General features: G+C 64.9%; 98 protein-coding genes (2 of these 98 cut by a window edge). 33 read left to right on the top strand and 65 right to left on the bottom strand.

The annotated features are described in order from the left end of the window. On the top strand, positions 1 to 283 hold the end of the coding sequence (locus tag OIT41_RS08225) for a thiolase family protein (RefSeq protein ID WP_264637751.1). The gene continues 1010 nt to the left of window position 1, outside the view; 283 of the gene's 1293 nt are visible here — the last part of the coding sequence; the start codon falls outside the window, past its left edge; it ends in the stop codon at positions 281 to 283. Then, on the top strand, positions 280 to 2430 hold the full coding sequence (locus OIT41_RS08220) for a 3-hydroxyacyl-CoA dehydrogenase NAD-binding domain-containing protein (protein ID WP_264637750.1): 2151 nt from the start codon (positions 280 to 282) through the stop codon (positions 2428 to 2430). Before OIT41_RS08225 ends, OIT41_RS08220 begins: the two co-directional genes overlap by 4 nt. A gap of 23 nt (positions 2431 to 2453) precedes the next feature. Here OIT41_RS08220 and OIT41_RS08215 read toward each other — a convergent pair whose 3' ends face one another. The 9 genes from OIT41_RS08215 to OIT41_RS08175 all read right to left on the bottom strand — a co-directional run bounded on the left by OIT41_RS08215 (position 2454) and on the right by OIT41_RS08175 (position 15038). Next, positions 2454 to 3557 carry an FUSC family protein gene (locus OIT41_RS08215; protein ID WP_264637749.1) on the bottom strand — a complete coding sequence of 368 codons (1104 nt, stop codon included), beginning with the start codon at positions 3555 to 3557 and terminating at the stop codon, positions 2454 to 2456. Positions 3558 to 3597: 40 nt separating this feature from the next. Further along, complete coding sequence (locus tag OIT41_RS08210; protein ID WP_264637748.1) at positions 3598 to 4659, bottom strand: nucleoside hydrolase; 1062 nt, start codon at positions 4657 to 4659, stop codon at positions 3598 to 3600. Between the two features lie 10 nt (positions 4660 to 4669). Next, complete coding sequence (locus tag OIT41_RS08205; RefSeq protein WP_264637747.1) at positions 4670 to 5647, bottom strand: aldo/keto reductase; 978 nt, start codon at positions 5645 to 5647, stop codon at positions 4670 to 4672. Positions 5648 to 5687: 40 nt separating this feature from the next. Then, positions 5688 to 5903: a hypothetical protein gene (locus tag OIT41_RS08200; protein WP_028266791.1), complete on the bottom strand. Its 216-nt coding sequence runs from the start codon at positions 5901 to 5903 to the stop codon at positions 5688 to 5690. Between the two features lie 30 nt (positions 5904 to 5933). Beyond that, positions 5934 to 6494, bottom strand: coding sequence for a hypothetical protein (locus OIT41_RS08195; protein ID WP_078105496.1), 561 nt, complete (start codon positions 6492 to 6494; stop codon positions 5934 to 5936). A 93-nt stretch (positions 6495 to 6587) separates the two neighbouring features. Then, a complete protein-coding gene (dxs, locus tag OIT41_RS08190; protein ID WP_264637746.1) occupies positions 6588 to 8561 on the bottom strand; it encodes a 1-deoxy-D-xylulose-5-phosphate synthase in 1974 nt (657 codons plus the stop codon). A 153-nt stretch (positions 8562 to 8714) separates the two neighbouring features. Beyond that, entirely contained in the window at positions 8715 to 11528 is a 2814-nt protein-coding gene (locus OIT41_RS08185; protein ID WP_264637745.1) for an aconitate hydratase, read from the bottom strand. Between the two features lie 139 nt (positions 11529 to 11667). Further along, positions 11668 to 13065 carry a class I SAM-dependent RNA methyltransferase gene (locus tag OIT41_RS08180; protein WP_264637744.1) on the bottom strand — a complete coding sequence of 466 codons (1398 nt, stop codon included), beginning with the start codon at positions 13063 to 13065 and terminating at the stop codon, positions 11668 to 11670. Further along, positions 13065 to 15038, bottom strand: coding sequence for an APC family permease (locus OIT41_RS08175; RefSeq protein WP_078105500.1), 1974 nt, complete (start codon positions 15036 to 15038; stop codon positions 13065 to 13067). The genes OIT41_RS08180 and OIT41_RS08175 overlap by 1 nt, the downstream gene beginning before the upstream one ends. Positions 15039 to 15148: 110 nt before the next feature. Between OIT41_RS08175 and OIT41_RS08170 the strand changes: the two genes are divergently transcribed. Both OIT41_RS08170 and OIT41_RS08165 read left to right on the top strand, forming a co-directional pair. After that, positions 15149 to 15823: a potassium channel family protein gene (locus OIT41_RS08170; protein ID WP_241708303.1), complete on the top strand. Its 675-nt coding sequence runs from the start codon at positions 15149 to 15151 to the stop codon at positions 15821 to 15823. Beyond that, on the top strand, positions 15820 to 16551 hold the full coding sequence (locus OIT41_RS08165; protein ID WP_078105502.1) for a potassium channel family protein: 732 nt from the start codon (positions 15820 to 15822) through the stop codon (positions 16549 to 16551). The genes OIT41_RS08170 and OIT41_RS08165 overlap by 4 nt, the downstream gene beginning before the upstream one ends. Here the strand turns inward: OIT41_RS08165 and OIT41_RS08160 are convergent. The 4 genes from OIT41_RS08160 to dut form a co-directional block, all read right to left on the bottom strand. Continuing rightward, positions 16521 to 17327: a DUF3159 domain-containing protein gene (locus OIT41_RS08160; protein WP_241708304.1), complete on the bottom strand. Its 807-nt coding sequence runs from the start codon at positions 17325 to 17327 to the stop codon at positions 16521 to 16523. The two genes, OIT41_RS08165 and OIT41_RS08160, sit on opposite strands and share 31 nt — an antisense overlap. Next, the gene (locus OIT41_RS08155) at positions 17324 to 17677 is read right to left on the bottom strand and encodes a hypothetical protein (RefSeq protein ID WP_241708305.1); all 354 of its coding nucleotides are present in this window, start codon (positions 17675 to 17677) and stop codon (positions 17324 to 17326) included. Before OIT41_RS08155 ends, OIT41_RS08160 begins: the two co-directional genes overlap by 4 nt. Continuing rightward, positions 17670 to 18425, bottom strand: coding sequence for a DUF3710 domain-containing protein (locus OIT41_RS08150; protein ID WP_241708306.1), 756 nt, complete (start codon positions 18423 to 18425; stop codon positions 17670 to 17672). Before OIT41_RS08150 ends, OIT41_RS08155 begins: the two co-directional genes overlap by 8 nt. Before the next feature lie 109 nt (positions 18426 to 18534). Then, positions 18535 to 19047 carry a dUTP diphosphatase gene (dut, locus tag OIT41_RS08145; RefSeq protein WP_241708307.1) on the bottom strand — a complete coding sequence of 171 codons (513 nt, stop codon included), beginning with the start codon at positions 19045 to 19047 and terminating at the stop codon, positions 18535 to 18537. A gap of 108 nt (positions 19048 to 19155) precedes the next feature. On the opposite strand from dut, the gene OIT41_RS08140 reads away from it, so the two are divergent. Next, positions 19156 to 19656 carry a DUF3093 domain-containing protein gene (locus OIT41_RS08140; RefSeq protein WP_241708308.1) on the top strand — a complete coding sequence of 167 codons (501 nt, stop codon included), beginning with the start codon at positions 19156 to 19158 and terminating at the stop codon, positions 19654 to 19656. Here OIT41_RS08140 and OIT41_RS08135 read toward each other — a convergent pair. Beyond that, positions 19653 to 19952 (bottom strand): DUF4193 domain-containing protein, encoded by a 300-nt coding sequence (locus OIT41_RS08135; protein WP_078105507.1) that lies wholly within the window; start codon positions 19950 to 19952, stop codon positions 19653 to 19655. The two genes, OIT41_RS08140 and OIT41_RS08135, sit on opposite strands and share 4 nt — an antisense overlap. A 285-nt stretch (positions 19953 to 20237) precedes the next feature. On the opposite strand from OIT41_RS08135, the gene sepH reads away from it, so the two are divergent. After that, positions 20238 to 21620, top strand: a complete 1383-nt coding sequence (sepH, locus tag OIT41_RS08130; protein WP_241708309.1) for a septation protein SepH — start codon at positions 20238 to 20240, stop codon at positions 21618 to 21620. 23 nt (positions 21621 to 21643) lie between these two features. On the opposite strand, the gene OIT41_RS08125 is transcribed toward sepH, so the two are convergent. The 4 genes from OIT41_RS08125 to OIT41_RS08110 form a co-directional block, all read right to left on the bottom strand. Then, positions 21644 to 22360 (bottom strand): thymidine kinase, encoded by a 717-nt coding sequence (locus OIT41_RS08125; protein ID WP_241708310.1) that lies wholly within the window; start codon positions 22358 to 22360, stop codon positions 21644 to 21646. Further along, positions 22353 to 23582, bottom strand: a complete 1230-nt coding sequence (locus OIT41_RS08120; protein ID WP_241708311.1) for an alkaline phosphatase family protein — start codon at positions 23580 to 23582, stop codon at positions 22353 to 22355. Before OIT41_RS08120 ends, OIT41_RS08125 begins: the two co-directional genes overlap by 8 nt. Then, positions 23582 to 24310 (bottom strand): DUF5998 family protein, encoded by a 729-nt coding sequence (locus tag OIT41_RS08115; RefSeq protein WP_078105511.1) that lies wholly within the window; start codon positions 24308 to 24310, stop codon positions 23582 to 23584. The genes OIT41_RS08120 and OIT41_RS08115 overlap by 1 nt, the downstream gene beginning before the upstream one ends. Positions 24311 to 24376: 66 nt before the next feature. Further along, the gene (locus OIT41_RS08110) at positions 24377 to 27070 is read right to left on the bottom strand and encodes a GNAT family N-acetyltransferase (RefSeq protein ID WP_241708312.1); all 2694 of its coding nucleotides are present in this window, start codon (positions 27068 to 27070) and stop codon (positions 24377 to 24379) included. A gap of 54 nt (positions 27071 to 27124) precedes the next feature. On the opposite strand from OIT41_RS08110, the gene OIT41_RS08105 reads away from it, so the two are divergent. Beyond that, positions 27125 to 29662: a DNA topoisomerase (ATP-hydrolyzing) subunit A gene (locus tag OIT41_RS08105; protein ID WP_264637743.1), complete on the top strand. Its 2538-nt coding sequence runs from the start codon at positions 27125 to 27127 to the stop codon at positions 29660 to 29662. Between the two features lie 56 nt (positions 29663 to 29718). On the opposite strand, the gene OIT41_RS08100 is transcribed toward OIT41_RS08105, so the two are convergent. Further along, positions 29719 to 30099 (bottom strand): VOC family protein, encoded by a 381-nt coding sequence (locus OIT41_RS08100; RefSeq protein WP_241708314.1) that lies wholly within the window; start codon positions 30097 to 30099, stop codon positions 29719 to 29721. A 125-nt stretch (positions 30100 to 30224) separates the two neighbouring features. On the opposite strand from OIT41_RS08100, the gene OIT41_RS08095 reads away from it, so the two are divergent. Beyond that, complete coding sequence (locus OIT41_RS08095) at positions 30225 to 30743, top strand: DinB family protein (protein WP_241708315.1); 519 nt, start codon at positions 30225 to 30227, stop codon at positions 30741 to 30743. 8 nt (positions 30744 to 30751) lie between these two features. Continuing rightward, a complete protein-coding gene (locus OIT41_RS08090; protein WP_241708316.1) occupies positions 30752 to 31834 on the top strand; it encodes an NAD(P)H-dependent flavin oxidoreductase in 1083 nt (360 codons plus the stop codon). 482 nt (positions 31835 to 32316) lie between these two features. Here OIT41_RS08090 and cydD read toward each other — a convergent pair whose 3' ends face one another. The 3 genes from cydD to OIT41_RS08075 are packed head-to-tail and all read right to left on the bottom strand — an operon-like array spanning position 32317 to position 38480. Continuing rightward, positions 32317 to 35745, bottom strand: a complete 3429-nt coding sequence (cydD, locus tag OIT41_RS08085) for a thiol reductant ABC exporter subunit CydD (RefSeq protein WP_264637742.1) — start codon at positions 35743 to 35745, stop codon at positions 32317 to 32319. A 3-nt stretch (positions 35746 to 35748) separates the two neighbouring features. Further along, positions 35749 to 36846: a cytochrome d ubiquinol oxidase subunit II gene (cydB, locus tag OIT41_RS08080; RefSeq protein ID WP_264637741.1), complete on the bottom strand. Its 1098-nt coding sequence runs from the start codon at positions 36844 to 36846 to the stop codon at positions 35749 to 35751. Positions 36847 to 36866: 20 nt separating this feature from the next. Next, positions 36867 to 38480 carry a cytochrome ubiquinol oxidase subunit I gene (locus tag OIT41_RS08075; RefSeq protein ID WP_241708319.1) on the bottom strand — a complete coding sequence of 538 codons (1614 nt, stop codon included), beginning with the start codon at positions 38478 to 38480 and terminating at the stop codon, positions 36867 to 36869. 274 nt (positions 38481 to 38754) lie between these two features. Here OIT41_RS08075 and OIT41_RS08070 point away from each other — a divergent pair, with 274 nt between their 5' ends. After that, the gene (locus OIT41_RS08070) at positions 38755 to 39141 is read left to right on the top strand and encodes a BlaI/MecI/CopY family transcriptional regulator (protein WP_078105520.1); all 387 of its coding nucleotides are present in this window, start codon (positions 38755 to 38757) and stop codon (positions 39139 to 39141) included. Positions 39142 to 39147: 6 nt separating this feature from the next. Further along, positions 39148 to 40140 (top strand): M56 family metallopeptidase, encoded by a 993-nt coding sequence (locus tag OIT41_RS08065; protein WP_241708320.1) that lies wholly within the window; start codon positions 39148 to 39150, stop codon positions 40138 to 40140. Between the two features lie 32 nt (positions 40141 to 40172). On the opposite strand, the gene OIT41_RS08060 is transcribed toward OIT41_RS08065, so the two are convergent. Next, a complete protein-coding gene (locus OIT41_RS08060; protein WP_078105522.1) occupies positions 40173 to 42281 on the bottom strand; it encodes a DNA gyrase/topoisomerase IV subunit B in 2109 nt (702 codons plus the stop codon). Between the two features lie 222 nt (positions 42282 to 42503). Between OIT41_RS08060 and OIT41_RS08055 the strand changes: the two genes are divergently transcribed. Then, complete coding sequence (locus tag OIT41_RS08055) at positions 42504 to 42725, top strand: hypothetical protein (protein ID WP_078105523.1); 222 nt, start codon at positions 42504 to 42506, stop codon at positions 42723 to 42725. 105 nt (positions 42726 to 42830) lie between these two features. Here the strand turns inward: OIT41_RS08055 and OIT41_RS08050 are convergent, their stop codons facing one another. After that, a complete protein-coding gene (locus OIT41_RS08050; protein ID WP_241708321.1) occupies positions 42831 to 43481 on the bottom strand; it encodes an FMN-binding negative transcriptional regulator in 651 nt (216 codons plus the stop codon). A 47-nt stretch (positions 43482 to 43528) separates the two neighbouring features. Continuing rightward, positions 43529 to 44467 carry a DMT family transporter gene (locus tag OIT41_RS08045; RefSeq protein WP_264637740.1) on the bottom strand — a complete coding sequence of 313 codons (939 nt, stop codon included), beginning with the start codon at positions 44465 to 44467 and terminating at the stop codon, positions 43529 to 43531. On the opposite strand from OIT41_RS08045, the gene OIT41_RS08040 reads away from it, so the two are divergent. Further along, positions 44466 to 45878 carry a PLP-dependent aminotransferase family protein gene (locus OIT41_RS08040; RefSeq protein WP_264637739.1) on the top strand — a complete coding sequence of 471 codons (1413 nt, stop codon included), beginning with the start codon at positions 44466 to 44468 and terminating at the stop codon, positions 45876 to 45878. The two genes, OIT41_RS08045 and OIT41_RS08040, sit on opposite strands and share 2 nt — an antisense overlap. 78 nt (positions 45879 to 45956) lie before the next feature. Here OIT41_RS08040 and OIT41_RS08035 read toward each other — a convergent pair whose 3' ends face one another. From OIT41_RS08035 to OIT41_RS08020, 4 genes are all read right to left on the bottom strand, one after another. Further along, the gene (locus OIT41_RS08035) at positions 45957 to 47252 is read right to left on the bottom strand and encodes an RNA polymerase sigma factor (RefSeq protein ID WP_078105527.1); all 1296 of its coding nucleotides are present in this window, start codon (positions 47250 to 47252) and stop codon (positions 45957 to 45959) included. A gap of 312 nt (positions 47253 to 47564) precedes the next feature. Next, positions 47565 to 48782 (bottom strand): DUF4192 domain-containing protein, encoded by a 1218-nt coding sequence (locus OIT41_RS08030; protein WP_241708324.1) that lies wholly within the window; start codon positions 48780 to 48782, stop codon positions 47565 to 47567. A 98-nt stretch (positions 48783 to 48880) separates the two neighbouring features. Continuing rightward, complete coding sequence (locus tag OIT41_RS08025) at positions 48881 to 50239, bottom strand: MFS transporter (RefSeq protein WP_241708325.1); 1359 nt, start codon at positions 50237 to 50239, stop codon at positions 48881 to 48883. 35 nt (positions 50240 to 50274) lie between these two features. Further along, positions 50275 to 51213, bottom strand: coding sequence for a proteasome assembly chaperone family protein (locus tag OIT41_RS08020; protein WP_241708326.1), 939 nt, complete (start codon positions 51211 to 51213; stop codon positions 50275 to 50277). A 318-nt stretch (positions 51214 to 51531) separates the two neighbouring features. Between OIT41_RS08020 and OIT41_RS08015 the strand changes: the two genes are divergently transcribed. The 5 genes from OIT41_RS08015 (at position 51532) to OIT41_RS07995 (ending at position 57641) form a co-directional block, all read left to right on the top strand. Further along, positions 51532 to 53049: a leucyl aminopeptidase gene (locus OIT41_RS08015; protein WP_241708327.1), complete on the top strand. Its 1518-nt coding sequence runs from the start codon at positions 51532 to 51534 to the stop codon at positions 53047 to 53049. Positions 53050 to 53285: 236 nt separating this feature from the next. Beyond that, the gene (gene lpdA / locus OIT41_RS08010; protein ID WP_078105532.1) at positions 53286 to 54668 is read left to right on the top strand and encodes a dihydrolipoyl dehydrogenase; all 1383 of its coding nucleotides are present in this window, start codon (positions 53286 to 53288) and stop codon (positions 54666 to 54668) included. Between the two features lie 107 nt (positions 54669 to 54775). Further along, the gene (sucB, locus tag OIT41_RS08005; RefSeq protein ID WP_241708328.1) at positions 54776 to 56518 is read left to right on the top strand and encodes a 2-oxoglutarate dehydrogenase, E2 component, dihydrolipoamide succinyltransferase; all 1743 of its coding nucleotides are present in this window, start codon (positions 54776 to 54778) and stop codon (positions 56516 to 56518) included. A gap of 125 nt (positions 56519 to 56643) precedes the next feature. After that, complete coding sequence (locus OIT41_RS08000) at positions 56644 to 57015, top strand: hypothetical protein (RefSeq protein WP_078105539.1); 372 nt, start codon at positions 56644 to 56646, stop codon at positions 57013 to 57015. A 197-nt stretch (positions 57016 to 57212) separates the two neighbouring features. Beyond that, the gene (locus OIT41_RS07995) at positions 57213 to 57641 is read left to right on the top strand and encodes an OsmC family protein (RefSeq protein ID WP_078105540.1); all 429 of its coding nucleotides are present in this window, start codon (positions 57213 to 57215) and stop codon (positions 57639 to 57641) included. A gap of 76 nt (positions 57642 to 57717) precedes the next feature. Here OIT41_RS07995 and OIT41_RS07990 read toward each other — a convergent pair whose 3' ends face one another. Next, the gene (locus tag OIT41_RS07990; RefSeq protein WP_241708329.1) at positions 57718 to 61272 is read right to left on the bottom strand and encodes a S41 family peptidase; all 3555 of its coding nucleotides are present in this window, start codon (positions 61270 to 61272) and stop codon (positions 57718 to 57720) included. Between the two features lie 83 nt (positions 61273 to 61355). Here OIT41_RS07990 and OIT41_RS07985 point away from each other — a divergent pair, with 83 nt between their 5' ends. Continuing rightward, complete coding sequence (locus tag OIT41_RS07985) at positions 61356 to 62255, top strand: TIGR01777 family oxidoreductase (protein WP_241708330.1); 900 nt, start codon at positions 61356 to 61358, stop codon at positions 62253 to 62255. A 4-nt stretch (positions 62256 to 62259) separates the two neighbouring features. On the opposite strand, the gene OIT41_RS07980 is transcribed toward OIT41_RS07985, so the two are convergent. Then, on the bottom strand, positions 62260 to 63807 hold the full coding sequence (locus OIT41_RS07980) for a serine/threonine-protein kinase (protein WP_241708331.1): 1548 nt from the start codon (positions 63805 to 63807) through the stop codon (positions 62260 to 62262). Positions 63808 to 64031: 224 nt separating this feature from the next. Between OIT41_RS07980 and lipB the strand changes: the two genes are divergently transcribed. From lipB to OIT41_RS07965, 3 genes are all read left to right on the top strand, one after another. Continuing rightward, a complete protein-coding gene (lipB, locus tag OIT41_RS07975) occupies positions 64032 to 64700 on the top strand; it encodes a lipoyl(octanoyl) transferase LipB (protein WP_241708332.1) in 669 nt (222 codons plus the stop codon). Continuing rightward, complete coding sequence (gene lipA / locus OIT41_RS07970) at positions 64697 to 65716, top strand: lipoyl synthase (protein WP_264637738.1); 1020 nt, start codon at positions 64697 to 64699, stop codon at positions 65714 to 65716. Before lipB ends, lipA begins: the two co-directional genes overlap by 4 nt. Before the next feature lie 89 nt (positions 65717 to 65805). Further along, the gene (locus OIT41_RS07965) at positions 65806 to 66570 is read left to right on the top strand and encodes a DUF4191 domain-containing protein (protein ID WP_264637737.1); all 765 of its coding nucleotides are present in this window, start codon (positions 65806 to 65808) and stop codon (positions 66568 to 66570) included. Between the two features lie 82 nt (positions 66571 to 66652). Here OIT41_RS07965 and OIT41_RS07960 read toward each other — a convergent pair whose 3' ends face one another. After that, positions 66653 to 67090 (bottom strand): RDD family protein, encoded by a 438-nt coding sequence (locus OIT41_RS07960; protein ID WP_264637736.1) that lies wholly within the window; start codon positions 67088 to 67090, stop codon positions 66653 to 66655. 317 nt (positions 67091 to 67407) lie between these two features. Here OIT41_RS07960 and glnA point away from each other — a divergent pair, with 317 nt between their 5' ends. Further along, a complete protein-coding gene (gene glnA, locus OIT41_RS07955; protein WP_264637735.1) occupies positions 67408 to 68832 on the top strand; it encodes a type I glutamate--ammonia ligase in 1425 nt (474 codons plus the stop codon). A 256-nt stretch (positions 68833 to 69088) separates the two neighbouring features. Continuing rightward, on the top strand, positions 69089 to 69835 hold the full coding sequence (locus OIT41_RS07950; protein ID WP_241710369.1) for a potassium channel family protein: 747 nt from the start codon (positions 69089 to 69091) through the stop codon (positions 69833 to 69835). A gap of 98 nt (positions 69836 to 69933) precedes the next feature. On the opposite strand, the gene OIT41_RS07945 is transcribed toward OIT41_RS07950, so the two are convergent. Beyond that, positions 69934 to 70098, bottom strand: a complete 165-nt coding sequence (locus OIT41_RS07945) for a DUF2207 domain-containing protein (RefSeq protein ID WP_139359516.1) — start codon at positions 70096 to 70098, stop codon at positions 69934 to 69936. A gap of 304 nt (positions 70099 to 70402) precedes the next feature. On the opposite strand from OIT41_RS07945, the gene OIT41_RS07940 reads away from it, so the two are divergent. Next, positions 70403 to 70663: a hypothetical protein gene (locus OIT41_RS07940; RefSeq protein WP_264637734.1), complete on the top strand. Its 261-nt coding sequence runs from the start codon at positions 70403 to 70405 to the stop codon at positions 70661 to 70663. A gap of 7 nt (positions 70664 to 70670) precedes the next feature. Here OIT41_RS07940 and OIT41_RS07935 read toward each other — a convergent pair whose 3' ends face one another. Genes OIT41_RS07935 through OIT41_RS07925 form a run of 3 tightly spaced genes read right to left on the bottom strand, consistent with a single transcriptional unit; the run spans position 70671 to position 75606 of the window. Further along, complete coding sequence (locus OIT41_RS07935) at positions 70671 to 71192, bottom strand: GNAT family N-acetyltransferase (protein ID WP_264637733.1); 522 nt, start codon at positions 71190 to 71192, stop codon at positions 70671 to 70673. Between the two features lie 52 nt (positions 71193 to 71244). Continuing rightward, positions 71245 to 74256: a bifunctional [glutamine synthetase] adenylyltransferase/[glutamine synthetase]-adenylyl-L-tyrosine phosphorylase gene (locus OIT41_RS07930; RefSeq protein WP_264637943.1), complete on the bottom strand. Its 3012-nt coding sequence runs from the start codon at positions 74254 to 74256 to the stop codon at positions 71245 to 71247. Positions 74257 to 74265: 9 nt separating this feature from the next. Next, the gene (locus OIT41_RS07925) at positions 74266 to 75606 is read right to left on the bottom strand and encodes a glutamine synthetase family protein (protein WP_241710366.1); all 1341 of its coding nucleotides are present in this window, start codon (positions 75604 to 75606) and stop codon (positions 74266 to 74268) included. Positions 75607 to 75796: 190 nt separating this feature from the next. On the opposite strand from OIT41_RS07925, the gene panB reads away from it, so the two are divergent. Continuing rightward, entirely contained in the window at positions 75797 to 76708 is a 912-nt protein-coding gene (gene panB / locus OIT41_RS07920) for a 3-methyl-2-oxobutanoate hydroxymethyltransferase (RefSeq protein ID WP_264637732.1), read from the top strand. 24 nt (positions 76709 to 76732) lie between these two features. Here the strand turns inward: panB and OIT41_RS07915 are convergent, their stop codons facing one another. Then, positions 76733 to 76897 (bottom strand): SPOR domain-containing protein, encoded by a 165-nt coding sequence (locus OIT41_RS07915; RefSeq protein WP_139359517.1) that lies wholly within the window; start codon positions 76895 to 76897, stop codon positions 76733 to 76735. A gap of 114 nt (positions 76898 to 77011) precedes the next feature. Between OIT41_RS07915 and map the strand changes: the two genes are divergently transcribed. Next, positions 77012 to 77890 (top strand): type I methionyl aminopeptidase, encoded by an 879-nt coding sequence (gene map, locus OIT41_RS07910; protein WP_264637731.1) that lies wholly within the window; start codon positions 77012 to 77014, stop codon positions 77888 to 77890. Between the two features lie 72 nt (positions 77891 to 77962). After that, positions 77963 to 78766 carry a polyphosphate--glucose phosphotransferase gene (gene ppgK, locus OIT41_RS07905; protein WP_078105554.1) on the top strand — a complete coding sequence of 268 codons (804 nt, stop codon included), beginning with the start codon at positions 77963 to 77965 and terminating at the stop codon, positions 78764 to 78766. Positions 78767 to 78815: 49 nt separating this feature from the next. Here ppgK and nrdR read toward each other — a convergent pair whose 3' ends face one another. From nrdR to OIT41_RS07890, 3 genes are all read right to left on the bottom strand, one after another. Beyond that, the gene (gene nrdR / locus OIT41_RS07900) at positions 78816 to 79328 is read right to left on the bottom strand and encodes a transcriptional regulator NrdR (RefSeq protein ID WP_241710365.1); all 513 of its coding nucleotides are present in this window, start codon (positions 79326 to 79328) and stop codon (positions 78816 to 78818) included. A gap of 166 nt (positions 79329 to 79494) precedes the next feature. Continuing rightward, the gene (gene hisD / locus OIT41_RS07895) at positions 79495 to 80868 is read right to left on the bottom strand and encodes a histidinol dehydrogenase (protein WP_241710364.1); all 1374 of its coding nucleotides are present in this window, start codon (positions 80866 to 80868) and stop codon (positions 79495 to 79497) included. A 9-nt stretch (positions 80869 to 80877) separates the two neighbouring features. Next, positions 80878 to 81435: a hypothetical protein gene (locus OIT41_RS07890; RefSeq protein ID WP_264637730.1), complete on the bottom strand. Its 558-nt coding sequence runs from the start codon at positions 81433 to 81435 to the stop codon at positions 80878 to 80880. A 158-nt stretch (positions 81436 to 81593) separates the two neighbouring features. On the opposite strand from OIT41_RS07890, the gene OIT41_RS07885 reads away from it, so the two are divergent. Continuing rightward, on the top strand, positions 81594 to 82052 hold the full coding sequence (locus OIT41_RS07885) for a flavin reductase family protein (protein WP_113990687.1): 459 nt from the start codon (positions 81594 to 81596) through the stop codon (positions 82050 to 82052). Here the strand turns inward: OIT41_RS07885 and dnaE are convergent, their stop codons facing one another. The 23 genes from dnaE to dinB form a co-directional block, all read right to left on the bottom strand. Further along, the gene (gene dnaE, locus OIT41_RS07880; RefSeq protein WP_264637729.1) at positions 82053 to 85610 is read right to left on the bottom strand and encodes a DNA polymerase III subunit alpha; all 3558 of its coding nucleotides are present in this window, start codon (positions 85608 to 85610) and stop codon (positions 82053 to 82055) included. 61 nt (positions 85611 to 85671) lie between these two features. Next, a complete protein-coding gene (locus OIT41_RS07875) occupies positions 85672 to 86598 on the bottom strand; it encodes an RluA family pseudouridine synthase (RefSeq protein ID WP_264637728.1) in 927 nt (308 codons plus the stop codon). Then, entirely contained in the window at positions 86591 to 87193 is a 603-nt protein-coding gene (gene lspA / locus OIT41_RS07870) for a signal peptidase II (protein ID WP_241710361.1), read from the bottom strand. The genes OIT41_RS07875 and lspA overlap by 8 nt, the downstream gene beginning before the upstream one ends. A 93-nt stretch (positions 87194 to 87286) precedes the next feature. Beyond that, positions 87287 to 87964, bottom strand: coding sequence for a DivIVA domain-containing protein (locus OIT41_RS07865; protein WP_264637727.1), 678 nt, complete (start codon positions 87962 to 87964; stop codon positions 87287 to 87289). A 166-nt stretch (positions 87965 to 88130) separates the two neighbouring features. After that, positions 88131 to 88418: a YggT family protein gene (locus OIT41_RS07860; RefSeq protein WP_078105562.1), complete on the bottom strand. Its 288-nt coding sequence runs from the start codon at positions 88416 to 88418 to the stop codon at positions 88131 to 88133. Between the two features lie 103 nt (positions 88419 to 88521). Next, entirely contained in the window at positions 88522 to 89052 is a 531-nt protein-coding gene (locus tag OIT41_RS07855) for a cell division protein SepF (RefSeq protein ID WP_078105563.1), read from the bottom strand. Positions 89053 to 89140: 88 nt separating this feature from the next. Further along, positions 89141 to 89896: a YggS family pyridoxal phosphate-dependent enzyme gene (locus OIT41_RS07850; RefSeq protein ID WP_264637726.1), complete on the bottom strand. Its 756-nt coding sequence runs from the start codon at positions 89894 to 89896 to the stop codon at positions 89141 to 89143. Further along, positions 89889 to 90584 carry a polyphenol oxidase family protein gene (locus tag OIT41_RS07845; protein ID WP_264637725.1) on the bottom strand — a complete coding sequence of 232 codons (696 nt, stop codon included), beginning with the start codon at positions 90582 to 90584 and terminating at the stop codon, positions 89889 to 89891. The genes OIT41_RS07850 and OIT41_RS07845 overlap by 8 nt, the downstream gene beginning before the upstream one ends. Positions 90585 to 90622: 38 nt before the next feature. Continuing rightward, on the bottom strand, positions 90623 to 91852 hold the full coding sequence (ftsZ, locus tag OIT41_RS07840) for a cell division protein FtsZ (RefSeq protein WP_241710357.1): 1230 nt from the start codon (positions 91850 to 91852) through the stop codon (positions 90623 to 90625). Between the two features lie 216 nt (positions 91853 to 92068). Further along, entirely contained in the window at positions 92069 to 92905 is an 837-nt protein-coding gene (locus OIT41_RS07835) for a cell division protein FtsQ/DivIB (RefSeq protein WP_078105567.1), read from the bottom strand. Next, positions 92898 to 94271 (bottom strand): UDP-N-acetylmuramate--L-alanine ligase, encoded by a 1374-nt coding sequence (gene murC / locus OIT41_RS07830; protein ID WP_264637724.1) that lies wholly within the window; start codon positions 94269 to 94271, stop codon positions 92898 to 92900. The genes OIT41_RS07835 and murC overlap by 8 nt, the downstream gene beginning before the upstream one ends. Next, on the bottom strand, positions 94268 to 95389 hold the full coding sequence (gene murG, locus OIT41_RS07825) for an undecaprenyldiphospho-muramoylpentapeptide beta-N-acetylglucosaminyltransferase (RefSeq protein WP_264637723.1): 1122 nt from the start codon (positions 95387 to 95389) through the stop codon (positions 94268 to 94270). The genes murC and murG overlap by 4 nt, the downstream gene beginning before the upstream one ends. Before the next feature lie 6 nt (positions 95390 to 95395). Beyond that, complete coding sequence (ftsW, locus tag OIT41_RS07820) at positions 95396 to 96700, bottom strand: putative lipid II flippase FtsW (protein WP_241710353.1); 1305 nt, start codon at positions 96698 to 96700, stop codon at positions 95396 to 95398. Between the two features lie 2 nt (positions 96701 to 96702). Beyond that, positions 96703 to 98304: a UDP-N-acetylmuramoyl-L-alanine--D-glutamate ligase gene (murD, locus tag OIT41_RS07815; protein ID WP_264637722.1), complete on the bottom strand. Its 1602-nt coding sequence runs from the start codon at positions 98302 to 98304 to the stop codon at positions 96703 to 96705. Next, a complete protein-coding gene (mraY, locus tag OIT41_RS07810) occupies positions 98286 to 99395 on the bottom strand; it encodes a phospho-N-acetylmuramoyl-pentapeptide-transferase (RefSeq protein ID WP_078105572.1) in 1110 nt (369 codons plus the stop codon). Before mraY ends, murD begins: the two co-directional genes overlap by 19 nt. Next, complete coding sequence (locus OIT41_RS07805) at positions 99392 to 100882, bottom strand: UDP-N-acetylmuramoyl-tripeptide--D-alanyl-D-alanine ligase (RefSeq protein ID WP_264637721.1); 1491 nt, start codon at positions 100880 to 100882, stop codon at positions 99392 to 99394. Before OIT41_RS07805 ends, mraY begins: the two co-directional genes overlap by 4 nt. 6 nt (positions 100883 to 100888) lie before the next feature. Next, entirely contained in the window at positions 100889 to 102526 is a 1638-nt protein-coding gene (locus OIT41_RS07800) for a UDP-N-acetylmuramoyl-L-alanyl-D-glutamate--2,6-diaminopimelate ligase (protein ID WP_413542315.1), read from the bottom strand. A gap of 155 nt (positions 102527 to 102681) precedes the next feature. Further along, the gene (locus tag OIT41_RS07795; protein ID WP_264637720.1) at positions 102682 to 104478 is read right to left on the bottom strand and encodes a peptidoglycan D,D-transpeptidase FtsI family protein; all 1797 of its coding nucleotides are present in this window, start codon (positions 104476 to 104478) and stop codon (positions 102682 to 102684) included. Positions 104479 to 104532: 54 nt separating this feature from the next. Continuing rightward, a complete protein-coding gene (locus OIT41_RS07790) occupies positions 104533 to 105198 on the bottom strand; it encodes a hypothetical protein (protein ID WP_264637719.1) in 666 nt (221 codons plus the stop codon). Next, complete coding sequence (gene rsmH / locus OIT41_RS07785) at positions 105195 to 106193, bottom strand: 16S rRNA (cytosine(1402)-N(4))-methyltransferase RsmH (RefSeq protein ID WP_241710348.1); 999 nt, start codon at positions 106191 to 106193, stop codon at positions 105195 to 105197. The genes OIT41_RS07790 and rsmH overlap by 4 nt, the downstream gene beginning before the upstream one ends. A gap of 179 nt (positions 106194 to 106372) precedes the next feature. Beyond that, a complete protein-coding gene (gene mraZ / locus OIT41_RS07780; RefSeq protein ID WP_059389147.1) occupies positions 106373 to 106804 on the bottom strand; it encodes a division/cell wall cluster transcriptional repressor MraZ in 432 nt (143 codons plus the stop codon). A 377-nt stretch (positions 106805 to 107181) separates the two neighbouring features. Then, the gene (locus OIT41_RS07775) at positions 107182 to 107544 is read right to left on the bottom strand and encodes a DUF3040 domain-containing protein (RefSeq protein WP_241710347.1); all 363 of its coding nucleotides are present in this window, start codon (positions 107542 to 107544) and stop codon (positions 107182 to 107184) included. A 236-nt stretch (positions 107545 to 107780) separates the two neighbouring features. Further along, entirely contained in the window at positions 107781 to 108983 is a 1203-nt protein-coding gene (gene dinB / locus OIT41_RS07770) for a DNA polymerase IV (protein ID WP_264637941.1), read from the bottom strand. A 162-nt stretch (positions 108984 to 109145) separates the two neighbouring features. Here dinB and OIT41_RS07765 point away from each other — a divergent pair, with 162 nt between their 5' ends. Together OIT41_RS07765 and OIT41_RS07760 are read left to right on the top strand one after the other, a co-directional pair. After that, on the top strand, positions 109146 to 109679 hold the full coding sequence (locus tag OIT41_RS07765) for a hypothetical protein (protein ID WP_264637718.1): 534 nt from the start codon (positions 109146 to 109148) through the stop codon (positions 109677 to 109679). A gap of 74 nt (positions 109680 to 109753) precedes the next feature. After that, entirely contained in the window at positions 109754 to 110767 is a 1014-nt protein-coding gene (locus OIT41_RS07760; RefSeq protein ID WP_241710372.1) for a polyprenyl synthetase family protein, read from the top strand. A 105-nt stretch (positions 110768 to 110872) separates the two neighbouring features. Here OIT41_RS07760 and OIT41_RS07755 read toward each other — a convergent pair whose 3' ends face one another. Further along, positions 110873 to 111226, bottom strand: a complete 354-nt coding sequence (locus OIT41_RS07755; RefSeq protein ID WP_059389151.1) for an Rv2175c family DNA-binding protein — start codon at positions 111224 to 111226, stop codon at positions 110873 to 110875. Positions 111227 to 111450: 224 nt separating this feature from the next. On the opposite strand from OIT41_RS07755, the gene OIT41_RS07750 reads away from it, so the two are divergent. Together OIT41_RS07750 and pknB are read left to right on the top strand one after the other, a co-directional pair. After that, positions 111451 to 112821: a LysM peptidoglycan-binding domain-containing protein gene (locus OIT41_RS07750; RefSeq protein WP_264637717.1), complete on the top strand. Its 1371-nt coding sequence runs from the start codon at positions 111451 to 111453 to the stop codon at positions 112819 to 112821. A 73-nt stretch (positions 112822 to 112894) separates the two neighbouring features. Then, complete coding sequence (gene pknB, locus OIT41_RS07745; RefSeq protein ID WP_264637716.1) at positions 112895 to 114985, top strand: Stk1 family PASTA domain-containing Ser/Thr kinase; 2091 nt, start codon at positions 112895 to 112897, stop codon at positions 114983 to 114985. 71 nt (positions 114986 to 115056) lie between these two features. On the opposite strand, the gene OIT41_RS07740 is transcribed toward pknB, so the two are convergent. After that, positions 115057 to 115343, bottom strand: partial view of a class II 3-deoxy-7-phosphoheptulonate synthase gene (locus tag OIT41_RS07740; RefSeq protein ID WP_372489697.1) — the final stretch only. The gene runs 1141 nt beyond the window's last position; the window shows 287 of its 1428 coding nt (coding positions 1142-1428); the start codon falls outside the window, past its right edge — the gene reads right to left on this strand; it ends in the stop codon at positions 115057 to 115059.

The following is a 115343-nucleotide window of genomic DNA, read 5'->3' as shown; positions in this document are numbered from 1 at the left end:
CGGAATCGCCGACGACGACCCGCGCGTCAACCGCTATGGCGGGGCGATCGCCGTCGGGCATCCCCTCGCGTCCTCCGGCGTGCGGCTCATGAACCAACTTGCCCGCCAGTTCGAGGAAGACCCGTCCGTCCGGTACGGCATCACCACCATGTGCATCGGCCTGGGAATGGGCGCCACAGTAATCTGGGAGAACCCTCACCACCCGAGCTACAACAGCCACACCATCGACCACAGCGAGACCCGGAGCGCCGTCGACACCGAGAGCAAGGGAGCCGCAGCATGAGCGCCGCAGAATTCCAGAAACTGGCCGGACTGTTCCCGGATGAGACAGTGACCCACTCCTACGTCCAGGACATCGAACTCCCCGGCAACGCAGGAACGTTCGCCCTGATCACCCTGGACAACGGCCTGGACCACACCAAGCCCACCACCCTCGGACCCAACACCCTCGTCGAGCTCGGGACGGTCCTTGAAGGACTCAAGGACCGTGCTGCACGCGGCGAGATCGTCGGCGTCGGCGTCACGGGCAAGCCGTACTTCCTGGTGGCCGGAGCGGACCTCTCGGCGGTCAAGCAGCTCGAAGAGCGCGAACACGGCCTGTGGATGGCCCAGCTGGGCCACGACGTCTACGCGACGCTCGCCGATCTGGGTGTTCCCAGCTTCGCCTTCATCAACGGCCTCGCGCTCGGTGGCGGCCTCGAAATCGCCCTCCAGTCCACCTACCGCACGGTCTCGACGGGCGCGGGCGCCCTCGCTTTGCCCGAAGCGTTCATCGGGCTTGTCCCCGGTTGGGGCGGCGTTTACATCCTGCCGCGGCTCATCGGCCCGGAAAACGCCGTCAAGGTCATGATCGAGAACCCGCTGAGCAACAACCGCACCCTCACCGGCCCCCAGGCTTTCCAGCTGGGCATTGCCGACGCCATCTTCGAACCCGCGGATTTCGTGGAGCAGTCCATCGCCTGGGCCGCGAAAGTGATCGCGGGTGAAGCCGTCCCGGAGCGGAGCAACTCCGTGGACCCGGAGGATCCCGCCGTTGCCGAACGCTGGGCCGGCGCCGTGGCTGCGGGCCGGGCCTTCGTGGAGGCCAAGACCTCAAACGCATCACCGGCTCCAGCCAAGGTGCTGGACATCCTCGAAGCCAACCCGACCATGGGCAAGGCGGAATCCGCAGCCCTGGAATGCGAGACGCTCGCCGACTTGATGCAGACGGACGAGTTCCGTTCCACCGTCTACGCCTTCCTCGACCTCGTGCAGAAAAGGTCCAAGCGTCCCGCCGGCGCACCCGACCGCAAGCTCGCGCGTCCGGTGACGAAGATCGGCGTCGTCGGTGCCGGCCTGATGGCGAGCCAGCTCGCGTTGCTGTTCGCACGCCAGCTCAAAGTACCCGTGGTCCTGACGGACATCGACCAGGAACGCGTGGACAAGGGAGTTGCCTACGTCCATGCGGAAGTGGACAAGCTGCTCGGCAAGAAGCGGATCAGCTCCGACGCCGCCAACAGGACCAAGGCCCTGGTCACCGGCTCCGTCTCCAAAGAGTCTTTCGCCGATGCGGACTTTGTCATTGAAGCCGTCTTCGAAGAACTCAATGTCAAGAAGCAGGTCTTCGCGGAAGTGGAGGCCATTGTCTCCGCCGAATGCATCCTCGCGACCAACACCTCCTCGCTCTCAGTGACCGCGATGGCCGAAGATCTGCAGTACCCGGAGCGCCTGGTCGGTTTCCACTTCTTCAACCCCGTTGCGGTCATGCCGCTCCTGGAGATCGTGCGTGCTCCGAAGACCGACGACGCCGTGCTGGCCACCGCGTTCGACCTCGCCAAGGGCTTGAAGAAGACAGCGGTGCTGGTCAAGGACGCCGCCGCTTTCGTCGTCAACCGGATCCTGCTGCGGCTCATGGGCGAAGTCATTGCCGCATTCGACGAAGGCACGCCGGCGGAAGTGGCCGATTCGGCGCTGCGACCCATGGGCCTGCCAATGAGTCCGTTCACCCTCAGCGCGATGGTGGGCCTTCCGGTCGCCCAGCACGTCCAGGAATCGCTGCACGCTGCCTTCGGCGAACGTTTTGCGGTGTCCCAGAACCTGCAGAAGCTGGTTGACAATGGCGTGAAGTCGCTCTGGGTCCAGGGTCCTGACGGAAAGCCGGCCATCCCGGCGGAGACGTTGGCCCTCATGTCCTTCGGCAGCACCGCGTCCACGGCCGAGGAAGTCTTGCGTCGCACCCAGGACGCCCTGGCCGAGGAAATCGGACTCATGCTCTCCGAAGGCGTGGTGGCCGGTCCCGAAGACATTGACCTCTGTGTGATCCTCGGAGCTGGCTGGCCGATGTTCCTGGGCGGGATCACGCCGTATTTGGACCGGGTGGGCGCCTCCGAGCGTGTCAACGGCAAACGCTTCCTGGCACCCGGGATCGCTTCGAAGCCGGTAGCCGGGTAGCTCCCTGCTCCTCGTGACGTCGGCTATGCCGCCTGCCGCGTACCGCGCCAGGCGGCATAGCCGATGACCAGCGAAATGAGGCAGCCAATGGTCGTGTCGACCAGACGCTCGCCGAGGAGTGAAGGGGACAGCTGGTGCCCCAGGCCGCTGAGCACCGCGACAAGCGGGGTCATGACCAACGCATAGGCCGTGTAGTTGGCGGCCTTGAGGTATTGCCGGGCTGCCCCGACGACGCAGATGATGCCGACCGTTGCCCAGATCGGAAGGGCACCGAGGAGCAGTCCGCCCACGAGGACACCCAGCGCCGTACCCAGGCCTCGCTGGACAGTGCGCGCAAGACCGGCCCGGTGGTCGCGTTGCACCACGAGCACGACCGTCAGCAGGATCCACTGGGAGTGCGGGCCTCTCACGAGAATGGCCACCACCTGGGCGGCGATCATGCAACTCGCCAAACGCAGCGTGTATTGCCAACCGGACAGGGTTGCCATCCGGCGTCGCCATGCCCCGAGGTCCTTGTGCCAGGAACGCCGCGCTGGGGCCACCTCCGCGACGGTTTTACCCAGGAGGTGGTATTCGACGCCGAACACCAGCAGCGTCAACAAGCTTCCCCCGAGCGCTCCGGCAGCGAAGAACCACAGCAGGGTTTCGATCGGGACCGCACTTGAGGCGAGGGAGGCACCGATGATCATGAAGACGATGGCCTGGGTGCTCGCCTTGGCTGCGCTCGGCCGAAGACCGCCAAAGATGGTAGCGATGGCAGCGAGCGTGACAATGAGGATGCCGCCCCACGGCTGAAACACGGTGCTGAGCATGCCGGCCGCCGCCCCGCAGGCACCGGCCAGCGAGGTATTGAGCAGCTCCAGGGATCTGTATCTCAGGCCCCCCACGTGGCCGCTTCCGGAGACGAGCAACGCGCCGAGCGCAGCAACCATTCCCGCCCCGATGTCGCCAAGGACGAGCCCCAGGACGATCGGGACCCCGAGTGAGAGTCCCGCGGTCACGACGTGGACCACGTTGAGCTCTACCCGTTTCCAGCGGGTGGCGTCGACAATCACGTCGCGTCCTGCGCTGGAAGCGCGTTTGAGGTGGTGACGCCAGCGCGGTGGTGCCGCCAACGGATCCGTCATGCTCCACCTCGTTTCAGGGACGCTCCCATCCGGCCGTCTCTCACAGCCTCCGGGCGAGGGCGCCCAATGAGCTCACGAGTTCGGTGAAGGCTTCGCTCGGGTGGTTTTCCGAGACGATGCGCGCGTTGGGCGGCTCGCCCCACAGTCCGCGGAAGTCCGCCACAGTGGTTCCGAAGAGCCTGGGGGCTGCTGTCTCGACGTGCACTGTCGCCGCGCGGGTGCTGTACCTGGCGGTTCCGGCGGCGACTGATGCCGCGAAGTAGTCGTGGATGTGCGCCACGTAGCCTTGGCCGTAGTGGCGGTGGAATTCGAAGTAGAAGCGCAGCATATCGCTGACGTGCCGCACGAGTTCGTTGGACGCGGTGCTGCGCCGCCCTTCCGGCTGCTCCGGAAGGACAAGTTCCGGCTCCGTGCAGCCTGCCTCGGAAGCCAAGGCGGCTACGTGTTCGGGCGTCAGTTCGATCCGTTCCGTGGTCTCCAGGGCGCACACCACCGGCAGCCGCTCCTCGGGAATCCCGGAGTAGGCCTCGAACACCTCCGCGGCTGCGTGCGGATCAACGTGGGTGTTCCACTCGGCGGTGGGCGTCGTGTTGCCCTGGTAGTAGTAGCTGCCACCCATGATCACGACGCCGCGCAGCAGGTCGGGCAGCCGCGGCTCGGCCCGCAGGGCGAGGGCGAAGTTGGTGAGGGGCGCCGTCAGCAGGGCGGTCAGCTCCCCCGGCCGTGACCGGGCCGCTTCGACCCAGAGTTCGACGGCGTCGACGTCGTTTACTTTTCCGCGCGGTGCCGGCAACTCGGCGTAGCCGACGCCTTGGGGCCCGTGGGTTTCCGGCGTGGTGGTCAGCGGGATCCGCAGCGGCGCCCGGGCGCCAATGGCAACGGGCACGTCGGGGCGGCCGCACAGCTCGAGCAGGGACAAGTTGTTGAGTGCCACTTGCTCCGCCGCGACGTTGCCCGGGGTGCTGCTCACGGCAACGAGCTCCACCTGCGGCTGGCTGCACAGATAGGCCAGGGCGAGGGCGTCGTCGATTCCCGTGTCGCAGTCCACCAGCAAGCTCACGGGCTCGCGTCGGCCTCCAGCTGTCGCCTGCTCCCCGCTCATGGAACGCTCCTTAGAAGAGGGCAACCTTGGGGGTACGCGGGAAGATGTCATCCAGTTCGGCGCGTTCCTCAGCCGTGGGTACCCAGCGCACCGCCTTCGCGTTTTCGGCGATTTGCGCCGGGCGGGTGGCTCCTGCAATAACGCTGCTGACCGCGGGTTGGGCGGCCAGCCAGGAGAAGGCCAGCTGCAGTTCGTTCAGGTCCCGCTCCTTGGCGAACTGGCTGAACCTGCCCAGCTGGACCCAGTCGGCGTCGTCGACCATGTTGGTCCGCGTGTGGCTGAGGCGGGATCCTTCCGGGGCATTGCCCGGGGCGTACTTGCCCGTCAGGAGGCCGTTTGCCAAGGGGAAATAGGGCAGGACGCCGAGTCCGAAGGCCTGGGCGGCCGGCAGCACTTCGAGTTCCGCGCGGCGGTCCAGCAGGTTGTAGTGGTTCTGCGTCGAAATGAACCGCGCACCGCCCTGCATCCGGGCGACGTACTCGGCTTCCGCGATCTGCCAGCCCGCACGGTTGGAGTGGCCGATGTACCGGACCTTGCCGCTTGTCACGAGGTCGTCGAGGGCTGCGAGGGTCTCATCAACCGGGGTGAGGAGGTCCGGGGTGTGGTACTGGTAGAGATCAATCCAGTCGGTGCCGAGGCGGCGCAGCGACGCCTCCGCGGCCTGGACGATGTAGCGGCGCGATCCCCGCGCGCCGAAATCGTTGCCGTTGGCGCCATGCATGTCCATGCCGAATTTCGTGGCCACGATCGCGTCGTCCCGGCGACCCTTCAGGGCGCCGCCCAGCATGGTCTCGCTGAGGCCGGGCTCCCGGCCATAGACGTCTGCAACATCGAAAAGGGTCACACCGGCGTCCAAGGCGGCATGCACAACCGCGTTGGTACCCTCCTGCGATTCCGTGGCGGTATTGGCCCGGCCGAGATTGTTGCACCCCAAACCGACTACTGAGACGGTTAATCCGGAATTTCCAAGACGGCGATATTCAGTCATGGTTTCACCCTACAACGCCCGCGAGGGGCCGGTCCGCCGCTCAGGATCCGAAGGCGATTCCTGCCTCTTCCATCGCGTCGTGCAACTGGGCCATGACCTTGGGGCCCATGCCGTGCAGGGCCGCCACCCGCCCCTCACCGAACTCGGCGAGTTGTTCAAGGGTTTCCAGACCCTCGTGGGCGAGTGCCCTCCGCGCCGGAGCGGACAAGCCCTTGGGCAGCGGAGTGTGTCCGGGCCAGTTGCTCTTGGGCGCCATGTTTGTCCCTTCGAAGCGGTGAAGTAGTCCTTAGAGGGTAAAGCCCGCACCGGTTTTCGGCGAGTGTTTTACTTTGAATGCGGTGGGTTCGGCATGGGGTGCTGCCGCGATGCTCAGCTTCGTGAAGTCCAGGTCTTCTCCCCGGATGCACACCTTGATGGCGTTGACGGCTTTGTTGACGTCCGGGCACAGGCAGAAAATGTTCAGCTTCGAGTCGCTGATATCGGAACGGTCCACGGTACCCAGGCCTCGCCAGGCCAGTTCGCTCGTCAACGCGGCCTTGGCCTTGCGTTCGAGGTAGCGGTCGCGGTCGGTGCCGTCCTTCGTCTTCAGCGCAATCTGCGCGACCACCCAGAACTGCTCGGTCTCGGGAATCTCCGCATAGCCGTCTTCTTCGCATTGCGCGGCAAAAGCCGTCATGAGTCCTTCGACGGCGGATTCGTCCTCGACGTCCGTTTCGTCAGTGCTGCTCTGGTGTCCTACGACCCCGTGGTTGATGACGAACTGCTTGAATTCGTCGTCATACCAAGCCTCCCGGAAATGCAGGACCGCTTCGTCGTCGCGCTTATACGTGCGGATGATGCCGCTCATGCTTGTCCTTACTAGACCACTCCGGGCAGGTGCCGTGTGGACCTGCACCGCCGAAGAGGTGCTTGATTGTTGAATACCGCCCGGAACAGCCACTTACAGCGTGGGGAGGCTGCCCGTCGTGGGATGTTCTTGTCCCGGCAGGGGCCGCGCGAAAGGCACCTTTGTCCCCAGAACCTGCGCGACGACGTCGTGCGTTATCTGTTGAGCGGTGAGCCCCACCCGCTCGAGAACCTGGCTCCTGGTTCCATGGTCGAGGAACTCGACCGGAAGCCCCACTTCGTTGAGGGCCGTGTCCACGCCAGCGGCGCGCATCTCCTGCCGGATCCTGGATCCGACGCCGCCCGCGCGGACGCCGTCTTCGATGCAGATCACCAAACGGTGCCGCGCCGCGAGGGCAATGATGGACTTGCGCACGGGCAGGACCCACCGCGGATCCACCACGGTGGAACTGATGCCTTGGGATCCGAGCCGGGACGCGACGTCGAGGGCAAGTTCGGACATCGCGCCGACGCTGACAATCAGGACGTCGTTCTCCGTGGAACCTTCGGGGCGGCGCGCCAGCACGTCGACGCCGTCGGAAAGCCGTTCGATCGCCTCGATCTCGCTTCCCACACTGCCCTTGGAGAAACGCACCACGCTGGGTGCGTCGTCGATCGCTACCGCTTCGCGGAGTTCTTCGCGCAGGCGGCTGGCATCCCTGGGAGCCGCGAGATGCAGCCCTGGAACGATCTGGACCATCGCCATGTCCCACATGCCGTGGTGGCTGGCCCCGTCCGGGCCTGTCACGCCGGCGCGGTCCAACACGACCGTCACCCCCGCTTTGTGCAGGGCGACGTCCATGAGGAGCTGGTCGAAGGCACGGTTCAGGAAGGTCGCATAAACGGCGACGACGGGGTGCAGTCCGCCAAAGGCCATGCCTGCGGCCGACGTGAGGGCGTGCTGTTCGGCGATGCCGACGTCGATCACCCTTTCCGGGTGGCGTTCCGCGAACTTGTGCAGTCCGACGGGAATCAGCATGGCCCCGGTGATGCCGACGATGTCTGCGCGCTCGTCGGCGATGTCCGCGATTTCCTCGGCGAACACGGATGTCCACGAGCGTGCCCCGCCGGCTTCGGTGGGTTCGCCGGTTTCGGGATCGATGATCCCGACGGCGTGGAACTGGTCCGCCTCATTGGCGAGGGCAGGTGCGTAACCGTGCCCCTTTTCGGTCATCGCATGGACGATCACCGGGCCGCCGTAATTCCGGGCAGTCGTGAGCGCGTGTTCAAGGGCCCGCATGTTGTGGCCGTCGACCGGGCCGATGTACTTCATGCCGAGGTCTTCGAACATGCCTTGCGGGGCCCACCAGTCCTTGATGCCCTTCTTCATGGCATGCAGGCTCTTATAAGTGAACTGGCCGATCGGTCCGCCGCTCTGAAGTTTCTTCTTCCACCAGTCCAGCACCACTTCGTAGGTGGGGGCTGCCCGGAGGGAGTCGATCGTGGGGCGTAGTGAAGCGAGGTAGTCTGCCACGCCGCCGACGGTCGGCGCATAGGAGCGTCCGTTGTCGTTGACGACGATCACCACGCGGCGTCGCTTGTCCGCAGCAATGTTGTTGATCGCCTCCCACGCCATGCCGCCCGTCAGGGCGCCGTCACCGACGACGGCGACAACGCAGCGATCGCCCTCGCCGGTCAGCTGGCGGGCCCGGGAGATGCCGTCCGCCCAGGACAAGGACGAGGACGCGTGGGAGCTTTCCACGATGTCGTGCTCGGACTCGGCACGATCGGGGTATCCGGACATGCCGCCCTGCTGCCGGAGGGTGCTGAAATCCTGCCTGCCGGTCAGCAATTTGTGGACGTAGGACTGGTGGCCGGTGTCGAAAACGATACTGTCGCGCGGGGAATCGAAGACTTTGTGGATGGCCATGGTGAGTTCCACCACGCCGAGGTTCGGTCCGAGGTGACCACCTGTTTGGGCGACGTTGGTGATGAGGAAAGTCCTGATCTCGCCTGCAAGCTGCTCCAACTGCTGGCTGGTGAGCTTACTCAGGTCCTGCGGGTTCCGGATTGTCTCCAAAAGTCCCAACGGCCCCTCCTTAGGGTGATTGACGTGCTATACAACTCTAACGCCTTGGCCGGAGCCAAGGCCGCAGGAAAGGCTACAGCCCCGGCCGGTCGATGACCAGCCGGGGCTGTAGCTGTTGCCTTTCAGCGCTGGCGGGGCCCGCGCTGGATTCGGCTAGTGTGCCGAGATTTGGCGCAGGACGTACTGCAGGATTCCGCCGTTGCGGTAGTAGTCCGCTTCGCCCGGGGTGTCGATGCGCAGCACTGCGTCGAAGGACGTGGTGCTGCCGTCCTCGGCCGTTGCGGTGACCTTGAGCGTCCTCGGCGTCGTGCCGTTGTTCAGCTCGGTGACGCCCTCGACGGCGAACGTTTCCGTGCCGACCAGGCCGAGCGACGCAGCGGTCTCGCCGGCCGGGTACTGCAACGGGAGGACGCCCATGCCGATGAGGTTGGAGCGGTGGATACGCTCGTAGCTTTCGGCGATGACGGCCTTCACGCCCAGCAGCGCGGTTCCCTTGGCAGCCCAGTCGCGGGAAGAGCCGGAGCCGTATTCCTTGCCGGCCAGGACCACCAGCGGGGTGCCGGCTGTCTGGTAGTTCTGAGCAGCGTCGTAGACGTAGGCCTGCGGGCCGTCGGCCTGGGTGAAGTCGCGGGTGAAGCCGCCTTCGACGCCGTCGAGCAGCTGGTTCTTGATGCGGATGTTCGCGAAGGTACCGCGGATCATGACCTCGTGGTTGCCACGGCGTGAACCGTAGGAGTTGAAGTCCTTGCGCTCCACGCCGTTGGCCAGAAGGTACTGGCCTGCCGGGGTGTCCGACTTGAAGGAACCTGCCGGGGAGATGTGGTCCGTGGTGACGGAGTCGCCGAGCTTCAGCAGCACACGGGCTCCGGCGATGTCCGTTACCGGTTCCGGCTGCGCCTTCATGCCTTCGAAGTACGGGGGCTTCCGCACGTACGTGGACTTGGCGTCCCAGGCGAAGGTGTCGCCTGCCGGGGTGTCGAGTGCCTTCCAGCGGTCGTCGCCGTCAAAGACGCCTTCGTAGCCGCGGGCGAACATTTCCTTGTCGATCGAGGAATCGATCACCTTCTGGACCTCGACGGGGTTCGGCCAGATGTCCTTCAAGAAGACATCGTTTCCGTCCTGGTCCTGGCCCAGTGGATCGGCGTCGAAGTCGAAGTCCATGGTTCCGGCCAGGGCGTAGGCGATGACCAACGGCGGCGACGCCAAGTAGTTCATCTTGACGTCCGGGTTGATGCGGCCTTCGAAGTTGCGGTTGCCGGAGAGGACAGCGGTGACGGAAAGGTCGTTGGCCTGGATGGCCTCGGAGATCTCTGCGTCGAGCGGACCGGAGTTGCCGATGCAGGTCGCGCAGCCGTAGCCCACGATGTAGAAGCCGAGCTTCTCCAGGTAGGGAGTCAGGCCGGACTTCTCGTAGTAGTCGGTGACGACCTTGGAGCCGGGAGCGACGGACGTCTTGACCCACGGCTTGGACGCGAGGCCCTTGTCAACGGCGTTGCGGGCAAGCAGCGCGGCGGCCAGCATCACCGAGGGGTTGGACGTGTTGGTGCAGGACGTGATCGAAGCGATCGAAACTGCACCGTGGTCCAGTTCGAATTCGCGGCCGTCAGCTGTTGTGACGCTCACCTTGTTCGACGGACGACCATTGGACTTCGGACCGTGCGAGTGCGGAGCTACGTCGGCCAGGTGCGTCGCAGTGGCGGTGAACGACGGCGAATCGGAGGCCGGGAAGCTCTCGTCGATCGCTTCGTCCAGGCTTCCGTCGGCCAGGTCTTCCTTCACGTAGTTGCGCAGGTCCTCGCGGAACTGGGCCTTGGACTCGGTGAGGATGATGCGGTCCTGGGGACGCTTCGGACCCGAGATCGAGGGAACAACCGTGGACAGGTCGAGCTCGAGGTACTCGGAGAACTTGATCTCGTGTGACGGATCGTGCCAGAGGCCCTGTTCCTTCGCGTAGGCCTCGACCAGGGCAACGTTCTGCTCGGAGCGGCCGGTGAGGCGCAAGTACTCGAGCGTGACGTCGTCGATCGGGAACATCGCTGCCGTGGAACCGAATTCCGGGCTCATGTTGCCGATGGTGGCGCGGTTGGCCAGCGGCACGGCCGCGACGCCTTCGCCGTAGAACTCCACGAATTTGCCGACCACACCGTGGTTGCGCAGCTGCTCGGTGATGGTCAGGACGACGTCGGTGGCGGTGGCGCCGGCGGGGATGGAGCCCGTGAGCTTGAAGCCGACAACGCGCGGGATCAGCATGGAAACTGGCTGGCCGAGCATGGCGGCTTCGGCTTCGATGCCGCCTACGCCCCAGCCCAGCACGCCCAGGCCGTTGACCATGGTGGTGTGCGAGTCGGTGCCGACGCAGGTGTCGGGGTAGGCGCGGAGGACGCCGTCGACTTCGCGGGTCATGACGGTGCGTGCCAGGTATTCGATGTTGACCTGGTGGACGATGCCGGTTCCCGGGGGAACAACCTTGAAGTCGTCGAAAGCCGTCTGGCCCCAGCGCAGGAACTGGTAACGCTCGCCGTTGCGCTGGTATTCGATCTCCATGTTGCGCTCGAGGGCGCCGGAGTTGCCGAAGGCGTCGATCTGCACGGAGTGGTCGATGACCATCTCGGCCGGAGCCAGCGGGTTGACGCGCTTGGGGTCGCCGCCGAGGTCCTTGATGGCTTCACGCATCGTGGCAAGGTCAACGACACAGGGAACCCCGGTGAAGTCCTGCATGATGACTCGGGCCGGGGTGAACTGGATCTCGGTGTCTGGCTGGGCATTCGGATCCCAGCCGGCCAGGGCGCGGACGTGGTCGGCCGTGATATTGGCGCCATCTTCCGTCCGCAGGAGGTTTTCAAGCAATACTTTAAGGCTGAACGGAAGGCTGTCTGCGCCCTCAACGGAGTTCAACCGGAAAATTTCATAATCGGTGCCGGCTACATTCAGTACGCCTTTGGAACCGAAGCTGTCCACAGTGCTCATGGCAGGACTCCTCTCGCAACAGCTTTCATCTTTGTCGCGTGGTTGACCGCTAGCTAGTTAGGCAAACCTAAGCTAAGCAACTGCCGGCCGGTGGAGAAGTGAAGCGCGACGTAGGACTTCTCCACCATCGTAGTGGTGGCTATGCCGCGGGCACCAGCAATGCAACGGTCTCCAGATGATGTGTGTGCGGATACAGGTCAAAGGCACGGAGGGATTCGAGGCGCCATCCGCCGTTCCGGAAGTACCCCAGATCACGCGCGAAGGAGGCCGGATCACACGACACATAGGCGATGGCGCGCGGCCCGGACTCGATGAGCTGGCTGACCACAGCCTTGCCGGCACCGGCGCGGGGCGGGTCGATCACCAAGGCGTCGAAGCTCCGGGGGCGCTGCCGGAGGACACGTTCCACCCGGCCCTGGACGATTTCCACCTGGGTCTCTCCATGCAGATTCTTGCGGGCGTCCCGGCTGGTCCCGGGCGATCCCTCGACGGAGAGCACCGAACCGGTGATCCCCACGGCATCGGCCAAGGGTGCAGTAAACAAACCGGCTCCGGCGTAAAGATCGGCGACGGCCGATCCCGGAAGGAGGTACCCGCCGTCGTGCAGGAATCCCGTCACCGCTCCCACCAGGGTGGCGGGCGCATCCTTGTGGATCTGCCAGAACCCTTCTCCCGTGACGCGGTATTCATGACCGGCAGCGGATTCCTGGACCCACGTCCTGCCGCGCAACTGCAGGACGTCGCCGCCCACGGGGTCGAAGCTGGCCACGGACACGTCATGCGGGATCTGGCCCAGGATCCGGTTCAGGCGCCGGGCATCGGTGCCTTCTTCCGGGGCGAGCAGCACGAGCGGACGCGATCCGTTCGCAGGCGCAGCCACTTCCACCCGCGAGATCCCCCGCAGGTCGATGTCCCAAAGCCGCAACTCGTTGATGCCCGGCAGTGCCAGGGGCATCTCGTGGACCGGAATCACGACGTCGGAGCGGTGGGCATGCATCCCCAGCCGGCCGCCCGGGGTCACAGCGAAGCTGGCCCGGGTCCGCCAGCCGAGTCCGGTTCCGCCGTCGGTCCCGGTAACGCCGCCGGAGCCCGGGTCACCGGCGGCTGCGGGCTCCACGTCGACAGTGAGTTCGACGCCGGCGAGCCGCTTCAGCTGCTCGGCGAGGACTTCGGACTTGAGGAGGCGCTGCCGTTCCAGTGTTACGTGCCCGAGTTCCGCGCCGCCCACGGGCGGACCGCCTTTGCCCCATGCGGCAAGTGAGTCGGCGAGCGGCCAGAAATGGCGGATCCGGTCGTCCGACGCTTCCAGGACCTCGACGACGTCGGCACGCCAGAAACGGGACGACTCCCCCGCGTCGGTCAGCCGGACCCGGACCTTCTCGCCCGGGATGCCGTGCCGGACAAAGATGACGCGGCCTTCGTGCCGCGCGACGAAGTGGCCGCCGTGGGCGACCGGGCCGACGTCCACCACCAGCTCCGTGGCAGCTCCGTCCTGGGCCGTGGGCGAGCTGGATTCGGTGTTGCTGGGGTGGGTCATCAGGTATCCTGCAATGCCTTTGCTTCTTCGGAGGACTTCAATTGCCATGGGACGCTGGCCACCATGACGCCGGGTTCAAAGTGGAGCCGGGCCTTGATGCGCAAGGCGGTCTGGTTGTGGACGAGCTGTTCCCACCACTTGCCGACGACATACTCCGGGATGTAAACCACGATCAGGTCCCGCGGAGAATCGCGGCGCATGTTCTTGACGTAGTCCAGGATGGGGGTGACGGTCTCGCGGTACGGGCTCGCCAAAACGGTCAACGGGACCGGGATGTCCAGCTTGTCCCACGCCTCGACCGTGTGCGCGGTTTCCTCGTGGTCGATGTCGACGATGATGGCGTCCAGCCGGGACGGCCTCGATGCCCTCGCGTAGGCGAGGGCACGCAGCACCGGTTTGCGGACATGGGACACCAGGAGCACGGCATGGACCCTGGTGGGCAACGCGCGGGGCGACGAGTCCTCGTCAACGGCCAGCTCCTTGGCCACATTGTCGTAGTGGGCGCGGATGCTCCACATGATGAGGAACAGCACGAACATCGCCAGGAGCGCGATCCAGGCTCCCTGCTCGAACTTGGTGATCAGCACGATGGTCAGAACCAGAGCCGTCATGGCGAAGCCGAGCCCGTTGATGGTCCGGGACTTCACGATCCTGCGGCGGACGGCTTTGTCCTGCGCAAGCTTGAGTTCCCTGCCCCAGTGCCGCACCATGCCCAGCTGGCTCATCGTGAACGAAATGAAGACGCCGACGATGTACAGCTGGATCAGCTTGGTGACATCGGCGTTGAAGGAAATGATGAGGACCAAGGCTCCGGCTGCAAGCGCCAGGACGCCGTTGCTGAAAGCCAGGCGGTCTCCGCGGGTCCGAAGCTGGCGCGGAAGGTAGCCGTCCTGGGCGAGGATGGACCCCAGCACCGGGAACCCGTTGAATGCGGTGTTGGAGGCGAAGACGAGGATGACGCCGGTGGCGGCGACCACAATGTAGAACGGGAGGGACCCGGCACCGAAAATGGTCTGCGCTATCTGGCTGATGGCAGGGTTCTGGATGTAGTCGCCCGGCAGCGGTTGCCCATTCAGCAGGAATTCCTTGGCCGGATCCAGCACGATGTGGACCTTGGTGGCGTTGGCGAGGTAGATGATGCCTGCGAGCATCGCCGAGGCGATGACTCCGAGCAGCAACAGCGTGGCGGCCGCGTTCTTGCTCTTGGGCTTCTTGAAGTTCGGCACACCGTTGCTGATGGCCTCCACGCCGGTCAGCGCTGCGGCGCCGGAGGAGAAGGCCCTCAGGAGCAGGAACGCCCCCGCCAGGCCAACGAGCCCCTGGTCGAATCCCTCTTGCGGGACGATCGTGAAGGCCGCCGACGGGGCCTGGCCGAGTTGGCCTGTGGCCGCCTGGAAGATACCGACCGCCGTCATGCCCAGGATGGAGAACATGAAGATGTAGGTGGGAACCGCGAAGACACTGCCGGCTTCCTTGATGCCGCGCAGGTTCACGAGTGCCAGCACCACAACGCCGACAGTGGCGATGAGCGCCTGCTGCCCGTGCATCGAGGGGATCGCTGTGGTCAGGTACGCCGCTGCGGAGGACATCGACACAGCGACCGTGAGGACGTAGTCCACCAACAACGCGGCGGCGACGGTCAGTCCGGCGAACTTCCCCAGGTTGACGTTGGCGATTTCGTAGTCTCCGCCACCGGAGGGGTAGGCATGGACGTTCTGCCGGTAGGAGGCAACGACCGTGAGCAAGACCACCATGACTGCGAGGCCCACCAGCGGCGAAATGGCCACGGCGCTCACGCCCGCGAGGGCCAGCGTCAGCAGGATTTCGTCGGGGGCGTACGCCACGGAGGACAGGGCGTCCGAAGCGAAAATCGGCAGCGCGATGCGCTTGGGAAGCAGTGTGTGGGCCAGGCGGTCGTTCCGGAAAGGCCGCCCCACCAACACCCGCTTCGCGGCGTTGAGAATTGTCAGCACTCCGCAAAGCTACTCTGAATCGAACGCGATGTCATGACGGCGGACTGGCTTCCGCGACTTGCCCCGGTAGAGTCTTACCGAGCGGCATGCATAAGAGTGAAGGAGAAACCGTGGCTCACTTTGTGATCATGGGTTGCGGACGAGTTGGCGCAACGTTGGCGCACACTTTGGAAGACGCCGGCCATTCGGTGGCAATCATCGACCAGGACGATCGTGCCTTCCGCCGTTTGCGCAGCGGATTCACCGGCAGGAAAGTCACGGGGGTCGGCTTCGACCGGGACACCCTCAAGCAGGCGGGCTGCGAGGAGGCGTACGCTTTCGCCGCTGTCTCCAGCGGTGACAATTCCAACATCCTGGCCACCCGCGTAGCCCGCGAAACATTCCATGTTTCGCATGTTGTTGCGCGCATCTACGATCCAGGCCGCGCCGAAATCTATCAGCGCCTCGGCATCCCCACGGTTGCCGCCGTGCGCTGGAGCGCGGACCAGGTCCTGCGCCGGATCCTGCCCGAACAACATTTGGCCGGGGACTACCGCGAGCCATCGGGCCGGCTGGTTTTGTCCGAAGTGGACCTCAACGAAGGCTGGATCGGGCACCCATTGACTGCCATCGAAGCAGCGTCCGGAATCCGCATCGCCTTCCTTACCCGCTTTGGCGAGGGGGTCCTGCCCCAGTCCGGAACGGCGTACCAGGAGGGTGACACCGTGCACGCCATGTTGAATCTGGACCGCAGCGCCGAGGTAGCGCGCATCCTTTCCAGCGCACCCGCCAAGGAGTCTGAGTGAAAGTCGTTATTGTCGGCGCGGGCAGCGTCGGTTCGTCGATCGCGCGCGAATTGCTCGCCCACAAGCACGAGATCATGCTGATCGACCTCAAGCCGGAGGTCATCGGACGCAGCGGACTCCGCGGTGCCCGCTGGTTGGTGGGCGACGCGTGCGAACTGAGCACGCTGCAGGAAGCGAAGCTGGAAGGGGCCGACGTCGTCGTGTCCGCGACCGGCGACGACAAAGTCAACCTTGTCGTGTCCTTGCTGGCCAAGACCGAATTCGGTGTGGGCCGCACGGTGGGCCGGGTCAACAACCCCAAGAACGACTGGATGTTCAACGATTCCTGGGGCGTCGACGTCGCCGTCAACACCCCGCAGCTCATGACGGCGCTCGTTGAAGAGGCCGTGGAAATCGGCGACCTCGTCCGCTTGCTGACCTTGCAGACCGGAGTGTCCTCGCTCGTGGAATTCACGGTTCCCCACGACTCGCACATCATCGGCAGCACCGTGGGCGGCATCGAATGGCCCGAAGACGCCACCTTGGTGGCGATCCTCCGGGATCATGCCCCCATCACACCCAGCCGCGACGACGTGATCGACGGCGGCGACGAACTGTTCTTCGTCACGACCATTGCGGCCGAGGACGGCCTGAGGGCTTTGCTCTCCCCGTCCGCCGCGGACCACGGTTCAGCCGACGTCGAGGAAGAGTTCTCGGATCAGTCCGACGACGACGGTTTCGACGGCTGAGCATCGCGGTTCGGCTTCTGGCCCGGCACCGGCCGGGTCAGGAGCCAGGCAATCCACAGGCCCAGGATGTACAGCGGGGCACCCATGATCAGCCGCATCGTGGCGAGTGCGGCAAGGCCGGGATCACCCATGAAATACAGGGGCACCTGGACCACAAGCCGTAGCGCCAGCACGGCAATGACCACCCACGTACCGATGGAATAGGCCCGCAGGCGTTCCGGGTTCTTCCGCCATTCGAAGCCTTCGTTGCGGACGAAACCGAACAGCAGGCCGGCGATCGGCCACTTGACCAGGATCGACAGCACCATTCCCACGATGTAGGCGATATTCGTGTAGAAACCCAGGACGTAGAAATCCTCTGCCTTGCCGGTGGTGTTCGCGAGCCAGGCGGAGATCGCGACGCCGGCGATCCCGGCAAGCGCCTGGGTCAACGGGCGCCGTTGGACCAGCCGGACCACGGTGAAGACTGCTGCCGCCGCGAGGGAGGCAATCAGGGAGGCAGGAAGGTCTCGGGTGACCATGAAGGCGATCAGGAAGACGAGGCCGGGCACGATGCTCTCGGCGATTCCCTGCACGCCCCCGGCCGATTTGAGGATGTCCACGTGCCCGTGGCTGTTGCGTTGCAGCCCGGCTTTTTCGGCGTAGCCGGCGGCGATGTCCGCAATGCTCGGCCCCTGGGCACCCTGCCGGGACTCCCCTGCCGGGCCGGTCTTTTCGTGCGCTGGCTTTTCCTGTGCTGGCTTTTCCTGGGGATCGCGTCCGTTGGCGACGGTCATTGGTGCTCCTGCCGGGAGAGGATTTCATAGCGCGGATTGAACATCGTGGGCATCCCGTCCCGCGGAGTGACCATGCCTTCGAGCCGCAGGACAGTCCCGGGTTCGATGCCGGGCACCTTCCGGCGCCCGAGCCAGATGACGCGCAAGCGGGTCAACGGGCCCGTGTCGCCCCTGTGCGCAATCCGGTCGACCAGGATCGCCGAGAAGTGACTTTGCTCGTTGGCGGGCTGGTAGGTCACCGACTCGATGAAACCCGTGCAGTCGACCCGGCCCCGTGCGGGGATTTCAGTGAGGGGCACTGACGCCGGGGTGCCATGCGCGGCAGCGGCGCGGGCCGCTTTGTCAGCCAATCTGGGTGATCTCCGGGCCGCGTTCTGGCCGCTGAAGCTCCGGCGTTTCGTCAGTCACACCATGCTGCCCGGACCCGGAGGCCACGGCATCCTTGGGCAGCTTCAGCTGAAGCAGCTCGCGGGGCGGCATGGGGTTGTCTCCGCGAATGACCACAACCTTGCGGAAGAGGTTCTCGAGTCCTTCGGCCGCGTCCCTGTCCAGGGCCGCGTGCCCGCCGATGACGCCACGAAGGAACCAGCGGGGCCCGTCCACGCCCATGAAACGGGCCGCCCGGAAGCCGCGTCCGCCGTCGGCGGACTCGGTGGGAAGTTTGGCGACGAGTTCAGTGCCGAACGTACCGGCAATTTCCTCGACTTCGCCTCCCTGGCTGGCCACCGACTGGCCGATTTGTTCGCGGATCTCGTCCCACAGCCCCTCGGAACGGGGAGCGGCGAACGCCTGGAGCTGGAGGCTCGATCCATCGAGGTCCATGGTGACCGCGACGACCCGCTGGGTTGCCTCCTCCACCTCGAGGCGCAATTGAAGACCCTCGGAAGGTTCGATCAGCAGGGCGCCAAGATCCACGTAGCCATCCTGGCTATCAATTTCACTGGCATCCAATGGCCCCTTGGACAGACGGAAGTCGCCCTTGGCGGCCCCACTGGCTTCCGTGCCGGCCTCCTGCCGCGACGTCGCGGCATCGGCCTGCTCAGTACCGTTGTCTTTCGGCTGCTCAGCCTTGGACTTCTTTCCGCGCCCAAAAAGCATCGGGTTGTCTCCTTAGTAGTGGTCTACCCCCAGTAAACCGCAGACTGCCCGTCAACTCGCGGGCAGCATGGCAATCAGCTCCGAACGGCGCCGATTGTCGAGGTTGTTGCTAGCTCACGGCCGGCGCGAAGCCTCCGGTGGATCCAAAGCCGCCGGTGCCGCGCGAGGTGTCGGACAACTCCTCCACGGAAACGAACTGCGCATACTCGACGCGCTGGATCACCATTTGAGCAATTCTATCGCCGCGCTTGAGTTCGATTGCCTGGTTTTTGTCCGTATTCAAAAGCGTCACGGAAATTTCACCTCGGTAGCCGGCATCAACCGTCCCGGGAGCATTCACTACGGTGAGCCCGTGCTTGGTTGCCAGCCCTGACCTGGGGTGGATGAGGGCGACATAGCCGTTTGGAAGTGCGATGGAGACGCCTGTTGCTACGAGCTTCCGCTCTCCCGGAGCGAGCGACACGTCCGCGCGGGCGCGCAAGTCCGCGCCTGCGTCACCGGGGTGCGCGTAGGACGGCGCTTCCAAATCGGCGTCGAGCATTTTCAGTTCGACCTGAAGGGTCGGCGCACCGTATTCGGCGGAGGTGTCTGCTGGGTTGGCTACTGCTGTCTCGTGGCTCACAGTCACACATTCTATCGTCCGCGGGATACTGCCACGATTGCGGTCGGAGGGCAGCGCGCGGCAAAGGCGCGTTATTTCCCGGGGGCACAGTCCCGATAAGCTGGTGGCATGCCTGAATCGACTGCTTCCGTACCCGTGCCGCACCATTCCTCAAGCGAATCGGGCGTCCTGTATACGGAAAAGCTCCGGCCCTCCCCCTGGATTTGGATTGTCGTGGTGGGCTTCTCCGCCGCCGGCATCCTCATGTTCGCGCCGATCAGCATCACCGCGGGCATTATCGCCGCGCTGGTTCTCTTCGCCATCACCACCGTCTTGCTGGTGACGTCCACTCCCTCGATCGTGGTGGACCGGGACACCGTCCAAGTGGGACGGGCCAGCATCCAGCGCGAGTTTGTCGGCGCCGTCACCGCGTTCCGCAAGGACGAAGCCACCGCGGAGCGGGGCGTCCGGCTCCATGGACTGGCGTTCCTGTGCCTCCGCGGCTGGATTGATCCCGTGGTGCGCATTGAAATCACCGACCCCGCGGACCGCACTCCGTATTGGCTGACCTCCACCCGCCACCCCGACGAACTGGTGGCAGCATTGTCGAAGCAGGGCTCCCGAAGCTAGCTTTCGCATTCCTTGCAGTACAGGTGCCCGTCCTTCTCCCGCGCAATCTGGGAGCGGTGCTTGACCAGGAAGCAGTTGAAGCACGTAAATTCGTCCGCCTGCGGCGGGAGCACACGGACCAGCAGCTCTTCGCCGGACAAGTCCGCCCCGGGGAGCTCGTAGGCATCAGCCAGATCAGTCTCATCGATGTCAACAGCCGATGACGACTGCTTCTCCGTGCGGTGCGACTTGAGTTCCTCGATCGAGTCCTCGGTGTCTTCTTCCGTCTTCCGAGGGGCGTCGTAGTCCGTTGCCATGGTCCCTTCTTCGTTCTCCCTTGTGCTTCACGCAGGGCTTGCGGTCCGGTCGGCCGGAACCTGCTCCGGTCTAAGGATGTAACGCGGCAGGCTGCATTTTTGTGCCCGATACCGGGCAGATTGTCCTCCCGGCAGACCAGGATGTCCATACCCTCCTGGCGGCCGCCTGAACGGGAGAATGCCGGAAAATCGCGGAATATCGCGGCGCGCCCTTTGTCCTAGTAGGAAAAGGCCTTACCGGGTGGCAGAGTTTCGAATGTCAGATAGGCCATGGTGGAGGATTTTATGCGGGATCTACGGCTGGTTGGCGTCCACGACGACGGCGGACATCTTCTGTTGAGCGGTACCGGCGGCGAGATGTTCCAGCTTCCGATTGATGAGGCGTTGCGGGTTGCAGCGAGCCGGACACCTGCCCAGGTGGCCGCACGTGCCTCCATCACGCCCGTCGCCATGTCCCCGCGTGATATTCAGTCACGCATCCGCAGCGGTGCTACGGCCGCGGAGGTGGCGGAGCTGTCAGGGCTCCCGCTCGCCAATGTGCAGCGGTACGAAGGTCCTGTCCTTGCCGAGCGCGAATACATCGCCCAACAAGCCCGCAAAGTCGAAGTCGCCGCCCCTGCCCCCGGCCAGGAAACCTACCGCGCGGCGTTCGGCGACGAACCTGCAAGCCTCGGCGAAATGGTTGCCCACCGGCTCACTGCCCACGGGATCGACTCTTCGGCGGTGGAATGGGACTCCTGGCGCCGGACCGACGGCACGTGGACCGTCGTCGCGCGCTTCGAGACCAAGCCGGGCAGCCTGGAGAGCATCGGCGAAGAGCCGCCCGCGATGTGGACGTTCCATCCCGCCCGCAAATCCATCCAGAACGCCAACCGCTGGGCCCAGCAGCTCAGCGAACTGGAACCCCTCGATGGACCAGTACCGGCTCGACGGCTCGCGGCCGTTTCGGACCGGCCTTTCGACTTTGAGGCCGACGCCGGAACCGCCGCCCGTGTGGCCGCCGCGGCTGCCACCAAGGAAGCCGACGGGCTCCTGGACATGCTGCGCTCCCGTCGCGGACAGCGGCTGGGACTGGACGAAGACAGCGACGACGCGTTGGCGCTGCTGCTCAGCAGTGGCGTTCCCGCTGCGCATCCGCGGCCCGGCGACGTCGAAGACGGATCCGCTGACAGCGAATCAACTGACACGGAGTCAGACGACACGGACGAGCAGGCAAAAGCCGAACCCGCTCCCAGCCGCCGTGACGCTCGCGCATCCATGCTGTCCCGGCTGAGCCTGGCCCCGAAGCATGATGACGACGAAAACGACTCCCTCCATCTTCACGATGGGGTCAGCACGAATACCAGGGAAATCACGGTGGTTCCGGGTCCGCTGCGCCCTGTGACCCTGCTGCGCGGCAGGAACGACGACGACGACCGGGCCGGCAATGATGCCCGGACCGGCCGCGACGAATCCCAAACCCAGGAAGCGCCCGCACCGCGGGCGGGTCTGGACGAACTGCTCGGCGGAGCTCCCCGACGGGAACGCGAAGAGCCGAAGCCCACCCCCTCCGGCCAGAAGGATGAAGAGCCTTCAGATGCCGCAGTGGCCGAGCGCCAACCGTCACGGCCCAAGCGCTCCAGCATTCCGAGCTGGGATGACATCCTCTTCGGAACCCGCGGAGACTAGGAAGCTTTCACTTCGCGGCAGCTTCAGCTGGCGCCGCGCCAAAGGCAAGCGTCGACGTCGAACGGCAGCAACTGATCGCGGCTCGCCATGAGGTTGGCCCCGTGTGCCGTGACCCGGCGCATGTAGTGCCTGCGGCATAGGGTCTCGTATCCGACCACCGGGTGTGACGCTTCGGCTTGCGCCGGGGCAGCCTCGGCCCGGCCGGCCTCCATGGCAACGTCGCCCACCACGACCTGCTCGCCTTCGACCACCATGATGCCGTCCACGGTCCGCGCGTTGTGGGTTGCCCGGCGGCCGCACCAGCAAAGCGCCTCGACCTGCAGTACCTGGACCCTGTCGGCGAGCTCCACGAAACGCTGGGATCCGGGGAAAAGACGGGTGCGGAAGTCGGACGTGATTCCGAAAGCGAACACGTCTACCCCCATCTCATCGACGACGCGCGCGAGTTGTTCCACTTGCTCCGGTGAGTAGAACTGGGCTTCGTCGCAGATGAGGTAGTCCACCGTGAGGCCTGTGGTCCGGCGTCGGACAACCTCGTCCCAGAAATCCGTCGTATCGATGACTTCCACCGCGTCGGTCCGGAGTCCGAGCCGGCTGGAGATGACGGAACCGCCGGCACGGTCGTTGCAGCTGAAGCGGACCCCGCCCCGGCCGCGGGCACGGTGGTTGTAGTCCATCTGCAAGGCAAGGGTGGACTTGCCGCAGTCCATGGTTCCGGAGAAGAAAATGAGCTCAGCCACGGCGGCCCTTGGGACCTCCGGCTTGGAAGCATAGCAGCGGAACTTCGCGTTCCGCCTTGGTCAGCGAACCGTGCTGCCCCACCACTTCCAAGGCGGTTGGACGGACGCGGCGGACGTCGTAGAGCGCCAAGGCATCCTTGGCGGCGATCATGACATCCCCGATCCGGCGGGAAACTTCCGGCCGAAGGACCCCGAAGAGTCCTGCTTCAAGGGCCTGCCCACGGGTGAAGGCCCAGATCCGATCGCCGAAGCGGGCGCGCCAGGCATCCAACACGGCTTCCCGCTGGAGCTCCCCGGCGTCGGGTTCGAAGTACAGGTGAACCATGCGTGGCTCGCCTGCGGTGTGCCGGACCCCGGCAATCAGGGCTGGATCGGCCGAGTAGTCGATGCGCTGCGACTCCGGGACGTCCACCATCCCGTGATCGCCGGTGAGCAGGATGGTAGTCCCCGCGGGCAATGCGGCAGAGAGCCTCTTGACCGTTGCATCCAATTCCTCGAGCTGGTGCTCCCAGCGAGCGGAGTGGCAGCCGTAGCGGTGCCCGGCTTTGTCCAGTTCGTTGACGTAAAAGTACATGAGCGAACGGGTTCCAGCCGCCATTTCCTCCCCCGCCGCTGCCGTCCGGGCATGGGGCGAGCTGCCGCCCACGAACCTGCTTCCCCGGAGCGCCGCGCGGGTCATCGGTGACGCGCCGAATTGCGGCAGGCTCACGGTGACGACGTCGGCGTCGGCCGCCACGCGTTCGAAAATTGTGGGGAACGGCTGCCAGCGCAGGGGGTCGACACCGGCGTCCCAGTTGCCGAGCAGGTTGACTACCTTGTCCTGGTCGGGATCCAGGACGTCATAGCCCACCATGCCGTGTTCGCCCGGCGTACGGCCGGTTCCAAGGCTTGCCAAGGACGATGCCGTGGTGGAAGGAAAAGCCGCGTCAAGCCACGCAGGGACGGCTCCCTGTCCCGCGTTCGCTATTGACCTCAGGAACGGAGTGTGGGCGGCCTTCTGCTTCAGGAGGTTGCGCCCCAGTCCGTCTGCGAGGACCACGCACACGCGTTGCGACGAAGGCAATTGCAGCTTGTTTTCGAAGCCGGGCAGGCCCATGCTCGCTGCGGCGCTGGTGAAGACCTCGGCGATCGATTTGATGCCGTACAGCGGCGCAGCGGGAAGCTCGGTGACGGCGCTGGAAACGGAGACGGTGTCCTGGGCGATGGGTTCCGACGTCGCCATCAGCGCTGGTGCCCGCGGCTGAGCCTGTTGCCGAAGACGCCCGAGCGGAGCCGCGGAGCGGACATCATGCCGGGGTGGACCGAGGGCCCGGGAGCGCCTGTGTTCACAGCCCGCAGGGCCCGGGCAAAGACCTTCGCGTCCTGGACAGCCCTGGGTCCGTCGGCCTCGGAGCTGATCCGCAGCACGATGTCCTCCTGGGAGATGGTGCCCGTGTACCCATGGTCGGCTTCGCACTGGGGATCGCCGCAGCTGGCGGGGCCCACGTCCAGGCGTTGGCCACCTGACCAGGCAATGGACAGGGTGAGCTCCCTGACGGGGTCGCTCGGAGTGTAGTTCTGTGGCTGCGCATACATGTAGCTGAGGACCACAGAGCGGATTTGTGCCACGGGCACGGACTCCGTGGAAATCTGGGCGACGATCTGCTCTCCGGCTTCGTCGAGCTGCTGGTCGTCGACGTGGGTGATCACCAGCATGTCTTCGGTGAGGACCAGGACCGTGATGTGCCGCCGGACCTCGGCCCGGTCGAAATGCGTTTCCAAATGCACCAGGTGCGCGAGGCAGTCACGCCCGTCCAAGGCATCGGCTACAACATCGGCAACAAGGACAGGGTAGAAACCTGCCCGTTGAAGTGCCTGGTCCAGGCTCTGCCCCTGCGAGCTGTGGTTGTGTGCTGCATGGTGCCCGGTGGTAGCCGGACCGGACGGAGGCGTCGGGGACTTCGAGCTCATTCCCCCATTTTCACAGATCGGCTGGGGACTTCATAACTGTCCGGCCTCCGGCGGTCAACTGCCAGGTCAGCTGAGCATCGCACGGCGGGCACTGTCTGTGCGCTGTGCGGCGTTCCCGATCCACACCTCGGCGGCAAGGATTTTCGCGCCCTGCGTCCCGGCCAGGACGGGATTGAACTCCACGAGCGCGATTTCGGGGTGTTCATCCTTGAGCCGGACCAGCCGTGCTCCCAGGTCTTCGAGGGCGGCCACGTCCACTGCCGGCAGCCCTTGGTATCCGAACAGTTTCAGGGAAGCCCGGGGCGCCCTGATGAAGTCGTGCAAATCAGTAGTAGACAAGGGCGGCACCCGGTGCGCCCAATCGTCCAGGAGGTTCACGGCGTCACCCGCCAGACCGAAAGAGACCACGGGCCCGAGGAGCGGATCCTCGATGGCCCGGAACGTGCACGCCTGTCCCACGGGAACCATGGCCTGCACCTCTATGGCCGATGAACCGTAGGGTTCGAGTGCACGGCGCATCTGCGCGATATTGCGCCGAAGCGAGTCCGCATCCTCGATGTCCAGACGCACACCTCCCAGGTCCAGGCGGTGTCGAAGGGCGGGATCCGTGGTCTTGAGCACCACGGGCCAGCCAAGCCGTTCGGCGGCGGCTACCGCTTCGTCGTCGCTCTCGAACACGGCCGACGGCACCACGTTGATGCCGTAGCGGGACAGCAGCGCGGCCGCTTCGCCGTCGTCGAGCCGGATCAATTGCTCCCCCGGGACGGAGGACAAGAGCCGTGCGATGTGTTCGCGGGTACCCTCGCGGTCGCAACCCGTGGGCTCCACGAAGATGCCTTGGTCCCGGTCCAGCCATTTTGCGTACCGGACCACGGCCGCCAGGGCCGCCACTGCGCTGCCCGCACTGGAATAGCAAGGCAGTGCCGGGCCGGACTCTCCGCCGGGAGCGATCACTCGGTCCAATTGCACGGACGTGTCGAGGATCCCGGTGAATGCTGCCACGACGGGTTTGCCGGCCTCTGCCGCACATTCGGAGAGCACTCCCGCGATCGCGTCCATCGTGAGGCTGCGGGACGGGACCATCGCCGCCACCACGGCATGCACGGCATCGTCCGCAAGTGTCTTCCGGAGGCTGCGCCGCAGCCCTTCCCGCGCTGCGGACATCCCCGCGTCCAGGTCCACGTCGGTGACGATCCGGTCGACGACGAGTCCCTGCGGCGCCGCGTTGTCCGCCACGACCTTCCCGAAGGCCGCTGAATTGCTGTAGACGGCGAGCGCCGGGCCCTTGGGCAAGGGCTGGCTGGAAACGATCTGCGCCACGTCCATGAGCTGTTCGATGGTTTCGACGGCAATGACCCCGGCTTGCCGCATCATCGCGTCCAGGGCTGCCACGGGGGCGAGCGTCGTCCTGACCACGTGCCCCGGGGGAAGGCGAAGACCGGTGACGTCCGATTTGGCCACGATGACAGGCTTGCTGCGCGACAAGCGCCGGGCCAGCCGGGAGAACTTGCGGGGATTGCCGATCGACTCCAGGTAGAGTCCGACGGCGGAGGTATCGGGATCGTCTTCCCAGAACTGCATGACATCGTTGCCGGAGACATCGGCGCGGTTGCCGGTGGAGAGGAACGAGGAAAGACCCAGGCCGCGGCGACTTGCGGCGGCGTAGACGGAAACGCCGATGGCCGCTGACTGCGTGAACAGCCCCAGTCCCCCGCGCCCGGGCAGTTTCGGAGCCATGGACGCGTTCAGCGAAACCTCCGGGTTGGTGTTCACGATCCCCAACGATTCAGGGCCGATCACGCGCATCCCAGAGGACCTGGCCCGGCGCACGAGTTCCCGCTGCTTCCGCAGCCCCCGTTCGCCGTCGTCCGCGTACCCGGCTGTGGCGACCACAAGGCCTTTGACCCCGGCTGCACCGCACTCGTCCACTACTTTCGGAACTTCTTCGTACGGTACTGCGATGACTGCGAGCTGCACCGGCCCGGGGACCTCGGCGATCCGGGCGAAGGACTTCATGCCGGCAAGTTCGAACGCCTCCGGGTTGACGGCGTAGACCGCGCCTTTGAAGCCGCCTTCCACGATGTGCTCAAGCAACTGGTGGCCGATCGTCCCCCACTTGCGGCTGGCACCCACCACGGCGATCGACGACGGCGCCAGCAAGTCGCGCACGCTGCGGGCCTCGGCGCGGTGTTCCCGGGATTCCATGACGGCCAGGGATTTTTCGGTGGGGTCGATGTTGAAATCAACGCTCACCACGCCGTCGTCGAATTTGCGCACCAGCTCGTACCCGGCGTCCGCGAACACGCGGAGCATTTTGCGGTTCTCCGGCAGGACCTCGGCCATGAAGCGGCGGATGCCGTTCTCCCGGGCGGCCGCAGCCAAGTGTTCGAGCAGGATGGAGCCGATGCCCCGGCCCTGCTGGACATCGGAAATATTGAAGGCGACTTCGGCCTCGGTCGGGTCATCCAGCCGGTCGTAGCGGCCGACGCCGACGATCTCTCCACCGATGGTGATGACGAACGCCACCCGGTCTTTATGGTCCACTTCGGTGAAGCGGTGCAGTTCCTTGGTGGAGAGTCTCGGTTTGAACGAGAAGAACCGCATATAGATGGAGGTCTCGGACTGCGCCGCGTGGAAAGCCTGGAGCGCGTCGGCATCCCCAGGTGAAATTGGTCTCAAGTGGGCCGTTCCGCCGTCGCGAAGCACGACATCGGCCTCCCAATATTCCGGATATACGCCGGCGCCGGGCTGATCCACCATAGGCTTAGCCTAGCTAAGTCTTCCGCAGTACACGTTTAAGGATCCACCGACTCCATGGCACGCAGCCAAAGTCCCTCCCGCGCGAACGCGGCCTCGGCCGCCCTCGACGGGGACTTCACCGAGAACATCATCGATATCGACGTCACTTCCGAAATGGAAGGCTCCTTCCTGGAGTACGCGTATTCGGTGATCTATTCCCGCGCGCTCCCCGATGCGCGCGACGGCCTCAAGCCCGTTCAGCGACGCATCCTGTACATGATGAGCGACATGGGCCTGCGCCCGGACCGCGGGCATGTGAAGAGCGCCCGCGTGGTGGGCGAAGTCATGGGAAAGCTGCACCCCCACGGTGATGCAGCCATCTATGACGCCATGGTGCGCATGGCACAGGACTTCTCGCTGCGATTGCCCCTGATCGACGGCCACGGCAACTTCGGTTCGCTCGACGACGGCCCGGCAGCACCGCGTTACACGGAAGCACGGCTCGCCGCGGCAGCGATGACGATGACCGAGCACCTCGACGAAGACGTGGTGGACTTCGTCCCCAACTACGACAACCAGCTCACCCAGCCGGATGTCCTGCCCGCGGCCTTCCCCAATTTGCTGGTCAACGGCACTACTGGCATCGCCGTCGGCATGGCCACCAACATGGCTTCCCACAACCTCGTGGAAGTCATCGCGGCTGCCCGGCACCTCATTGCCACTCCGGACGCGACGCTGGAAGACGTCATGCGGTTCGTGCCCGGCCCGGACCTGCCCACCGGCGGCCGGATCGTGGGACTCGACGGAATCCGCGATGCCTATGCCACCGGACGTGGTTCGTTCAAGACCCGCGCCAAGGTGGAGATCGAGCAGCTGACCGCGCGCCGCACCGGCCTGGTGGTGACCGAGCTCCCCTACATGGTGGGTCCCGAGAAGGTCATCGAGAAGATCAAGGATGCCGTCAACGCCAAAAAGCTGACCGGCATCAGCGATGTCATGGACCTCACCGACCGCAAGCACGGGCTGCGGCTCGTGATCGAGATCAAGAACGGCTTCAACCCCAACGCCGTGCTGCAGCAGCTCTACCGGTTCACCCCGATGGAAGACTCCTTTGGCATCAACAACGTGACTTTGGTGGACGGGCAGCCTCAGACTTTGGGCCTGCTCCAGCTCCTGCAGGTCTATGTCGGCCACCGCCTGTCCGTGGTGCGTCGCCGCACTGCTTTCCGCCTGGGCAAGAAAAAGGACCGCCTCCACTTGGTGGAGGGCTTGTTGATCGCGATCGTCGACATCGACGAGGTCATCCAGATCATCCGTTCCTCCGACGAGGCATCGGCGGCCCGCGAACGGCTGATGTCGATCTACGACCTGTCAGAGATCCAGGCCAACTACATCCTGGAACTCCGCCTGCGCCAACTGACCAAGTACTCGCGGATCGAACTCGAGAAAGAACAGGAAGAACTGCGCCGGGAGATCGCCGAGCTCGAGGCGATCCTGGCGTCCGACGTGCTCCTTCGCGAGCTGGTGTCCGGAGAATTGGCCGAAGTGGCCGAGAAATACGGCACCCCGCGGCGCACGGTCCTCCTCGAATCAGAGGCCGTATCTCCCACCGTCGCAGCGGCGCTAGCAGCAGCCGTCCCGGCCGGCAAGGGCAAGGCCGCCGCGCTCCCGCTCGAAATCCCCGACGACCCTTGCTGGGCAATCCTCAGCGCCTCCGGCCAGATCGCGCGCACCTCCAACCAGGAGCCGCTGGCCGAATCCGGCCCGCGGAGCAAGCACGATGTCTACCGCTCGGTGGTCAAGACAACCGCGCGCGGCGAGATCGGCGCGGTCACCTCGCAGGGCCGGATGCTCCGGGTACAGGTCATGGACATGCCGGCACTCCCGCCCATGTCCGGCCTGCCCAATCTTGCCGGGGGCGTCGCAGCTAAGGACTTCATCACCCTGCTCAAGGGCGAATCGCTTGTGGCGTTCGTGCCGCTGGATGCCGTATTGGCCATCGGAACGGTCCAGGGCGTGGTGAAGCGCGTCCAGCCCGACTACCCGTTGAACCGCGAAGACTGGGAAATCATTGCCCTCAAGGACAAGGACGCTGTGGTGGGCGTGGAGCCTGCCCAGGACGACGACGTCGACCTCGTCTTCGTGACCCGGCTTGCGCAGCTCCTGCGGTTCAGCGCCTCCGCGGTCCGGCCGCAGGGCCGCACCGCGGGCGGCATGGCGGGAATCAAGCTTGGCGACGGCGACGACGTCATCCACTTCGGGACGGTGCGCGCCACCGACCCTGCCGCCGTCGTCGTAACGATTGCCGGCAGCAACGGTGCGCTGCCGGGAACCGCTCCGGGTACGGCGAAGATCACCCCGTTCGAGGAGTACCCGGCAAAGGGCCGGGCCACGGGAGGCGTGCGGGCCCACCGCTTCCTCAAGGGTGAAGACACTCTGCTGCTCGGATGGGCGGGTCACGGTCCGGCGAAGGCGTCATCAAGCGCCGGCGTTGCCCGGTCCCTCCCGCAAGAGCACGGCCGCCGCGACGGCTCCGGTGTTCCCCTCTCCCAGCCCGTGGATGCCATCGGTGCGAGCATGGCGTGGGAAGAAGGAAACGCCGGGGAGAATTGACCGGAAGCCGCCGTTGACTGCTACGTCCCGGCTGGCCACGTCCTGGCTCCGCTGGCCTACATCGTCGCGATACTGATGATGTTTCCTTCCGAGTCGAGGAACCAGGCTCCCCTTTCGCCGTCCGGCAAAGTGGCTACGCCGTTTTCGGTCTTCAGGCCAGGGAAATCGTATTCTTCGAAAACGACTCCGCGCGTCCTGAGATCGGCCATGTCCTGGTCCAGGTCCGTGCTCTGGAATCCCAGTTGGGTGTTCTTGGCGGTCCCGGCGTTGGGCGTCTCGTAGAGCAGGAAGGCTGTGCCGTTGGCGCACTTGTACATCAGGTTGTCTTTGGCCTCCGGATTATCCGGTTCAAGACCGAGCTTGTCACGGTAGAAGTCGCGGGCGCGGGCGATATCGCTGGCAGGGAGCACACCGGCGACGTTTAGATCCTTAAGCATGGCAATTTCACTTTCCAGGCTTCCCCAGCACCTAACTTTACTCTTGATCGGGCTGATCAGACCGGGGACGTACTTCCCTCCGGGCAGTGTGACCGGATCAGGAATCCGGGCCCTAGACTACTGCCATGCCGATCATTCCTGATGACAAGGACTGGACCTGGGTCCTGTCCACGCCGTGTCCCGAATGCGGCTTCGACGCCGCCACCGTCACCCCGTCCACCGTCCCGGGGACAGTCCTCAACATGCTGCCGCGGTGGCGGGCCGTTCTGCGCCGGGAAGACGCGTCCACCCGCCCGGACGAGCACACATGGTCGCCATTGGAGTATGCCTGCCACGTGCGGGACGTCTTCAGCCTGTTCGACCAGCGACTGAACCTGATGCTGCGGGAGGACGACGCCCACTTCGCCAATTGGGACCAGGACAAGGCCGCGATCGACGGCGACTACGCCAACGCGGACCCGGCGGAAGTGGCTGCGCAGCTGGCCACCGAGGGCACCCAAATTGCCAACTCCTTCGCCGCTGTCCACGAGGATGAGTGGCCCCGCACCGGGGTCCGCAGCAACGGCTCCACCTTCACCGTGCTGACATTCGCCCAGTACTTCCTGCACGACGTCGTCCATCACCTCCACGACGTGGACGGCTAGGCGCTGCGATGTCGTGGAAAGACACGCGGGCAACCCGCCTCTTCAACATTGGGTTGCCCATCGTCCTCGGTCCGTTCGGTGGCCTGTCCTCGGTGGAGCTCGCGGCCACGGTCAGCGAGGCTGGCGGGCTGGGTTCGTACGGCCTCTACGGCTACGACGCGGAACGGATTGTCGCCACGGCCCGCGAACTCCGGGAGGCCACCGGGAAACCGTTCGCGCTGAACCTTTGGCTCCCCGTCGAGGGTGAAGAGCCACCAACCGCGGACGCCCGGCAGTTCGCCGCCTACGTGGACATCCTCCGACCGTATTTCGAGCTGGTTGGCGTGGAACCACCCGCGCAACCGGATGCCTACCAGGCCGATCTGCGGGAGCAGATCCAGGCGGCCATCGATGCCCGGCCCGCCGTGCTGAGCTTCGTCTTCGGCGTTCCGTCCGCGGCTGTCATCGAGGAGGCCCACCGGAACGGCATCGTGGTGGCCGGTACTGCCACCACCGTCGACGAAGCGGTGGCGTTGGATACCGGCGGCGTTGACGCGATCGTCGCCACGGGCATGGAGGCCGGCGGGCACCGGGTTTCCTTCCTCCACGCCCCGGAGGACTCCCTCGTCGGGGCCATGGCCCTCGTGCCCCAGGTGGTGGACGCCGTCTCGGTTCCGGTCATCGCCGCAGGTGGTATCTCCGATGGCCGCGGAGTCGCTGCCGCCTTGGCCCTTGGCGCGGACGCGGTCCAGATCGGTTCGGCCTTCCTGGCCACGCGGCAATCAGCCATCAGTCCCGCGCACCTGGCCGCGATGCGCGGACCCGACGCCGCCCATACTGTCCTGACCCGCGCACTCAGCGGCCGCTTGGCACGCGGCATCCCCAACCGGATCACCGCGGAGCTCGCCGATCCTTCCGCCCATGCCCCGTTCCCGATCCAAAACTGGCTGACCGGCAAATTCCGGCCCGCTGCCGCGGCTCAGGGAGTCCCTGACCTGATGTCGCTGTGGGCGGGACAATCGACGCCGCTCATCAGGGAGGACGACGCACGGAAGTTGGTGGCGAACATCGTCGAGTCCGTGGACGCCACCTTCGGACGCCTCCTCGGCTAGTTTCCGTCTGCTAACTTCCCGTTGACGTCGCGAGCGGCGAGAAGCCGCGGTCATACTTGAACTCGATTCGCCGCTTATGCCGGGCTCCTGGACATGCCCCTCGCCAGCGCTAGCGGATGGACATATTCCCGTTATGTCCGGTCGCGGACACGAGGAACGCGCATGTCCCCCAGGGACCAGGTCCAGGCGGCGGACCGCCCGGGCTCACGGACATGCTCTGCGCCCGGGCCAGCGGATGGACATATTCCCGTTATGTCCGGTCGCGGGCACGAGGAACGGGCATGTCCCCCAGGGACCAGGTCCAGGCGGCGGACCGCCCGGGCTCCTGGACATGCCCCTCGCCAGCGCTAGCGGATGGACATATTCCCGTTATGTCCGGTCGCGGGCACGAGGAACGCGCATGTCCTCCCGACGCGAAGAGGACTTGGCCCCTAAACCCCCGACGAATAACCAGAAAGAACGAGAATCAACGAAAATGACCACTAGTTTCCGCGCACCAGCTCCGGGAGCGCCGACGGGAGTGCCGACGGGAGCGCCGACGGCGAGCCGAGATCCAGGCGGGCGTCTCCCCCGACGATGTCGGCCAGGTTGTGCGTCACCAGCACCACGGTGACATCCTTCAGTCCGGCGCGCAGCTCCGCCATCATGAGCCGCCCGGCCTCGGCGTCGAGATGGGCGGTTGGCTCGTCCAGGAGCAGGACTTTTGCGCCGGTGAGGAGCGTGCGGGCCATGGCGAGCCGCTGGCGTTCGCCGCCGCTCAGGGACGAACCGGAGGGGCCGATGCGGGTATCCAGGCCCTTCGGAAGTCCGGGTGCCAATCGTGAGAGCCCGACGGCGCCGAGCGCCTTGTGCATGTCCGCTTCGGAAGGCTTGTGGCCGGCCGGGCGGGCGAGCAGCAGGTTGCCGCGGATGGTGGAGTCGAAGAGGTGGGCCTCCTGGGGACACCAGGCGGCATTCCCGGTGACGCATGCCCTGCCGGAAGACACGGGCAGGAAGCCAAGCAGCACGGAGAGCAACGTGGATTTCCCGGAACCGGAGGGTCCCGTGACTGCGAGCCACTGCCCGGGGGCCGCTTCGGCGCTGAGCCCGCTGAACACGGGGGTTCCACCCGGCCATGACGCTTCGAGGCCATCCAGCAACAACCCCGCGGCACCGTCTGGCCGCTCAGGCAGCTTCAGCACGCCGCCGCCGGCATCCGAGGCGTCGAAGGCTCCGGACTGCGCGATCCGCCGCAGCACCGCGGCCAAAGCCGGCCCCTGCCGCACGGCGGACACAACTGCTCCGTAGGGCTCAGCGAGGGCCAGCTGAACCAGGACGACGACGGCCAGCACAGCCGGCGCGACAGTTCCGGTTTGCACCGAGGGGGCGCCGAGGATTCCGGCCGCCAGCGCTCCCAGGGTGCACGCCAGCACGGTCAGTCCCTGGCCGATGCCATCCGCCCACGCGGAACGCTGCGCCGCCGCAGTGGCCGCGCTGTCCCTCCGGGCCAAGGACGACAAAACCATTCCCGCCACGCCGTTGGCGCTGAGCTCGGCACGGGCGTCGAGGGCTGCGGCAACATCGCGAAGCACCAATGAGCGCAGTTGCTGCTCTGAGCGGGCCGCGTTGCGGTCGGCCGCCAGGGCAAGAAGAGGAGCTACGACAAGGCCGAGCACGGCGGTGGCGACCACCGCCGGCACAGCGGCGGGAACCAGCAGGGCCGAGGCGACCACCGCCGCCACCCCGACCGCAACCGCGGAGAGGGGCGGCAGGACGACGCGCGGCAGCACGTCCCGCAGCGTGTCGACGTCGTCCACCACCGCTCCGAGGACATTGCCGCCCAGCAGGAGCCGCCGCAAGGACAGGGCCCGCGCGCTGAGGCTCGCCCAGAGCGCGCCGCGGAGCCTTGTCATCGCCGCAAAAACCGTGTCATGGACGACGAGCCGCTCGGAGTAGCGCAGCACGGCCCGGCCTATGCCGAAGAACCGCACGCCGACGATTGCTCCCAGCAAGTACAGGATGGGCGGTTGCTCGCTGGCGCGGATAATGAGCCAGCCGGACAGCCCGGACAACGCCACGGCAAACAGGGCGGCGAGCGCCGCGAGCAGCACGGCACCGGCGAACTTGTAACGGACGGGCGCCAGGATGCTGGCCAGGGCCTTGAGCGTGGGGATGGCGGTGGGGGGTTCCATTCCCCCGTCCGGTGTGGTTCCGGGAGTCGCGTCCCCCTGGAGCGGAGCAGGCACGGACACAGCGGATTCCGGGGCCACGTGGCCGGCATGATCCTGCGCCGTCACGCCGTCGACGCTCACGACGTAATCCGCCAGTTTCCGGGTCGCGGCGTCGTGGGCCACGAGGATGACAGCCGCGGCCCCCCGCAGCCCCGCGATCGCCGCACGAATGGCGTCCGCGGACGCGACGTCGAGGTGGGCGGTGGGTTCGTCGAGCAGCAGGACCGTGGCACCGGCGTCGAGGCGCGCCAAGCCGCGGGCCACGGCCACCCGCCGCACTTCGCCAGGGCTCAACTCGGCAGGATGTTTGAACGCGAGGTGCTCCGCGGCGGCTTGCTCCAGGCAACGCATGGCCCTCGCGATGTCAGCGTCCGGCGTGGATCCAGTGACGGACGGCGCGAAGTCCGCGTCGCCGCCGTTCAGGTAAAGGACAACCTCGTCCAGGACAGTACCGGCGACCATGACGGGATGCTGCGGTACCCACGCCACCGAGCGCGCATCCAGTCCGGTGACGGAACCTTCGATGGTTGCCTCCGGACCGTCGCCGATCGTGCCGGCGAGAACGCCAAGGATGGTGCTTTTGCCTGAACCGCTGCGGCCATCCAGGGCGGTAATCCGCCCGGCCGGAGCCTCGAAGTCAATGGGCCCGACGGCGGCACCTGCCCTTCCCCTGTACGTCACCGTCAGCCCGGTGACCACGACGCCGGCGGAAGCTCCGGCGTCGTGCGCTTCAGCACCGGAATCATCATTCAGCGAACGGCCCGCCGGCGACTCCAGCACGGCGTTGGTTGCGGCCAAGGCCTCGCGCCCGTCGTCGCTGGCGTGGTGGGCCGTGCCCAGCTCGCGCAAGGGAAGATAGCAATCGGGGGCGAGGATGAGGGCCAGCAGGCCGGCTTCCAGACCCATGTCGCCCGCAACGAGCCGCACCCCGATGAAGACGGCCACGACAGCGACGGAGATGGTGGCTATCAGTTCCAGGGCGAGCGCGGAGAGGAACGCGGTCCGCAGGGTTCCCATGGTCCGCGAGCGGTATTCCTCGGAGAGGTCCTCGAGGGCCGCACGCTGTTCGCCCGCGCGGCCCAGTCCCACCAGCACGGGAAGGCCCTTGGCCAACTCCAGGATGTGCCCGGAGAGCCTCCGCAGCGTGGATTGGGCTTCGTGGACCCGGTCCTCGGTGTGGCGGCCGATCAGCACCATGAACAGCGGGACCAGCGGCACGGTCAGCACCACAACCACGGCACTGACCCAATCCGCGAAGAGTATCCGCGCGCCAAGGAGCAAGGGCAGCGCAGCGCAATTGACCAAGGCGGGCAGGAACTGGGTGTAGTAGTTGTCCAGCGCATCAAGTCCGCGGGTCGCGAGCACGGCGAGCCCGCCGTCGTTCACGTCTCCGACCCGTCCCGCAGCCCCGGGGCCGAGGGCGCGCCCCAGCAGCCGGAGCCTCAGCTCTTCCTTGACCCCGAGGGCCGCCCGGCGCGCCGCGACTCCTTGGGCCCAGACCGTCAGCGAGCGCAGGACAGCGCCGGCGGCTCCCCAGGCGAGTCCTTCGCGCCACCCCATGCCGCCGGCAGCAAGGCCGGACAACATCCCCGCGATGGCTTGCGCTATCAGGACCAGCGACAAAGCCTTGAGCGTGGACAGCAGACCAAGGACGTACAAGGCGGATCGGGTGGCCGCTCCGGCGGGCAGCTGCGGCTTCATCCGCTACTCGCCGGCGTCCTGCGGTGCGTGTTTGGCAGCCGGTCCGCCCGGAGCCGCATGGCCCACCAGCACCTTGGCCGCAATGGCCGGCAGGAAGCCATGCGCGGCGGGAATGTGGGCTGCGCTCACACGGCGCCGGAACACCCAGTAGGTCCAGGCCTGGTACGCGATGACCAGCGGCAAGCCGACGGCGGCCACGATGCTCATCAGCCCCAGCGTGTAGGCCGACGATGAGGCGTTGGAAATCGTGAGGTTGAAGGCGGGGTTCACGGTGGAAGGGATGACCACGGGGAACGCCGCGCCGAAGATGGAAGCGGTGGCGCACACCAGGAACGCACCCAGCGCTCCGAAGGCCTTGCCCTCAGCCCCCTTGCGGGCGAGGACCCAGGCCGCTGCACCCGCCAGGACTCCGAGGATGACCAGGATCCACGTCAACGGCTTGCCGCTGAGCAGCTGGAGGGCCACCATCCACGCAAGCAGCGGCAGCAATGCGAGCGGGGCGAGCCGCACAAACCAGCGGCGCGCACGGTGGCGCACGTCGCCGTCGGTCTTCAGGGCCAGGAACGCCAGCGCGTGCACCAAGGCGAACGCGACGACGGCGAAACCGCCCAGCAGGGCGTATCCGCTGAACCAGGCAAAGGGGCCGCCCTGACGGTCGCCGTTCGAGTCGATCGGCAGCCCGGTGGTGGTCAACGCCAGCGCGGCGCCGATGCCGAACGCCGCCGTGAACGAACCCAGGGCAATCGCCCAGTCCCAGATCGTCCGCCAACGCGCAGTGTCCACCTTGCCCCGGTACTCGAAAGCCACGGCCCGGAAGATCAGGGCCACCAGGACAATCAGCAGCGGCAGGTAGAGCGCCGAAAACAGCGAGGCGTACCACATCGGGAAGGCCGCGAAGGTGGCACCGGCCGCGGTCAGCAGCCACACTTCGTTCCCGTCCCACACCGGACCGACCGTGTTCAGCAGCACCCGGCGGTCGGTGTTGTTCCGGGCGAAGAGCTTCATGAGCATTCCGACGCCGAGGTCGAAGCCCTCAAGGAAGAGGTAACCCGTCCACAGCACGGCGATGGCCACGAACCAGACGGTAGGCAACAGTTCCATTCGAAAATTCCCTCTGCTTCCTAGTAGGCGAATGCCAAGACGTCGTCGCTGTCGCCGGGTTGGCCCGGGGCGCCCGGCGTCCCGCCGTCGTCGTCCTTCTTTTCCTTCTTTTCGCTCCCGCGAGCCTCAGCGAGCTCCGGCATCGCGGACACCACGCCTCCGCGGGCGTATTTGACCAGCAGCCGGACTTCCACCACGAGCAGGACCGCGTAGATGGAGGCCAACACCACCAGCGAGGTGATGAGCTCTCCGGCGGAGACGCCTGGCGAGACGGCCGCGGCCGTGAACATGAACACTTGGTCGACGCCGCTGGCGTCCGGATTGGGCGCGACGACGAACGGCTGCCGGCCCATTTCCGTGAAGATCCAGCCGGCGGCGTTGGCGCCGAAGGGAGCAAGGATGCCGAAGACCGCGAGGCGCATGATCCAGCGGGACTGCGGGACCAGGCCCTTGCGCGTGACCCACAGGGCCAGCAAAGCGGCAAGGGCGGCGATCCCGCCGAAGCCGATCATCATGCGGAAGCCCCAATAGGTCACTTCCATGACGGGCACGTACTGGATTTCCTGGCCTGCCCGGTCGCCGTACAGGGGATTGTTCGGCAGGTGGGTGCCGTACTTGGCCTTGTACTCGTCGAGGAGGCTGTTGACCCCCTTCACTTCTGTGTTGAAGTCCCCCTTGGCCAGGAAGGAGAGGATACCGGGGACCTCGATCACGGCCACGATGTCGTTGCAGTTCTTGGACCCGAGGTTGCCGATGCTCAGCACGGAGAACCCGGTGCCGTCGTGGCACGCGGCCTCTGCCGCGGCCATCTTCATCGGCTGTTGTTCGAACATCAGTTTGCCTTGCATATCGCCGGTGATGGCGGTACCGGCAAAGGAGATCATGGCGACGACGGCGCCGATCCGCAGGGAGGTGATCCACACCTTGTAGTCGGCCTTGTCGCGTCCGGGGATGTCGGCTTCGCCGGCGACGGCGCGGCCATCCGTTCCGACGGTGTCGATGCCGTCGTGGCGGCGGCGCCAGAGGTGGTACCAGGCGATGCCCAGGAGGAACGCACCGGCGACGGCCAGCGCGCCGAAGAGGGTGTGGGGTACGGCCACCATCGCGGTGTTGTTGGTGAATACCGCCCACGCGTCGGTCATGACGGGACGCCCGTTGACCATCGTGACGCCGACGGGGTGCTGCATCCAGGAGTTGGCCACAATGATGAAGTAGGCCGAGAAGACCGAGCCGATCACCGCGATCCAGAGGCACGCGAGGTGGACGCCGCGCTTGAGTTGCTTCCAGCCGAAGATCCAGAGTCCCAGGAAGGTCGATTCCACGAAGAACGCCAGAAGGGCTTCCAGGGCGAGGGGCGCACCGAACACGTCGCCGACGAACCGGCTGTATTCGCTCCAGGCCATGCCGAATTGGAATTCCTGCACGATGCCCGTGGCCACGCCCATGATGAAGTTGATGAGGAAGAGCTTGCCCCAGAACTTGGTCATCCGGAGGTATTCAACCTTGCCGGTGCGATACCAAAGGGTCTGGATGACAGCCACGACAAGGCCCAGTCCGATGGTCAACGGCACCATCATGAAGTGGTAGACCGTGGTGATTCCAAATTGCCAGCGTGCGATTTCCAAGGCGTCCATTGCTGTCCTTTTTATCCGGCTGCCCGCGAAGCGGCGTCCATTTCTACGTAGCGTAGAACTTGTTTCTTCTACACAGTGTAGAACAAGCCCGCTGCGATCTGCTCACCACTCTTCCAGCGGCGTCACAGTGCCGCAAGGACACGGCGCGCCGCATGTTCTACCTCACGTAGAATCGCCGCCTGAAAAGCGGTAGATTGAAGGTGGAATGTTGGAACATCGCACTTCCCCCGGCCCATGAGACGGGGAGGGAAGTGCGGAAAGTAGGGATGCATTGATGGCAAGTCTTGGCGAACTGGAACGGGCGGTCATGGACCTCCTTTGGGCGGGCCAGGAGGCTGCGACAGCCAACAAACTTCGTGATCTGCTGGCGCAGGATTCTGCCGCCACGGACGGCATTGCAGGACACCAGGGCAAGGACCTCGCAGTCACCACAGTGCTGACGGTCTTGTCCCGCCTTGAGAAGAAAGGCCTCGTCGAGCGCGAACGCGGCACCCGCCCGCACCGCTACCAGGCTGTTTCGAGCCGCGCGGACCACACGGCGGACCTCATGCACGAGGCACTCGGCTCCGCGCCGGACCGCGAAGCCGTGCTGGCCCGGTTCATCGGTTCCGTGAGCGAGAGTGAAGCCGCCACGCTGCGCAAGCTGCTCGGCAAAAACTAACCACCCATGTTCTGGACCTCATATTTTCTGGCGGTCCTTGCTTTGGTGTTGGCCTGGCCGGTTCCCGTCCTCTTGTCGCGCGCCGAATGGCCATCGCGCGCACCCTTCATGGCCATGGTCCTCTGGCAGGCCATCGCACTCGCCGGTGGCCTGTCCATGATCGGTGCCATGCTCGTCTACGGGCTTGAGCCCATCGGCGACAACCTCATCGCAGGCCTGCGCTCCCTGGCTGGCATGGTGCTCCACAACGAGCCCACCACGGCGCTGGGTTTCTGGCACTTGTTCGCCTTGTCCGCCGCGGCGCTGCTGAGCGCCCACCTCGTATTCACCCTGCTGCTCACCTACGTCAAGATCGAACGGCAGCGGCGGAGGCACCGCGAGCTCCTCGCCCTCCTGGCCTCACCGTCCGACGACGGCCCCGGCACCGTGGTCATCAACCACGACTCCCCCGTTGCCTACTGCCTGCCGGGCGGCGCACGGTCGGTGACCGTCCTGTCCGACGGCCTCATGGCCGCCCTCGAGCCGGCCGAGCTCCGGGCCGTCCTCATCCATGAAAACGCCCATCTCTCGCAACGCCACGACCTTCTTCTGTGGGCCTTCGCCGCGTGGCGCCAGGCACTCCCCTGGTTCCCGACTACCCGGCTCGCCCAGGTGGCGGTCAACTCCCTGATCGAAATGCTCGCCGATGACGTGGCCCTGCGCACCGAGAGCAAGGGAACGCTCATCAAGGCGATCGCGATCGTCGCCAGCGGCTCCGCCCGTCCCGTGGAGCACTTCGCGCCACCCGGAACAAGCGGGCAGGACGCCTCCCCCGAAAACAGCTCCTTGAGCGGCACCGGCGGCGCCGACTCACCGCGCACGACGGCGTCGCGCGTCAGCCGCCTGCTCTCGCCCAAACCGCCGCTTCCGGCAGCCCAGCGAGCGTTGGTGCTTGCCGCCTCGGCAATGCTGCTCGCCGTGCCGACCGGCCTGCTGATCGTGCCGGGCTTGCTGGGCTGAAGAGGTCTGCCGGCCTAGGTAGGCCCGCCGGATCAGGCGTCGATACGTTCCCGGTCCAGGTCCGCCGCGCCGGCGATGATGAAGTCCTTGCGCGGGGCGACGTCCGATCCCATCAGCAGGTCGAAAGTATCCTCCGCCATCTTGGCGTTCTCGATTCCCACTTTGCGGAGGGTGCGGTGGCGCGGATCCATGGTTGTCTCGGCGAGCTGCTCGGCGTCCATCTCGCCCAGGCCCTTGTAGCGCTGGATCGGCTCCTTGTAGCGTTTGCCTTCCTTGGCGAGCCTGGCCAGCAGGACGTGCAGTTCGGCCTCCGAGTACGTGTAGATCATCTCGTTGGCTTTCTGGCCGGCGTTGATGACTTCCACGCGGTGCAGCGGCGGGACGGCCGCGTATACGCGGCCCTCATCGATCATCGGACGCATGTACCGGAAGAACAGGGTGAGCAGCAGCGTACGGATATGCGCGCCGTCGACGTCCGCATCGGTCATGAGGATCACCTTGCCGTAACGCGCGGCGTCGATGTCGAAGCTCCGGCCCGAACCGGCACCCACCACCTGGATGAGGGCTGCGCACTCCGCGTTGGAGAGCATGTCCCCCACCGAGGCTTTCTGCACGTTCAGGATCTTGCCACGGATCGGCAGCAGCGCCTGGAAGTCCGAAGAGCGCGCCAGCTTGGCGGTGCCAAGGGCGGAGTCTCCTTCCACGATGAAGAGCTCGGAGCGTCCGACGTCGTCCGTGCGGCAATCCGCCAGCTTGGTGGGCATCGACGACGTTTCCAGCGCGTTCTTCCGGCGCTGCGTTTCCTTGTGGACACGGGCTGAGATGCGGGATTTCATCTCGCTGACGATCTTCTCGAGCAGCAGCGCGGACTGGGCTTTGTCGTTGCGGTTCGCCGAGGTCAGGCGCCCCGTGATCTCGTCCTCGACCACCTTGGCAACAATCGCCCTGACAGCCGAAGTGCCCAGGATTTCCTTGGTCTGACCCTCGAATTGCGGCTCCGCCAAGCGGACCGTCAGCACCGCGGTGAGGCCGGCCAGGACGTCGTCCTTCTCGATCTTGTCGTTGCCCGCTTTGAGCTTGCGCGCGTTCGTTTCGACGGCCTTGCGGAACGTCTTCAGAAGTGCCTGCTCGAAGCCTGCCTGGTGCGTGCCGCCCTTGGGCGTGGCGATGATGTTGACGAAGCTCCGCATGGTGGTTTCGTAGCCGATCCCCCAGCGCAGCGCGATGTCCACTTCACAGTCGCGTTCCACTTCGGCGATCTTGCTGTGCCCGTTTTCGTCGAGGACCGGAACGGTCTCCTTGAACTTGCCCGCACCATGGAGCCGCCAAATATCCGTGACGCCTGAATCCGCGGCGAGGAAGTCGACGAACTCGGAAATGCCGCCGTCGTGGTGGAACACCTCTTGGTGCGGTCCGTTCTCGCCGGGGGTGCCGGGGAGCCGGCGCTCGTCGCGGACAGTAAGCTTGAGTCCCGGAACCAGGAAGGACGTTTGGCGGGCGCGGGCTGCAAGATCCTCGTAAGCGAACTTCGCGTCCGGAGTGAAGATCTGCCGGTCCGCCCAGTAGCGGATGCGGGTGCCGGTGACACCCCGCTTGGCCTTGCCTACGACGTCGAGCACCGAGTTCTCGACGAACGGTTCGAAGACCGACGTCGGGCTCGGCTTCGAGCCGGTGTCCTTGAACCGGCCAGGCTCGCCCCGGCGGAACGACATCTGGTACGTCTTGCTTCCGCGGTCCACCTGCACGTCAAGACGGGCGGAGAGCGCGTTCACCACGGACGCGCCAACGCCGTGCAGGCCGCCGGATGCCGTGTAGGAGCCGCCGCCGAACTTTCCGCCCGCGTGCAGTTTGGTGAAGACCACTTCGACGCCGGTGAGCCCGGTCTTGGGCTCCAGGTCCACCGGGATGCCCCGGCCGTCATCGTGGATTTCCACCGAATTGTCCGCGTGCAGGATGATCTGGATGTCGTGCCCGAAGCCCGCCAGCGCTTCGTCCACCGAGTTGTCAATGATCTCCCACAAGCAGTGCATGAGGCCGCGTGAATCGGTGGAGCCGATGTACATGCCCGGACGCTTGCGGACCGCCTCCAGGCCTTCCAAAACTGAAAGGTGCCGGGCGTTGTATTCAGAACTCGGTGCCACGGGCGGGGCGCTCCTTCGGGGGTGTAACAGAGGCAAAAAACACTCCTCCTAGGCTAGCTGGCCCGGAGCCATGACGAGAGCTGCCACTCCCAATCGTGCTGGACGCCACTTCCCGGTGTTACGCACATGTGATACGCGGACAGCGAACGTGACCCATCCTTGCCATGGTTTTGCTTCGAATGCTGGTTATATGGATACACAGAACTACTAAGGAGGCCGAACATGACAACAGCAGTTGCAGACCGCACACTCAATGCACTCGACCGGTGCGACCGTTGCGGGGCCCAGGCATATGTCCGCGTTGTACTCGAGTCCTCCGGCGGTGAGCTGCTCTTCTGCGGCCACCACGCACGTGCAGTAGAGGCCACGCTGCGGCCGATGACTTCCGACTGGCATGACGAGACCGGTCGCCTTCAGGAGAAGGAACCCGTCCTCGCCGACTAGCCCCGATGGCTGGCCCTGAGAGGCCGCCCGGTTGACATAATTTCACAGAGACAACAGCCCCCTCCGAATGGAGGGGGCTGTTGCGTTAACCGAAGACTCCTCTGCCTAGGCGCGGCCCGCATCCCGGCGTTGTCTTTCCTGCCTCGCCCGGGTGACATCGGCCGCGATCTCCGTGAGCCCTTGCGCATCAAGCCCGGCCACGACCCCGTCGACGTCCGTGTCTGGCCGGTTCTGGCTCAGTTTGGCCTTCGCTTCGATGCGGGTAATGACCAGTTCGACGCCGACAATGGCGCGCAGCTGGCCGGAGATGTACCGCTCCGGCGCGTCGTCGACGGACCACGGCCGCTCGAAACCGGCTTCGTTAAGGTCGGTCAGCTGCCTGACATGGTTCGCGAGCCACGTCGCATCATCGTGGACGGCAAGCTTGCCGTAGACGTGCGCAGTGGAGTAGTTCCACGTCGGGACGACGCGTCCATGCTCCTCCTTGGAGGCGTACCAGGATGGCGAGATGTAGGCGTCCGCGCCCTGGATGATGACGAGTGATTCCCCGATCACCGCCTCGGACCATTGCGGATTGGTCCGGGCAAGGTGACCGTGGAGCGCTCCGTGTTCGCCGATCGAGGGATCGTAGATGAGCGGCAGGAAGGTCGCGAGCAGGCCCTGCGTCGTCATGGTGACAAGGTTCGCCGCGTTCGGCCGCGTCAGGAGCTCGTGGATGACGTCGGGACCGGCGTCGAAATGCGCGGGGATGTACATGGTTCTATTCTTCCTCTCTTGGGTCGGGCGATCTGTTCTGTTGGTCTTCAGCGATTCTGTTCCGGCCGCGGATTGAGCCGGACCCGGACGGCGACGCCGGCGCAGACGATGACGGCCAGCCCACCCGCAATCGTCGTCCAGCCCAGGGATTCGCCCAGCAGCAGCCCTGCCCAGCAAATGCTCAGCACCGGCTGGATGAGTTGTACTTGGCTGACTTTGGCCATGGGCCCGATGGCGAGGCCCCGATACCAGGCGAAGAAGCCGAAGAACATGCTGACGACTCCGAGATATGCAAAAGCGGCCCACTGGCCCGGTGAGGCTGACGGCGGCTGCTGGGCCATGGAGAGGGCAGCCAGGCCGGCCATCAACGGCAATGCCAGGACAAGCGCCCAGGATACGGTCTGCCATGCGCCGAGTTCGCGGGCGAGCAAGCCGCCTTCCGCGTAGCCGATGGCCGCAGCAACGACAGCTCCGAGGAGCAGCACATCCGCCCAGTTCAGCTGCCCGAGCCCGCCTGACTGTGCGAAAGCGAAAACAATGGCCGCAACAGCCCCTACGGCTGTCACCAGCCAGAAGACGGCGGGCGGATGCTCGCGTCCGCGTAGTACTGCGGCGCTTGCCGTTGCTGCCGGCAAGAGGGCGATGACGACGGCGCCGTGGCTGGCCGGCGCCGTCGTGAGTGCGAACGAGGTGAGCAAGGGGAATCCGACAACAATCCCGGCGGCAACCACGGCCAGGCGCGCCCATTGCCTGCCTCGAGGAAGCCGCTGCCTGGTGAGCAAGAGGGCGAACGCCGCGAGTATCGCCGCGACGACGGCACGGCCGGAGCCGATGAACAAGGGCGACAGGGCACCAACCGCCACCCGGGTGAAGGGAACAGTGAACGAGAACGCCGCTACTCCCAGGAGGCCCCACCAAAGGCCAGTTGCCGGACGGGACAGTACCACTGGGCGAATTATTGTAGTAGCGCTACTATTGCCTCTCATGAACAACGATAGCAGTTCAAGGATTGCGATGCGACTGCGGGAATGGATCGTCGGGGCCGCGCCGGGATCCCGGCTGCCGTCCACCCGGTCACTGGTTGCCGACTACCAGGCCAGCCCTGTGACGGTGCAGAAAGCCTTGCAAGCGCTCACGTCGCAGGGCTTGATCGAGAGCCGGCCGGGCGTCGGAACCTTCGTGCGGGCGGTCCGGACAGCACGCCCCTCGGATTACGGTTGGCAAACTGCGGCCCTGCGCGCACCGCAAGCGCCTCCGCGCTCAGCCTCCACCACGATGCGGGACACGTCGAACGCAACTATTGCCTTCCACTCCGGATACCCGGACCGGGAACTCCTGCCGGAGCGGCTCGTGCGGGCCGCCCTCGCCCGGGCGTCCCGCGGCGATGCTGCCTTGTCCCGACCACCCGCCGCGGGGCTTCCGGAGTTGCAGTCCTGGTTCGCGCACGAACTCGGCACCGCAACGCCGGCAGGACTCACCCCGCCGACAGTGAGCGACGTCATCGTGCTGCCGGGAAGCCAGGGCGGCCTCAGCTCCATCTTCACTGCCTTGGTCGGCCACGGGCAGCCGCTGCTCATGGAATCCCCGAGCTACTGGGGAGCTATCCTGGCCGCGACCCAGGCCGGAGTCCGCATCGTCCCGGTGCCCAGCGGAGCCGATGGGCCGGACCCCGAAGAATTGGCCAGAGCGTTCGAGGAGACCGGCGCACGGCTGTTCTATGCCCAACCAAACTATGCCAACCCCACCGGGGCACAATGGTCCACCCGGCGGGGCGAAGAGGTCCTGGACGTCGTCCGGCAGTACGGCGCGTTCCTCGTTGAGGACGACTGGGCGCACGATTTCGGCATCACGTCGACGCCGGCGCCCCTCGCCGCACGTGACGACTCCGGCCACGTGGTCTATCTGCGCTCCCTCACGAAGAGCGTTTCACCCGCCATCCGCGTTGCCGCCGTCATCGCGCGAGGCCCTGCCCGCGAACGCATCCTTGCAGACCGCGCCGCCGAGTCGATGTACGTCAGCGGATTGCTGCAGGCCGCGGCACTCGACGTCGTCACCCAACCGGCCTGGCAGACCCATCTGCGCAGCCTCCGCCATCAGCTCCAGTCACGCCGGGACCTGCTTGTCTCGAGCCTGCGCGAGCACGCCCCCCAGGCCCACCTCAGCATCGTCCCCAAGGGAGGACTGAATCTCTGGGCACGGCTTCCCGACGGCACGGGCCTCGAGGGCCTGACGCGTGACTGCGAGAGTGCCGGAGTCATGATCGCAGTCGGTAACGAGTGGTTTCCGGCCGAACCGGCGGGACCGTTCATACGCCTCAACTACGCCGGGCCCAACCCCTCGGCGTTCCCGGAAGGCGCCCGCATCCTCGGCCAAGCACTCGAACGGAACAGCCCCTGAATGCAAGAAGTGGACCCCGGGAATCCGGGAGCCCACTTCTTGACGGGCCGTGCCGCTTAGGCCAGGGCGTCCGTTGCTTTAGTCAAGGTAGTCGCGCAGAACCTGAGACCGCGAGGGGTGGCGCAGCTTGGACATCGTCTTCGATTCGATCTGACGGATGCGTTCGCGGGTGACTCCGTAGACCTTGCCGATTTCGTCTAAAGTCTTCGGCTGGCCGTCGGTAAGGCCGAATCGCATGGCGACGACCCCTGCTTCACGCTCGGACAAGGTATCGAGCACCGAGTGCAGCTGCTCCTGCAGGAGGGTGAAGCTCACCGCGTCCGCCGGGACGACGGCTTCGGAGTCCTCGATGAGGTCACCGAATTCGGAGTCGCCGTCTTCGCCGAGCGGGGTGTGCAACGAGATGGGCTCGCGGCCGTACTTCTGGACTTCAACAACCTTCTCGGGAGTCATGTCCAGCTCGAGGGCAAGTTCCTCAGGCGTAGGTTCGCGTCCAAGGTCCTGGAGCATCTGGCGCTGAACGCGTGCAAGCTTGTTGATGACTTCCACCATGTGCACCGGAATGCGGATAGTGCGTGCTTGGTCAGCCATGGCACGGGTGATGGCCTGGCGGATCCACCACGTGGCGTACGTGGAGAATTTGAAGCCCTTGGTGTAGTCGAACTTCTCCACTGCGCGGATCAGGCCCAGGTTGCCCTCCTGGATGAGGTCCAGGAACAGCATGCCGCGGCCGGTGTAGCGCTTGGCCAGGGAGACCACGAGGCGCAGGTTGGCTTCAAGGAGGTGGTTCTTGGCCCTCTTGCCGTCATGGATGATGAACTCGAGCTCACGCTTGAGCTTCGGGTCCATGGAGCCGTCGTCGGCATTGATCTTCTCTTCGGCGAAGAGGCCGGCTTCAATGCGGAGCGCAAGGTCGACTTCCTGCTCTGCGTTCAGCAGGGCAACCTTGCCGATCTGCTTCAAATAGTCCTTGACGGGGTCGGCCGTGGCACCGGCGGACATGACCTGCTGGACAGGCGCATCGTCGTCGTCGGCATCCGAGTAGACAAAGCCGGAACCGGTCGTCGCTGGCTTCTTGCCCTCTTCGCCTTCTTCGACTTCCTCCGTGAGCTCTGCTTCGTCGGGAACGACGGCGTCAAAATCCTCGGCTTCTTCGGAGTCCTCGTCGGCGCCGGCGGACTTGTTGGCTGCTTCGGCAGCGGCCTTGGCGCCGGGCTTGGGCCCGCGCTTCTTGGGTGCCGGCTTCTCTGCACCTGCAGTCGAAGCATTGGCAGCACGCGTTGCCGCGCGCTTCGCAGCTGTAGCCGCCTTCTTTTCTTCGGCGGACAGTTCGGCCAGGGCGGCGGGTTCCTTCTCGGCGGAAGACGGGGTCACAGAAAACCTTTCTAGCGGCGGTCTGTGGAATCACCATGGGGGCAACACCACTATGACCCTGTCAAGTCCGTGATCAACATCAAGTGCCATCGCCGACTGCAGAGTCTTTAGGTAGAACTCCCGACGGCGCCTTAATGTTCCCTAGAGTTCAGGGGACGTTTACGGCACTTGAAACACGGACCCAACCGGGTCTCGGCAACCATTGTCTCACGGTTTTGAGTTCCGGGGGTCGAAACCGGCAACCGTGCAGACAATTACGTCCCTGCGGGTTTGCCTCAATGGCGCGCTCCTGGAGTCCCCTGGGGTTTGGCGTCATGCCGCCGCTCCACCGAACTTCCGCCACGCCGACGACTTGCTTTTGGCCCAGCCGCACACCGTCCCTCGCTTCACCACCTCGGCGAGCAGTTCAGCGAGCCGATAGCCCCGGTGTTCGGCGTCTGCCTCCGAAAGGAGCTCGGCGGCGAAAGAGCCGCTCCCCCGGCACCACTGAATCCACCCCCGGATCGTGAGCGTTGCGGCCCGGGCCTCCCCACCACCGTGCCGGGAGAGCATCGCGAGAACCTGGTCCAGGCTCGCCACGCGGCTCCAATCGGGGGTCTCCGGGTAGAGGCCCAAGAGCACGTCTCCATAGCGCGAGGCATTGACATCCGTGGCCTCAGTGGACTTGGCGGCCACCGGTGCCGGGGAGCAGAGCCCTTGCGGAATGACGAGGCCATCCCCTTCATCGTCTTCATGCTCGAAGAAGTGAAAGGCCTCGGCACCGCCGCACGCGACGGACTTCCCCGCCGCCGCCAGCACCACCACCGCGTCGCGCCATGCAGGAACCCGCAGGCTCGCCCGGAGGAACGCCGCAGCCTCTCCGTCGAATTCCTCCGGACCGCCGGAATCCAGGACTCCCGTCCACACCTCCAGCATTTGTTCGAATGCCTTCCTGCTCCGCCAGCAGCGGAGCAGCTCCTCAAGCGTGGCGGCTTCCGCACGCATGAACTCCGGATCACGGACAGGCTGGTCCCCAGGGCCCAACAGCCCGGGCGATTCCCTGACGCTGCTCCCCCGGAACACCATTTCCGCATTGAGCCGGCTATCCAGGATCTGGTCCACGGGACGCCCGGGAAGAGGACAGCACTCCAGATCGGCGCAGAATGCGCTTCGCCAGAACTCGGAACCAATGAACCAGGCATCCCGCAACGCCAAGCCAGTGCGGGCCAGGACGGGTTCCAGGGCTTTCAGCAGCGGCAGGCCGTGCGGCCCGGCACCGCCGGCGTCCCAACCCTCGTCGCTGAAGATTGCCAACAGCGCGCCGTCGGCGTCATGGTCCGCTTCCAGGTACTCCCCGATCCTCCGTGAGTACTCGGCAAGCACCCGTTCGGATCCCTCAGTCGGAAGGTCGACGCGGAGGGTTGCGCCAAGTGTCTGCCCGCGCAGCGTGATGGCCACGAGGCTCTCCTTCGGCCAGAGCCCCAAGGCGTGCGGAATGAAGCCGAGGATGTCCTCCGGCCGGGAAATGGTCACACGGTTGTCTGCTGTCATGAATCCAGCATCGGTGGCAGGAGTGGGCGCCGGCAGACTTCAATTGCCCTATGTGGACAAAGGTGTCCACGGATGCCTGTGGAGGACCGCGGAACAGGCTATGGCGTCGAGCTCTTCTGCTTCGCGAGCCTTTCGCGGCGCAACTCCACGCGGCGGCGCCGCTGGTTCGCCAACGACACGAGGAGCGGCGGGACGTGTACGCCCTGGGCCGCCATCTGGCGGCGCACCTTGCGACGGGTCATGAGGATCAAGACCGTACCCACCAGGAGGAACAGGAACTGGACGCTCAAGGCGATGCGGAAGGACGCCAGGCCGTACAGCTCGCCGCCCGAGAAACCGCTGGTGTGGAGAACGTCGAGGATGACTCCCACCAAGTAGATCGTCAGGAGCGCGGCAACGAAGCCGCCCACGTTGACGATGCCCGTGGCGGTGCCGATCCTGTGGGAAGGATTGAAGGTCCGGGCAAAATCAAAGCCGATCATGGACCCGGGGCCACCGATGGCCAGGGCGACCACCAGCAAGGCGAGCAACCAGAGGGGCGCCCGGCCAGGCAGCAACAGGACCGCGGCCCAGGCAAGCGCGATCGCCGCCGTGATCAGGAGGACCATGGCCGAGCGCCGCATCGGGTGCCGGGCCACGAAGGTCCCGAACAACGGCCCCACCAGAATGCTCGTGACAACGAAGAGTCCCATCAAGGCGGACACGGTTGCTGCGTTCAGCCCCTGCGCCGACACCAGGAACGGGTAACCCCAGGACATGGCGAAGACGTTTCCGCTGAATTGGACAGTGAAGTGGCACCAGAGGCCCAAGCGTGTCCCCGGCTGCTTCCACGCACGGGCCAAGGTCACTCCTGTGGCACGAAGCCCTTGGCCGCTCTCCCGGGGCGGGTGGCCCGGCGGAACATCCCTGAGCAAGGCCAGCACGAGCACGACGGCGAGCGCGGACAGGGAGCTCAACGCCAGGAATGCCGTATTCCAGCCGGCCGAATGAAGGACCAGGGCGAACGGCACCACGCTGATGAGCTGGCCGAGCTGGCCCGACATTCCCGTCAGCTGGGTGACGAGCGGAACCCTTGCGGGCGCGAACCAGATCGGCACGAGGCGGATCACGGAGACGAAGGTCATCGCATCGCCGGCGCCGACGAGGACCCGGCCAAGCACGCCCGCCGGAACAGCGTCGGCATAAGCCAACTGGAGTTGGCCGAGGCCCATGAGCACGGCACCGCTGGCAATCATGGCGCGCGAGCCGAAGCGGTCAACCAGGAGTCCCACCGGTATCTGGAGGCCTGCGTAGACCAGCAGCTGAAGCACCGTGAAGAAGGAAATGGCGGCTGCGCTGGCATGGAACCGTTCGGTGGCCTCCAGTCCGGACACACCAAAGGATGTGCGCTGGGCGACTGCCACGAGGTAGGCAAGCACCCCGATCGTCCAAATGAGCCAGGCGCGGGGTGCGTTCACCCTTCCATTATGCCCGGGGCGGCATTAAAGCTGCTTTATGGGCGCGCATCTTTACGTGCGAGATACGCCTCAACCGCCGCTCCCAGGTCCTCGGCGTTGGGGAGTTCGTCGTTCTCGTCGGCGAGCAGGGAACGGCGGACCGTGCCCTCCGCCTTGTCGTCATAGCGGGACTCCAGCTTCGAAACCACCTGCTGGACGTCCTCGGATGCTTCCACTTGTTCGGCGATCTGCCTGCCCACTTCCCTGCCGGCTTCGCGAAGGCGGTCCGTCGGCAGCATGAGGGACGTGGCAGCTCCCAGGTACTCGAGTCCCGCAACCGCTGCAGGCGGGTACTCGGCATCCGCGAGGTAGTGCGGCACGTGGATGACGTACCCGGCCACTTTCCGCCCGGCCTCGCTCAGCCGCAATTCCAGGATGTGGCCAATGGCCGAAGGAACCTCGACAGTCGGCTTCCACGTGGAAATGCCTTCGATGAGTTCCGGGCGGTTCCCGTGCACCGTGACGCCGACCGGCCGGGTGTGTGGAACCGGCATGGGAATGGAATGGATCCAGGTCACCAGGTTGACGTCCAGCTTTTCCACGATCCCGACGACGGCGCGCGCGAAACGCTCCCACTGGAGGTCCGGTTCAAAACCGGCAAGCAGCAGGAACGGCTCGCCCAGCCCGTCGTTCAGCTTGTAAAGCGCCAGCTGGGGGGCCTTGTAGTCCTCCAGGTGGTCTTCGACGAAGCTGATGTGGGGGCGCCGCGTGCGGTAGTCGATGAGCTGGTCGGCGTCGAACACGGCTACCGTTTCGGCGTCGAGCGTATCCAGCAGTTCCCGGTTGATCTGCTGGACCACGTGGCCGGCATCCGCGAAACCCGTGAAGCCCATCAGCATGTTGAGGCCCCTCGTATCCGGGCTGTGGAAGAGCTCGATGTTGCTCGCGTAGAGCGACTCGGGGTCAAGGAGTGAGCCGGAAATCCGTTCAAACACGGCATGTTCCTTTCGCAGTTTCAAATTCTTGGAGGAGCAGGCGGCTGCACGCCGCAGCAGACGCTTCGGCGGCCGGCCACGCTCCATGTATTGGTACAACGCCCCGGAGCGGCCGCGCATTCCTGTCGGCCAATGTGCCGCAACTCTCATTTAATTGCTTTCCCGCGCGGCAGACAGACTACGATCGAGACGTGCCGCCGTGTGCGGACCCAAGCAACCACCGACGTTGTCACAAGCGGACAACCGACGGGTACCAGGGCCGGGCGCCTAACATGCAGCCCGGCCAAGCCATGCAGAGAGAGATGAGGACAAATCCTCGTGGTGAAGACTACAGACATCACCCTTGGCACTATTGCCAAGGACCTGAAGAAGTCGCCCAGCGACGCACTCGTGATAGCCGTCGGGCAGGGGGAAGACGGGCCGGTACTGCTCGGCAACCCGCTGGGGGCGAAGGCCGCGGAGACCCTCGCGGCTTCATTGGGCCTCCTCGGCATCACGGGAGCAGCCGATCAGGTACACCGTCTGCCGGGTCTTCCGGAGACCGGTTCGGGCGTCCTCGTCCTGGCAGGTGTCGGCAAGGTCGCCGACCACGCCCTTCTCGCCGAGGAAACCCTGCGCCGGGCTGCAGGATCCGCAGTCCGCCAACTGGCCGGCTTGTCATCCGTCACGCTTGCCCTCCCGACGGCGTCCCTCGCCGACGTCGCGGCAGTCGCCGAGGGCGCCGTGCTGGGTTCCTACTCCTACACGGAGCACCGTTCCAGCAAGGACGGCCTCAAGGATCCAGTCGGCAAGGTCCTGATCCACACGGCGTTCGACGGCAAGGACGTCCAGCCCGCGCTCGATCGGGCGTTGCTCGTCGGACGCGCGGTCAACAACACCCGCACCTTGGTGAACGAGCCTCCGAGCCACCTTTACCCGGAGTCCTTTGCCGAAGCTGCCAAGGAACTGTCCAAGGGACTGCCCGTCAAGGTCACCGTTTGGGACGAAAAGCGCCTCGAAAAGGACGGCTTCGGCGGAATCCTGGGCGTCGGAAAGGGTTCGACCCGCCAGCCCCGCCTCGTCAAGGTTGAGTATGCCCCGGCCAAGGCCACCAAGAAGATCGCGCTTGTCGGCAAGGGCATCACCTTTGACACGGGCGGGATTTCCATCAAGCCGGCCCTCGGCATGGGCGACATGAAGAGCGACATGGCGGGCGCCGCCGTCGTACTTAACACTGTCCTTGCGGTCGCGGGACTCGGGTTGCCCGTCAAGGTGACCGCGTGGCTCTGCATCGCGGAGAACATGCCCTCAGGTGCTGCACAGCGCCCGGCGGACGTCCTCACCGTGTACGGCGGCAAGACGGTCGAGGTCCTCAACACCGACGCCGAGGGACGCCTCGTCATGGCGGACGGAATCGTCGCGGCCAGCCTCGAACAGCCCGACGCCATCATCGACGTCGCGACCCTGACGGGCGCCCAGCTGATCGCCCTCGGCAACCGCACCGCCGGTGTCATGGGTTCCGACGCCGTCACGGCCGCCCTCAAGTCCGCGGCAGACCGCGCCGGAGAACTCGTCTGGCCGATGCCGCTGCCGGAAGAACTGCGGGCCAGCCTCGAGTCGCAGGTGGCTGACATCGCCAACATCGGCGAACGCCACGGCGGGATGATGACCGCGGCCGTGTTCCTGCGCGAGTTCGTCGGCAAGGACGCCGAGGGCAAGCAGATCCCATGGGCACACGTCGACATCGCCGGGCCGTCCTTCAACAACGGCAGCCCCTACGGCTACACGCCCAAGCAAGGCACCGGCTGCACCGTCAGGACGCTGCTCGCCTACGTCGAAGACGTGCTGGCGGCCTAGGCAGGTCCCCCAAGTGGGGCCGGTTGATGACCGGCCCCACGGCCCGACGTGAGTCTGGCCACAAGCGCCCCACAAAAGCCTCGGCAGGGTGGAGCATGGATAAGTGGTTCGCTAAGGTGAACCACGGTAGTCACAAATGCAAGAGAACTTCGGTGCTGGCATAATCGCGGCAGTACAAGTTCCAAGACCAGATGACGCGTAGTCGCGTGTCATCGCTCACGCGAGGGAGCGTCCTAGTGGCCGATCAGGCAACTGCGCAAGAATTCGACATCCTGGTACTCGGTGGCGGCAGCGGCGGCTACGCCACGGCTCTGCGTGCCGTTCAGCTTGGTTTCACCGTTGGCCTCGTCGAGAAGGGAAAGCTCGGCGGCACCTGCCTGCACAACGGGTGTATCCCCACCAAGGCCCTGCTGCACTCGGCGGAACTGGCCGACCACGCACGGGACTCCGCCAAGTACGGCGTCAACGTCACGTTGGACAGCATCGACATCACGGCCGTGAACGCCTACAAGGACGGAATCGTCGCCGGTAAGTTCAAGGGCCTGCAGGGACTCATCAAGTCCAAGGGCATCACGGTCATCGAAGGCGAAGGAAAGCTGCAGGGCACCGACACCGTCGTCGTAGACGGCACCGCCTACAAGGGCAAGAACATCGTCCTGGCCACGGGTTCCTACTCCCGTTCCTTGCCCGGCCTGGAAATCGGCGGCCGCGTCATCACCTCCGATGAAGCGCTGACCATGGACTACATCCCCAAGAGCGTCATCGTCCTCGGCGGCGGCGTCATCGGCGTCGAGTTCGCTTCCGTGTGGAAGTCCTTCGGCGTCGACGTCACGATCGTTGAAGGCCTCCCCTCCCTCGTTCCCAACGAAGACACCGCCATCGTCAAGAACCTTGAGCGCGCCTTCAAGAAGCGCGGCATCAAGTTCAGCACCGGCGTCTTCTTCCAGGGCGTCGAGCAGGACGACAATGGCGTGAAGGTCACGCTGGTGGACGGCCAGACCTTCGAAGCCGATCTCCTCCTGGTTGCCGTTGGCCGTGGCCCCGTCACCGCCAACCTCGGCTACGAAGAAGCAGGCGTCACCATCGACCGCGGCTTCGTCATCACCAACGAACGCCTGCACACCGGCGTTGGCAACGTCTATGCCGTCGGCGACATCGTCCCTGGCGTCCAGCTGGCGCACCGCGGGTACCAGCAAGGCATCTTCGTCGCCGAAGAGATCGCCGGCCTCAACCCGGTAGTCGTCGAAGACGTGAACATCCCGAAGGTCACCTACTGCGAGCCGGAAATCGCCACCGTTGGGTACACCGAAAAGGGTGCCAAAGAGAAGTTCGGCGAGGACCAGGTCCAGACCCAGGAATACAACCTGGCAGGCAACGGCAAGAGCTCCATCCTGGGCACGGGCGGCATCGTCAAGGTGGTCCGCCAGAAAGACGGCCCGGTGGTCGGTATCCACATGATCGGTTCCCGCATGGGCGAACAGATCGGCGAAGCACAGCTCATCGTCAACTGGGAAGCACACCCTGAGGACGTTGCCCAGTTCATCCACGCACACCCGACGCAGAACGAGGCCATGGGCGAAGTCCACCTCGCGCTGGCAGGAAAGCCGCTCCACGGCTAAGTCTTTACGCAAGACACCCGGTCCTGCGCCCGCACGAACTGCGGGCGCAGGACCCCAGCAGGCAACACTCATCCGCACTAAAGATCAATAAGGAGAACGGGGACGACATGTCTGAATCCGTTAACTTGCCCGCCCTTGGTGAAAGCGTCACCGAAGGCACCGTCACTCGCTGGCTCAAGCAGGTTGGTGACCGAGTGGAAGTCGACGAGCCCCTGCTCGAAGTTTCCACCGACAAAGTAGACACCGAAATCCCGTCTCCTATTGCCGGCATCATCGAAGAAATCCTCGTAGCTGAAGACGAGACCGCCGAAGTCGGCGCTCCCCTGGTTCGGATCGGCAGCGGCAGCAACGGCGCTGCAGCGCCTGCAGCCGCGCCTTCGGAAGAAGCACCGGCAGCCCCCGCACCTGAAGCAGCACCGGCCCCTGAAACAGCACCGGCTCCCGCAGCCGAGGAAGCCCCCGCTCCTGCAGCTGCCCCTGCAGCACCGTCCGGTGAAGCCTCGGGCCACGACGTGACCCTCCCCGCCTTGGGCGAAAGCGTCACCGAAGGCACCGTCACCCGCTGGCTCAAGGCCGTCGGCGACACCGTGGAAGTGGACGAACCGCTCCTCGAGGTCTCCACCGACAAGGTCGACACCGAGATCCCCTCCCCCGTGGCAGGCACCTTGCTCGAGATCCGCGTCAACGAGGACGACACGGCCGAGGTCGGCTCCGTTCTTGCAGTCATCGGCTCCGGCGCCCCCGCCGCGGCGGCACCGGCACCAGCAGCAGCACCGGCTCCCGCCGCAGCAGCACCCGTCGTTGAATCCGTACCGGCACCGGCAGCTCCCGCACCGGCAGCTCCCGCACCCGCAGCACCGGCGGCCGCTCCCGCAGCTCCGGCACCTGTTTCCGCTCCGGCAGCGTCTTCAAGCGAATCCGGCTACGTCACCCCCCTCGTCCGCAAGCTCGCCAATCAGAGCGGTGTCGACATCACCACCGTGACGGGCACCGGCGTCGGCGGCCGTATCCGGAAGCAGGACGTGCTCGCCGCGGCCGATGCCAAGAAGGCAGCAGCCGCCGCCCCCGCCCCGGCAGCCCAGGCAGCCCCCGCCAAGCCTGCTGCCGCCCCTGTCGCGGCATCCTCGCTCCGCGGGACCGTGGAGAAGGCTCCCCGCATCCGCCAGGTCATCGCCCGCCGCATGCGCGAGTCCCTCGAAACCTCAACGCAGCTGACGCAGGTGCACGAGGTCGACATGACAAAGATCGCCAAGCTCCGCCTCAAGGCCAAGGGCTCCTTCGAAGCCCAGAACGGCGTCAAGCTGACCTTCCTGCCGTTCATCGCCAAGGCCGTAGCCGAAGCACTGAAGCAGCACCCCAAGCTGAACGCGGCATACGACGAGGGCAAGCAGGAAATCACCTACCACAACGCGGAACACCTCGCGATTGCGGTGGACACCGACAAGGGCCTCCTGGTCCCGGTTATTTCCGACGCCGGCAACCTGAACCTTGCCGGCCTGGCCGGCAAGATCGCCGACGTCGCCGGCCGTACCCGCCAGGGGAAGATCGGTCCGGACGAGCTGTCCGGCGGTACCTTCAGCATCACCAACATCGGTTCCGTTGGCGCACTGTTCGACACGCCGATCATCAACCAGCCGCAGGTGGGCATCCTGGGCACCGGCGCCATCGTCAAGCGCCCGGTCGTGGTTGCCGACGAGAACGGCGATGACTCGATCGCCGTCCGCTCCATGATGTACCTGTCGCTGACGTACGATCACCGCCTGGTTGACGGTGCCGACGCGGGCCGCTTCCTGCAGACCCTCAAGGCCCGCCTTGAGGAAGGTTCCTTCGAAGCCGACCTGGGCCTCTGATAACAGCCATCACGACGACGGGAAGGTTCCGGCGGGAAACCGCCGGGACCTTCCCGTTTTTCACTCCCGGACATTGTTCCGTGGCTTTGCTACGGCTCGTAGAAGATTCTGGCTAAGCTGGAGCCATGACTATCCTCTTCAACGTCCTGCTGTTCTTGCACATCGTCGGCGCAGCCATGATCGTGGGCTACTGGATCGCCACCTTGAAGCAGCCGACCGTCCACCCGCGCCAGCGGGACGGCGCCTTCGTGCAGCTGATCACCGGTATTGCCATGATGGGTCTCCTGCCCGTGCTCCACAATCAAGATCCGGCCGAATTCGGCGATCCCAACTATTTCAAGCTCGGCATCAAGTTCGCCATCGGCCTCGCAGTTGCCGTGATGGCCGTCATTGGTGCCCGCAAGGTCAAGAAGGGCGAACCAGTCTCCACAGGTTTGGCCCACGGCGTCGGCGGCCTGGCATTGCTCAACATCGCCATCGCCACGATCTGGCAGTGATCCGTATAGCTGCTGACTCAAGCAAACTTCGCGGCCGCCCGGACCTTCCGTCCGGGCGGCCGTTGCCGCTTAAACCGGGCCAGTCACAATCCTCTGAGAGCGGACAAGCGGTGCGCCGCCGCCGTCGAATCCCTAGGATTGATCCCGGCGGCATCCGGCATCCGGATGCCAATTCGCAACGAGGCTGAGGAGTGGACATGGCTACAACACGCACCGCACACACCGTATGGAACGGCAACCTGATCGAAGGCGCAGGCAACACCACGCTGGACAGCTCCGGACTCGGGACCTTCAACGTCACCTGGAAGGCCCGCGCGGAGTCCGCAGAGGGCAAGACCAGCCCCGAAGAGCTCATTGCCGCCGCACACTCGGCATGCTTCTCGATGGCGTTCAGCAACGGCGTCGCAGGCGCAGGCTTCACGCCGGAAGAGGTCAACACCAAGGCCGACGTCACCTTCCAGCCCGGCGAAGGCATCACGGGCATCCACCTGACCGTGAGCGCACGCATCCCCGGCGTTTCCGAAGAAGAATTCCAGCGCCTCGCCGAAGACGCCAAGCTCAACTGCCCGGTCTCCCAGGCACTCCGGGCAACCCCGATCACGCTGGATGCCACGCTCGCGTCCTAGCGGCAACCCGTCCCAAGCAGCGAAGTCCCCGCCTTTCCTTCCGGAAGGGCGGGGACTTCGTCTTGCGGGCCTCAAGCTAGCCTTGTTGCGGCCTCGCGGGCAACGCAGCCGGGCGGAGCTTGCGGTAGCCTTCGCGCAGCGGTGGCCGGTCCGTGGGTAGTTCCTGGACCATTTCCTTGAGTGCGCCGATCCCGTACTCCAGCTGGGGATCGGTGCCAGCCGCATAAGCGTGGGGCGGGAACACCACCTCGATGTCAGGCTCAACACCGAAGTTCTCCACGCTCCAGCCGATGCCGCCCGAGAACCATGTCGCATAGCGCGGCTGGGTCACGCCGGTGCCGTCTGCCAGGGAGAAACGGTTGTCGATGCCCACGACGCCGCCCCAGGTCCGGGTGCCGATGACCGGTCCGATGCCCCGAAGTTTGGACACCTGCGTGATGATGTCGCCGTCGGAGCCGGCGAATTCGTCTGCGAGGATAATGACCGGTCCGCGCGGGGCGTGCTGGGGGTAGGTTCGCGGCTTTTCGCCGCGCGGCATGCTCCAGCCGGTGACCTTGCGGCCGATCAGTTCGGCCACGAGCTGCGAGGTATGGCCGCCGCGGTTGCGCCGCACGTCGACAATCAACCCGTCCAGCGCGGTCTCGGTGTCGAGATCGCGGTGGAGCTGCGCCCAACCATTGGCCATCATGTCCGGGACATGCAGATAGCCGAACTTTCCGTCCGAGGCCTCGCGCACCGTGCGCCGGTTGGCGTGCACCCATTCCTGGTACCGCAGGCGTTCCTCGTCCTTCACCGGAACAACGGCGATCCGCCGCTGCCGGCCTGCCGCCTCACCGTGCCCGCCTCCGTTGAGGAGGGTCAGTTCCACGGTCCGGCCCGCGGCGCCCACCAGTTGTTTGGCCGGAGTACGGTCCTCGGAGAGCCCGACGCCGTCGATCGCCAGGACAACGTCGCCTACCTTCGCGTCGGCGCCCGGCCGGGTCAGCGGCGAGTTGGCCAGGGGGTCGGAGGAGTCGCCCGCGAGGATGCGTGTGATCTCCCAACCATCTTCCGTGAGATTGAGGTCGGCACCGAGCCTGCCTTGTCCATTGCTCCCGGGTTCGCACACCGCTGCCGGACGCACGTAGGCATGTGACGTGCCGAGCTCGCCGTGCAGTTCCCACAACAGGTCCACCAGGTCGTCGTGCGAGCCCAGGCGTTCGACGACGGGACGGTACCGTGCATGCACCGTATCCCAGTCCTGGCCGGCCATGTCTTCGGTCCAGAAGAAGTCCCGCTGCAGCCGCCATGCTTCGTCGAATGCCTGTCCCCATACAGCCAACGGGTCCATGACCACCCGGATCCGGTTCAGCTCAACCTTGACAAGGTCTCCGGATTCTTCCTCGGCCTTGGCGTCGGACGGGACGGCGATGACCTGCTTGTCGTTGACGAAGACCAGTTTCCGGCCGTCTCCGGACAGCCGGTAGCGCTCGACCTCGGACGCAAGCGTGACTTGCTTCAGCTTCGTAAGGTCGTAACGGACCAAGGCCGGGGCGGGTGCCTTGTCCTGCACCTTGCCACGGCCGTCTCCCGTGACACCTGAAAGCGGGGTGTCTAGCCACAACAATGCTCCGCTGGAGGCCGAAAGCGCCGAGTAGTTGCCCTGCGGTACAGGTACGCCGATGACGCGCAGCGGCAGCCCCTCACGGTCCACGCGGACCGTGACAGTCCCGGCACCATTCCCGGTATCGTCTTTCGCGCCGTCCGCCGCGTCGTTCTTCCCGTCGCGGAGGGCGTCCGCTCCATCTTCGTCCAGCAGGTCCACTACCGGGCCGAAGGGAGACGGAGTGGCTGCAGCGAGTGCCACGAGGTACGGCTTGATGGGGCTGGGGAAGGACAAATCAAAGGCGTGGCCGTCGTAGACGGGATCAAAGCTGCGGTTCGACAGGAACGCCAGGAATTTGCCGTCGGGAGTGAAGGCGGGCGATTCGTCGCAGAAGCGGCCGTCGGTGACCTCCACGATGTCCTGCGCGTTGGCGGTGTTTGCCATGCGCAGCTTGCTCCGCGAACCGAAGGACGTCACAGGTTCGGACCATGCAATCCATTGGGAGTCCGGCGACCATGCGAGGCCGTCGATGCTTCCATCCCCCACGCTGACAAGCAGCGACAGGGCGCCGCTCGCGGTGTCGGCCAGGTAGACGTCCCCGAACGCAGTACCTACGGCAAGCCACCGGCCATCGGGACTGGCTTCGAGGGCGCTGGGACGGGCTGCCCTGGGGAAATCGATCCTCAGGAGATCGCTCTGTGCATCTTCGGCTCCGCTACGTGTGGCGCCAACGGGGGCACCCGCGGGGTCCGCCGACGCGGCGGCGGCGCCCGCGGAAACAGCCCCGGGCTCCGCGTGCAGTTCCGGCTCCCGGACTCCGGACGCCGCGGGCTGACCCGTGATCGCCGACGCCGAGACGGGGCGGGGCAATTGTCCGGCCCCGGCTTCTTCAGCCTCAGGGCTCGCCGGTACGGGGTCCTGGACTGGTGTTTCGACGGCTGGCTGCGAAAAACGCGGCGCGATCCTCTTGATGTACAGGGAGTCGACGCCGTCGTGGTCCGCTACATAGGCGATACGACCGTCGACGAGAGGCCGGGGAAGCCTTGCCCGCACGCCGGGAGTCGCTTCGACCACCCGGGACGGTCCGTCTTTGTGGCGCAGCCAGTGGATGGTTCCGTGGGATTCCACAGCGCTGGCCGAGCCGGCTGCGTTGGGGACGACGTCGCCCACGTGGGCGGCAACTTTGAGGGGTGCCGGCCGGCGTGTCTGGGATGCCGAACCCAAACTGATGTCCAGCCGTACCGCCTCGGCCTCGGCCTCAAGCGTCGGCAGGATCCACAACTCGCCCGCCGATTCGAAGATGACCCGCTTGCCGTCGCTCGCCGCGTGCCGGACGTAGAAGTCCTCGTGATCGGTGTGCCGGCGCAGGTCCGAGCCGTCCGGCTGTACTGAATAGAGGTTTCCGTAACCCTCGTGGTCCGAAAGGAAAGCGATGCGTCCGCCTACCCACAACGGGTCCGCGAGGTTCCCGTTGAGCTCGGGCACCAAGCGGGCGAACTCGCCGTTCCCGTCGGCGTCGATCCACAGTTTTCCGGCGGTGCCGCCACGGTACCGCTTCCACCATGCGGGTTCGCGGGAGAGCACGCTGGAAAGGACAACGGGCCGCTCGTCCCCCACTTCCGGGCCGAAAGCCACCGATTCGACGGGGCCGAACGGAAGCTCGACGGCGGGGCCGCCGTCGAGCGGCAAGGCGTAGGCATGCGTGTGCCGTCCCTCGGCCTGTTCGAAGGCCGAGGTGACCACGACGTCACCCGTGGAGGTGAATCCCTTGACGCGGGTGGTGCCGTGACCGAAGTAGCTCAACTGCCGGTACCCGCCGCCGTCGACATTCGCGGTCACCACCTCGGGAGCGGCCCCGACGATCGTCGTCCAGACGAGCCGCTTTCCGTCCGGGGTGAACCGGGGATTGCGTGCAGGGAGCTGCTGGGCCGAAATCCGCCACGCGCGGCCTCCGGCCACGGGCGCGATCCAAACGTCGTCTTCGGCCACGAAAGTGATCAAATCACCATGCAAATGCGGGAAACGGAAGTAGCTGGAGGAGGTCATTGTTCGATCATAGTCAAAGGAGAAGCGAGCCCTTTGAGGCCTGCCGTAGTGCCGAAGTGATGCTTGCCATGATGTGATGAGGCATGCGAATCGTGATATCGGGTGCTTCAGGATTCATCGGAACCGCCCTCTGCGCGCGTCTTCTCGGCAGCGGGCACGACGTCGTCCGGTTGGTCCGGCGTGCGCCTGCGGGAACAGGCGAGGCATATTGGGATCCGGCCACGGGGCAACTGGATGAGGCGGTGCTCGACGGCGCAGACGCAGTGGTCAACCTTTCCGGGGCGGGTATCGGGGAGCGCCGCTGGACCAAAGCACGCGTGCGCGAGATTATCGACTCACGCCTGCGGACAACAACAACACTCACGACGGCGATGGCACGGCTGGGAACTCCGCCCGGAACGTTTCTGAGCCAGTCCGCATCGGGATACTACGGCTCGTCCCGGCCCGGCCTGCTCCGGGAGGACACGGGGCCAGGCAAGGGCATGCTGGCCACCCTGTGCGTCGATTGGGAAGCCGCCGCCCGCACGGCACCTGCCGGCGTACGAGTGGTGACGCCGCGTACGGGCGTCGTCCTCAGCCCGGACGGCGGAGCGCTGGGGCCACTCCTTCCGTTGTTGAAGATCGGCTTGGGCGGACCTTTGGGAAACGGTCGGCAGTACTGGCCCTGGATTTCCCTGGTGGATGAGGTTTCCGCTTTCGAATACCTGCTCGATTCCTCCCTCGAAGGTCCCGTCAACGTGTGCGCCCCGGAAAGCGCCGACGTCAACGCCATCGTTGCGCAACTGGCGGCTGCCCTGCACCGGCCGGCGTTCCTCCGGGTGCCCGCCCCGGCCCTGCGCCTCGCCCTCGGCAGCCATCTGGCAGAGGAACTTGTGCTGGCCAACCAGCGCATGGAACCGGCGCGGCTGATGGACTCGGGCTTTGCCTGGCAGCATCCCGCGCTGGCGGACGCCGCCCGGTGGGTGGCAAGCGGCGGCAAGTGACCGCCTACGCCTGCCCGGCCAGGATCTCCGTGATCCTCCACGCGTCCCCGCCACGCAGGAGAACCACCCGGAGCTCTTGTGGTTTGCCGGGGGGACGCGAGAGGACAACATTCCCCGAAGCGTCCCGTTCTTCATAGGCGGAGGTTTCCACTGTGACGGCAACAGTTGCCCGGTCCAGGCTGGAAGGTCCCTCCACATTCACGCTAGTCAAGGTCGTGGAAAAGCCCGCGAGAACTACGCCTGCATCGATCAACCCGTCCCTGAGCTTTCCGTCCGAAGCCGCAGCCACCGAGCCCTGCACGTTGACGTGTTCCAGCAGCTCGAACTTCCCCGAACGTAGCGCCATGTCCCGGATCGCCGACAGTCCCCTGATGGCTTCCTCGGGATGTGGTGATCGGATCTGTTCCCGCGCCGCCGCAGGAAGTTCCGCCGCCGACGGGACTTTGTCGAGCACGGCCTCAGGAGTCGAAGCGGAAGCCGGCGGCCCGGCCCCCGGCCCCAGGTCGCCAGCCCGCCAGGCTGTGCCGGCCCACAGCACGGTCACTGCTCCGGCGCCCGCGGCTATCCCGAGGACGAGCACAATGGACGCCACCCGCCGTCGTACGGAAACCCGCACGACAGCCCGCCGTCGCGCCCGGCCTGCCGCCGGCGAACGGTGGCGGCTGAAAAGCGCCGCGATACGGGCGCGCCTTGAGCGGGGATCGGGAGTACGACGCCGGGTCGTCAGTTCAGGGACAACCGTCGCATGTACCGAGGCGGAAAGGTCCACGGCTTCCGGCGCGGCGCTCCTGTAGACGGCAACACCCAAATCGGCGGCGGAAGGCCGCTGCTGCCCGTCGGGATGGAGGCCGGCCTCGATGGCAACGGCCAGGGCGGTGGGGACCGCGGGCACCAGTAATGTCAGGGGCGGCCGGCGGGCCGCCGTGTCGGGAGCGGAACCGGTGAGGCAATACCAGCCAAGGGCGGCGAGGGCGTACGTATCGCGTTGCGGTTGGAGTTCCGCGCTCCCCCGGACAACCGGATCGGGGGCCACGAAGCCCGGAGTTCCCGAGTCCGGGACCCCTAGAGCGTCACCCACGACGCGGGAGATGCCCAAGTCCGAAAGCAGCGGCTTCCCTTGGGCGGTGAACAGCACGTTCCCGGGGGAAATATCGGAATGCGTCATGCCTTGGCCGTGCAGATAAGCCAAGGCCTGCGCGAGGGGCGTCAGGATAGTCACCGTCTCGCCCACGCCAAGACGCCCCCTGCTGGACACCAACTGACCGAGGGATCCCCCGGGGGCGTAATCCATGACCACGCCCACGCCGCCGGCGAAGGATCCTGCCAGCTCAACGACGCCGCGGACCTTGACGAGGTGATCGTGGTCCAGCCGGGACAGGAGCCGCACCTCGCGGAGCATGGATGAGGTCGCCGCGCCTGGAGCCGACGCCTCCGGTTTCCGGCCAAGGCATTTCACGGCGAAATTGCTCCCTGACCGCAGCTCCGTTGCCAGCCACACCGTGGCGCTGCCGCCAGACCCCAACTCGCGGACCGGAACAAAACCCGGGATCACGGGGCCGGAAGGTTCTGTCCCCGAGGAAGGCATATCCCTGCCGTGGTCCTGGCCACTCCCGCCGGGCGAAAAAGTCTCCATACCTCAACAAATACCGGAAATCGCGGATTGCCGCAGAAGTTATCCACAGGCCAGGGGCCGGAGCCTAGCGGGCAAGCCGAGTACGACTGAGAGCTTGGCCACAAAATCACGGCCTGCGCCCGGCGGGGTCTAAGCTAGTTCCCATGACTCTTGAGTTTTTACAGCTGGGTCTTGCCCCGGATTTCGTCGACTACATGCAGGGCTGGGATACCCAGCGCGAACTCCACAACAAGGTTGTTGCCGGCGAGAAACCCAGCACCGTCCTGCTCCTTGAGCATGCCGCGGTCTACACGGCAGGCAAGCTCACGGAGGACCACGAGCGCCCGTTTGACGGCACGCCCGTCGTTCCGGTGGACCGTGGCGGAAAATTGACCTGGCACGGGCCGGGCCAACTCATTGCCTACCCCATCCTCAAGCTGAAGAACCGCGCTGGAATCCGTGACTACGTCGAGCGCCTCGAAGCCGTCATGATCGCGATCATGGAGGACTACGGGATCAAGGCCACGCGGGTCAAAGGCCGGGCGGGAGTCTGGGTCCTCGCCGATGACAAGGGTCCGGACCGCAAGATCGCTGCGATCGGCATCCGTGTCCTGGACGGTGTCACCATGCATGGCGTGGCAATCAACTGCAGCAACGACCTCGCTCCCTACGCGCAGATCATCGCCTGCGGCATCACCGATGCCAGCGTCACCACCATGTCCCTCGAGACTGGCAGGACCATCAATCCGGCCGACATTGCTGAGCGCTTCATCGAAGAGTTCCGCAAGCACGAAGAAGCACTCGTATCCAGCCCCGAAGGAGCACTCCAGTGACCCTGGCACCTGAAGGCCGTAAGCTGCTGCGCGTTGAACAGCGCAACAAAGCCGTCCCGGTCGAACGCAAGCCCGAGTGGATCAAGGCCAAGGTCCAGATGGGCCCGGAATTCGTGGGCCTGAAGAACCTCGTGAAAAAAGAAGGCCTGCACACCGTCTGCGAGGAAGCCGGCTGCCCGAACATCTTCGAGTGCTGGGAAGACAAGGAAGCGACCTTCCTGATCGGCGGCTCCGAATGCACCCGCCGCTGCGACTTCTGCCAGATCGACACCGGCAAACCCTCCCCCGTGGACATGTTCGAACCCACCAAGGTCGCCCGCTCCGTCCAGGCCATGAACCTGCGCTACGCCACCGTCACCGGCGTCGCGCGCGATGACCTGGCAGACGAAGGCGTCTGGCTCTACGCCGAAACCGTCCGCAAGATCCACGAACTGAACCCCGGCACCGGCGTCGAACTGCTCATCCCCGACTTCTCCGGCAAACCCGAACACATCAGCGCGATCTGCGACTCGAACCCGGAAGTCTTCGCGCACAACGTCGAAACCGTGCCCCGGATCTTCAAGCGCATCCGCCCCGCGTTCCGCTACGACCGCTCCCTGGACGTCATCACCCAGGGCCGGGCCCACGGCATGGTCACCAAATCCAACCTGATCCTGGGCATGGGCGAAACCCGGGAAGAGATCTCCGAAGCCCTGGCCGACCTGCACGCCGCGGGCTGTGACCTGATCACCATCACCCAGTACCTGCGCCCCTCCGAACGGCACCTGCCCGTGGACCGCTGGGTCAAACCCCAGGAATTCGTCGACCTCGCCACCGAAGCCGAGGAAATCGGCTTCCTCGGCGTCATGTCCGGCCCCCTGGTCCGCTCCTCCTACCGCGCCGGACGCCTCTGGGCCACCGCGATGCGCAAAAAAGGCCGCGAAATCCCCGTGCACCTTGCCCACATCGCCGAAGGCATCCAGGACTCCGGCACCACCCGCCAGGAAGCCCGCACCCTCCTCGCACACCATGCATAGCACGTCGGCAAAAGCACGGTCAAAGGACCGGATCCCGGACAAATCCGGCGTCCGGTCCTTTGGCATAAATCACGTAGAATTAAGGCACTATGGCGAAATCCCCTGATTCCAGCAACTCGACAACATCGGCTGCCGACGCTCCCAAGCGCGGCTTGTTTTCCCGCAAGCCCAAGGAAGCCAAGGCCAAGAAGCCGAGCCAGCTGAAGCAGATCGGCGAGGTCTTCAAGATGACCCGCCGGAACGACCCCATCGTCGTGTGGCTCATGCTGCTGGCGTTCCTCGGCGTCGTTGCTGTCAGCCTCATCGTCGGGCTCCTCCTGAACAACTGGATCACTGGCTTGATCATCGGCGTCCCCTTGGGCCTGCTGGCAGCTGTCTTCATCCTCTCGCGCCGCGCGGAACGGGCTGCCTTCGCGCAGATCGAGAACCAGCCCGGAGCATCCGGTGCGGCGCTGGGGACCCTGCGCCGCGGCTGGATCACGGAAGACCAGCCGGTCGCCGTCAACCCGCGCACCCAGGACGCCGTCTTCCGCGCCATCGGCCGTCCCGGCGTCGTGCTGGTCAGCGAAGGACCTTCGCACCGCGTCAAGCCGCTGGTCGACGCCGAGCGCAAGAAGCTCTCCCGCATTCTGCCGAATGTCACCATTCACGTGATCGAAAGCGGCCGAGGCGAAGGCCAAGTACCGATCAGCCAGATCGCAAAGACGATGAACAGGTACAAGAACGAGCTCACCAAGGTTGAGGTCGGCGCTGTCAGCAAGCGGATCTCTTCGCTGGGCAACCGCCTGCCGATCCCCAAGGGAATCGACCCCTACAAGGCACGCCCTGACCGCAAGGCAGCACGCGGACGCTAACTACAACGCCAGCCGCCCGTTCCTGGAATCCCCAGGAACGGGCGGCTTTTTCGTCTGCTGTTATTCTTTGTCGCCGTAAAAGTTACATCCGAATGAGGATGGTATTCACGGCCCGGTCGTGGAGGCCGCGTTGGTCGGGGTCGAAAACGACCGCAGGAATCACCAGGCACAGGAGGACCGTCCTGACGAAGGCGGCCAAGGGCCCCGCCTGTGATCCTCCGAGCCGTACGACGTGGATCCCGGCCACCCGGTGCCCGATGCTGTAGCCCAGCGTGCCGATGAGAAGGATCTGCTCCACCGCAAACACTGCAAGCGTTGCCCATTGGTTGCCGCCGAAGGCAAAGTTGCTGATCGCCAGGGCAATGACCCAGTCAATGCAGATCGCCAGGATGCGGCGACCGGCCCGGGCCATGGAGCCGGGACCGGACTCGGGCAGGCCGAGCCGCGCTCCCGGGTACTTGGAAATTCCGGACGTGTCCGGCCCTGTGAGCCATGAACCAATATCTTTACGATCAACCACACGTCAAGCTTACGGCTTCACCACCCGATGCCCGGCGGCGGGGGCCGCGGGCAGTGGATCGTTCACGGTGCTCACAAGGAAACGGACACACGGACGAAAGACATAGACTGGCACTGCAGTAGACAAGTAGCGTTTACACGGCAGGCAGTTCTGTAACCTGCTCGAAACAATACTGACACTCCGGGGAAATCCCATTTCCCTATGGTTGGAGAAGTTGCTAGCCGCCGCTTCGGGGATACTTTTTTGTTTCCCTGCTTTCGGTTTGCGCTGGATCAGACGGCCCAAGGGCCTGTTACCTGTATGCGTTAGGAGCATAGATGTTCAAGACTGCGGACGAAGTCCTCAAGTTCATCAAAGACGAAGACGTAAAGTTCGTCGATATCCGCTTCACCGATCTTCCGGGCGTCCAGCAGCACTTCAATGTGCCGGCCAAGAGCGTCGACGCTGACTTCTTTGTCAACGGCCAGCTCTTTGACGGATCTTCCATCCGCGGTTTCCAGGGCATCGCCGAGTCCGATATGCAGCTCATCCCGGACGTCACGACGGCCTTCATCGACTCCTTCCGCATCGAGAAGACCCTCGCGTTGAACTTCTCCATCGTGAACCCGCGCACCGGCGACCCGTACCACCGCGACCCTCGAGGCGTTGCCGAAAAGGCCGAAGCGTACCTGGCCTCCACGGGCATTGCCGACACGGCATTCTTTGCCCCCGAAGCCGAGTTCTACGTCTTCGACAACGTCCAGTTCGAATCCTCCCCGCAGGGTTCCTTCTACAAGGTCGACTCGATTGAAGCCCCGTGGAACACGCGCCGCGAAGAAGAAGGCGGCAACCTCGGTTACAAGACCCCGTTCAAGGGCGGCTACTTCCCGGTTGCGCCGGTTGACCACCAGGCCGACCTCCGCGACGCCATGTGCATCGCCCTGGACGAAGCAGGCCTCGAAGTCGAGCGCTCCCACCACGAGGTCGGTGCCGCCGGCCAGGCAGAGATCAACTACAAGTTCACCACGCTGGTGCACGCAGCCGACGACCTGCAGAAGTTCAAGTACGTCATCAAGAACACCGCATGGGAGTACGGCAAGTCCGTAACCTTCATGCCGAAGCCGATTTTCGGTGACAACGGCTCGGGCATGCACTGCCACCAGTCGCTGTGGAGCAACGGCGATCCGCTGTTCTACGACGAGAAGGGCTACGCCGGCCTCTCCGACACCGCGCGCTGGTACATCGGCGGTCTGCTGAAGCACTCCTCTGCCGTGCTCGCGTTCACCAACCCGACGGTCAACTCCTACCGCCGCCTGGTCAAGGGCTTCGAAGCTCCGGTCAACATGGTCTACTCGCAGGGCAACCGCTCCGCCGGTATCCGCATCCCGATCACGGGTTCCAACCCGAAGGCCAAGCGCATCGAGTTCCGCGCTCCGGACGCCGCGTCCAACCCGTACCTGGCGTTCTCCGCCCAGCTCATGGCCGGCATCGACGGCATCCGCAACCGCATCGAGCCCCCGGCTCCGATCGACAAGGACCTGTACGAACTGCCTGCCGAGGAAGCCAAGGACATCCCCAAGGCTCCGGGCTCCCTTGAGGAAGCGCTTGAGGCCCTGCGCGAGGACAACGAGTTCCTGCAGGCCGGTGGCGTGTTCACCCAGGACCTGATCGACACCTGGATCGAGTACAAGTACGAGAACGAGATCCGCCCGCTGTCGCTGCGCCCGAACCCTTACGAGTTTGAGCTCTACTACGGCGTCTAGCCGGATCACGCGGCGAAATCGGGCATAGCCCGCAGACAGTCCGCAAGAATCCGCACACAGAAAAGCCGGCCTCAGGTTTCATCACCTGGGGCCGGCTTTTTCGTATGTCGGGGCTCGTTCGGACCACCTCGACGTTCCCGCCTGGAGCGCAGCCCACGTCTCCTTCCCCCACGTGCCTTGGGAGCAGCGTGACGACTCTGGAAGCCGTGCATGCCAGACGGCCTGTGGCGCATGAGTCTTGCTCTACGATGCATCCATGACTCAACAACTCTGGCGCCGCTACATGGAGTGGCCGCTCATTGTGGCAGCCCTGGTTTTCCTCGCGGCCTACTCCGTCCAAGTCATCGGCAACCTTCAAGAACGCGCATCCGGCGTGGTGGACACGATCGTCTGGCTTACGTGGGTGCTGTTCGTTGTGGACTATCTGGCAAACCTGGTCCTCGCGCCGCAGAGGGGACGGTGGTTCATCAGGAACCTTCATGAGCTCTTGATCCTCGCACTGCCTGTCCTGCGTCCTTTGCGCCTACTCCGGCTGGTGACCTTGTTGCGGGTGCTCCGAAAGACTGCCGGGACCGCGCTGAGGGGACGGATCGTCACCTTCGTGCTCGGAGCCGCCCTGCTCCTGACCTATTGCGGAGCGCTGGCTGTTCTCGATGTCGAAGAAAACGCTGACGGTGCAAATATCCGTAATTTCGGAGATGCCCTGTGGTGGGCGCTGGTCACAATTACCACTGTTGGGTATGGGGACCACTATCCGGTCACGTTCACGGGTCGATGCGTGGCGGCCGGCCTCATGGTCTGCGGCATCGCGGTCCTCGGAGTGGTCACAGCATCGGTCGCATCATGGCTGGTGGAGCAGGTTTCCCAAGGGGCGGCAAGTGCAACGGCAAAGGCGGAAGAACCCCTTCGACTCGAAGTCCGGCGGCTTTCCGAGCAGGTGGAACGGCTCGCCGCCCTCATCGAGACAGAAGGCGCGGCGCCGTCGGATCATCCGCGTCCATAGCTGCTTTGATCAAAAAGAAGAACGGCTGTGTCCGTTAAGACACAGCCGTCCTTACCGTAAAGACCCCGGATCGCCGGGGCCGGACCCCCAAATTTTTCCTACACCCGCCGGCGCCCGCTAATCAACCTGAAGAGGAAGACGATAATCGCCAAGACGATCAGTATCGGGGCGATCCACAGAAGGAATCCCAGGGCCTTTACGGTTCCGCCAATGATAAAGAAAACGATCGCGATGACCGCGACGATTCCGAGGATGACATTCATGATGTACCTTCCGTTTCAGTCGTAAACATTCTGATGATTGCCTTTATCGTTGTGCAAACCTCAGCAACCTTACTGTAAGCATGCTTATTATTCTAATCCGGCAAGAACCTTTGACCCGATTGACGGCATTGGTGAGCGAGCGTCCGGCCAAACACCCGCATAGGTGAGCGAGCGTCCGGTTCTGCCAATCCGACGGCACTGTCGCCGCTGAGGACACCGTGGTACGTTCGGCATGATCAGGATGCTCAAGAGAGTCCTCATCCCTTCCTGCTCCTGGCGAAACCACTCAAAGCGGAGGCATACGATGACAACCTTGGTGATCTTCCATGAGGTCGACGACGTTGAGCACTGGCTGGGCTCACCGAAAAGGCAAGAGATCTTCGGACCCATGGGCTTCACGGTCCGCACGTTCGTGGATCCGGCAAAAACCAACCGGGTCGGGCTGATCGTCGAAGTCCCGGACATGGAAACGTTCCAACGGATGATGGAGTCCGACGCTGCGGCCGAGGCGATGAAGTACGACGGCGTGCGCCCGGAAACAATCGTGACGCTCGTCGAGTCCTAGATACGGCCTAGTCGCCGAAACCCCGGTACATGGTCCATTGCGGGCCGGCGGAACCGCCCAAGTACCTGCCCGCTTCGACAAAACCCGCCCTTGCGTAGGCAGCCTTGGCGGCGGGATTGCGTTCGTTGACGGAAAGCACGACGCCGGCCTGCCCGCCGCCCAGCCTCGCGGTCAGCTTCTGCGCTTCCCGGGCAGCGGCCGCAGCCGACAGGGCGCCCAGCCCCCTGCCTTGGTGCGGCTGGTCGATCAGGAAGCCCCGCAAGAGCCAGGCCGAGTGGTCGTCGGGCCATCCAGCCAAGGTTGCGGCACACGCCTGCAAGGTGAAGACTCCTACGGCGGCACCGGCCGCTTCGATCACGTATGGCAGGCGGCTTTCGTCCTCCAGACCCATGATCATCATCGTGAACGGGTCCCCGACGAAGTCTTCCTGTCCCGCAGCCAGTTCCATGGTGGCAACGTCGCCCAGCGTGACGGCGCGGGCGTCGTCGTCGAGGTCCTTCAGGGGAATGAGCCACACGGTTTCCGGCATCCTTCGAGCTTAGCCGTCGCAGCGCACTCCACGGCGCGGCCCAGGCCGGCGCTCACTGGCCGTAGAAGTCCTTCTCAAAAACGGCCCGGGTCCGCCGACTCAGGCGCAGATAGTCTTCTTCGAACACCGCGGCTTGCCCTGGAGCGTAACCACACCATCTCGCGACGGCCTCCAGATCCCTGCGGGAGGCCGGGAGGAGATCGGAAGCGCGCCCGGTGCAGATCACATTCGCGGAGCGGATACGGCTCGCGAGGCGCCAGGCTTTGCGAAGCAACACGATGTCACCCTTGGCGATCAAGTCCAGCGACTCGATCGCGTCGAGGGCCTGAAGGGTGGATGTAGTCCGGAGTTGCGGCTGCTTCCCTGCCTGTTGGAGTTGCAGCAGCTGCACAAGCCATTCGACGTCGCTGAGTCCGCCCCTGCCGAGCTTGACGTGCCTGGCCGGGTCGGCGCCCCTCGGGAGCCTTTCCGACTCAACCCGTGCCTTCACGCGCCGGATCTCCCGCACATCCGTCTCAGGGAGCGATTCCGGGTAACGGATCGGGTTGATCAGCCGGACGAACTCGGCAGCCAATTCGTCGTTGCCTGCCATGGGTTGCGCCCGCAACAGCGCTTGTGCTTCCCAGATGAGGGACCAGCGACGGTAATACTCGGCGTATGACTCCAGGGACCGGACCATGGCCCCGTTCTTCCCCTCGGGGCGAAGATCGGCGTCGACGGCGAGGACCCGCTCGGCCAGGATGGCCGGTTTGAGGGGTTGGGTCAGCAAGGTGGAAATATGTCCCACAATGGCAAGGGCTTGTTGCTGGGCCTCAGCTTCAGTCGCACCGGGAAGTGCGCGATGGACGTACATGACGTCGGCGTCCGAGCCGTAGCCAATCTCCCGCCCGCCCTGCCTGCCCATGGCAACCACGAGCACCTGTGTCTTGAGGGGTCCGTCGGAACCCACGATGGCCTCGGCGACATGCAGCGCGCCCAAAACGGCGGCCCGGTCGGCATCGGCCAATGCCGCGCCCACTGCGTCTTGCTCCAGGAGGCCCGCACTGTCCGCGATGGCTATCCGGAGGATTTCCCGGCGCCTGATGAGCCGGATCAGCCGCATCGCGTTCGCGGGATCGGCATGGCGCGACATCTTGGACTGGATTTCCTGCCACTGGGCTTCGAAGCTGAGCGGCAGGAGTTCCTTGTCGGCGCCAAGCCAGGCAACGGATTCCGGGGACACCTCCAGCAGATCGGCGATCAACCGTGAGTTGGAGAGCACATGGCAAAGCCGCTCAGCTGCCGCTTGGGAATCCCGGAGCATCCCGAGGTACCAGTGGGTGGTTCCGAGGGCTTCGCTGACGCGCCGGAAGGCGAGCAATCCGGCGTCGGGGTCTACGCCTTCGGCGAGCCAGCCGAGCAGGATGGGAAGCAGTTGCCGCTGCAGGGCGGCACGGCGGCTGACCCCCGCAGTGAGGGCCTGGATATGGCGCATGGCGCCTTGCGGGTCGCGATAGCCGAGCGCCGCAAGCCTTCCTTGGGCGGCTTCCGGAGTGAGGCGGGCATCTTCGGTGCTCAACTTCGCGGCCGTGTTGAGGAGCGGCCGGTAGAAGATGCGGTCGTGCAGTTCTCGAACAGAGCGTTTTGTCTTCTGCCAGGTTTCGATCAGGGCGTCCGGATGTGGCCGCCCCGTGGAAAAGGGCCCCAGGACCGCCTTCGCAAGGAAACGCAGGGACTCTTGGCTCGTAGGCATGAGGTGGGTACGGCGCATCTGGAACAACTGGATGCGGTGCTCGAGAACGCGCAGGTAACGGTAGGCGGCGTCGAAGGCAGCGGCATCGACCCGTCCGATGTAGCCGCCCGCGGACAGCGCGGCTATCGCCGAGGTCGTATCCCGGCAGCGGAGCGTTTCGTCGGACTTTCCGTGGACGAGTTGCAGGAGCTGGACCGTGAACTCCACATCGCGCAGGCCGCCGGGACCCAGCTTGATCTGGCGCTGTTCTTCCGCGGGCGCAATGTTGTTCGTCACCCTCCGGCGCATCGCCCGCACCGATTCCACGAAGCCTTCCCGCCCGGCCGAAGCCCACACGAGCGGCTGGACGGCTTTCTCGTAACGCGAACCCAGATCCCGGTCCCCTGCGATGGTCCGGGCCTTGAGGAGGGCCTGGAACTCCCAGCTTTCGGCCCACTTCGCGTAATAACTCAAATGCGAGGGCAACGTCCGGACGAGGGGTCCCGATTTCCCCTCGGGCCGGAGGTTCGCGTCCACTTCCCACAAACCGGGTTCGGTCCCCGTGGACGAAATGGCGCGGGAGATCCCGGCGGCCAGGGCCGTCCCGATCGTCGCGGCCTCGGCGTCCTCCAGGTCCGGCGCCTCAATCACGTAGATGACGTCGACGTCGGAAATGTAGTTGAGCTCCCGGGCACCGCATTTGCCCATTCCGATGACGGCCAGCCCGACGCCGGCAATATCGGCGGGGTCGAAAGTCGCCGCGGCTTCTGCCCTGGCAACCGCCAAGGCCGCTTCTATCGCCGCACCGGCGAGGTCCGCTAGTTCGGCGCCGACGGCGGGCATGAAGTCCTGGGGACTGGCTGCGCAAAGGTCCTTGATGGCCAGTTCGGTGAGCCCGCGCCGGTAGGCCGTCCGGAGGGCGGCATAGGCGGAGGCTCCCGTCGTCGCGGCAACGGGCCTGGGCGAGTTGGGATCTGCCTTCACCGATCGGAGAAGCTTCCTCCGCAGCTCACCCGCATCGGCGGACAAAGGTTCCGGGCTGACGCGGACATCGAAGACGTCCAGGTGTTCCGGATGCCTGATCAGAAACTCCCCCAAGGCCTCGGATGCCCCCAGCAAGCGGTAAAGCGGCTCACTGCGATCCGGGTGCTCCCCCGCGAGCTGCCTGAGCGAGGGATGCTTCTCAATCAACCGGACGAGCGACTGGAGCGCGGTGTCAGGATTCGCGCTCAGGTGCAGACCGGCAAAGATCGTTTCCTGGTCGATGCCGTCGAGTTCACGCGCGGCAAGGAAACGTTCACCTTTCTCAAGATCGCTGAAGCCGGCCGAGATGAGCCGCCGGGCCAGGCTCACACTCACGGCTTAGAGAATGCCGAGATTGCGCTTGAGCTCGTAAGGCGTGACCTGGAGCCGGTAGTCCTGCCATTCCGCACGCTTGTTGCGCAGGAAGTGGTCAAAGACCTGTTCGCCGAGGATGTCAGCTACGAGTTCCGAATCCTCCATGGCGCGGATGGCATCGTGCAGGCTTGCCGGCAGCGGAGTGTGACCCATCGCCTTGCGCTCGGCCGAGGTCAGCGACCAGACGTCGTCTTCCGCGGCGGCCGGAAGGTCGTAGCCTCCTTCGATACCCTTGAGTCCTGCCCCGAGCAACACGGCGTAGGCGAGGTAAGGGTTGGTGGCGGAGTCAATCCCGCGGTATTCGATCCGTGCGGACTGGCCCTTGCCCGGCTTGTACAGCGGGACGCGAACCAGGGCAGAACGGTTGTTGTGGCCCCAGCTCAGGTAGCTGGGCGCTTCGCCGCCGCCCCATAGACGCTTGTACGAATTGACGAACTGGTTGGTGACGGCGGTGAATTCCGGAGCGTGGCGCAGGATGCCGGCGATGAACTGGCGTGCCGTCTTGGACAACTGGAATTCGGCGCCGGCTTCGTAGAAAGCGTTCGTGTCACCCTCGAACAGCGAGAAGTGCGTGTGCATGCCCGAGCCAGGGTGGTCGGTGAACGGCTTCGGCATGAACGTGGCGTAGGTGCCCTGCTGCAGGGCCACTTCCTTGATGACCGTGCGGAAAGTCATGATGTTGTCCGCCGTCTGGAGGGCGTCCGCGTACCGGAGATCGATCTCGTTCTGGCCGGGTCCACCTTCGTGGTGGCTGAACTCCACGGAGATTCCTACGGATTCAAGCATGGTGACGGCCGTGCGGCGGAAGTCCTGTGCAACGCCGCCCGGCACGTGGTCGAAGTAGCCGCCCTCGTCAACGGGAACAGGGACGCCGTTGGCGTCGAGGTCCTGGGACTTGAGGAGGTAGAACTCGATCTCAGGATGCGTGTAGCAGGTGAAGCCCATGTCCGCTGCCTTGGCGAGGGTCCGCTTGAGCACGTTCCGGGGGTCGGCGGCCGACGGCTCGCCGTCGGGGGTCAGGATGTCGCAGAACATCCTCGAGGTCTGCTCGGTTTCACCGCGCCACGGCAGGATCTGGAAGGTGGAGGGGTCGGGCTGCGCCAGCATGTCGGACTCGAAAACCCTCGCGAGGCCCTCGATCGCCGAGCCATCGAAACCCAGGCCTTCTTCGAAGGCGCCTTCCACTTCTGCCGGCGCAAGAGCCACCGATTTCAGGGAACCGACGACGTCGGTAAACCACAAGCGTACGAAGCGCACATCACGCTCTTCGATAGTTCGCAGAACGAACTCTTGCTGGCGGTCCATGGGGCCTCATTTCCGGGTCAACGTCCATGCCGCGGATTCGGAATTCGAAGCCGACGACAACTCAGCATTCACTCTACTAAGCATTGGCCCGGATTGGCTGCACCCCTGGTTCGCGTAACACAGCGTTTACAAATGTGAGGCTCCCCATGCGCCGGTGGCTAGGACGGCCGGTACCGCATACGCTCTATTCATGGCCCCAAGCAACAGTTCCGATTCCAGCATGCCCGCCGAAATTCCTGCTCCTTACGGAACGGGACCTGCCGCTGCAGGTTCCGGGGCTTCAGCGGATGCTTCGACGCCGAAGCCCGCCGCAAGGATCCGCACCCATCACCTTCAACAGGCCAAGGCCAAGGGTGAGCGCTTTGCGATGTTGACTGCCTACGAGCAGTACACGGCAGAGATTTTCGACCAGGCCGGCATCGAGGTCCTGCTGATCGGCGATTCGGCTTCCAACAACGTCTTCGGGAACGAAACCAGCCTCCCCGTGACTGTCGACGAACTCCTCCCCTTGTGCCGCGCGGTGGCCCGATCCGCCAAGCGTGCCTTGGTCGTGGCCGATCTGCCCTTTGGCAGCTACGAAGTGTCCCCCGAGCAGGCAGTGGCAACAGGCGTCCGCTTCCTGAAGGAAGGCTTGGCGCACGCTGTCAAGATCGAAGGCGGCGCGTTCTACGCCGGAACGGTGCGGGCCATGGTCCAGGCCGGCATTCCCGTCATGGCACACATCGGCTTCACTCCGCAGAGCGAACACTCACTGGGCGGCTACCGCGTCCAGGGGCGGGGCGAAGACGCCTCGCGCCTGGTCGAAGACGCCGTTGCCCTTGCAAATGCCGGAGCATTCTGTGTGCTCATGGAGATGGTCCCCGCGGACACGGCTGCCGCCGTCGACGCCGCGATCGAGGTTCCCACCATCGGCATCGGCGCAGGCAACGCGACCACGGGACAGGTTCTGGTGTGGCAGGACATGGCCGGGCTGCGCGGCGGCAAGATGGCCAAGTTCGTCAAGCAATATGCGGACCTGCGCACCACGCTGAGCGACGCTGCGAAGTCCTACGCCGACGACGTCAGGTCCGGCCAGTTTCCCGGCCCGGAGCACTCTTTCTAGGACCGGAACCGGCCCTCGTCGCCGCTAGTCCTCGTCGTCTTTGTCCCAGGCTTCGTTGCGGGCCTTGACCTTTTCGAGCGCGTGCTCCGCTTCTTCCCGGGTCTTGTAGGGACCGATCAGCTGGGACCAGTCGGACATCGCGTCCTCTTCGATTTGGTGCGTCTGAACGTTGTACCAGAACTCCGCCACGGTTTCTCCTTTGCGATTCCCGCCGTAACCCCGGCGGGCCGATTGCCCGTCGAACGGGCCGATATTTAGCTACTTAGTTACTTGCGTCTCGTGCGTCCCTTATATGATCAATCTATGCCTTCTCCCGCTCTGACCGCACCCATCGGCACGCTCACCCGTGGAACCGTCAGCCCGCAGCTGCCCGTACCGGCGTCCATCCCGCGCCCGGAGTATGTCGGCAAGCCAGGACCCGCGAAGTTCACCGGGTCGGAGGTCAAATCGGCGGAAACCATCGAGAAGATCCGCATCGCCAGCAAAATCGCGGCGCAGGCGATCGTCGAGGTCGGCAAGCACATCGAGCCCGGCATCACAACGGACCAGTTGGACCGGATCGGCCACGAGTTCATTCTGGACCACCACGCCTACCCGTCGACTCTTGGCTACCGCGGCTTCCCCAAGTCCCTGTGCTCCTCGCTCAACGAGGTCATCTGCCACGGCATTCCGGACAGCACCGTCGTGCAAGACGGCGACATCCTGAACATCGACATCACGGCCTACATCAACGGAGTCCACGGCGACACGAACTACACCTTCCTGGTGGGCGACGTCGACGACGAGTCCCGGCTGCTGGTTGAACGCACCCAGGAGTCGCTCAACCGGGCCATCAAGGCCGTAGCCCCCGGCCGCGAAATCAACGTGATCGGCCGGGCCATCCAGTCATACGCGAAACGCTTCGGCTACGGCGTGGTCCGTGACTTCACGGGCCATGGCGTCGGCGAGGCCTTCCACACGGGCCTGATCATCCCCCACTACGACGCCGCACCGGGCTACAACACCGTGATCGAAGCCGGCATGGTGTTCACCATTGAGCCCATGCTCACCCTCGGAACGATCGAGTGGGACATGTGGCCCGATGATTGGACGGTAGTCACCCGCGACCACAAGCGGACCGCGCAATTCGAACACACCCTGTTGGTCACCGAGACCGGCGCCGAAATCCTGACTCTTCCTTAAGCTCTCCGGAAGGTCACCTGCAGCCGTTCGTGCTGCGACCTGCCCACCCCTCCTGCCATGAACGGAAACGCATTGACCAAGAAGGATGAGAAGATCCACAAGAACGGCCCGCTGATCGGCATCGACGTCGGAGGCACCGGCATCAAGGGCGGCATCGTCGACCTCAAGAAGGGCAAGCTGCTCGGGGACCGCCTCCGTATTCCGACGCCGCAGCCCGCCACACCCGAAGCTGTCGCCGAAGTGATCGCACAGATCGTCGAGGAGTTGTCGGCACGCGAGGATGCTCCGGCCCAGGGTTCACCCGTGGGAGTCACCTTCCCCGGAATCATCCAGCACGGCGTGGTCCGCTCCGCCGCGAATGTGGACAAGTCCTGGCTCGACACGGACATTGATTCACTGCTCACCAAGCGTCTGGACCGTCCCGTCGAGGTCATCAACGACGCGGATGCAGCCGGACTCGCAGAAGCCCGCTACGGCGCAGGCGAAGGGGTCGACGGCACGGTCCTGGTGATCACGCTCGGTACGGGCATCGGCTCAGCCTTCATCTTCAACGGGCACCTGGTTCCCAATGCCGAGCTCGGCCACCTCGAGGTGGACGGCCACGACGCCGAAACGAAGGCATCCGCCGTCGCGCGCGAACGGGACGGCTTGAGCTGGGAAGAATACAGCGTGCTCCTGCAGCGCTATCTCTCCCACGTCGAGTTCCTGTTCTCCCCGGAACTCTTCATCATCGGCGGCGGCATTTCGAAGCGCTCGGACGAATACTTCCCCCACTTGGATCTGCGGACCCGCATCGTGACGGCGGAACTGAAGAACGACGCCGGGATCGTGGGGGCCGCGCTCGACGTCGCCCTCCACCACAAGCTGGCCAAGTAGGGTGGTGCCGGTGGTGGCTGCGGCTTCCCCTCCGCTGCCACCACCGGAGCTAAATGGGGCTCTTCTCGGAGCTCTTGCCCTTGGCGCTCTTCGCTGCATTCTCCGCCGCGACGCTTTCGGCCTCGTGCCGGAGCAGCGCAATGGCTGATTCGAAGTCCTCAAGCGATTCGAAGGCCTGATAGACGCTGGCAAAACGAAGGTAGGCGACTTCGTCCAGTTTCTGGAGTGGCCCAAGGATCGCCAAGCCGACCTCGTGGGCGTCGATTTCCGCCGCACCGGAAGATCGGATGTTCTCCTCGACTTCCTGGGCGAGCATCGCAAGGTCGTCCTCAGTCACGGGACGGCCCTGGCAGGCCTTGCGAACGCCGTTGATGATCTTGATCCGGCTGAAGGGCTCTCCCACGCCTGAGCGTTTGATGACGGAAAGGCTGGTGGTTTCCACGGTGGTGAAACGGCGTCCGCACTCGGGGCACTGGCGCCGGCGGCGGATGGCTGAGCCGTCGTCGGCCATCCGGCTGTCCACGACGCGGGAGTCGGGGTTTCGGCAGAACGGACAATACACGCTGGGCCTCCCCGCTTCGGTTCCGGCACGCTGTCCGCCGGGCGTGTGCCGGAAACGCAAAAGGTGCCGGAAGTTTGACTTCCGGCACCAGTTTACGGCTACATGAGTCCTAATGACAACACTGTAATTACTATATGTAGTGGTTGTGACCCATACATGTAGTGGTTCAGGCCCCCGCGAAACGAATCTTGACCGCGTCGCCGTGGCCAGGAAGGTCCTCGGCATCCGCGAGGCTCACGATGTGCCTGCTGACCTGTTCCAAGGCAGCCTTGTCGTAGTTGATCACTTGGACGGCACGCAGGAACGTTGTCACGTTCAGGCCGGAAGAGAAGGCTGCGGTGCCGCTCGTGGGCAAGACGTGGTTGGAGCCGGCACAGTAGTCTCCGAGGCTGACGGGGCTGTAGTCCCCCACGAAAATCGCCCCGGCGTTGCGGATCCGCGCGGCGACCGCGGCTGCGTCCGCCGTCATGATTTCCAAGTGCTCGGCCGCGTACGCATCGCAGACGGCGATGCCCTGCCCGAGGTCGTCTACCAGCACCACGCCCGACTGCGGGCCCGACAACGCCGTGGCAACCCGCTCGCCGTGCTTCGTGGTTCCGGCCTGCAGCGCCAGTTCCCGCTGCACCGCCGAGGCGAGTTCCTCCGAGTCGGTGATCAGGACCGACGCCGCCTTCGGGTCGTGCTCGGCCTGGCTGATGAGGTCGGCGGCGACGAGCGCGGGCCGGGCCGAAGCGTCGGCCAAGATGGCGATCTCGGTGGTGCCGGCCTCGGAGTCGATCCCCACGACGCCTTTCACAAGCCGCTTGGCGGTGGCCACGAAGATGTTTCCGGGGCCGGTCACGACGTCCACGGGCTCGATGGGCTGGTCCTCGCCGGTCCCGGGGATGCCGTACGCGAAGGATACGATCGCCTGGGCACCCCCGATGGCGTAGACCTCGTCGATTCCCAGCAGGGCGGCCGCGGCCAAGATGGTGGGGTGGGGCAAGCCGCCAAAGTCCTTCTGGGGCGGGGAAGCCAACGCGATCGAGGCGACGCCGGCAGCCAGCGCCGGAACAACGTTCATGATCACCGAGGACGGGTAGACGGCCAGTCCGCCCGGAACGTACAGTCCCACTCGCCCCACCGGTACCCAGTTCTGGCTCACGACGGCGCCGTCCCCCAGTTCCACATCGACGTTCGCCGGCCGCTGGCCGTCCGCAAAGCGCCGGGCACGCCTGATGGATTCCTCCAGGGCCGCCCGGACGGACGGGTCGAGGTTTTCAAGGGCTTCGGCAAGGGCCGTGGCAGGTACTCGGGGGTGGGATTGTTCCACGCCGTCGAACGCCAACGCGAACTCACCCAGGGCTTCGAAGCCGCGGGAGCGGACCGCCGCAATGATGTCCACGACCTTTTGCTCGGCGTCCGCCATGGTCTGATGCTTCGCCCGGGGCACCACGGCCCGCAGTTCCGCCAAGGTCAGGGACCGTCCGCGCAAGTCAATGCGGCGGAAGTCCAGGGACTGGGAAGCGGTGTCGGCAGGGTTCTCCGGAGAAATGGTCACCAGATCATTTTACGGGGCGAGCGGCGGTGCCTCGGGCTGCTTTCCCATCAAGCCGAAAAGAGTAAGGAGGAATGTCACGAGGGCGGTTGCTCCCGGCCACAGCAAGAGTGCCGACGCCGCCCGCAATGAGAAGCCTTCACCGCCGCTTGAGGCTGGACCCCACCACTGCGCGGCCAACAGGCCCACCTGCCAGGCCGCGAGTGCCCCCACCGCGCCACCCAGGACCGCCAGGAAGGTGCGAATGCCGTGCCCCGGTTCCCGGACCTTGCTGTCGAGCAGGACTGCCGTGAAGCAGCCGGAAAGCAACAGCAGCCCGGCCAGGACCAGGTCCCTCGGAAGCCTGCCGGCCGAGGCTGTCGGATCGGCGAGGGCGGGATTTCCGGAGATCACGTTCAGGCCACCCGGAGCCAACAGCCACCACACCAGGCCAAGCCCAAGGCCGGAGGCGGCAGGCACGGCGAGCCAAAGCCACAATTTGCGGTCCCGACTGCCGGTGTCCGTGCCGGTGTCCGGATCCGTGTCCCGCGCGGGACCGGAGTCGAGAAGGTTCGATGTTGGCTTGGTCATGACACAAACATTAACAAACGTTTCTGGATGCTCAACAAGCAAGCGCCCAGGCGGGCAGCGGAATACGCTGAATCCACCAGCGTTATTACCAATAGCTCACTCAGGAGATCGGCAAAGTGGCTTCGGACAATTCGGCTTTTGAAGGAACATTCAAACAAATGTTCCGCCGGCATGCCGCCGGGGTGGCCATCATCACTGCCGACCTCAACGGCAAGCCTTTCGGCTTCACCGCGACGTCCGTGGCTTCGCTGTCCGCCGAGCCGCCACGCTTCACCTTCAACATGTCCCGCAGTTCCAGCTCCTGGCCGGCCGTGGCGAATTCGACGTATATCGGACTGCACATGCTCGGCCTCGAGAACCAGGCCCTCGCAGACCGCTTCGCCCGCACCCAGGAACGGTTTGAAGGCGACCACTGGGAACCAGGCCCCTTCGATGTCCCCATCCTGAAGAACGTGGCCGGCTGGTTGATCGGCAAGATCCAGATGCGCCTGTCCTTCGAAAACAACGCGATCGTCGTGGTGGAGGTTGTCGACGGGCTTGTCGGCGAGGATGACACCCCGCTGCTGTACCACTCGGGCTCCTACGGCCAGCCGGTCCCGCTCGACTATGAGATCTAGTTAGCTGTCCAGGCAGGTCGGGCCGAGCAGTACCTTGAGGTCGCCGAAAAGCGACGGTGTGGGGTTCACGCGCAAGTGCACCGGCAGGCCCATGACCTCGACCTTGGAGTCGCCCTGCAGGTGGAGCCTGACTTCGGAGTTTCCCCGGTGCGTTGTCAGGACATCGCGAAGATCGGTGACGACGGCCTCGGTTGCCTTGTAGGTGGGCATCGTGATGACCAACGGGCCGTTGGTACCCTCGCTGAGGTCCGGAACCGAAAGCTCCATGCAGTTCAAGGTGACCGCACCGTCGTCGCGCCGCTGCAAGCGCCCCTTGACCACGACGATCAGGTCCTCCGCGAGGACCGAAGCGATGGGGCCGTAGACCTGGCCGAAGAACATGACCTCGATGGAGGCACCAAGGTCTTCGATCTCGGCCCGCGCATAGGCGTTGCCGCTTGCTTTGGCGATCCTGCGGCTGAGCGAGGTGATCATGCCCGCGATGGTGACGATGGCGCCGTCGTGCGGTCCGTCTTCTCCCAGGATCGAGGTGATCGACTGCTCGGCATGCTGGCTCAGCACGCCCTCAAGCCCTTGCAGGGGGTGGTCCGAGACATAGAGCCCAAGCATGTCCCGCTCGAAAGCGAGCTTGTCCTTCTTCTCCCATTCCGGCAGGTCCGGGATCTCGGTACTCAAGGAGGCTTGCGGCTCCTGGTCCTCGAATCCGGCGAAGAGATCGAACTGGCCGATCGCCTCATTGCGCTTGAGCGTGATGACGGAATCGATCGCTTCTTCGTGGACCATGGCCAATGCACGGCGGTGGTGGCCAAGCGAGTCGAAGGCGCCGGCCTTGATGAGGGACTCGATGGTGCGCTTGTTGCAGACGACCGCCGGAACCTTCATGAGGAAGTCCTTGAAGGAGGTGTAACTGCCTTCGCTCCCCCGGGCGGCCACCATGGCTTCCACCACGTTGACGCCGACGTTGCGGATGGCCCCCATCCCGAAGCGGATGTCGGTTCCCACAGGGGTGAAGTTGAGGCTTGACTCGTTGACGTCCGGCGGCAGGACCGTAATGCCCATGCGCCGGCATTCATTGAGGTAGATGGCCGATTTATCCTTGTCGTCGCCCACGGACGTGAGCAGGGCCGCCATGTATTCGGGAGCGTAGTGGGCCTTCAGGTACGCGGTCCAGTAGGAGATGACCCCGTATGCGGCGGAGTGGGCCTTATTGAAGGCGTAGTCGGAGAACGGGAGCAGGATGTCCCACAAGGTCTTGACGGCATCCATGGAGTAGCCGTTGTCCTGCATGCCCTGGGAGAAGCCAGCGAACTGCTTGTCCAGTTCGGATTTCTTCTTCTTGCCCATGGCGCGCCGGAGGATATCGGCCTGGCCCAGCGAGTAGCCGGCAAGCTTCTGGGCTACGGCCATGACCTGCTCCTGGTACACGATCAGGCCATACGTTCCGCCGAGGATTTCGGATAGGGGTTCCTCGAGTTCCGGATGGATCGGGATGACCTCCTGGATCTTGTTCTTGCGGAGCGCGTAGTCAGTGTGCGCGTTGGCGCCCATGGGGCCGGGCCGGTACAGCGCCAATACGGCGGAGATGTCTTCGAAGTTGTCAGGCTTCATGAGCTTGAGCAGGGACCGCATGGGCCCGCCGTCGAGCTGGAAGACGCCCAACGTGTCGCCGCGCGCCAGCAACTCGTACGACGCCGGATCGTCCAACGCCAGGTGCTCGAGATCCAGGTCGATGCCGCGGTTCATCTTGATGTTTTCCAGTGCGTCGGAAATGATCGTCAGGTTCCTCAGGCCGAGGAAGTCCATCTTGATCAGGCCAAGGCCTTCGGACGTCGGGTAGTCGAACTGGGTGATGACCTGGCCGTCCTGGATGCGGCGCATGACAGGAATGACGTCGATGATGGGGTCCGAGGACATGATGACGCCTGCAGCGTGCACACCCCACTGCCGCTTCAGCCCCTCGATGCCCAGCGCGGTCTCGAAGACCTTGGCGGCCTCCGGGTCCGTGCTGATGAGCTGGCGGAAGTCTCCCGCCTCCCCATAGCGCTTGGCCTCCGGGTTCTGGATGTCCGCCAGCGGGATGTCCTTGGCCATCACCGCCGGCGGCAGGGCCTTGGTGAGCTGCTCACCCATGCTGAACGGGTAGCCGAGCACGCGGGAGGAGTCCTTGAGCGCCTGCTTGGTCTTGATGGTGCCGTAGGTGACGATCATGGCCACGCGCTCGTCGCCGTACTTCCGGGTGACGTAGTCGATGACCTCGGAGCGGCGCCGATCATCGAAGTCGACGTCGAAGTCGGGCATGGACACGCGGTCCGGGTTGAGGAAGCGCTCGAAGATCAGGCCGTGTGCCAGGGGGTCAAGGTCGGTGATGCGCATGGCATACGCCACCATGGAGCCCGCACCCGAGCCACGGCCCGGACCCACCCGGATCCCGTTGTTCTTGGCCCAGTTGATGAAGTCGGCCACCACGAGGAAGTAACCGGGGAAGCCCATGGACGTGATGACGTCAAGCTCATAGTCGGCTTGCTTGCGCACCTTGTCCGGGACGCCATCCGGGTAGCGGTAATCGAGTCCCGTGGCCACTTCCTTGACGAGCCAGGAGGTCTCGTCCTCGCCGGGAGGACAAGGGAACCGCGGCATGTAGTTCGCGCCTGTGTTGAAGGACACTTCGCAGCGCTCTGCGATCAGCAGGGTGTTGTCGCAGGCTTCAGGATGGTCACGGAAGAGCTCGCGCATCTCCTGCGGCGACTTCAGGTAGTAGCCGCTGCCGGAGAAAGCGAATCGCGAGCCGCCGTTGTCATAGGTGGGCTCAAGCAGCGTGGAGCCCGACTGGATCGCCAACAAAGCCTCGTGGGCCTTCGCGTCATGCTCATGCGTGTAGTGGAGGTCATTGGTGGCAACGAGCGGAAGCTTCAGTTCCTTCGCCAGACGCAGCAGGTCGCCAGTGACCCGCCGCTCGATGTCCAGGCCGTGGTCCATCAGTTCGCAGAAGTAGTTTTCCGCACCGAAGATGTCCCGGAATTCGGAAGCCGCGGCCAGCGCCTCCCGGTATTGCCCCAGCCGAAGGCGGGTCTGGACTTCACCGGAAGGGCAGCCGGTGGTGGCGATCAGGCCTTCGGAATAGGTGTTGAGCAACTCCCGGTCGAGGCGTGGCCATTTACCGAACACGGAGTCGAGGGAAGCAATCGAGGATGCCCGGAACAGATTGCGCATGCCGACGTTGTTGTAGCTCAACAACGTCATATGGGTGTAGGAACCACCACCGGAGACGTCATCCTTGCGCTGGCTCTCCTCGCCCCAACGGACGCGCTCCTTGTCGCCGCGCGCCGTGCCGGGGGTGACATAGGCTTCGACGCCGATGATCGGCTTGATGCCTTTGTCCGTGGCCTTCTTCCAGAAATCGAAGGCCCCGAACAGGTAACCGTGGTCCGTGGTCGCCAGCGCAGGCATCCCCAGCCGCTCGGTCTCATCGAACAGCTCGGTGAGACGGGCCGCACCATCCAGCATGGAATATTCGGTGTGGGTGTGCAGATGGACGAACGAGTCATTGCTGGAAGTCACCACGACAGTCTACCGGCAGGGATCCCGCAGGTGGAGTGGCGCGCTGGAAGCGTGGATCGCGCTACGCGTTGCCGCTTTCAAGGAGTTCCAGGGCGTACCGCAGGTCCGCCGGATACTCGCTGGTGACTTCCACCCATTCGCCCGTCCGGGGGTGGTTGAAGCCAAGCCGCCGTGCGTGCAGCCACTGCCGGGTAAGTCCCAGGTTGGCGGCCAATCGCGGGTCCGCTCCATAGGTCAGGTCGCCCGCGCAGGGGTGCCTGAGGGCCGAAAAGTGGACCCGGATCTGGTGGGTCCTGCCCGTCTCGAGGTGAATCTCCACGAGGGTGGCCTTGCCATAGGCCTCGAGAACTTCGTAGTGCGTCACCGAGGGACGGCCGTCCTCGATCACCGCAAATCGCCAGTCATGCCCAGGGTGGCGCCCGATGGGCGCGTCGATGGTGCCCGCGAGCGGGTCCGGCAGCCCCTGGACCACTGCGTGGTACACCTTGTCCACGGTGCGCTCCTTGAAGGCCCGCTTGAGTACCGTGTACGCGTGTTCACTCTTTGCCACGATCATGACGCCGGAGGTTCCGACGTCGAGACGGTGGACGATGCCGGCACGCTCAGGCGCGCCGGACGTCGAAATCCGGTATCCCGCACCCGCGAGACCGCCAACCACGGTGGGGCCCACCCAACCCGGCGACGGGTGCGCAGCCACGCCAACAGGCTTGTCGATGACGACAAAGTCGTCATCGTCCAACAGGATATTCAGGCCTTCCACGACTTCCTCCACGACTTCCAAGGGATCCCGGCGTTCGGGAACGGTGACTTCCAACACGGAACCGGCAACGAGCTTCGCCGATTTTCCCACCGTGCCGGCGGAGCCGGTCACGCTGCCCTCGGCGATCAGCAAAGCAGCCGCGGACCGGGAAATATCCATGAGTTTCGCCAAGCCCGCGTCGGCCCTGGCCCCGCCCAATTCTTCCGGCACCACGAAGTGCTCAGACATCGCCCGGAGCCTCTTCTTCCGTCGGGCCGGACTTTGCCGGCGCGGAATCGGCGGAGTGATGACGGGAACCGTCGAGTCCGATCCCCCGTATGGTCAGCAGGCAGATGATCACGACGCCGGAAACCACTGCCGAGTCGGCGATGTTGAAGATGGCAAAGTTGGGCAACTGGATGAAGTCCACCACGTGGCCCATGGCAAACGAGGGTTCGCGGAACAGTCGATCTGTCAGGTTGCCGAGTGCGCCGCCCAGCAGCAGGCCAAGTGCCAGGGACCACCAGGCCGAGCCCAACCGGCGCACTTGGAACAGGATCACCACTGAAACGGCCGCCATCACGATGGTGAACACCCATGTGACGTTTTCACCGATGGAGAACGCGGCACCGGAGTTTCGGATGTAGTACCAATGCAGGAGCGGAGGAAGGACGGGGATCCGCTCGCCTTCGACCATGGTGCTGGTGACCCAGAGTTTGGTCAGTTGGTCGAAGGCGTAGGCGAACACGGCGAAGCCTGCAAAGACCCAAAGCAGTGCAGGACGCCACGTGTGGGCTTTGATGCGGACCGGCTCCGTGGTGCCGTCAGTTTGTTCGTCGCTCATAGTACTTTCATTCGGTAACTGTGGCTGCTGGCGCCTTAACAGGAGAAAGCCGGTGGCCGAGGAATCCCCAGCCACCGGCTTTCAGAATACTTGCTAGACCTCTGCGGCGGCTTCGCCGACCTCGGGGGCCGCAACTGAGCCGCGGGCATCCAGGTCACGCAGCTGGCCTTCGATGTAGGCCTTCAGGCGGGAGCGGTAGTCGCGCTCGAAGCCGCGGAGCTGCTCCACCTTGCGTTCGAGGACGCTGCGCTGCTGCTCAAGGGCACCGAGGATCTTGCGGGACTTGTCCTGGGCGTCGTTGACAAGGCTGGAGGCTTCGATCTGCGCCTCGGCGATGATCTTTTCCTTCTGCTGCTCGCCATCGGCCACGTGCTTGTCGTGCATCTGCTGCGCCATGGCCAGCAGGCCGGCTGCGGACTCAGCCGAAGGAGAACCGGCCGAAGGTGCGGCAGGAGCAGCGGCAACGGCCGGCTCCTTCTTCTTCTCGGCTTCGGCAGCCTTGGCTTCGGCTTCCGCCTTGGCCTGGGCGTCCTTGTCGGCCTTCACCGGCGCGGGCACCTTCTCGACCACGGGTGCCGATGCTGCGCTGGCCGGGACCGCGTTTCCGCCTTCGCCGAGCTTCTTGCGCAGCTCGTCGTTCTCCTGGTTCAAGCGCCTCAGCTCGACGACGATTTCGTCGAGGAAGTCGTCGACCTCGTCCTGGTCGTAGCCTTCGCGGAACTTGGTCGGCTGAAAGCGCTTGTTGACAACGTCTTCTGGCGTCAAAGCCATCTGGTCACCTCGTTGGTCTAGTTAGTCAGTAGGCCTTCCGGCCGTTCAAAACTACGGTACCTAAATATCATCTGATTCCCCCAATTCAACACCATCGTGTTGGGTCGGAGGATTTGCAGTCCACACGCCAAGGAAACAGATCGACGGCACATGGACTGCGGAAGAGCTACGCCAGCGAGTAGACGAATCCCATCGCGATGCTGACGACAATAAACACGATCAAAAATGCCAGGTCAAGGGATACCCCACCAAGCTGCAGCGGCGGGATCAGCCGGCGGATCCGCTTCAGGGGCGGATCAGTCACCGAATAGACCACATGCGCGGCCACCAGCGCGGCGCCACGGGGGCGCCACTGGCGCGCAAACATCTGCACCAGATCAAAAACGAGCCTGATGATGAGGGTGACCAGGAACAGCAGCAATGCAATGTACAAAAGGCCGAAAACTATGCCCACGGGTTAGCTCAGATCTCCTAGTTCGCCACTTTTCTCGGTCAGTCCCTCTATTGCAACACAGATGCCAGGCAGATCGCTCTGCCTGGCATCCGTGATGACTGTGCTAGCTCTGGTTGAAGAACGTTGCTTGGGCTTCGCTGACCTTCTTGTCGTCGCCAAGAACTTCGACGTACGACGGCGACAACAGGAAAACCTTGCTGGTAACGCGCTCGATGCTGCCATGGAGTCCGAAGACCAGCCCGGCGGAGAAGTCAACGAGGCGCTTGGCATCTCCCTCACCCATGTCGGTGACATTCATGATCACGGGGATGCCGTCCCGGAAACTTTCGCCGATGATCTTGGCGTCGTTATAGGAGCGGGGGTGGACGGTGGTGATCTGCCTCAGTCCGGAGGCGTCTTCGCGGCTCGATGCCGCACGCTTGATAGGTGTCACGGGTGCGCGGTATTCCTCTTCGGCGACAGGGGGGACTTCACGAACTACTTCACGTACAGGTGCAGGGGCGCGGCGCTCTTCACGATTGTGGTCGACAGACCGGTCTTCGTCCGTGTGCTGCACGTGCTGCTCAGACTCGTAGTGTTCATCGCCATCGGCGAGCCCAAGATAAACCATTGTCTTGCGCAGTGCGCCAGCCATGCTGGACTCCTATCGTGTCTGCAGTAGGCGGGCCGCCCATGACTTGACATAGCTGAAATCCCGGCCCGTCGCTTCCAATACTTTGACGCTACCCCACCCGCGGACGCGAACCGAGAATATCCGAGCCAATTCGCAGGTGTGTCGCGCCAAATTGCACGGCAGCTTCGAGGTCCTGGCTCATCCCGGCCGATATCCCCGCAGCGTCCGGATGCAGCTTCCGCAGATCCGTTGAAATGGCTGCGAGCTTCTCGAACGCCGCCTCCGGGGGCGCTCCGAGCGGCGCGACGGCCATCACGCCGGCCAGGCGCAGACCGGAAGCGGTGGCGATGGACCCGGCGAGGCGTTCGACGTCGGATGGGGCGGCGCCGCCGCGGTGGGCGCCGCCGTCGTGCTCAAGATTGACCTGGATGTAGCAATCAAGGTCCGGCCTGCCCGTCTCGGACTGTTGCCGCGCGACAGCCTTGGCCAAGGCCAAGGCCTCGGCGAGTTGAGGGCGGTCGATTGACTGCACGGAAAACGCGTATTTCGCCACGGACTTGGCCTTGTTGCTTTGCAGTTGACCGATGAAGTGCCAACGCACCGGGAGTCCGGCCAGCTCGGCGAACTTCGCGGATGCTTCCTGGTCCCTGTTTTCACCGACGTCCGTGACGCCAAGTGCCGCCAGCCGGGCTACATCCGCCGCGGGATGGAACTTGCTGACGACTATCAGTTGCGGCTCTTCGCTTCGCCCGGCGGCGGTGGTTGCCGCGGATATCCGCCGGCGGACCACGGCGAGCCGTTCGCGCAGTTCAGCGGTCCGCGAGTCGTCCGGCCTGCTTTCAGCCGTTGGAAAAACCTCACTCATGGGTCCACACCAAACCTGCGAAGCGGCCAGTCTGCTGACTGCGCCGGTAGGAGTAAAGCTTCGCGGTCTCCAGCGTGCACTCTCCCGAGTACTCGACCGTGACGCCGAGGGCTTTCAGCTGGGCACGCACACCGGCAGGCAGGTCCAGCGCGGGAGTGCCCCACGAGGTTGTCGACCAGGTTTCCGGGACGGCGGCAGCTACCTCGGACCGCAGCTCCTCGGGAACTTCGTAGCATTCGCCGCAGATGGAAGGTCCAACCCAGGCGCTGATGGTCGCGGCACCGCGGTGTCGCATATCCACCACGGTGGCGGAAACGATATCCGCAGCAACGCCGGGCCGCCCGGCGTGGACCACCGCAAGGACGGGGTCGGCTTCGTTACGCACTTCGCCCAACAGGACGATGGGGACGCAGTCGGCCACCATCACCGCGAGGGGCTGCCCCCTGGACACCATGGCGTCGGCCGTCGGTCCGTCCCCGTGCGCGGAAATGAATTCGACGGCTTTCCCGTGGACCTGGTTCATGAATTGGAAACGGCGTTCGCCGAGCCCCGCTGCTGCTTCCAGCCGGGCCCGGCGCGCCATGACATCGTCAGGGTTGTCCGCCACGTGCAGTGCAAGGTTGCCCGCATCGTCATCGGAGAAGGCGACCGATATCCCCGGTCGCACTTCTTTTCGCCACCAAAACACTACTGGCTGACTCTCCTGGGTGGGTTTGAACGGACTGGCTACTTCAGGAAGTCCGGAACATCGAGGTCGTCGGTGCGGCTTCCCGAAAGGTCCGGTTCGACGACGGCCGGGAGGTCGACGTCGAAGCCCGAGTCGGCGGGCAAGGCCGACGGGCGCTGCTGTCCCCAGTTGCTCAAGCCCGAAGCCCCGACGCCGGCGGACACGTGCTGCGGCGCCGAATAGGCCGGGGCAGCCGACGGTGCGGGACGGTCCGGCGCCGCAGGGGCCTGGTGCTGGCCGGGCTGCTGGGCAGCGGACTGGTTCATTGACGGGGACGTCGCCTTGAGGTCGTCAAAACCGGCGGCGATGACCGTGACGCGTGCTTCGTCGCCCAGGGCGTCGTCGATGACGGCACCGAAGATGATGTTGGCCTCGGGGTGGGCCACTTCCTGCACGAGCCGCGCGGCCTCGTTGATTTCGAACAGACCCAAGTCGGAGCCGCCCTGGATGGAGAGCAGGACGCCGTGCGCACCGTCGATCGACGCTTCCAGGAGCGGCGAAGCGATGGCGAGCTCTGCCGCCTTGACCGCGCGGTCCTCGCCGCGGGCCGAGCCGATGCCCATCAGCGCGGAGCCCGCACCCTGCATGACCGACTTCACGTCGGCGAAGTCAAGGTTGATCAGGCCGGGAGTTGTGATGAGGTCGGTGATGCCCTGGACACCGGACAGGAGTACTTGGTCAGCGGAACGGAAAGCGTCCAGGACGGAGACGTTACGGTCGCTGATGGAGAGCAGACGGTCGTTCGGGATGACGATGAGGGTATCGACTTCGTCGCGCAGGGCGTCGATTCCGGCCTCGGCCGAACCGGCGCGTCGGCGGCCTTCGAAGGTGAAGGGCCGGGTGACGACGCCGATGGTCAGGGCACCGAGCGAGCGGGCGATCCGGGCCACGACGGGGGCGCCGCCGGTTCCGGTTCCGCCGCCTTCGCCTGCGGTGACGAACACCATGTCCGCTCCGCGGATGACCTCTTCGATCTCGTCGGCGTGGTCCTCGGCGGCCTGGCGACCGACGTCGGGGTTGGCGCCGGCTCCCAGGCCTCGCGTGAGCTCGCGTCCGACGTCAAGCTTGACGTCCGCGTCGCTCATGAGGAGAGCCTGGGCATCGGTGTTGATGGCGATGAACTCGACGCCGCGGAGGCCGACTTCGATCATTCGGTTAACTGCATTCACGCCACCGCCGCCGATGCCGACGACCTTGATGACGGCCAAGTAATTCTGCGGTGCTGCCACGTTTCGTGCCCCTTGCTTGTGTCCTATAGCGAAACAGATCGAGTCCAACTTGAATTCTTGGACCTTAACCCTCTAGTTGAAGGTTATAGTTATGTCAAGTAACTCTTATGTGACGGTATGGGCTATGAATCCGACATTCAATGACCGCCTCCGCGTGTCGTGTGAAAGTCCGAAAAATAGCCCTGTGCGTCAGGCGAGATTACTTCGTGAAATGGCCTATTTGGTAAACGGATGCCTCGGCGTGCTGACATCGTAAACGTTCACTGGAACTTTTGGATTAACGGGAGCCTTGAGCAACGCCTCGAGGACGCGCGCCTTCAGCTCCTTCTCGTCCGCATTCCCCCAGACAACAGTCTTGCCGTCCGTCAGCTTGAGCTCGACGGCGTCCGGCGAGGTGGCCGACGCGCTGGCCATCTTCGCCAGAACATCCGCCGGCAGCGTCGCAAGTACAGCCGTGATCGCCCTGAAGAGACTCTGGTTGGCTCCCTGCCCGTCGATGAGGGGCAAGGCAACCGATGCGGGATCCGCGGTTGATCCAAGCTGGACGCCATCGACGTCAACCAGTGAATAGTTGTCACCGCTCTTGACCAGCGCCACGGGCACCCGCTCCACGACGTGGACCAAAAGTTCCGACGGCGGGCGGGCCTCGGTGCTGACGGAACGCACCTGGACGAGGGGTTTGAGCAGCGCGGCGATGTCGGCGTCGTTGATTTGCGGTAGGGGTTTCCCCTTCACCGGCTCAAGGGCCTTCTGGACGCTCCCTGCCTGGAGCAGCTTGGTGCCGTCGACAGTCACTGTGCGCACGGCGAACACCGGCGAATAGACCGCCGCAACGATGATTCCGGCGACCAGCGCGACGACGATGGCCAGCACCGTGAGCACCGTCCGCCGCCGCTTGCGTCCCTTGGGCTCCGGAAAGGCGAGCACATTGCTGTCCTTGACGCCCGCGGCTTCCGAAGGGCCTCCGGCGGGATCGTCGAGGCTGCGTTCGGCACTGACGACGCCGGGCTTGCCTGCCTGCGGCTTGAAAGTGGGTTTCCGGGTGTCAGCCACCCAACAACTCCACGATCCGGGGCCCGTAGGCCGTCACGTCGCCGGCTCCGACGGTCAGGACGATGTCGCCCTCGCCGGCCGCGGCGAGAACCGCGTCCAGTGCTTCCTGTCCGCCGGCCACGAGCCTGCCACTCTTCAGGCGGCCCGTGATCAAGGTACTCGTGACTCCGGGTATGGGATCCTCGCGGGCAGGATAGATGTCCAGCACGAGGGCCGTGTCCGCCTCGCCAAGCGCTTCCGCAAACTGCTCCGCGAATTCGCGGGTGCGCGAAAACAGGTGCGGCTGGAAAAGCACATGCACCTTGTTGCCGCCTGCCACCGAGCGCGCCGCCGCCAAGGCCGCCCGGACCTCCGTGGGGTGGTGGGCGTAGTCGTCGTAGACACGCACGCCCCTCCCCTGCCCCTTGAACTCGAATCGCCGCGAGGCTCCGGTGAAACGGCCGAGGGCGGCCGAGGCAGCTTCGGGCGCGACGCCGAGCTCGACGGCGACGGCGAACGCGGCCGCCGCGTTCAAGGCGTTGTGCCGCCCTGGCACTTGGAGGTCAAGCGCGTACTCCTGTCCGTCGACAGAAACCCGGACATCGCCGGGTCCCCGGTCGTCGAGGCGGATATCGGCGTCCTCCGAGGTCCCGTAGCTCAGCACCCGGGTATTGCCCGCTTCGCGGGTCCGTTCCGCAAGGGCCCGGGCGCCGTCGTCGTCCGCGCAGGCAAAAAGGACCCCGTTGGCGGGCAACAGCGCAGCGAAACTGTCGAAGGAGGCATGGACCGCCTCCGGCGTGCCGTAGTAGTCCAGGTGGTCGGCTTCGACGTTGGTGACGACGGCTATGAGGGGCCGGTAGTTCAGGAAGGAGCCGTCCGATTCGTCGGCTTCGGCAACGAAGATGTCCGAGGTGCCGTGCGCCGCGTTCACCCCGAGGGCGGGTACGTTGGCGCCGATGGCGAACGAGGGATCGAGGCCCGCTTCCTTGAGCAAGACAGCCACCATTGACGTCGTGGTGGACTTGCCATGCGTGCCGGCCACGGTCACCACCCGGTCCGTGCCCATGGTCGCGGCGAGGGCTTCCGAACGGTGCAGCACCGGCAGGCCGGCGGCCCGGGCCGCCTCCAGTTCCGGGTTGTCGGCTTTGATGGCCGAACCGGCGACGACGGTCTGTGCGTCCCCAAGGTTTTCCGCGGCGTAGCCAACTGCGATCCGTGCCCCGGCGGACCGGAGGTCATGCATGACGGGCAGGTCCTTCGCGTCCGAACCGCTCACGGGTACGCCCCGGGCCACCATGATGCGTGCGACGGCTGACATGCCCACGCCGCCGATGCCGATGAAGTGGACCCGGCCAAGGGAGCCAATGTCTGCGAGGGGCTGGGTCATTCGCTTACCGCTTCCAAGACGAGACCAGCCATCCGCTGATCAGCATTTCTGATGCCAAGTCCTTTTGCCTTGCTGGCCATGTCCTCGAGGCGGGCCTGATCCGTGAGCAAAGGAATCACCTCGGCTTTGAGCCATTCCGCGGTCAGTGCCCGGTCGTCGACCAGAAGCGCCGCCCCGGCCTTGACCAAGGCGGAGGCGTTCAGTGCCTGCTCGCCGTTTCCGATGGGCAGCGGAACGAATACCGCGGGGAGCCCGACGGCGGCCACCTCACTGACCGTTGCCGCGCCGGACCGGGCAAGGAGGACGTCGGCTGCCGCGTAGACATTCTCCATGCCGTCCACGTATTCCACCTGGTGGTAGCCGTCGGCCGCCAGGGGGGCGCCGTCGTCGTTGGTCACCGCCTTGCCCCGGCCGGTGATGTGCAGCGTCTGGATGCCGGCTTCCGCCAAAGCGGCGACCGCGCCGGCGATGGTGCGGTTGATGCTCTGGGCACCGGAAGAACCGCCCGTCACGATGAGTGCGGGCTGTCCGGCGTCCAGGCCCAGGGACTGTCTGGCCTCCGCACGCCAGGCCTCACGGTCCAGACCGGCGATGGCCTTGCGCATGGGCATCCCCACGTGGCGGGCATGCCGCAGCCGGGTCTCGGGGAAGGCCACCCCGACATGCTTCGTGAACATGGCTCCCACCCGGTTGGCGAGCCCGGCGCGCGTGTTGGCCTCGTGGATGACGATGGGGATCCTGCGACGCCAGGCCGCGAGGTACATGGGAGTGCAGACATAGCCGCCGACGCCGAGGAGGACGTCGGCGTGTGCGTCGTCCAGGATTCGGCCGGCTTGCTTGACCGCCGCCGCCAGCCTGCCGGGCAGTTTGAGCAGATCCGCGGAAGGCTTCCGGGGAAAGGGAACCCGATCGATCGTTGCCAACTCGTAGCCGGCGGCCGGAACGAGCCGCGTTTCCATGCCGTGGGGCGTGCCGACGGCAAGGATCCTGGCGTCCGGCCGCAGCGACGTGATCGCGTCGGCAATGGCGAGCAACGGGCTGATGTGTCCGGCGGTCCCGCCGCCGGCGAGGACCACGGAGAGGGGTTTGGGCTGGGAATCCTTGGTTTGGGAATTCATGGAGTGCTATGTACGCTTTCGTGCAGTTTTCGCAAGTCGCCAGCGCGGCTTGGAACGGCTGGCAGGAGCCATTTGGGCGCGGGCCAAAGACAACACTACGCCCACGCCGCATAGGGACATCACCAATGCTGAACCGCCATAGGAAATGAAAGGCAGGGGAACGCCGATCACCGGCAGCAGGCCGGCCACCATGGCCATGTTGATCGCGGCCTGACCAAGCATCCACGCCATGATTGAGCCGCCGAGCACGCGGGCGAACAAGTCTTCCTGGTGGCTGACAACCCGGTAGATGGCAACGGCAAGCAGCGCGAAAAGCACCAGGACCACGATGGTCCCCACGAGGCCAAGCTCCTCCCCGATGACAGCGAAGATGAAGTCGTTGTGGGCTTCGGGAATCCACTGGTATTTTTGCCGGCTCTGGCCAAGGCCAACTCCGAACCAGCTGCCTGAGGCAAGGGCGCTGAGCCCTTGTTCGCTCTGGAAGCCGATGTCACTCGCCCCGGCGCAGCTCTGCCCCATCCACGAGGTGATCCGGCACATCCGGTTTCCACTGGTCACCGCAAGTACCAGTGCTACCGCGGCGGCAACACCCCCCGCCCCGGCGAAGAGCTTCAGGTTGACGCCGCCGAAAAACAGGCCGGCCGCCATGATCAACATGACCACCAACGACGTTCCAAGGTCGTGCCCCAGGACAATCAAGGTAATGATCACGCCGGAGACCGGAACGATCGGGATCAGTGCATGCGTCCACTTGTCGAGGAGCTTGGCCTTGACGGAAAGGACCGTGGCCATCCAGAGCACCAGCGCGAACTTGGCGAATTCCGATGGCTGGAAGGTGAAGCCTCCGATCTCGATCCAGTTCTGGTTGCCCAGCACGCGCTTGCCGATAATGAGGACCAGCACCAACAAGGCGCCGGCAAGAATGATCGAGGGCCACGCGAATCTCTTCAGCCACAGGACGTTGACCCGTGAAAGCACCAGCATCGCAACGATGCCGATGGCGGCGAACATGCCTTGCTTGGTGGCGATCGAGTAGGGAGACTCGCCGGCCGCAATCGCTTCGACACTGGACGCCGAAAGGACCATGATGATCCCGATTGCCGTGAGCGCGAGCGATGCGCCGAGAATCAGGTAGTACGTGGACCCGTTCCTGGATTTGCCGCTTCCCTCAAGCGTTGACCAGAAACCAGCTATCCCGGAACGAATGCGGAATAGCAGGGAGGCTCGGGCAACGCCGGCCGCGCCTCGAGCGGGGTCTGGGTTCCCGGCCCGGGTCCGCCCGGGACCGCTGCGCGTGGGCGTGCTGACCATTGTTACTCCTCGGTGGTCTGTGCCTGGCCTTCCACAAGCTCGCGCACTGCCCGGATGAAAGCATCGCCACGGTGAGCGTAGGAAGAGAACTGGTCCATGGAGGCAGCCGCCGGGGCCATCAGCACAGTATCGCCGGACTCGGCGATACCTGCTGCCGACTCGACAGCATGGGCCATCACGGTGTCGCCGAAGATCGGAGACGGTTCCGCGGCGGCACCAGCTGAATCGGCGGACTGCACCATTTCAGTGTCGCCCTTGGGCTGCCCGATTACGGGCACATCCGGCGCGTGTCGCTTGAGGGACGCTTCCAGGTCAGTGGTGTCCGAGCCGATCAGCACCACCGCCTTGAGCCTGGGCGCGTTGCTTTTGACCAGCTCGTCGTAGTTGACGCCCTTGGACAAACCGCCCGCAATCCAGACGACCTTGGTGAACGCCGACAGGGCCGCTGACGCGGCGTGCGGATTGGTCGCCTTGGAGTCGTTGACCCAGAGCACGCCGTTCTGCTTGGCCACGGGCTGGATGCGGTGGTCTCCCGGAAGATAGTTCCTGAGCCCCTGGCGCACTGCGGACGGTTCGACGCCGTAGGCCCGCACCAGCGCGGCCGCGGCCAGCGCGTTGGCAACCATGTGGCGCGGCGCAGCGGGACCCAGATCAGCCATGGACGCAAGTTCCTCTGCCGAACTCTTGCGTTCTTCGATGAACGCGCGGTCCACGAGCAAGCCCTCGACGACGCCGAGCATGCTGACGGCCGGCGTCAAGGTGGTGAAACCGATTGCCCGGCAACCTTCGACCACGTCCGCGTTTTCCACCATGCGTTCGGTCTCGATCTGTTCAGCGTTGTAGATGCACGCCTTCTGGGTATTCTCGAAGATCCTTGCCTTGTCGGCAAGGTAGGAGTCGTAGGAACCATGCCAGTCGACGTGGTCCTCGGCGACGTTGAGGCAGACGCTGGCCACAGGGGAAAGGGATTCGATCCAATGCAACTGGAAGCTGGAAAGTTCAACCGCGAAAGCGTCATACTCCACGGGGTCGCGGAGCGCGTCCAGGATGGGAGTGCCCACATTCCCCACGGCGATTGCTTTGAGCCCGGCTGCCTGCAGCATGGCTTCGGTCATGCCCACCGTCGTGGTCTTGCCGTTGGTGCCCGTGATCGTGAGCCAGTCCGCCGTCTTGCGGCCCTTGCGTTCGCGGACCCGCCACGCGAGTTCGACGTCGCCCCACACCGGCACGTGGGCCCGCTTGGCCGCTGCCAGGAGGGACTGGTCCGGCCGCCAGCCGGGAGACGTCACGACGAGTTCGGCCTTTTCGCCGTCCACGCGGGGCAGCGTTGTGACGGCGTCCTGGCCAAGGAGGACGTCGGCTGCGCCGACGATCTTCAAGGTGTCAGCCTGGGCGAGGGCTTTTGCGCTGGTGGCCGCGTCAACCACCACCACCCGTGCGCCGAGTTCGATCAAGGTATCGGCGGCCGCGAAACCGGAGACGCCAATGCCTGTCACGACGACGCGCAGGCCCTTCCAGTCGGAATCCCAACTGACGAGGTTCCGGAGCCGATCATTCGCCGATGGCTTGGTTTGAGGACTTGCGCTCACAGCAGCACCACCCATTCAGCATAGAAAATCCCCAGGCCCGCGGCCACGAACAGGCCGCAAAGAATCCAGAATCGGACAACCACCGTGATTTCGGCCCAGCCCTTGAGTTCGAAGTGATGCTGGAGGGGGGCCATCTTGAAGACCCGCTTGCCCTTGGTGACCTTGAAGTAGCCCACCTGGATGATGACCGACAGCGTGATGAGGACGAAGAGTCCGCCGATGATGCCCAGGAGGAGTTCGGTGCGGGAGAGGATCGCAAAGCCGGCGACTGCGCCGCCGATGGCCAGGGAACCGGTGTCTCCCATGAAGATCTTCGCCGGAGACGTGTTCCACCACAGGAAGCCCACCAAGGCGGCACTGCAAATGGCCGCCAAGAGCGCCAGGTCGAGCGGGTCGCGGACCGAATAGCAGCCGCTGCCTGCCTCGCGGGGTGAACCGCAGGCCTGGTTGTTCTGCCAGATCCCCATGAGCGTGTAGGCCCCGAAGACCATGATGGAGGCACCGGCCGCAAGGCCGTCCAGCCCGTCCGTGAGGTTGACGCCGTTGGTTGCGGCAGTGACGATCAGGTTCGACCAGATGACGAACAGGATGGCCCCAAGGACCGTCCCCCCAAAGGCCAGGTTCAGCCAGGGAATGTCCCGCACGAGGGAAATGTGCGTGGAGGCCGGCGTGATTCCCTGCGAGTCGGGGAAGTTCAGGACCAGCACTGCGAAGACAATGCCGACGAAGGCCTGGAGGATCAACTTGGCTTTGGCATTGAGTCCGAGGCTGCGTTGCTTGGAGATCTTGATGAAATCGTCGAGGAAGCCCACGAATCCCATCCCGACCATGAGGAACAGCAAGAGCAGGCCCGAAGCCGACGGGCCCGCTGATCGTGGATTCATCATCCACATGATCAGGTGGGTCAACCCATAGCTGATGAGCACCGCGGCCACGACGACGGTACCGCCCATGGTGGGAGTACCGCGCTTGGTGTGGTGGGACGTGGGTCCGTCGTCGCGGATGAACTGGCCGTAGCCCTTCGTGACGAGGAACCGGATGAAGAGTGGCGTACCGACCAAAGCCACCAGGAGGGCGACGCCCGCGCCGATCAACAGTGCAATCACAGCAGCTCGTTCCCTTCATTTGCGGCAGTTGCAGCCGCGGTGTTCGCACTCGTTCCGGCCTGTGGGGGTAATGCTATCCGATCCCCCAAATACCGTAGGCCGACCCCGTTCGAGGACTTGAAAAGCACCAGGTCACCGGGTGCGAGCTCGGCCTGCAGCAGTTCGTAGGCCTCGTCGGCCGTTTCGGTGAAACTGCATTCCTCGCCCCAGGAGCCCTCCTGGATCGCGGAAATGTACAGCGCCCGGGCTTCGCGGCCAACCACGACGAGCCTGGAAATGTTCAAGCGGACCACTTGCGTGCCCACTGCCGTGTGTTCGCGGATGGAGTCTTCGCCAAGCTCCAGCATCGCGCCCAACACCGCCCAGGTACGGCGTCCCTGGCCGAGGTCGGCGAGGGTGCGCAAGGCTGCACGCATGGATTCCGGATTCGCGTTGTAGGCGTCGTTGATGATGGTGACGCCGTCTGCCCGCTCAGTGCGTTCCATTCGCCATCGGCTGGCCGGCGACTGCTCGCTCAGCGAGTCGGCAATCGCGGCGGCAGGGAGGCCCGCCGCGAACGCTGCGGCCGCGGCAGCCAGCAAGTTGGTGATGTGGTGCGCACCGATGAGCTTGCTGTGGACGCGGTGCGGCATCCCGCCGTCGGGCAGGTGGAGTTCGAATTCGGGGTGGCCGTCGCCGTCGATATCGGCGTTCCTCGCTTCGACCGCGGAACCGGATACGCCCGTGGCCGTGGTACCCAGCACTGTGGCCCGGGTGCGGGAGGCCATCGCCGCGACCCGCGCGTCGTCGAGGTTGATGACGGCGGTTCCATCGAGACCCAGCGCTTCGACGAGTTCGCCCTTGGCCTTGGCGATGTTCTCCACGCCACCGAACTCGCCGGCGTGCGCGCTGCCTACGCACAGAACGACGCCGATGTCCGGTTTGACCATCTCGGCAAGGTACTTGATGTGGCCCACGCCGGTGGCGCCCATTTCGATCACGAGGTAGCGGGTGCCGGCATCGGCTCCGAACACGGTGAGCGGCACGCCGACCTCACCGTTGTACGAACCTTGCGGTGCCACCGTGGCTCCGGCCCGGGAAAGAACGCCCGCGAGCAGGTCCTTGGTAGTGGTCTTGCCCGCCGAGCCCGTGATGCCGATGACAGTGAACGGCTCCCCCTGTGCGGCACGTGCGGCGCGGATGCGGCGCACCGACTCTGCGGCCAGGGCACCCATCGCGATCACGGCGTCATCAACGACGACGGCGGGGTAGGGCCGTCCGTCGTCGTCGGAAACGTCGCGCTCGGTCAGCGCCAGAACGGCACCGCGCTCAAACGCGGCGCCCACGTAGGCATGGCCGTCGGCGTTCTCTCCGGGCTTGGCCACGTACAACGATCCGGCAGCCGCCTCACGGGAATCGGTAACGACGGACACCGGGACAATGCCCGGGTCCGCTGCCAATCGGCCATTGGTAATATCGGCGATCTCCGCCGCAGTAAGTGCAATCATCTCGGTCTAGGACTCTATCCGCTCGTCCGTGGAAACCTTGAATCCCCTGGCTGTCAAGGCAGCCCGGAGCTCCACCCGGTCATCGAGGGCAAGGTTGACACCCTTCACTTCCTGCCAGACTTCATGGCCCCGCCCTGCTATCAGGATGGTGTCTGCTTCAGTGGCCAGGTCCACGGCTTGGCGGATGGCAGCGTCCCGGGGGAACGCCTCGATGATTTCGCACGCAAGGTCCTCTGATGCGCGGGCGGCACGCGCCCCGGCGAGGACTTCCGCACGGATCGTCGCGGCGTCTTCGTCATGGGGATCGTCGTCGCTGACAATCACGACGTCGGCGAGCCGGGCGGCGATGGCGCCCATGGTCGGCCGTTTGCCCTGGTCACGCTGTCCTGTGGCCCCGAAAACGACAATCACGCGGGATCCGGGTGACTGCGAACGCACGGCCTTCAGCGCCCTCGCGAGGGCGTCCGGGTTGTGCGCGAAATCGACAACGGAAGCCGGGGCTTCGGAGATCAGCTGCATCCTGCCCGGCACGGAAACGGTGAAGGGGTCGTGCCGGTCCAGGGCCGCCTGCAGGGCCTGCGGGTCGATGCCGGAGTCGAGCACCATGATGGTGGCCAGGGCCGCGTTGGCGACGTTGAAGTCCCCCGGCAGCCCTGTATGGACACTCAGGACCGTTCCATCCCGGTGGCGCAATTCGAAGTCAGTTCCAAGCCCGCGTTGCTTGACCGACTCCACCGTCCAGTCAGCGTCGCTCCCAGGCGTGGCCGACAGCGTGGTCACGGGAATTCCTGCCTCGTCGGCCAGCAAGCGCCCCCAGGGGTCGTCCACGGTCACTACGGCACGCCGTGCGTGCGCGCTTGTGAAGAGCTCCGCTTTGGTCCGGAAGTACTCGTCCATGCTTCCGTGCAGGTCGAGGTGGTCTTGTGTCAGGTTGGTGAAACCGGCAACATCGAACGTCACCGAGTCGACCCTGTGGAATGACAGGGCGTGGGACGACACTTCCATGGATGCCGCGTCGAGACCACGTTCACGCATGAGGGCGAGCAAGGCGTGGACATCCGTGGACTCGGGCGTCGTCAGCAGGCTCGGGATGGCTTCACCCCCGGCAAGGATTTCAATCGTCCCGATGAGGCCGGGGTTCATGCCCAGGGCGCGCAGGAGGGAGTTGATGAAATACGTCGTGGTGGTTTTGCCGTTCGTTCCGGTCACTCCGAAAAGTGTGGGCGAACCCCCGTCAAGCGGCTGGCTGCGGTATATGAGGGCAGCGAGGGTCCCGACGACGGCCCGGGGGTTCCCGACGATCAGCACCGGAACGGCAAGGTCGTCAAGTGCCAATTGCCGGGCGCCCTCTTCATCGCTCAGGACCGCCACGGCACCGGCAGCCACCGCTTGGGCGACGAAGTCGGCCCCGTGACGGGTGGCTCCGGGCAGGGCCAAGTACAGATCCCCCGGCTCGACAGTGCGCGAGTTGAGGGATACACCGGTCACCGAGGTGCCGCCCGTGTCCGGGGGCAGCGCGATTCCAAGGGAGGCGGCAATGGCCTCGAGGGGAACAGGCGCCACGACGGCTGGACGGAAGCCGGGGTTGTCCGTAGCCGGCGGGTTCCCTGGAGGGATCGATACGGCGTCATTCTGCTCTGACAAGGTGGTCTCCGTTGGTACTCGTGATACTGGCCGCGGGAGAATCATGGGACTCCCGGAACGGCATGGGTGGATCGTAAAGTGGCCGGACAGATGCCCAACAAGCTTACTTGGCGAAACTGGGCTACTTGCCGTACTGGCGTGAAGTGCCGTGCCGGCTACTTGCCGTATTGCGGGAACCGCGCCGGAGTGCCGGTGGACGGCGGGACGTTGTAGGTGCGCAGCACCTGGCCCATGACCGAGCGGAAGATCGGTCCTTGGGTGATGCCGTAGATGTTCCCTTTGGGGCGCTGGACAACCACCTCGACAATGAACCGTGGATTCTCCATGGGAGCCATTCCGATAATGGACGCGGTGTAGCCGTCGAATCCGGGCAGGCCATCTTCGCGGGGCGCTTCGGAGGTTCCGGTCTTGGCACCCACCCGGTATCCGTCGATGCCGGCGTCTTTCACTTCGCCCATCGTGACGTTGCTCTCGAGGATGTCACGGACCTGTTGGGCCGTGTCCGGGGTGACAACCTGCCGGGAATCCTTGGCGGGCACCTTGTTCTCCACACCGTCGGCTCCCACGTAGCCATCGATGAGCCGCGGTTGGATCATCACGCCGCCGTTGGCCACGCTTTGGTAGGCCCGGACGGTCTGGAGCGTGGACTGGGACACACCTTGGCCGAACAACACGGTGTATTGCTGCCGGTCGTCCCATTGATCCGGCTTGGCGAGAATGCCGGTCGATTCGGCGGGAAGCCCGATGTCCGGGGCTTCGCCGATGCCGAAGCGGGTGAGGTAGTCGTAACGCTGCTGCTTGCTCAGGCGGCTGCCGATCATCACGGTACCGGTGTTCATTGAATAGCCGAGGATACCGGCGAGGGTCCTCTGCTCAGTACCGTGCACGAAGGCATCAGTGAACGTCTGACCGTCAATGGTCAGGGCCGGTGGAATCGTGACGGTGTCCAGCGGGCTGGACTTCCCTTCGTTGATGGCGGCCGATGCCGTGATCATCTTCTCGACGGAACCAGGCTCGTAGGCCGCCGTCACGGACCGCACGCCGCGGTCCGCGGCCGCGACCTTCCCTGGGTCGTTGGGGTCGGGAGCGTTCGTGTCCGCCATCGCGATGATGTTGCCGGTCTTGACGTCCTCGACGACAATCGAGCCCCACTCGGCATTGAGCTGGTTGACCTGGGTCTGGATCGCTTGCTGCGCAAAGTACTGGATGTCCGTGTTGAGGGTCAGTTTGACGTCCTGGCCGTTCACGGCGGGTGTCAGCAGGTCGGTCGCCACGGGAATGCGAAGCCCGTCGGCGCCGATCTCGAAGACCCGCTTGCCGTCCTTGCCGCGCAGGAGGGCGTCCTGGGTCTGCTCAAGGCCGGCCTGGCCCGTGGTGCCGTCCTTGAGGAAGCCGATGACGCCCCCGGCGACGCTCCCGTTGGGATAGACACGCTTGCTGACGCCTTCCGAAACCACCCCCGGGATGTGCAGCTGTGAAATCCGGTCTTCGACGTCCGGCTTCACTTCCTTGGCCACGACGTTGTATTTCTTGACGCCGGTCACCGCCTGGGTGACCTGGTTGACGTCCATCCCCAAGGCGCTGGCAAGTTCTGCAATGCCCTGGGACCTGGAGATCGTGTCTATGGCCTGGGTCTGGGTGTTGAAACGAGGAAACTGATCGGTGTTCGTATTGACCGTTTGGTCCACCACGATGTCGTAGCGGATCACACTGCTGGCGAGGACGGTGCCGTTGGCGTCAAGGATCTTGCCGCGTTCGGCGGGCAGGATGGTGGTTGTCAGCCTGTTGTTATAGGCCGCCTCGGCCAGGCCTCCGACGTCGAGGCCCTGGACCAGGAACAACTTGCCCCCGATCACCAGCAACAGCGTCAGCATGATTCCGAGCCCGAGGCGCAGGCGCTTCTTCGCCACCGGCGTTCTCTTGTTCTTCGGTTTGCCGGTTTTCTGCACCACGTCGATTCCTTGCTGCTTGCCTTGCTGTTTACCTGACATCAGGTCGGCTGGACGCTACTGCCCGGGTACCTTCTGCTGTGGAACCGGGACCGAACCACCGTGAAGATCCACCACCGGCGGCTTGGGTGCCGCAGGAACCACGGGCGCCTGCGGTTTGGCCGGCGTCGGGTCGGCCGTCCCGCTGGGTTTGCGGCTGTCGAGCGAATCATTCTTGGCGGGCGCGGAAGCTTGCACGCTGGACTGGCCTGCAACCGCAGGGGCGGCGATGACGGCACCGGGATTCTGTCCCTTGGTTGCCGGCGTGGCTTTACCTGTGACCGTCAGAGTGTCCAGATCGATCTGGCCCGTGGCAGTGGAAGCTACCATTCCCAATTCTGCGGCCTTGGCGGCCAGATTCTGGGGAGCTTGGTAGTTCTGCACCTGCTGTGTCAGATCCTGGTTCTGCTTGTTCAGGGACGCATCGTCGTTCCTGAGCTTCACCAAGTCGTATTGGGCCGTGGAAACCGAGATGTTCAGTACAAGGACCGTCATCAAGGCGGCCGCCAGCACGCCGAAGCAAAAGACGACGAAGGGAGTCCGCCGTCGTCCGGGAACACTCTGCACGAGAGAGAGCGGGGTCCGCGCCTTGCGGGTCGCGTCGCGCTCCGGTCCTCGGGCGGGCAGGGCACGCGCGGTGTTGCCCACAGTGGTCGGCAGGATCTTCGCGGCAGCGGTGCTCATGCTGTTCTCCTCGCTTTGATGCGTTCCACGGCCCGCAGGCGGGCAGATGCCGCACGCGGGTTTTCGGCGATTTCTTCGGGTGTCGGCACTTCCGTGCCCTTGGTCAAGGTTTTGAATTCCGGTTTGTGCTCCTCCAGCTCCACCGGGAAACCGAGCGGGGCCGATGACTTGGACCGGGACTGGAAGACGGACTTGACGATCTTGTCCTCGAGGGAGTGGTATGACATCACCACTACCCGTCCCCCCATCGCTGAGGCTGAGAGAGCGGCAGGAACTGCTCTCTCCAGGACGTCGAGTTCCTCGTTGACTTCAATCCGCAAGGCCTGGAAAGTCCGCTTGGCCGGGTGCCCACCGGATTTCGCAGCCGCCGCGGGAACAACCCCGCGGATCTGCTCGACGAGTTCGCCGGTGGTGGCGAATGGCTTGGAGGCCCTCGCCGTGACGATGCGGTTGGCGATCCTGCCCGCAAACTTCTCTTCGCCCCACTTGCGGATGATCCGGACCAGGTCTTCTTCGGAGTAGTTGTTGACGACGTCAGCGGCCGTCTGGCCGCGGCTGGTATCCATCCGCATGTCCAGGGGCGCGTCGTAGGAGTAGGCAAAGCCGCGCTCCCGCTCGTCCAGTTGGAGGGATGACACGCCAAGATCCATGAGGATCCCGTGCACTTCGGGGATGCCAAGGTCGGTAAGGACATCTTCGATCTCGTCGTAGACCGCATGGACGAGGTCAGTGCGGGCCGAAAACGGTTGCAGTCGCTCTCCGGCGAGGGCGAGGGCCTCTTCGTCCCGGTCTATCCCGACAAGGTGCAGGTCGGGGAACCGCTGCAGCATCGCTTCGGAGTGGCCGCCCATTCCCAACGTGGCGTCGATGGCCACGGGCGTTTCGCCGCGGCTGCGGGCCGCTTCAAAACCGGGGGCCAACAAATTGATGCACCGGTCCTTCAGGACCGGTACATGTCGCTCCGAGGTTGGTTTTGGCGCGTCTTGCTCCTCCATGCGGCCTCCTCAGAGCTGAATTGTTCGTCTGTCAGTCGGGTGGGTCGCTTCTTGAGCCGGATCCCCATCCGCGCCTATCGCAGCGTCTGCCTGGCTCCGGGGAAGGTGAGCCAGGAAAACAATGTGATGGGCGGCTGGAGATCCCGTCCAAGAAGCATTGCTGTTTCCTGTCCCGGTTTCTAAATGAACCCGGGAAGGTTGTCGTCGTCGGTCTCCGAGAAGGCGGCTTCCTTCTCGGCCAGGTACTCGTCCCAAGCCTGGGCATCCCAGATCTCTGCGCGGGTTCCGGCGCCGATGACCGCCAATTCCCGCTCGAGACCTGCGTAGCTCCGGAGCGCCGGCGGAATCGTCACGCGCCCCTGCTTGTCAGGTACCTCGTCAGAGGCTCCGGACAGGAAAACCCGGATGTAGTCACGCGACTGCTTGGAGGAGATAGGGGCCTCCCGCATGGATTCGTGAATACGTTCGAATTCCCGCTGGCTGAAGACGTAGATGCAACGCTCCTGGCCCCTTGTGAGCACCAAGCCGTCAGCAAGTTCCTCGCGGAACTTGGCGGGAAGGATGATCCGGCCCTTTTCGTCCAGACGGGGAGAATGCGTGCCAAGAAACACTGGCCCACCGCCCCCATCCGTAAAGGTGCCCGTACCTGCCCCACGCCGCCACTACCCTCTTACTTGCTCCACTTTACTCCACAAGCCCCCACAGTCAACGCAATTCGGCGTGTTTCTACCCCACTCTCGAATGCTGGAGCCTGAAAACACAGGGATTCCAGAGGTGGTTGGCAGTGGAGGAGGCTTGGCGCGGCGCTGCGGGCAGCCGCACGACGGCGGCTTCAGGGTCGCGTAGGCAGGCTCGCGAGGCGCGGCCAACCTGGGGTTAAATGCGAAAAGACCCGGTTTTCGGGTCTTTTCGCAATTAGGCCGGAGCCTGGTGGTGCAATGTGGAGGACTCGTCATCCGTGAACGACAAGCCTCCGGATGGAGCGCTCTTACTCCTCGCCGCGGCGGCGCTCGTCCCAGCGTTCCTCGAGGTTGCTCATGAAGGAGTTCCGCGCCTTACCAGGCTTGGCACTCTTCGATTTGCCGCCGGCTGCCCTTCTCAGGGTGGCGAAGTACACGCCGGCGCCCATGACAATGAAGCCCAACACCCCAAGGAAGATGTTCTGCAAGGACACACCTACCAACAACAAGAGAATCCCGGCGATAGTGCCTAGAACGCCAATAACGATGTGCCTGGTCGACCATGAGCGAATGGGGTCAGAGCCCATTGAATTGGCAAACTTCGGATCGTCCTCATGCAGTTGCTTCTCGAGTTGCTCGAGGAGCTTCTGTTCGTGCTCCGATAGGGGCATCGCGACCTCCTTTAGTCGGCCAGCGCCTGGATACGCCGCGGCCGTTGCCTCTGTTCCCTAGAAACGGATGAACCCAAAAAAGGGTTCCCGAAGACCGGGTCTTGTGAACACGGTCTCACGGAACAGACACAACAGAGCAATTTATCCAGACGGTCTAAATCTGTGTATCTCTAGGATAGTTTGTTGGCCGCTGTTCTGAAAGACACGCCGGAGGCACGCGGGAGGCTCATCGCCGCCTAGGGAGAGCCCTCCCCGTCAGGCTCCGCATGCGGTTCCAGAAGTGCAGCCGGAAGGACGGTTTTGTTGCCGAATCGCTCGGCGACACGGTCAAGCGCCTGCTCGGCGGCACGCCAGTTGTCGTCCCTGCGATCGAGGCTCAACTGCAGCGAGGCATGCTCGGCAGGCTCGAGCTGCTCGGCCCGGACTCCAACAAGGCGCACGCTCATGGGCCGCTCCCCCAAGGACGCCAGCAACTGGCTCGCCACCTGATAGATCAACTGGGCGCTGTCCACCGGCGTATGCATTGTCTTGCTGCGGGTGATGGTCGAAAAATCCGCATACCGCAGCTTCAGCGCTATGGTCCTGGCCACCATTTCCGCAGTCCGCAGCCGTGACGCGGTTCGATGGGAGAGCCTGAGCAACTCACGGTGCAGGAGAGCGTCATCCGGGGTGTCCACAGCGAACGTTTCCTCGGAGCCGATGCTCTTTTCGAGGCGCGTGGGCGTGACTGGCCGCGGGTCCAGGCCCATCGACAACCGGTGGACATGCTCTCCCGAAGCGCCGAGGACCTTTTTCAAGGAAGAAGGCGGCGTGGCCGCAACATCGGCCACGGTCCGGATGCCCAATCTCGCGAGCACATCGGCGGTCTTCGCCCCGACGCCCCACAAGGCGTTCACGGGCAGGCTGTGCAGATAGGCCACGGTCTGTCCCGCCTCAATAAGCAGCAATCCGTCGGGTTTGCAGCGTGTAGAGGCAATTTTGGCAACGAACTTATTGGCGGCAATACCCACCGACGCAGTGATTCCCAGCTCTGAGGCAACGCGGCGCCGGATCAAATGGCCGATCTGGAGGGGCGGACCAAGCCTCCTGATCGCGCCGCCGACGTCCAGGAAGGCTTCGTCCACGCTCAACGGTTCCACGAGGTCCGTTATTGATTCGAATATTCCCATCAACTGCCGGGACACCTCGTAGTAGAGGCTGTGGCGGGGCTCGATGATGACCGCCCGGGGGCACATCCGCATGGCGTTGGCCATGGGCATCGCGGACTTCACGCCCAACGCGCGCGCTTCGTAGGAAGCGGACAGGACAACCGAGCGATCCACCGGGAACCCCACAATGACGGGCTTTCCCTTGAGTTCGGGCCGGGTGCGCAATTCCACTGAGACAAAAAAGGCATCCATGTCCACGTGGAGGATGCTGGTGCGCCTCAGTTCCCGCAGAGCAGCGGGATCCGGAGCGACTTCCTGGCGGGGGCCCCGCCCGTTGTCCTCTGCTTGTGGTCTCACAGGGAAATCCTATGCCGCGGCGCTGGTTACTGGACGCCGCGTCCGGCGTCCTAAACTGGAGGCAGCATCCGGCGTCGTCCCCAGGAGGAAATCCCTGTGAAGCTCTTTGGAAAGCCTCAACCCGTCAGCCTGGCCCTGTTGGCCACGGGCGTCGCGTTGACCATATCGGCTTGCGGGTCGTCCCCGGCAAGCACGGCATCCCAAGGGGCGGCGCCAGCATCGTCAGGGGCGGTCACTGCCTCGACAAGTCCGGCGCCGGCTACCACGTCCACACCCGCGGCTGGAGCTGCGGCGAAAGTCGGCGCCCTGGTCCCTGGATTCCCGCAGCAACTGATTCCGTTGATGCCCCAGGCGGCGGTCGAATCCAGCAGCTTCGACAAGAACTCCTCCCCGGCGTCGGTGGCCTTGGTCGGCACTGTTTCGTCCCCGTCGGACGCAGTCGTGGCCTTTTATACGTCTGCGCTCACCGCGCAGGGCTTCAAGGAAGTTCCCGGCAACACTGTGGGAAGTATCAAATCAAAGGACTTCCTCCGTGGCGACAATGAAACGGTGAATATCTCGGTGGTGGAAACCGCGGGCAAATCCACGTTCACCATCGGTGCCAACGTGGCCGCCGGGTCGATCAAGTGACCACGGAGAACCTCGGCTCGGAACAAAGCCGTTTCGTGGCCGATGTCGCCGCCAAACTCAACGGCTTCCTCGGTATGCAACAGGAAACCATGGCCACCATCTCCCCCGACGTGGCTCCCCTCATGGGTTCGATCACAAGCCTTGTGACAGGTGGCAAACGGCTCCGGGCCCTGATGTGCTACTGGGGGTGGCGAGGCGCTGGAGGCGAGTCCGCGCATCCGGACATCATCACTGCCGGCTGCGCCTTGGAACTCTTCCAGGCGGCAGCCCTGATCCACGATGACATCATCGACCGCTCTGATACGCGGCGTGGAGGCCCCAGCGTCCACAAGCGGTTCAGCCAGCTCCATGAGGGCGAAGGCTGGGCCTTGGACAGCGAACGGTTCGGTCATGCGGCGGCGATTCTCACCGGAGACCTGTGCCTGTCCTTCAGCGAGGAGGCCTTCACGGAGATTGGCGGCCGGGCCGCCTCCGGTACACCCGCGCGACGGATCTTCAACCTGATGCGCGCCGAGGTCATGGCCGGCCAGTACCTGGACATCCTGGAGGAAGTCGCCGGCCCGGTCAGGGACCGCGCAGGCGCCGTCCACCGTGCCCAGTCCATCATCCGTTTCAAGTCGGCGAAGTATTCGACGGAACACCCCTTGGCCCTTGGAGGCGCCCTGGCCGGTGCCAGCGAGGAACTCCTGCAAGGCTACTCAGCCTTCGCGTTGCCATTGGGTGAGGCCTTCCAGCTGCGCGACGACGTCCTGGGAGTATTCGGAGACCCCGGAACCACCGGGAAGCCCGCGGGAGATGACCTCCGCGAAGGCAAGCGGACCGTACTGGTGGGCTTCGCCATCAACCAGGCCGGTGCCGCGGATTCGAAGTACATCGATACCATGCTCGGAAGGCAGGACCTTGGCGAGGCCGAGGTTGCCGAGATCAGGCGGATCATAGTGGATTGCGGAGCGCTCGAAGCCACGGAATCAATGATCGAGGAACTGAGCAACGAGGCTTTCGAGGCCTTGGAACGCCTCCCCCTGGCTGAGCTCCCGCTTACCGCACTCAGGCAATTGGCCGAAGCCGCCGTCAGCCGCGCCGCGTGAACTCTTGGATAAATCCAGGTTAAGGTCAGCTTAAATACCTGCCTTAAATACAGTGGTGGCGATCAGCTTGCTGATCGCCACCACTGTATTTAAGGCAGGATTCCCTTACCAGGCCAGCGATTGGGCCCTGCGTCGGATTTCAGTTTTGCGACCTTCGCGGAGCGCATCGACAGGGCGGCCACGCAGCGACTCATCCGGAGTGAAAAGCCACACAATGAGCTCCTCATCCGTGTACCCGGCATCGCCAAGCACTGCGATGGTGCCTTTCAGGCTATCCACCACATGACCGTCCTGGATAAAGAGGGCGGGGATCGAACGGATATTGCGTTCGCCCACTCTCACAGCCACCACTGCACGCTCATCCAGAAGACCGTGGACCTTGGTGATTGAAACGTTCAGCAGCTCTGCCACATCGGGCAGCGGCAGCCATTCGGAAACGAGGCTTTCTACATTACTCACGGATCAAGATTGCCACGCCCTCGCGCTTTGCGCCTAGCCAGACGGGCAGCAGGGGCCGAATTAGTGCCTTCGAATTGCCCAAGAATCGAATGCGCAGTGATTTCTTGTGCGGAATCGAAAAGTGTGAGAGATTCACATTGATCACATTTGCATCACTACTCACTTTAGTAACACTGGCAACAGCGGCATTCCCAACGTCCGCTGCTGAGATGAGGATTGCTCCCATGACGACGCCCCGCTCGCCCAAGAAGACAACGAGCATGCCCATAATTGCGGCCACCACAGCGGCGCTGCCCGCCGTCATGCTCTCTTCACTGGCGCTCGCCCAGCCGGCAACCGCGCTTCCGGCGGTACAAACCCAGAAGATCCCCGCATCATTGGCTGCGGCCATCCAGGCTCAGGCGTCGGCCGTGCCTGCGAACGTCATTCCCGCGTCTGCGGTTGCTGCGACCATTCCGGCCGCCATGCAGCCCATGGCACCCGCGGTTCCGGCCACCTACACCATCGTCCGGGGCGATACCATCAGCGGCATCGCGGCCCGCTACGGGTTGAACACCAACACCGTCCTGCAGCTCAATGGGCTCTCGGCCAACACCATCATCTACCCGGGACAGCAGATCAAGTTGTCCGGTTCCGGGGCTGCTCCAAGCGCGCCGGCGCCCGCGCCCAGGCCGGCACCCAGCCCGGCGCCGTCGTCGGCTGCCAGCTACACGGTGGTCCCAGGGGACACCCTGGGCGGCATTGCCGCCCGCCACGGCGTCGCGCTGTCCGACGTCTTCAATTGGAACGGCCTCAACGGCCGCTCCATCATCTACCCGGGACAGAAGATCAAGGTGAGCGCGGGAACGAGCGCACCGGCTCCGGCGGCACCGGCCCCGGCGGCACCGGCCCGCCCTGCGGCGCCGGCGGCACCTGCGCTTGCCAACACCGGCTCGTACACCATCAAATCGGGAGACACCCTGGGCGGCATCGCGAACCGCCTTGGCGTGTCCCTGTCATCGCTGCTGTCGGCCAACAAGCTGTCGATGAACACCATCATCTATCCGGGGCAGAAGCTCGCCATTCCGGGCGCTCCTGCCGCACCGGCCCCTGCTCCCGTCAGCACCCCGTTGGTCCCGAGCACATTCCTGGGCTACCGGTACCCGGACGCTGTGGTCAGTTCAGCCAACGCGAACAAGGCCCTGCTCAATGCGTCCCCGGTCCCCAGCACCGCCCAGATGAAGGGCATCGTGGCTGACACTGCTCGTCGGATGGGAGTGGACCCGTCGTTGGCCATGGCATTCGCCTACCAGGAGTCCGGCTTCAACCAGCGGGCGGTCTCTCCCGCCAACGCCATCGGCACGATGCAGGTTATTCCCTCCTCCGGCGAGTGGGCTTCCGAGTTGGTGGGCCGCAAGCTCAACATCCTGGACCCGTATGACAATGTGACCGCCGGCGTCGCCATCATCCGGGCCCTCGTCAACACGAGCAAGGACCTGCCCACTGCCATCGCAGGCTATTACCAGGGCCAGTACTCGGTGAGCAAGCACGGCATGTACGACGACACCAAGGCCTACGTCGCCTCGATCCTGGCCCTGAAGAAGAACTTCAGCTAAACCACATCGCATAACCCGGGCCCGGATCGCATGTCGATTCGGGCCCGTGTTTTTGCTCAACTAGGATCGTAGGGTGCAGGAACAAGTTTCGGACCATCTCCTCGGATCCCTCGTGGACGGGCGCTACCTGGTGCGGTCGCGCCTTGCAGGCGGCGGAATGTCAACCGTCTATCTCGCCACCGACGAGCGGCTCGATCGCGACGTGGCGCTCAAAGTGCTGCATCCGCACCTGGCCAACGACCAGAACTTCCTGGACCGCCTGCAACGCGAGGCCCGGGCCGCGGCCAGCCTTTCCCACCCGCACGTCGTCGGAGTCCTCGACCAGGGACAGGACGGCCACATTGCCTACATCGTCATGGAGTACATCAAGGGCCACACCCTGCGGGACGTCCTCAACGAGAAGGCAGCGCTTCCGCCCCGGCTGGCCTTCGCACTGATCGATCCCGTCATCGAAGGGCTGGCCGCGGCCCACTCTGCGGGGCTGATCCACCGCGACGTGAAACCGGAGAATGTCCTCATCGCCGACGACGGCCGCATCAAAGTGGGCGATTTCGGCCTGGCCCGGGCGGTCACCGCGACAACCAGCACCGGTGCCCTGATCGGCACCGTCGCGTATTTGGCTCCCGAGCTCGTCCTCGGCAAGCCCGCCGACGCCCGGAGCGACATCTACTCCACAGGCATCATGCTTTACGAAATGCTGACCGGTGGCCAACCCTACGCGGGCGAGGTTCCCATCCAGGTTGCCTACCAGCACGTCAATTCGGCCGTCGCTCCGCCGTCGCTCGCTGTGCCCGGACTTGCCGCGGACGTGGACGAACTCGTCCAGTGGTGCACCGCGAAGGAACCCGAAGAGCGGCCTGTGGACGGTTCGGCACTCCTGTCGGAACTGCGGCACATCCGCACCACCTTGAGCGACGCGCAACTGGACATCAACCCGCCGGCTGCCAAGGCGGCAATTCCGGAAGGCCATCAGGAAGCGGCCGGGGCAACCGCCGTCGTCGCGCCTTTCCACGCCGAACGCACGGAGCCCCTCGAACGGATCGGCCGTCCGACGGAGATCATCTCCAGCCAGCGCAATCCAACCACGGTGCTTCCGCCGTCGCGGTTCTCCCCCGGCGCCACGGCTTTCGACATCCAAGTGCCGCAGGACCGGGAGCCCGAGGCTCCGGACGAAGCCCCGGCGAGCAAGCGCGACGTCAAACGGATGGCGCGCCAGGAAGAGAAGGACCGCGTCCGGGCCGCGGCCACGCCGTCGCGCTCGTTGCGCGAAGGCAATCCGCGCCGCCGGGCGGTGATCTGGACGATTGTCGTGATTGTCCTCGCGATCCTGGCCACTGCGGCAGGCTGGTTCTTCGGGATGGGGCCCGGCTCGCCCGGAACCATCCCGGACACCAAGAACAAGACAGTGGCGGAGGCACAGCAACTGCTGAGAACCGCCGGCTTCCAATCCGAGCCCAAGGATGTGTACGACGACGACGTCACAGCCGGGTTGGCAGTTGGAACGGAGCCCGCGTCCGGCCAGGTGGTCCGGAAGTTCCAAGCGGTGTCGCTTTTCGTCTCGAAGGGCCCACAGTTGTTTCCGCTTGCTTCGATGTCGGGATTGACACTCGACCAGGCCAAGAATGCCCTGGGCATGGCCGGCATGACACTCGGCCAGGTCACCGGGCAGTATGACGACAAAGTGCCGTCAGGCTCGATCATCTCCCAGTCCCCGCCCCAGGACACCGCAGTCCGCCACGGTACCCCGGTGGCGCTCGTGGTGTCCAAGGGACCGCAGCCCCTCCCCGTTCCCGACGTCCGCGGCATGAACCAGCAACAAGCCGTCCAGGCGATCAGCGACGCTGGATTGACCGCGAAGATTGCGCCGGAACCCGTCAATGACAAGAAGGTCCCCGCAGGCGCCGTGGTCAGCCAGAGCCCCGCCAACGGCACTTTGGTCCGGGGTGACTCTGTCACGTTGACCCTGTCCAAGGGCCCGAAAATGGTGCATGTCCCCAACTTCATCGGCAAGCAGGCAGACGCCGCCCGCAAAGCCCTGGAGTCGCTCGGATTCGACGTCAAGGTCAACAACATCCTGGGTGGCTTCTTCGGGACCGTCCGTGACCAGAACCCCGTGGACAGCGATGCGCCGGAGGGTTCCGTCATCACCTTGACAGTGGTGTAGGACGCGCGCAGACAGGAAAGGCGATCCGGAATATTCCGGATCGCCTTTCCTGTCTGCCGTGCACGTCTGGACTACCGATTGGTGAGCGCCCCGGCTACGAGGAATGCCATTTCGAGCGACTGCATGTGGTTCAGGCGGGGGTCGCACACCGACTCGTAGCGGTCCAGGAAGGCGTCCTGGTCAATGGGATCGGCGCCACCAAGGCATTCCGCGACGTCGTCGCCGGTCATTTCCATGTGCAGGCCACCCGGTACCGTGCCGAGGGCGTGGTGAACTTCGAAGAAGCCGCGGACTTCATCCACGACGTCGTCGAAGTTGCGGGTCTTGTACCCGTTGGGCGAGGTGACCGTGTTCCCGT

Source organism: Arthrobacter sp. YA7-1, assembly GCF_025960325.1.
GTDB lineage: Bacteria > Actinomycetota > Actinomycetes > Actinomycetales > Micrococcaceae > Arthrobacter > Arthrobacter bambusae_A.
The sequence above is the reverse complement of the archived record's forward strand: the minus strand, read 5'-3'. Positions and strand labels throughout refer to the sequence as shown.

Excerpts from the sequence above, each read along its gene's own strand:
- murD (WP_264637722.1), bottom strand. The coding sequence starts at position 98,304 with ATGGGTGGTGCTGCTGTGAGCGCAAGTCCTCAAACCAAGCCATCGGCG.
- OIT41_RS08090 (WP_241708316.1), top strand. The coding sequence starts at position 30,752 with ATGTCGTGGAAAGACACGCGGGCAACCCGCCTCTTCAACATTGGGTTG.
- OIT41_RS07985 (WP_241708330.1), top strand. The coding sequence starts at position 61,356 with ATGCGAATCGTGATATCGGGTGCTTCAGGATTCATCGGAACCGCCCTC.
- OIT41_RS07865 (WP_264637727.1), bottom strand. The coding sequence starts at position 87,964 with ATGGCTTTGACGCCAGAAGACGTTGTCAACAAGCGCTTTCAGCCGACC.
- OIT41_RS07940 (WP_264637734.1), top strand. The coding sequence starts at position 70,403 with ATGACAACCTTGGTGATCTTCCATGAGGTCGACGACGTTGAGCACTGG.
- cydB (WP_264637741.1), bottom strand. The coding sequence starts at position 36,846 with ATGGAACTGTTGCCTACCGTCTGGTTCGTGGCCATCGCCGTGCTGTGG.
- sucB (WP_241708328.1), top strand. The coding sequence starts at position 54,776 with ATGTCTGAATCCGTTAACTTGCCCGCCCTTGGTGAAAGCGTCACCGAA.
- OIT41_RS08050 (WP_241708321.1), bottom strand. The coding sequence starts at position 43,481 with ATGTACATCCCCGCGCATTTCGACGCCGGTCCCGACGTCATCCACGAG.
- OIT41_RS07760 (WP_241710372.1), top strand. The coding sequence starts at position 109,754 with ATGCAACAGGAAACCATGGCCACCATCTCCCCCGACGTGGCTCCCCTC.
- glnA (WP_264637735.1), top strand. The coding sequence starts at position 67,408 with ATGTTCAAGACTGCGGACGAAGTCCTCAAGTTCATCAAAGACGAAGAC.
- OIT41_RS08065 (WP_241708320.1), top strand. The coding sequence starts at position 39,148 with ATGTTCTGGACCTCATATTTTCTGGCGGTCCTTGCTTTGGTGTTGGCC.
- OIT41_RS07990 (WP_241708329.1), bottom strand. The coding sequence starts at position 61,272 with ATGACCTCCTCCAGCTACTTCCGTTTCCCGCATTTGCATGGTGATTTG.
- OIT41_RS08055 (WP_078105523.1), top strand. The coding sequence starts at position 42,504 with ATGACAACAGCAGTTGCAGACCGCACACTCAATGCACTCGACCGGTGC.
- lipB (WP_241708332.1), top strand. The coding sequence starts at position 64,032 with ATGACTCTTGAGTTTTTACAGCTGGGTCTTGCCCCGGATTTCGTCGAC.
- OIT41_RS08000 (WP_078105539.1), top strand. The coding sequence starts at position 56,644 with ATGACTATCCTCTTCAACGTCCTGCTGTTCTTGCACATCGTCGGCGCA.
- OIT41_RS07850 (WP_264637726.1), bottom strand. The coding sequence starts at position 89,896 with ATGAGTGAGGTTTTTCCAACGGCTGAAAGCAGGCCGGACGACTCGCGG.
- OIT41_RS07855 (WP_078105563.1), bottom strand. The coding sequence starts at position 89,052 with ATGGCTGGCGCACTGCGCAAGACAATGGTTTATCTTGGGCTCGCCGAT.
- OIT41_RS08185 (WP_264637745.1), bottom strand. The coding sequence starts at position 11,528 with ATGAGCACTGTGGACAGCTTCGGTTCCAAAGGCGTACTGAATGTAGCC.
- OIT41_RS07775 (WP_241710347.1), bottom strand. The coding sequence starts at position 107,544 with ATGCCCCTATCGGAGCACGAACAGAAGCTCCTCGAGCAACTCGAGAAG.
- murC (WP_264637724.1), bottom strand. The coding sequence starts at position 94,271 with ATGACCCAGCCCCTCGCAGACATTGGCTCCCTTGGCCGGGTCCACTTC.
- OIT41_RS08105 (WP_264637743.1), top strand. The coding sequence starts at position 27,125 with ATGGCACGCAGCCAAAGTCCCTCCCGCGCGAACGCGGCCTCGGCCGCC.
- OIT41_RS07950 (WP_241710369.1), top strand. The coding sequence starts at position 69,089 with ATGACTCAACAACTCTGGCGCCGCTACATGGAGTGGCCGCTCATTGTG.
- lspA (WP_241710361.1), bottom strand. The coding sequence starts at position 87,193 with ATGAGCGACGAACAAACTGACGGCACCACGGAGCCGGTCCGCATCAAA.
- OIT41_RS08195 (WP_078105496.1), bottom strand. The coding sequence starts at position 6,494 with ATGAGCGGCATCATCCGCACGTATAAGCGCGACGACGAAGCGGTCCTG.
- OIT41_RS07805 (WP_264637721.1), bottom strand. The coding sequence starts at position 100,882 with ATGATTGCACTTACTGCGGCGGAGATCGCCGATATTACCAATGGCCGA.
- OIT41_RS08075 (WP_241708319.1), bottom strand. The coding sequence starts at position 38,480 with ATGGACGCCTTGGAAATCGCACGCTGGCAATTTGGAATCACCACGGTC.
- OIT41_RS08030 (WP_241708324.1), bottom strand. The coding sequence starts at position 48,782 with ATGACAGCAGACAACCGTGTGACCATTTCCCGGCCGGAGGACATCCTC.
- OIT41_RS08210 (WP_264637748.1), bottom strand. The coding sequence starts at position 4,659 with ATGAGCGGGGAGCAGGCGACAGCTGGAGGCCGACGCGAGCCCGTGAGC.
- OIT41_RS08070 (WP_078105520.1), top strand. The coding sequence starts at position 38,755 with ATGGCAAGTCTTGGCGAACTGGAACGGGCGGTCATGGACCTCCTTTGG.
- cydD (WP_264637742.1), bottom strand. The coding sequence starts at position 35,745 with ATGAAGCCGCAGCTGCCCGCCGGAGCGGCCACCCGATCCGCCTTGTAC.
- ftsW (WP_241710353.1), bottom strand. The coding sequence starts at position 96,700 with ATGGTCAGCACGCCCACGCGCAGCGGTCCCGGGCGGACCCGGGCCGGG.
- OIT41_RS08120 (WP_241708311.1), bottom strand. The coding sequence starts at position 23,582 with ATGGCGACGTCGGAACCCATCGCCCAGGACACCGTCTCCGTTTCCAGC.
- rsmH (WP_241710348.1), bottom strand. The coding sequence starts at position 106,193 with ATGGAGGAGCAAGACGCGCCAAAACCAACCTCGGAGCGACATGTACCG.
- OIT41_RS07750 (WP_264637717.1), top strand. The coding sequence starts at position 111,451 with ATGACGACGCCCCGCTCGCCCAAGAAGACAACGAGCATGCCCATAATT.
- OIT41_RS08045 (WP_264637740.1), bottom strand. The coding sequence starts at position 44,467 with ATGAGAGGCAATAGTAGCGCTACTACAATAATTCGCCCAGTGGTACTG.
- OIT41_RS08215 (WP_264637749.1), bottom strand. The coding sequence starts at position 3,557 with ATGACGGATCCGTTGGCGGCACCACCGCGCTGGCGTCACCACCTCAAA.
- OIT41_RS07885 (WP_113990687.1), top strand. The coding sequence starts at position 81,594 with ATGTTCCGCCGGCATGCCGCCGGGGTGGCCATCATCACTGCCGACCTC.
- OIT41_RS08140 (WP_241708308.1), top strand. The coding sequence starts at position 19,156 with ATGCCTGAATCGACTGCTTCCGTACCCGTGCCGCACCATTCCTCAAGC.
- OIT41_RS08220 (WP_264637750.1), top strand. The coding sequence starts at position 280 with ATGAGCGCCGCAGAATTCCAGAAACTGGCCGGACTGTTCCCGGATGAG.
- OIT41_RS08200 (WP_028266791.1), bottom strand. The coding sequence starts at position 5,903 with ATGGCGCCCAAGAGCAACTGGCCCGGACACACTCCGCTGCCCAAGGGC.
- OIT41_RS07995 (WP_078105540.1), top strand. The coding sequence starts at position 57,213 with ATGGCTACAACACGCACCGCACACACCGTATGGAACGGCAACCTGATC.
- OIT41_RS07925 (WP_241710366.1), bottom strand. The coding sequence starts at position 75,606 with ATGGACCGCCAGCAAGAGTTCGTTCTGCGAACTATCGAAGAGCGTGAT.
- OIT41_RS08040 (WP_264637739.1), top strand. The coding sequence starts at position 44,466 with ATGAACAACGATAGCAGTTCAAGGATTGCGATGCGACTGCGGGAATGG.
- OIT41_RS08205 (WP_264637747.1), bottom strand. The coding sequence starts at position 5,647 with ATGACTGAATATCGCCGTCTTGGAAATTCCGGATTAACCGTCTCAGTA.
- OIT41_RS08135 (WP_078105507.1), bottom strand. The coding sequence starts at position 19,952 with ATGGCAACGGACTACGACGCCCCTCGGAAGACGGAAGAAGACACCGAG.
- OIT41_RS07965 (WP_264637737.1), top strand. The coding sequence starts at position 65,806 with ATGGCGAAATCCCCTGATTCCAGCAACTCGACAACATCGGCTGCCGAC.
- OIT41_RS07875 (WP_264637728.1), bottom strand. The coding sequence starts at position 86,598 with ATGTCTGAGCACTTCGTGGTGCCGGAAGAATTGGGCGGGGCCAGGGCC.
- panB (WP_264637732.1), top strand. The coding sequence starts at position 75,797 with ATGGCCCCAAGCAACAGTTCCGATTCCAGCATGCCCGCCGAAATTCCT.
- OIT41_RS08110 (WP_241708312.1), bottom strand. The coding sequence starts at position 27,070 with ATGGTGGATCAGCCCGGCGCCGGCGTATATCCGGAATATTGGGAGGCC.
- OIT41_RS08160 (WP_241708304.1), bottom strand. The coding sequence starts at position 17,327 with ATGACCGTCGCCAACGGACGCGATCCCCAGGAAAAGCCAGCACAGGAA.
- OIT41_RS08150 (WP_241708306.1), bottom strand. The coding sequence starts at position 18,425 with ATGCTTTTTGGGCGCGGAAAGAAGTCCAAGGCTGAGCAGCCGAAAGAC.
- OIT41_RS08180 (WP_264637744.1), bottom strand. The coding sequence starts at position 13,065 with ATGACCCACCCCAGCAACACCGAATCCAGCTCGCCCACGGCCCAGGAC.
- OIT41_RS07945 (WP_139359516.1), bottom strand. The coding sequence starts at position 70,098 with ATGAATGTCATCCTCGGAATCGTCGCGGTCATCGCGATCGTTTTCTTT.
- OIT41_RS07890 (WP_264637730.1), bottom strand. The coding sequence starts at position 81,435 with ATGACCAAGCCAACATCGAACCTTCTCGACTCCGGTCCCGCGCGGGAC.
- OIT41_RS07790 (WP_264637719.1), bottom strand. The coding sequence starts at position 105,198 with ATGAGCACCGCTGCCGCGAAGATCCTGCCGACCACTGTGGGCAACACC.
- OIT41_RS08115 (WP_078105511.1), bottom strand. The coding sequence starts at position 24,310 with ATGAGCTCGAAGTCCCCGACGCCTCCGTCCGGTCCGGCTACCACCGGG.
- OIT41_RS08095 (WP_241708315.1), top strand. The coding sequence starts at position 30,225 with ATGCCGATCATTCCTGATGACAAGGACTGGACCTGGGTCCTGTCCACG.
- map (WP_264637731.1), top strand. The coding sequence starts at position 77,012 with ATGCCTTCTCCCGCTCTGACCGCACCCATCGGCACGCTCACCCGTGGA.
- OIT41_RS08100 (WP_241708314.1), bottom strand. The coding sequence starts at position 30,099 with ATGCTTAAGGATCTAAACGTCGCCGGTGTGCTCCCTGCCAGCGATATC.
- sepH (WP_241708309.1), top strand. The coding sequence starts at position 20,238 with ATGCGGGATCTACGGCTGGTTGGCGTCCACGACGACGGCGGACATCTT.
- OIT41_RS07935 (WP_264637733.1), bottom strand. The coding sequence starts at position 71,192 with ATGCCGGAAACCGTGTGGCTCATTCCCCTGAAGGACCTCGACGACGAC.
- murG (WP_264637723.1), bottom strand. The coding sequence starts at position 95,389 with ATGAATTCCCAAACCAAGGATTCCCAGCCCAAACCCCTCTCCGTGGTC.